We start from the raw sequence: 115,343 nt of genomic DNA on the forward strand, positions 1-115,343 counted from the left end.
CTGATTGAGCGTAACGCTGCCATTGGCGTCGACGCTGACCGTGAATACCAGCTGGTCGCTCGTGACCGTGCGGCCTTCGATCACCGTGCCGTTGAGTGACAGGACCACCGCATGGCCCGTGGCCGTGTCCGTCAGCCCGGTGGCGCCAACCCCTATGCCCAGCGCATAGGTCAGCGTGCCGGCCCCATCAGCGCCAAACGCCGAGTTGAAGTTGGCCGCAAAGCTCTGGGTTGCGTCGCTTAACAGGTCCGATTCGTCCACCGTCAGCGTGGGTTCCGTGCCGGTGGTATTGATGCTTGGCCCATCGTCCTTGAACACCAGGTTCTGTCCGATGTTAAGGGTCGCCTGGGCACTGTCGCCGTCCCCATCGGTCTTGGTCGCTGTCAGCTTCACCAAGTCATCCGAGGTTAGAGTCGTCGAGTCATCGTGATCGCCTGTGTTGGTATGCACCACTGCCCGAATCTGGTTGAGCGTAACGCTGCCATTGGCGGCCACACTGACCGTGAACACCAGATCGTCGCTCGTTTCCGTGCGGCCTTCGACCACCGCGCCGTTGAGCGACAGGATTACCGCCTGGCCCGTGGCCGTGTCCGTCAGCCCGGAGGCACCGGCCACCATGCTCAGCGCATAGGTCAGTGTGCCCGCCCCATCAGCGCCAAACGCCGAGATGAAGTTGGCCGCAAAGCTCTGAGTAGCGTCGGTTGTCAGTGTCGTCTCGTCTACCGTCAGCGTGGGTTCCGTGCCGGTGGTGCTGATGCTCGGTCCGTCGTCGTCGAAAATCATTTTGGAGCCGATTTCGACGGTCTGGATAGAGGCCTGGAGCAGCCTGAAGCCACCGATGTCAAAATCGGCGTGGTTGTTGCCCTTGGCGTCGACCGCCGCGCCGTTCTCGATGAGCACGCGGTTGTGATCCGCCGTTGTGGTGTATTCAATCTCGTAGCCAGCCTTGACGCCGCTGATGGTCACAACCCCACCGGCAAAGCTGAAGACAATGCCCAGGGTATTCGACGGTGCGGTGGAGTCCGCGACGACCCCGGTACTAATGTTGGTGACGCGAACGCTGGTGATTGAAATCGACGTATCATCCGCATATCCGTCGATGAAATCCTCTTTAGATTCAACCTCGGTGCTGAAGGCGCTGACTCTTACGACAGCACTCTTGCCGCTCTGCAACTGTACGACGTCGAAACTCGCCGATTTCGCATTGAAGACGTCGGTGAAGTCGACGTTGGCTTCAAGATCTGCTTCGTTCTGATCGAGGAAGGGAACAGTCACATTTTGCCTGGCTCCCGTGACGAACGAGAAGCGGATGCCCTCTTGCTCCACAATCATCTGATTGTTGGTGCCGAAGGTGGTCGGGCCACCCGCCTGGCTGGTATTGATCGTGTCGCCAGTGGTTATATTGACTCCGGTTGACTGGTTTGCGGGGTTCTTGCCGGTGGCGATGATGGTGGGGTCCGTGATCCGCGTGACAGTGTCTACAATTTCAGTTTCCGGGTTCAGCTTCGTAAACATCAGGAAGAGGTTCTGACCGGAGGGTGCATTGAGCAGACTGAACGCCAGGTCCTGGCTGGCACCGATGAAAACCTTATCCATCAAATTGACCGAGTCATCAGGGTTCGCCGTGCCTGGATGCTGAATCGGTTGGTACTCCACGATCCAGATCTTGCCGCCAGAGACCGGTGTTCCGGTTTCTTCTATGTAAGCTGCGAACACAATCGCGCCGTTCGGCCCACCGGCTCGGCCCAGAACGATGTTGTCATCTGAATCCGTATAGAGAAGGATGCTGGTGCCATCGAGGGTAAACAGTCCACTGTCATCGCCATCGAGCGCAGCGCCAGCGCTGTCAACGAAGCTGACATCGGTAATGCTGCCTCCGGGCGCAGAGGTGATGGTGAATGCCGTGCTGCCCGTATTGCCCACTTCCCCGTTGTAACCACTCAGGGCCACACCCGTTGCGGTACCGGCCCCAAGAGTGCCCAGTCGCGTGGAAAACGCCCCCGGCAAGGCCAATGACGTGTCGTTGTCGTCCGCGTCTCCCCCAGGGGCTGGAGTGGCCGTGGCGTTCTGCAACCCGGCCGTTTCGTCCAGCGTAACGTCCTCGCCGGTCAGCTCGACGCCAAAAGCACTGTCCGTAAAGGACGCTGTGGCCACCGCATCGTCAGCCGTGCCGGACGCACCATCGGCACCTGCCGAGGTCGCGCTGAGCAGAAACGTCGCGCCGGCCGAGTCGTCGGGGTTCACGTACCACGAGGTGGTAACGCTGCCATTGACTTGGCCATCGAGATCGCCGGCACCGCCATCGGTCACGGACCAGGGCTCGTGCCCATCGCCGGTGTTGGTATCGAGCACATCGTCGGGCGTGCCCCACACGCTATCCGCGCCAGCACCGACGGCGTGGTCCACTTCGAACGTTACGGTGCTGCCGGGGGCGAGCCCGCCGGCCGTGATAGTGGCAGTGCTGCCCGGTGCGTAGTCTTGCTGGTCGGTGGTGACGGTCAGGTCATTCGTTGGCGATGAGGTTTTCTTGCGCATAGTCATGACTTTCTCCTGAGCAGGTCAAGTCATCGAGACCGACCGTAGACCTTTGTCTGTTCTATAGGCCACAACTATGAACAAGCTCCAAAGTTTGCACATCGTCTGAAACTCCCAGACGGGCTAGGAGTTTCAGACTACTGGAGAGCGGGAGACGGGAGCCTGCTGCGGTGTTCAGCGCCAGGGTGGCGGGCACCGCAGCCTTCGGCCGAAGGCGCGTTGAACAGCCACTCAATATTTTTTTCGCTCGGCGCGAATGGCCGTAATTTCGGCTATACCTTGATACTGAACAGCCCGCATTTGGCGTTCAGGTACGCTTCGCTACCCGCAAATGCAGGCGCAACCGACGAAGTTTTGATTGATCCTTGAATCAAAGGAAAAAGGCCAATCGGCAGCAGTATTGACTGAATGAGGGACTATGAACGACGACGATATTTTGAGTGGCGCTGAACACGAGGCGATCAACGCTGCCAACCTCCATGAGGCAGAAAAAAGACCTCAAAAGGTGCTGATCGTTGATGACGACCGCGCTTTGCGTGAGATGATTGCCGGGAATCTCCAACTTAAAGGCATCCAGAGCCTTTTAGCAGCAAGCGCTGACGACGCCATGAAGTTACTGGTCGCTGACGATGCAATCGAGTTGATCATTACAGACTTGCGGATGTCACCGACCGATGGTCTGGATTTTATTCGCAAGATCCGAAAGTCCGTGTGGGCCGATCTTCCTGTCCTGGTCATTTCCGGCGATGCAAAAGTCAGAGACGCCATTGCCGCAATGCATCTGGGCATTGTTGATTTCCTGCTCAAGCCGATAGAGCCCGACCAGCTCCTCCCATTGGTTTACCGGGAGCTCGGCATCAAAACCTAGACTTACCGGGAAACCGGCACCGAAAACCAACACTGCGCGTGGCCAGTCACTCGGATGAGTGACGTCTGCGCGTTACCTTCTGCTGCATAAAATGAACATGTCATTGCCATCATCGAACAAGTAACGCATCCCGGACAACGACCGCACCCAGTAACTCAGGCTGCTGTCCGGGCGGAAAATAAACATGCTCAGCGTGCCGGTCAGTTCAGGAAGACTTTTATCTGTTTCACCCTTGGCGCCCCGCATTACATTGACCTGCAGGCGTTGCTTCTGCTGATTGACTTCAAAGGCACTGTTGCGGTGGATCGTGCCGATTTCATCCCCGGTTTCGGCATCGATCAATTGAGCAATCATGCGCATATGGCTGAGCCCCTCGAGGCTCAAATCCAGTCGAAAACGCGTCATCAACCAGGCCGAATGCATGCCGGAAGACACTTCATGCGCGCTCTCCCCCGTGCACCAAAGGTCCAGGCGTTCGTCGCGCTCTGTCATCAGCCGGCCCAGCGCCACACTCAACAGCCCCAGAACGCCGAAAGCCAGGCACCATGCAGCATTTTCCGCGCGTCTAGTCATGTTGTTGAACGCCTATGCAGCGGCTGACGGTGCTCTCCAGTTCGCCATCACAGAGAATCTGATCCGCACCTCGACGCGACGGTAACAGGTAGAGATGGATGTTTTGCGCCGAGAGTTCCAGCAGCCCTGCCAGTTTTCGACTGTGCCCGACCATTCGTTGCAGATGGGGCGCCGTCAGCGTTTGAGCGTCTTGAGCGGAACGATGCACGTGCACGTCCTCCACAGTCACGGGCGCGGTGAATTCGGGCGGTGGCGCATCATCGGGCAGTCCCCATCCCTGGGTGCCCAGCAGGAATGCCAACGCGCCCCACACGGGTAAAGCCAGCCATAGGCCCCAACGCCGTTGCGATGGCACTGGACACGCAGACGCCGCCGCGTGTGTCGGTGCCATCGGCGCACGCACACCCTCCTCCACTCGATCGACCGGGTTCGACAGCGGCGCGTCATCAATGGACGCCGCGTTTTCAGCTGCATCTGCACCTGAGGCTGGCAGGGCCAACCACTCCTCGACACGCACACCATCCGAGAGCTTGTAACCGATGCGGGGTAAGGTCTGAATGAAGTCCCGATCAGGTTGCAGTTTCTCCAACGCCAACCGTAACTGTCGGACCACCTGGGCCAGGCTGTTATCGGTCACTTCCAATCCGTATTGACCCCATGCCCCGGACATCAGGTCGCGTTTTCGCACCACGGAGCCATCGGACCTGAGCAGCATCGCCAGGCATCGGCTGGCGATTGCACCCACCCGCAAGGGCTCTTCACCGGTGGTATCCAGCCGAAACAAGAGGAAGTTGTCTTCGTCGAACACCAGTTGTTTATCAATCAGCAGGCCCATAGCGGCATTTCCATAAATGCAGACTCGAATTCAGACGCTATAAGAACAAAGGCCATTTAGTCGCACTGTTTACAGCTGTTAAAGCTTGAATGTGCGCACCAGATTGGTGAATGACACCGCCAAACGAGAGAGCTCCTGACTCGACGCGTTAGTCTGATTAGCACCGGCAGCGGTTTGTGTAGACAGGTCACGGATGTTTACAAGGTTGCGATCGACCTCGCGCGCCACATAGGCCTGCTCTTCCGATGCGGTGGCTATCATCGTGTTGCGATCGTTGATCTGCGCAATGTTTTGAGCAACACGCTCAAGCGCCTGCCCCGTGGCATCTGCCAGCAATTGAGCATTGCTGGCCAAGGCGCTGCTTTTGCCCATTGCGTGTACCGCATCATCCGCCCGGTTCTGCACCAGCGATATCATCGCCTCAATTTCAGCCGTGGACCCTTGAGTGCGCGCCGCCAGCGCTCTGACTTCGTCGGCAACCACGGCAAATCCACGACCTTGCTCGCCAGCGCGTGCGGCTTCAATGGCGGCATTGAGTGCAAGCAAGTTGGTCTGCTCTGCAATGCTGCGAATAACACTGAGCAACTTGGCAATGTCGCGGACACTGCCAGCGAGTTCTTCAACCATGGTGGTAGAGCCGCTGATTTCGGAACCGACGGTGTTAATCGCGTCCACGGCCTCACGCGCCTGATCTCGACCATTTGCGGCTTCTTCGCTGGTGAGTTTGGACGCCTCAGAAGTCGAGACCGCGTTGCGTGCGACTTCCTCTGAAGCTGCGCTCATTTCAGTGACGGCGGTTGCAGCCAGTTGAATTTCGTCGCTCTGGCGTATCAGCCCGCGCCCGCTTTCTTCCGTCACCGCATTAAGCTCTTCCGCTGCGCAACTCAGTTGGTCCGCAGCACTCGATATTTGCTGGATCGTGTTTTTGAGGTTGTTCTGCATGTCGCTTAACGCCGACAACAGTTGGCCCGTTTCATCGCGTCGAGTGCATGAAATGGCTTGAGTGAGGTCGCCCGCTGCGACGCGCTGAGCACTTGCCAGTGCAATGGCAAGGGGGCCACTGATTGCTCGACTGATGAACAGCCCTAAACCGAAGGCTGCGATGAAAGCCAGCGCAATACCCACGTACAAATTGAACTTCGCCGTACGGTCGCGCTGGGCCGCATCGACAGCGCCTTCCCCTATCTGGCGATTGTTGGATGCAATCATGATGTTTAGCTCATCGACCACCGAACGGTAAGCTTGCTGTAAATCGGTGGCAATTAACTCTCGCGCAGCAGGCAAATCACCTTCCGCAACCATTCCAACAGCACGCTCAACAAGTGCCTGATACACAGGCCAGTCCTTTTCCATTTTGTCACCGGCGGCGCGTTCGTCGTCTGCCAGCGGCGTTGCCCGATACACAGCGAAGGCCGTTTCACTAAGGGCACGGTGTCTTTTCATATTAGACAGAATGACGTCTTTCTCTGATTGCGGTGCATTCGCTGCAGCCGCCGACAACAGGCGATAAAGGTCACGATTTTGATCGACGGTCCCTGACTTGGCTTCTGCTGTTTTAGCCACAGAGATCAGGTTATTCGTGAACACCAGTTGCAGGCTCGACGACAGCGAACCGACACCTTGGCTCCCCAACAGTCCTACGACCAGCGTAATACCTGCGCAGAGCGCAAAGGCCAAAAAAAGCTTGAACGATATCTTGGCGTCGTAGAACCATTTCATACAGAAAAACCTACCGTCGTGTGGGGGTGCATCTCTGGGTTGAACGTCGAATTCAGGCGTGCTCAGGTCCATTCAGGAACCTGAAGGTCTCGCTGACAAGAAAGGTATTCGTGGGGGGGCGCTATCCGGCCATTGTCAGTGGCTCAGCGGGCTCGCTATCGGAAAAGCGCTGGGCAATTTGATCGAACTCCTCCTCCAGGGCCCTGAAGGCCAGCACCACATCCGGATCGAAATGCCGGCCGGCACCGTCATAAATGATGGTTGCCGCCGTCTGATGGCTCATCTGCGACTTGTATACGCGCCGGCTGATGACCGCATCGTAGACATCCGCCACGGCCATCAGTCGGGCGCTCACCGGAATGGCATCACCGGCCAGCCCGTTCGGATAACCGCTGCCGTCCCATTTTTCGTGATGACACAGGGCAATTTCCTTGGCGATGCTCAGGAAGGGAACGGGCTGCCCCAACAGCTCCTCCGCATGGACCAGTGCCTGATAACCCAACTGGGCATGGGTCTTCATGATCTCGAACTCGGCGGGCTCGAAACGGCCAGGCTTGAGCAGGATATGATCCGCGATCCCGACCTTTCCGATGTCGTGCAGCGGCGCTGACTTAAACATCAGTTCAATGCTTTCATCATCCAGAAACGCGCTGAATCGTGGGTGATGACGCAGTGCCTCGGCCAACGCGCGCACATAATGCTGCGTGCGTCGCAGATGGTTGCCTGTCTCGTTATCGCGCGTCTCGGCCAGTGACGCGAGGGCCATGATGGTCACGTCGTGGGTGGCTTGCAGCTCACGGGTCCGCGCCAGTACTTCCTGATCGAGAAAGTTGTTTTGCACCCGCAGCAGATCTGCCGCCAATTTCAGACGCATCTGTGTCTGCACCCGCGCCAGCAATATGGGCGGATTGACCGGCTTGCTCAGGTAATCGCTAGCGCCCAGTTCGAGCCCCAGGCATTGATCTTCATCTTCGTTTCTGGCACTCAGAAACAGAACCGGGACATCCATGGTTTTCGGATTGCTTTTGAGACGACGACAGACCTCATAACCATCCATGCCAGGCATCTGCACATCAAGCAAGATCAGGTCGGGTAGGACTCGGTCGACAATCTGTAGCGCCTGCTCGCCGCTGACAGCAACCCGCAATTGATACTGCTCACGGAGCAGTTCATTGATCAACTGCAGGTTGGCCGGCATGTCGTCAACCACCAGCACGATGGGTTTACGGGGAAATTGGTTCAACAAGACATCCTCGCAACGGGCACACACCAATGCGTCGTTAAATCTGCCGGGGCAGACGCAACTGGCCTGAAGGCACAATGGGGCAAGAATCGTCCGTTATCTTTGCCAGGTTTTTTTTTGCAGTAACGCATGCCCTGCGCAACTCTGCTCTGAATTGGTCTGAGCGCATTCTGTTCAACGCTGAAAAACGCTGAAAACTTTTGAGCAGAGTCCTGATGCTGGCAAACACCGCGCATAACCCACCTGCTATTCGCTCATCGCCGCTGTTGCATAGGCTTGTAGCGCCTCGTTCAGATGGCACTGTGCTTGCTCGAAACTGAAACGCTTTATCGCCTCCTCAAGTGGCGCAAAGCCATTTGCAAACGCGCCCCGCAACAACACGGAATGTCGGGAGAAGTAATGGACAGCGTCCCCATCGGACTCACCCAGCAGCGCATCGAGCGTGCGACACACTTCGTTCAACCGGGGCAAGTCAACCTGCATTGACGGTGATTCGACCTTTGCCGGCAATTGCTCGCGCAGTTGTCCCAAGAGCGACGTCAACGGTTGGCTCAACCTCTCCAGGCATACTTGCAACATCTCAGCCGGCTGCCTGATGCGCAGCGCTTGCTCCAATGCATGCGCTGCTTGCGCCACGGTGTCGGCGCCGATGGTTGCGGATACACCTTTGCAGCTATGTGCCAACAGCTCCGCTCTTTCCAGATCGCCCGTCGCCAGCGTCACGTTCAACTGTTCCAGCAGAAGGCTCTGGTCGGCCAGGTAGTTGCGCAATAAATCCAGATACAAAGGGTGATTGCCCAACACCCGCCGCATTCCCGCTTCCGTATCCACGCCGTCGAGACTGAACTTGGCATTGGTAACGTGTGCAGTCGGGGTTGGCTTACGTGTATGAGCGCCACCGAGGCTGATCGGCGCATCACTCAGCCAGCGTCGCAACATCGCGTAAAGCGCGTGCGGCTCGAAAGGCTTGCTGACAAAGTCGTTCATACCGGCGGCCAGACACGCGTCATGGTCACTACGCCGGGCATTGGCCGTTATCGCAATGACCGGCAACGCGCTCAATCCGGGCCGCTGGCGCAATTGGCGGGTGGCGGCCAGGCCATCGAGCACCGGCATCTGCATGTCCATGAACACCAGGTCATATTCTTCTGCCGCCAGCCGCTCTAACGCTTTGCGACCATCGAACGCAATATCGACACTGCAGCCCACTGCCCGCAGCAACTCGGCGGCAACCTGCTGGTTCAGCTCGTTGTCTTCCACCAGCAAGATACGAGTGCCGTCGGCCACCTTCCAATCACTGCGGTGCGGTGTGTGGGACAGGTTGTCGATGACGTCGTCCTGGGCCAATTGCAAACGGACCTCAAACCAGAATGTACTGCCCGAGCCCAGTTCACTTTGAACACCCACCTGCCCGCCCATCAGCTCGGCCAGTTGTTTGGCAATCGCCAGCCCCAGACCCGTTCCGCCAAAGCGCCTGGTGATCGAGGCATCTGCCTGTTGAAAGGACTGGAACAGGACTTCCAGTTGCTCGGCGGATAAGCCGATGCCAGTGTCCGTCACGCTGAAGTACAACAGCACATCATCCTGGCTGGCCTGACGCAGGTTGACCTCTATGCGGATCTGCCCCCGTTCAGTGAACTTCACCGCGTTGCTGAGGAAGTTCAGCAGCACCTGACGCAGCCGCAGCGGATCGCCACACAAGCACTCGGGGACGTCCGCACCGGTATTGAGATGCAAATCCAGGCGTTTATCGGCAATACGGGGACGAACCTGGTCAACCACTTCTTCCAGCAACTCAGTCAGACTGAAGTTACAGACATCCAGCTGAAGCTTGCCTGCCTCAATCTTGGAAAAGTCCAGGACATCGTCAAGAACGCCCAGCAAGTGTCGGCTGGAACTCTGTACCTTGCTCAGATAATCGCGTTGGCGCTCGTTCAGCTCCGTGCGCAAGGTCAGATGCGTCATGCCGATGATGGCGTTCATCGGCGTGCGGATCTCGTGGCTCATGTTGGCCAGAAACTCGGACTTGATTCGTGCACTTTCCTCGGCAAGTTGCTGCGCTTGCTGCATTTCGGCGGCTGCGGCCTGGTGGGCGGAAATGTCTTCGACGATCCAGATCGAACCACGGGACAGGTCACCGGGCGCGATGGCACGTGCGCTCAGGCTCGCCCAAAAGCTGGTGGAGTCCTTGCGGCACAGTTGCAGATGCTGATGATAAATTTCGCCGCTGTTGAGGGTCGCCCGAACCTGTGCTTCCAATGCAACCTTCGTCTCTGCCCACACGACCTGATCCAGCCAACTCACCGGGGAACATTGCAATTGCTCGCCCGGCGTAAAGCCGAAGAGTTCGTCCAGACGCAAATTGGCCTGCACAATCACGCCACCCTGCACCAGTGCGATACCACAAGGCGCCGCCGTGACGATCGCTTGTTGTTGCTCGTGCGCTTCACGCAGACGGCGCTCGTCCGCGTTGCGCTGGGTGAGATCGCGAATCGCAATACACAGGCTTTCCCTGTAGCCCTGCCGTGCTGGCAGCAAGCATAGACGTAGCTCGACAGGGAACTCACTGCCATCCGAGCGACGGCCAATCACTTCAACCGGATCGAGCACCTTTTCTCTTCGTAGCTGCTCAACCATCGATGCGACAAGTTCACGTTGACTCTCCGGGAGCAGGACTTGGCAGGTCTGGCCGAGCAGGCCGCCAGGTGCATAACCAAACGTCGCTTCACTTTGCTGATTCGCCAGAATCACGCCATTTTCGTCAAACACGAGCAGCGCTTTAGGGGCGAATTCCACGATGCCGCGATACCAGCTCTCGGTGGCTTCCAGCGAATCCTGTCGCTGTTGCAGGATCAGCGCCTGATCTTCCAGTTGCCCAGCCTGCCGCCGGGCCTGTTGTAACAGCTGTTGGTTGTGGAGTCGTTGTTGCACAAGGTGCAGCAACGTGCCAAGTCGCGCCGGCAGACTGTCGAGCAGCCTGAATTGGGCGGGATCCGGACGCTGAGTAAAATCCAGTTCAAGGCTGGCCAGCTGCTGCCCCTCTTGCAGCAGTGGCAAGCTGAAGTGCACTTCACCCCTGCGCTGCATGGCGGGCACCGCATCAAACGACAAGACCGCATGACAGTTCAAACAATCCTGCAACCGCTGTTGCAGCGTTGCCGCAAAGGCCTGCGGGGTCGCGCACATTTGTAATACTTGGACCAGTTCACCAAGGCGTTTCTTCACCCAGTGTTGCCGGCGCATCTCTTCATTGACGTCAACATAGGCATCGAACGCTTCATTCAGTGCCACGACCTCGGCAAGGCCGGTGCGCTGCTCCGGTTCACCAACGGCCTCCCCGGCTTGCAGCCGGCGTATGCGCTCGGAAAGCCCCATCAGCGGGACCACCAGCTGGCGTCGCAGAATGATCAGAAATGCCAACAGGGCGGCACCCAATGTAATCAACTGCATCAATACATTGATTCGGCTGGCCAGTTCGGCCTTCTTCCGGGCAACCTTGAAGTCGTTATTGAAGCGTTCGCTTGTTTCCGTGATCAGCTGATTCAGCGCATCCGCGAAACCCCACTCGGAGTTAATGTAAGAGGTACCGGAAAGCAGTGACGGCCCCCCACGATGGAAACTTTCCCGCATGGCCAGACGCTCCATATCCGTCTGTTTTACATCCATGACTTCGACCGCTTTGAGCAATTGCTCTTCTGTATCGCTCAGTCCCATCGCACGGAAATCCTGTGCAACTTCTTTAAACTTCCGGCCTTGTTGCCATTTTTGGTTGTATCGGGTGAGAAACAACTCGTCGCCTGTAGTGACATACAGACGAGCCAACTGGGTCAGTTCACGGTTGAGGGTGCCTATCTGGGCAATGGCGGTAATGCTTTGGTGACGTCGATCAGTGGCTTGCGCTGCCTGCTTCCCGAAGTACTCATCCACTGCCAGGGTCATCAGGCAGGCAGCTAATGCCAGCCCAAATCCTATAGAGATGAGTTTGCTCAGACGTTCCAGGCTCACGAAATTCTCCTGCCGACATTGCCCCGACCCACGTCGAAAGCTCATCGAGCAGTAAACAGCGACCTCTTGGGCTGCGCTGTGAAATCCGCTGATCCATTATTTGGTTTGATGAAATAACGTTGAAAAACTGTGAATCGGGCGAAAAACGCCCGTGCCAGCGCTTCAAATGCGTACCCCCACGTCCCTGTGGGTGTTCGAGGGGATGGGTTATTACCGATTGAAGCGTTCAGCCAGGCTGTGCAAATACTCCGCCATACGTTCCAGTTCCTGACTGATTTCAACGCCTTGCTTGGCCTGCCCGGCGCTGTGATCGCACAACTGGGCAATACGCGTGATCTGTTGATTGATGTCTTCAGCCACCTGGCTTTGCTCTTCCGATGCCGACGCCATCTGGTGACTCATTTCCGTGATTCGGCTGACAGCCCCACTGATGCCGACAAGGGCGGACTGCACCGCCTCGACACTCTGCATGCTGTCACGGGAAATCTGTTCACCTCTGCTCGCGGTCACTACCGCCCGATCAGAACCGGTTTGCAGGGAAGCGATGATTCCATGGATCTGCTCGGTCGAGGTCCGGGTACGTTGCGCCAAAGTGCGCACTTCGTCGGCGACAACCGCAAAACCCCGGCCATGCTCGCCTGCCCGAGCCGCTTCAATGGCCGCGTTCAGCGCCAATAGATTGGTTTGGTCGGCGATCGACGAAATCACATCCAGCACACTGCCTATTGACTGGGTCTCGCTCGCCAGCGCATTGACCGCCTGGCCAATTTCGCTCACAGCTTCACTCATGTTCATCATGGCTCGCAGACTTTGCTGCGCCACATCACCGCCCTGCCGTGCCAATTGGTCCGCCTCGGACGCCGCATTCGCGGTGTTCTGCACGTTTTGCGTGACTTCCTGAATCGTCGCCGCCATCTGGGAAATGGCAGCAGCAGACTGATCGGTTTCATTGCGCAGACGATCCAGAGACTTCGCCTGCGAACCGGAAAGTTCAGAGGCCAGCCCTGCCTCGGCCTTTACACTCACCCCTGTATCGACCAGTCGGGTCAGCGCCGTTTGCAGACGTGCTTCTTCACTGAGCATGGCCAGATCCAGCTGCCCTTGAACGCCGGGGTTGTCACTGTAAGTGAGGGCTACCAGTTGACTGGTAAAGGCTTTCGGATGTTCAGCCAGGGTGCGCTCGATGGTTCTGCGCTGACGGCGCTCGACCACGTACCAGGCAGCCATCAGACTCCCCGTCATCAGCGCCAGCGCCTGAGGTTGTGCAAGCCAGAGAACACCCGGTAATGAAACTATACCGGCCAGGAAAAATGGCCAGCCGCGTTGAACCGGACGGCAAATGCGTGCACTTAATGCGACGGGGCTTTTTCCGGCACGCAGTCGAGCGTAGAGCGCGGTTGCACGTTGGATCTGGGCACTGGTCGGCAGTGAACGCACCGACTCATAACCACTGATTCGACCATTTTCATAGATGGCGGTGACATAGGCGTTGACCCAGTAGAAATCACCATTCTTCGAACGGTTCTTGACGATCCCCATCCAGGGTTTGCCTTGCCTGATGGTTTCCCACATGTGACCGAACACTGAAGGCGGCATATCTGGATGACGCACCAGGTTATGCGTCTGTCCGATAATTTCTTCGGATTCGAAACCGCTGATTGCAATAAATGCATCATTGCAATAGGTGATTCGACTATCCAAATCCGTGGTAGAGATTAACTTTTGCTCAGCTGAAAAAACTCTTTCGCAATCAGTGACAGGTAAATTAACGCGCATAAGGCATCTCTGGCAGGTCCATGTTTGGATGAGGCCATCCCTGTGAATAATAGTGCGCAGCCCACTTTAAATTTAAACGGCTCGAAGTGTGCGAGTGCACCTCAAGTACCGGTTCGATATTTTCTGCTTCTGCGCAACGGTCACGAACGGATGGTTTTTTTGCAATTAGTACATGCCATCCAAAGAAACGCTCTGAAATGAGCAGTGGCCTGCCCGCCAGCGGTTGAAAAACGCTGAAAAACGCTGAAAAGTCATGAGGCTCACCCGTTTGCGCCCGTATCCATTGCGCCTTCCTGATAAGAAGCCAGAAGCTGCAGACCTTATTCAGGACCAGACGCCAGGCAGAAAAAAGCCCAGCGCGGGGGCTGGGCCTGGATGATCGGAGCCAACATTGTGCTTGACGGCCGGGATCAACGGCCACCCATGCGACGCCTCACCGGCTCCTTACATCTCAACCTGCGTGCCCAGCTCTATCACCCGATTCAACGGCAACTTGAAGTACTTCAGGTTGCTGTTGGCGTTCTTGAGCAAAAAGGCGAACAGGCTTTCTCGCCACCGGGCCATGCCGATGCGCTTGGTCGGGATCACTGTTTCGCGGCTCAGGAAATAGGTGGTGCGCATCGGACTGAAATCCAGTTCAGCCAAATGACAGTGACTCAACGCCAACGGGACATCAGGCTCCTCGATAAAGCCAAAGTGCAAGTTCACCCGGAAAAATCCTTCGCCGTACGCTTCAACCTCGAACCGTCGATCAGTACTCACACGAGGGCTGTCTTCAGACACGACGGTGAGTAGCACCACTTGCTCATGCAAGACCTGGTTGTGCAGCAGGTTATGCAACAGGGCATGCGGAACGGCGTCGGCCCTCGCCGTCAGAAAGACCGCCGTACCTTGTACGCGATGAGGCGGCTGCGCCCGGATGCTGCTGATGAACAACGGTAGCGGTAATGCGGTTTCGTCCAATCGCTCAACAATGATCTTGCGACCCCGCTTCCAGGTGGTCATCAAAATGAACAAAGCAATGCCGGCAATCACCGGGAATGCACCACCCTGAAAAATCTTTGGTGCATTGGCCGCGAAGTACAGGCTGTCCACCAGCAGAAAACCGAGCAAAATCGGGATGGCCAGCCAGCGCGGAGTTTTCCAGAGCAGCAGGACGACCGCCGAAGACAGGATCGTGGTGATCAACATCGTGCCCGTCACCGCAACCCCATAAGCCGCGGCCAATGCACTGGACGACTCGAAACCCAGTACCAGCAACACAACACCGACCATCAGCGCCCAGTTAACGGTACCGATGTAAATCTGTCCCTGCTCCTGACTGGAGGTGTGCTGGATAAACATGCGAGGGACATACCCCAGCTGGATAGCCTGGCTAGTCAGGGAGAAAGCACCGGAGATTACCGCTTGAGACGCGATGACCGTCGCCAGTGTGGAGAGCGCGACCATCGGCAGCAGCGCCCAGCCCGGCGCGAGCAAATAAAATGGATTGCGCACCGCCTCAGGGTTTTCCAGGATCAAGGCACCCTGGCCGAAATAATTGAGTACCAATCCTGGCAACACCAAGATGAACCACGCCCGGGCAATGGGCTTGCGACCAAAGTGCCCCATATCGGCATACAGTGCTTCAGCACCGGTCAGCGCGAGTACCACGGCCCCCAGGATGGCCACGCCGATTCCCGGATGTGCGATAAAAAAATACGCGCCCCAGTAAGGGTTCAGCGCTTGCAGCACTTCCGGTCGCTGGACAATCCCATAGACACCCAGCGCACCCAACACGACAAACCACAGCACCATCACCGGGCCGAACAGGATGCCGATGCGGGCCGTGCCGTGTTTCTGTATCAGGAACAGCGCCACCAGCACGATCACGGATAAAGGCACCACCCAGTGTTCGATTCCGTCAAACGCCAGCTGCAGCCCTTCAACCGCGGAGAGCACCGAAATAGCCGGGGTGATCATGCTGTCGCCGTAAAAAAGTGCCGCACCGAAGAGGCCAAGCAGAACGAGTATTTTACTCATGCGCGGATAAGGGGCGGCCGCGCGGCGGGCCAACGCGGTCAACGCCATGATGCCGCCTTCGCCCTGGTTGTTGGCACGCAGGATGAACAGCACGTACTTGATCGAGACGACCCAAATCAGTGACCAGAAAATCAACGACAGAATACCCAGCACGCCGTCGTGGTTGGCCTGAACGCCGTAATGCCCGGAAAACACTTCTTTGAGCGTGTAGAGGGGGCTGGTGCCGATGTCCCCGTAAACCACGCCGACCGCCGCGACGAGCAAGCCCAGTCCCGAGGTTTTGGATGGCAGGTTTTCATGTGCGCCGATTGCTGTCTGGCTCAAGGTTCGCGTCTCTCGAATGGCGGGCAGGACGTACATGCCGTCGTTGGGCACAACGACTTGCCTGGGCCACTGGGCCACGAGGCGCATGGACGGTCTAGAAAACGCGGCCAGTATCTTTGAGGGCGAAAACAGCAGTCGTAAAGAAAGCGTAAAAAATCGACGAGACGAAGACTGTCCCTTCGAATCAGCGGATCGGTGCTTGAGCTAGATGGATCCGCTTTCCGGGGAGATGACTGTGTCGGGAGTGGCCTCAGCAGCCAGCTTCAAGCGGTCAGCCTTGCTGATGTATTTAGACTTGTTGACCGGTGCCAGTTTGGCACTCGCCTTTTTGGCGTGCGCCTGTAACAACTGTTTTATTTTTTTACGACGGTTCATATTTTTTGCTCGGTTTGTCAGTGTTCGAATGATATCAGCTTAAAACTTCGGGCCTGTGCCCCCTACCCCGACACGCGGCCAAAAACACGCCGGTGGTGAAGTTTAATCGTGTTTGAGGGTTTTTGATTCGGATTATCCCGCCACTGCGGGCAGCATCCGCCCCCGCATCAAAATCTGTATGAAAACTTCCACCACTGAGAACAGAACCAATGAGCATGTCGAATAGATGGATTGTGGGTATTGCTGCGAGCTGCGTATTTCAGGTCGGCTGTGTCTCGCAGGTCGCGCAGCCGGAGCAATACTCGGGCTTCCTGCCTAATTATCAGGGGCTGGAAGAGCAGACCACGTCGAGTGAACAGAAGGTCATGCGCTGGGTAGCGCCAGGGTTTGATCCGAAAGCCTACTCCACAGTCGTGTTCAAGCAAGTAGAGCTGTACCCATCGCCGAAACCGACCCAGCGCGTCAACCTGCAGACCCTGGAAGACGTTCAGGCCATGGCCAGCGACAGCATCCGAAATGCGTTCGCCCCCTCTTACACCGTCGTATCGGACACACAGCAAGTGCCGGCCGATTCGCGGACCCTGATCTTGCAAGCAGCGATCACCCACGTCAGCGCCAACAACGAAGGCATGCATTGGTATGAGGTTGTGCCGATCGCTGCCATTGTCGCGACGACACAAGCGGTCACCGGCCACCGTGATCAGACAGCCGAGATGTTTATCGAAGCCGACTTGATCGACGCAAAAACCGGTATGCCGGTTGCCAAGATGGTGCGCAAGGTATTCGGCGAGACCCTGGAAAACGAAAGCCAGCCAGTTGTCGCCAATGACTTCAAAGTTGCACTCAAAGGCATGACCAGCGACATGCAGGCTCTGCTTAACAAGCAGTAACAACCCCGCGATACCCCATTGCAAACGCTCAATTGCCTGCCATCCATGACCTTGGGTTGCACTGCGCATTTGACGGGCATGGGGTTTCAGTCGCCAGTCTCCCTAAGCAAACCGTTAGACGGCTTAACGATGTTTAACGAGAGTCCGACTTGATGAAAAAATTAACGTTTACCCTATCGACCTTGGTATTGCTCGCCAGCTCCAGTGCGTTGGCGGTGACGGTGGTGCCACTAAAAGGCCAAACCTCCCAGACCATCCAGCAAGACACCGGCGCTTGCCAATCACAAGCCAATGCTCAATTCCCCATAGAAACCACGGTGCCATCCGGTGGCCGGGTAAAAGGCGCCACCACCGCTGCGGTCGCCGGAGCTGCTGCGGCGGAGGTCCGGGGTCAGCAACATGACAATGTCTACGACCAGATTGACGACGACATTCAGCAAGACTATCGCCAGAACAATGCGCGCAGCGCTGCGGCGGCAGGTGTTGTGGTCGGGGGATCGAGGCAACGCCAGGAACGCCGACAAAACGCTGGCACCACCGAACAAAACATCACCGCCAACAACTCCGTGTACACCAGTTGCCTGCAACAGCATGGCTACAACGTCTTGCCTTGATCCCGGGGTGGAGACGGACTCTTCGTTGCGATTGGCCATAAACAAGGCATAAAAAAACCCCACGTCCACCATGGAAGGACGTGGGGCAAAGGATTTGAAACGAGAGATGAGGATTGCTTATGCCACGACAGCGTCCACAATCCCCGACATCCATTTAAAACTGCATTGATCCGGACGCAAAGTTAATACGGATCAATAATGATTAGTACCGGCCAGGCGCACCGACTATTGATTGCTAATGAACATTGCAATCACTGTTCAGCATTAAATTGACGATTGAATACCCCTGCGCAAATACGAATCAGTTGAGCAAAGACGCCCGCCTGACTTGAGATTGCTGCCCCGCCCAAACCCCGCCTCGCACTTTTCGGATAGCGCAAATTACTCACAGCCAGCATCATTATTGGCTTCGATTGAAACCCGTGGATTTGCTCTTGCTTGATTCCAGTGAAATTTTTGATGGGCTATTTCAGCCTTGTATCGTGACGCTCTGCGCACCGGCTGCGCTTGCACGTGGATAGCTGTTCCTCTCTCCACAAGAGCGGATTGCGTCAAATCCAGCCTATCAAAACCATCTGTATACTCAGCCAGAACCAACTGAACGGAGGACTCCCATGCGTTACGCCTTCAAGTTGAAAAATGGTGCCAAGGCCCTTTTCGACCCGGACACCGCCCTGCTTTCCATCACCACTCCCCATGGAGATGTTCAAAACTCCACGTTGGGTAGAGCTGAGTCGCGTCTGCTGGACCTGCTGTTGATGGAACCTGGTCAGACCAAAAACCGTGAAGAGATCATCGACTACACCTGGAATGATCGCGTTGTCGCCTCTGGCAGTCTCAATCAGGCTGTTTTCTCCCTTAGAAATATTTTGAACGATAATCGGGATCACGAAATCCTGATGACGGTTCCTCGAAGAGGCTATTGCTTCAACCGTCAGTACGTCATCGAAGATCAAACAGATTTACCGGCGCCAATAGAAGTGGTCGGGCAACCTGATGCACCCGTCATTGAAGAGCCTGCACCCGCTGAAACTGTTGTACCGCTGATACCGCCAGAGAAAACCACAACATCCGGTTTTATCAACAAAGCCCAATCAATCGGTTATGTCCTGACGTTGGGGGTATGCGCCTTCGCGGGCTTCCACTCTGGCTTCGACACACCGAAGATAGAAATTTCCAGCATTGAACAGAACAACTTAGTCATCCATGCCGTCGGGCACAGCGTCGCCGAAGCTGAATCACTGAGGGATGATTCGGCGAAACAGGTTCAACAGGTTTCGCCAAACCTGAAAGGCCAGGTATGGCTGAATCGCTATAAATCTACCTATTCTGTTTCGTGCGTTCGCCCAGACATGAGCACAGCGAACTTACAACTCAATAGCGACCAAAAAGACCTTGCCTTGATGATTCGCCAATGTTTGGAAGCAACAATATGAAGCCAACGATACCTTCCTGGACTCACTGGATAGTTCTTGGGCTCATCAACGCTGCCTGTATTTTTTCCCTGTTCTATTCGCCCTCTTACTACATGGAAAATACCAGCTATCAAACCATTACCCGGCAATGGCTCGAAGATACCAATCAGCTCAACACTGAAGAGTATCTGACCATCGGACACGGCCGACTGACCCAAACCACTCTGGAAAGCCTGAACGGAAAAATTCGCAACGCTACTATTTCAGCGGATGTTGTTCGCGAAAGTAACCATCACGTTCAAATAAAGATCAGCAGCGTCAAGCTGAGTCAGGACAACGAATTGTTCGCCATTGAGAAGACACCCGACCTCTTCTTCAGGCGCCAATACGTACTCCAGGAAGGCGCCGTTCTTAACTACGAATTGATCCCTACCGCCAACAAAAGCGCCGTTTGTTTTTACGTGCATGAGTTGGGTCGGTTGCGCTGCATGAATCACTAAGCGTTTGCTGGCAAAAGGACCTGCCAGGCCTTGCCGTCCCTGTGCATTCAAGAAAAAAATAAGAATTATTAACTTGAATCGGACATTCCCCGCATCTAAAGTCCCTCCTTTTTTCTGGAGCCGTATGCGCTGTCACTCAGCGCGCACCACGGCTCCATGCTCCTGCAATCAATCTGAATGACACCCGGCAGTGCTGTCGGCAACCTCGAAAATATGAGTTTTTGATTTTAATAAGCAAGATGGCAGCGAGAGTATCCACTGACCAGGCCGTGGCAATGATGCGGCTGACATTATGCTTTTTCAGAAAATTCATTAACAAGGAAGCACGTCAATGCTGATGAAAAACCTCGCCACCGCATCGTTTGGTGTAATGCTTTCTCTGAAGGCCATGGCCACTGACAAAGAACTTTACAACGCCGACATGACACGCATTGAAAGCAACAAAAATTCGCTGAGCGAAGAACAGGCCGATTACAAGATTTGTTCAGACTACCGTGTGGACGAGTATTTTGCCTTTGACGCATCGGCCATTGGCTCGGCCAGTCAACAGACGGCTATCTTTGGTTCGAACATTGCACCGGAAAAACTACAAAGCCTGTTGGATTTACCTTTGAACGATACGTATGTTTTTTCAGCCGCGTTAGCACTTGCGCCGGATTCAGTGAAGTCGATGTCTGAAACACTCACAACCTCATCGATCTGACCGCCAGGACCGAGGCCAAGTCAGGTGCCTCTACTTAGAACTATCCATTTAGCTGAAGAGCGTTCATTCCATGTGCCGCACAATCCCTGATGAAGTCTTTCATGTAACGTCTACGCCGACGGACACTCCCCATCGCACGATTGGGCGGTGGGAAATGAGCCTTACCCCGTCAGAGTATGAAGCCAGCATTCGACAACATAAGGTCATTGATGGTCCCCGACTTCAATGCAGTCGACTGGAATTCGATTCTGCGGTCACTCTGGTCAGCTCGGTACCTCATGGTTTTGTCAGCGTAGCCATTTCTCAATCTTCCGTGGGTCGCCCCACTGTCAATGATCACAAGTTGCGACCTAACGAAATCATCGTGTTGTACAGCGGCGAGCCCGTGCATTACGTTTGCGAGCCCAACGAAACACTTTTCACACTGACCACGACAATGGAACATTATGTCCAGTGCCTTGAAGGTCACTCGACCATCGACGTGCTTGCCGGTCGAAACGAGCATCGCTTTCAGGTTGCAAACTTCAAATTGATGCAATCGGCCATTGAGGCCATCAATGCTCACTTTATCGATGCCAATAACACCCCTTTACAACAGCGCAGCGGTTCAGAGATCTCAGCCATTGAAGATGCGTTGCTGACGTCCCTGCTAACAGCATTGAGACCGGCCGGTCGTTCCGCGCTTCGTACTCCGACACGCAGAAAAGTCGCGATCGAAGCCATCGAGTACATTCATCAGAATTCAAAAAAGGCGCTTTGCATGAAAGCGCTGGTCAGACAGCTTGAAACCACCACGCGCACCTTGCATCACGGCTTTGTCGAAACGTTCGGGATTTCACCGATCGCTTACGTGCGAAACCTGAGACTCGCCAATGTTCGCCGGGATTTGATCTGCAACACATGGCCAACCGTTACCGAAACGGCGATGTATTGGAATTTTCACCATCTCAGCCGATTCTCCAAGGCGTATCAGGATGCTTATGGGGAGATCCCCTCAGAAACGGCCCGACGTAATGCCGCCAGGCTGTCAACGTCCAACCGCTGAGCAAACAAAGGGGCGAGTGAACGCTATTCCGAGTCTAAAAATAACAATCAATAATTTTCATCCGCCAACCTGAATTGCCAGCATTGCTTATTTCTAATTCAAGGAGATAGGCATGCGATATCGGCTCAACTCACTTCCGCTCAAACAGAAAGTCATCTTCTGCCTCGCCGCCTATTTGTGTGGTGTCGCGTTAGCCTGGTTAATCGACGGCTTCTAACGCGCACCCTCACTTCGGGCCAGATCTCTTTTTGGAGTTTTCATGATCGCCGCGTATAAAGCCTTGCTAAAAAGACACTCGTTAGCTTTATGCGCAACCGCTGCCGTGGGTACGGCCGCATGGTTTTTTGCCGGGGGGCTTGCAGAGAACCTGATAGAAAAGCGCTTGAAAAACATCCATGAAGATTTCAGTTCCGCTCAAGTCGAACCCAACAGCCAGATCAGTAAAGCGTTGGAAGCCCTCAGCGGCATTGATCGTTCCAGCCAGGATTGCTCCAGCGAGCAGTATTCCCAAATAGCGAATTCGGTAAAAAACTTTCGTTTCATTTATCAGGCGGCGGTCCAGCTCGATAACGGCAAGATCTGCTCTTCCTACGGCCAGGAGATCGCTTCGGTAGCCGTGGGACACGAAAAGAATCGGCGCCCCGTCAACGGGCGAGTCTATGAAATGAGTTCCGCCCCGCAAGCCTCCGCGGATACGGACTTCATCATCATTTCGCAGCAATCAGCTTACGTGTGGGTCAACAAGGAAATACTCCTGGATAACCTGAACATCCCGCAGGATGTGCAACTGGAGCTCCAAGGCCCAGACGGCGTGTGGCCCATGACCTCAACGAGCCGCCCCAACCTGAACATGCAACAACCCTTGCCCCTTGAAGAGCTCGTCACCACGGCAGACTACGTCTATGTCGCTTTTCCGGGCAGTCACAACGCACTGATCTCGGTCATTTCACTGCCGGTGAGTGATCTCACAGGTCTCAAGTGGAAGCTATTCATTGCCCTGGCTTTCATGGCGGCAGCCCTGCTGTACATCACCTGGCGAATCCAGCGGTATTGCACCTCGACCGTCGTTCAACTGCGCAAGGCCATCAGGGCGAACAAGCTGGATGTTCATTACCAGCCCATCGTCAATTTGAGGACGGGCAATCTGGTCGGTGCCGAATCGCTTTCTCGCTGGAACACCAACGGCGTCGCCATTGCGGCAGACGTGTTCATCGAGGCGGCAGAGCGTTCCGAGTTGATCTGCGAGCTGACGCGCTCGGTCATACGCCAGGTCGCCGAGGACTACAGCACCTATCTTTGGGCGTGCAAGGATTTCTACATCACCATCAATCTTTCCGCCCAAGACATTCTCGACCCAACCTTTCCGGAGTTCGTGGCCAGCATCATGGCGACGTACAACATGCCGGCGTCCATCATCGTTTTTGAAGTCACCGAAAGAGCGTTGCTGGACCAGAAAACCGCAGCGGTCCAATTGCACAAACTTCGAGCGTACGGGCACCTTATTGCGCTCGATGACTTCGGTACCGGCTACTCCAGTCTCTCGCTCATTGAATCCGTCCCCGTCGACATCCTGAAAATCGATCGCTCATTCATCGAGCACGACAAGATCGCGGCCCCGGATGCCCTGTGGCGCCATATTGCCAATATTGCCAGGGCGCTGAAGCTCAAGGTCGTCGCCGAAGGCGTAGAGACTCAACTTCAACTCCCGCACCTGGCGTCAGAAGGTGTGGTGTTGGCCCAAGGCTGGCTGTTTTCCAAGGCGCTCCCTGCCCAGGCATTGGCCAGACGCTATTTTCAATGCCCGATGATCCTCAATCCTCACGCGGATTGAGGCGGCTCAAAAATACCAATCAATGACTTCTATCAGGCGTTGTGTTCGCTCAAATTCCCGGCAAACACCTCACAATCGACAACCTGTAGAAGGACTACACCTCCCATGCTATTTCGAAACCTCGGCTTCGCTACCCTGCTTTCGTTGCTGTCTTTTCAGGCACTCGCTGACGATAAAGGTTTGTATCTTGGCGCCGGTGTCACCAGCATTGAAACCGACAAATCCCATTTGAGCGATGAAGACAACAGCTACAAGGTGTTTGCAGGTTATCGTTTGAACGGCTACCTGGCCTTCGAAGGTGCCTACGTTGATCTGGGCCAGTTCGAGGACAAGGACCTCGATTTCGACGGTAAATCTGTACAGGCCGCCGCCCACCTCGGCTTTCCGCTGGGTGATCGTGTGCGACTGTTCGGTATCGTTGGCGCCCATGCCTGGGACGCCGATGGCAATGCCTCCGATGATGACACTGGCGTTGACCTGACCTACGGTGCCGGCGTTGAGTTTGATGTGTTTCGCAACATCGGTATTCGCGCTGAATACGAAGTGCTGGAAGTCGGCGACATCGACCTGAACCAGACAACTGCTTCGGCCTACGTGTTGTTCTGATGTTTGTTTGAGCAGAGCGGCCCTGAGGGTCGCTCTGCTCAAATCACGCTCAAACCTGCTTCAACGCCCCTTCGAACGCTGGTGTCAGCCCTGACAACTCCAGCTTGCGCACAAAATCCCCCAGACGCTGTTGCTTGTAGGCGTCCACGTCCATGTCACGGTAGTCGTAGAATCCCTGTCCATCGCGCAAGCCATTGCGGCCGTTTTGCATATTGTCGGCGATGACCTGCGGCGATTCGAAACGTGGTGACAGCGCACCACTGAGGTAGCGCGAGGCGTAGTACAAAATGTCGCCGCCGCCCCAGTCGATAAACTCCAGCAGCCCCAGCACCGAGAAACGCAGCCCGAAGCCGACACGCACCGCGGTGTCGATGTCTTCTGCGCTGGCCACACCCTCCTCCACCATCCGTGCAGCCTCGTTCATCACCAGCGCCTGAATGCGCGGCACGATGTAACCAGCCACTGGATTGCACACCACCGCCACCTTGCCGATTCGCTTGAGTAATTGCAGCAGTCGCTCGACCACGTGCGGGCAGGTCGCGTCGCTGCGGCTGACTTCCACCAGCGGCATCAGGTACGCGGGGTTGAGCCAGTGCGCATTCACAAAGCGCTGCGGTTCACTGACCATTTCGCTCAGTTCGGTAACGAGAAACGTCGACGTGGTCGAGGCGATGATGGTCGACGCCGGAACATGCTCGCTGACCCAGGCGAAGGTCTCCTGCTTGACCCCGATGATTTCCGGCACTGCTTCGAACACCAGGTCGCACTGAGGCAGTGTCGCCGCGGCCTGGGATTTTGATTGCACCGTCAGCCGGGCTAGCGCGATGTCCGCCTGATCCCCCTCGAGCACACCCAGGCGTACCAGCATCTGCAGTTCGCTGCGGATGTTGTTCCGCACGCGCTCGAAGTAGCCGCGCCGCTCATCCTCGGCGCGATCCTTGATGTCGATCAGATTGACCGGCAGACCGGCATGGATGAACGCCAACGCGATACCCTCGCCCATCCGGCCAGCACCGACCACGCTGACATGCGGCAGCACGGCGTTCATCAGTTGTAGCCCTTGGTCAGCAACTCGGTCATCTGTGCCCGGCTCAGCGTCGCAAGTCCGAGGTTTTCCAGGGTGCGGCCTTCGGCATAGAGATCACGACAGGCGACGACCGAGGCGATGCTCAACAAGCCCTGCGCAACCGGCGTCGGTACACCGGCCCAACGACCGACGGACACCAGGAAGGACAACCCCAGGCGGGTGTCTTCAAGCATGTAGCGATGCTTCTGCAGGTCGATGTCTTCGCGCCAGTCGCCACTGTCGGTCAACTTGCCGTGAGCGCCGCGACCGTACATCCACTCGTCGCCTTCGGTGGTGTTGTAGTGGTCGGCCAGCGGAAAGTGTGGCGCGCCGTAGGTCAGTGATTCACGCACGGCCATGCGCTCGGCATCCAGCTGATTGGTCACGCGGCGGATCGACGGCTGGGTGCCCTCGTTGTGAATGTCCCAGGCCTCGAAATGCTCGAGGGGACCGGCGTTCATCATGATCAGCGGCGGGTGAATGATGGGACCTGCGTTCATCAGCGCACCGCTCAGGGCATCTTCGATTGGCTCAACGCTCGGGTAGGCTTCACGCAGCACCGCGAAAGCATGCTCGGACAGGTTGCTCGGGAATACGCCGGTCGGCAGGCGAGTGGCGTAACCGCTGATCACCAGATCGCTGGCACCGTGCTTGCGCACCAGGTACGGCAGCGTACCGGTCTCGGCAAAGGCCACCTTACTGTGGTTGCCCGCATCGACCATGGCCTTGGCGAACACGTAGCTGCCGAAAGTGCCTGGCGGCAGGAACACCACCTGACCGTCGTGCAGGTGCGGCGCGACGTGTTTGGCCAGGTCCTCATGGGAAGTCGACGGCAACGGGATGATCACCAGTTGCGCATCCGCCAGGGCTTCGGCCAGGTCGTCGGTGAACGACAGTTTGTCGCCGGGCTGGCCGACGGACAATTTGCGAGTGCCCTTGTAGTCCTTGATGGTCAGGCTGCCGATGGCCAGCAGCGCCTTGAGCGCGGCGGAGTCTCGACGCCACAGGCGGGTCTGGTGTCCCTTTTCAGCCATTTCGACAGCAGCGGCGTAACAGCCGTGACCACCACCCAGCACGGTAATATTCATGCAGATACTCCTTTTTGTTAGAGACTCGATCCTATCGAGCCGCACCGTCGTGCACTTATCCGATTGCGCAGCCGAATGACGGATTGCGCAGAAGTCTCAATGCTTCTGCCGACGCAGGGTGTCCGACGGCAGGCAACCATAGCGTTGCCGATACGCGCTGGAAAAATGCCCGAAGCTGTTGATGCCGTGACGCAACAGGATATCGGTGACGGTTTCGCCGGCCCTGCCCTGCTTGAGCGATTCGTGGATCACCGCCAGCCGACGGTCGCGGATGTACTCGACCGGTGCCTGCTGAAGGAATTGGTTGAAACCGTTCTGCAAGGTGCGAACCGAGACGCCGCACAATTCACTCAAGGTCGCCAGGCTGATCGGTTCGTCGAGGTGTTCCTCGATGTAGTCGCGGGCCTTTTTGACGTGGTGCGGCAGCGGCGCACGCGAATCGATCAACAGATCCGCCGAATAGTTGTGCGGCAACTGAGTGAGCAGCAACTGCATCAGGTATTCGGACAGGCCGCTGGCCAGACGCGAACCGTCGACGCCGCTGCCGTAGAGCCGGCAGATGTAGTCGAGGGTGTGATAGAGGCTGACGACGCCGGCGCCGAGATGGTCGACGCTGATATCAAAGATCACCGACTGCCGCAGGCTGCGACCGAGCAGGCGTTGCAGTTGTGTCTCCAGGGCATCCCGGTCGACGCGCAGGATCAGGTTGCGGCACTCGCCATCGGTGACGATGCGGCTTTGCGCAAACGGCGAGGAAACGCTCAGGTAGCCCGACTGCATCGCTGCGCTGCGCCGCCCGTGGGCCACCTCGCAATGCCCCTGCAAGGTGATGCGAAACAGGTACTGATCGGCGATGTCGCCGATGGTGATTTCCACCGGCGCGCCATAGCGCAAGTCGAGCAACGCCGAATCACCGAAAAATACGCCGTTGAGTTGCGTGTACATGGGCTCGTCCCGCAGCACGTTGAAACTGTGCGGGCACAGGTATTGGCTGACCTTGTCCTTGATCTCGCGGTAATCGGCCGAGCTGAGCAGGCTGTGCCGTTCCAACAGGTGTACGTCATTCAACATCAAGGATTCTCCTGATCTGGAGCGTGTCGGCCCCGCTCCCTTTCACAGGAGCGAGGCCGAGGTACCGATCATGGACTATGACCAATCAAGCCCCGGTCGGATACTCCCGGGCATAACTTTCGCGGAAACGACCGCAACCACGCCACAGCAGCAGAGCAGTCAATGCCGATGCACCGGCGATCACCAGCGACATCGACGAGCCGACTGCCGCGGGCGATCCGAAGTAACGGTCGGTCAACAGCGCCACCAGCGTGGTCCCCAGCCCCAAGCCCAGCAGGTTACTGATCAGCAGGAACATGGCGGAAACCTGCGCACGCACCTGGTTCGGCGCGAGGATCTGCATCGCCGCCGTGGACGCCGGCATCGGGAACGAAGCGAAGAACATCGCCGGCACCAACAGCGTCACCGACAACCACAGTTGATCGACTTGGGGGAACAATACAGCCGGCACCACCATGCCGAGGGCACCGATCACGCCGGTACGCATGGCTGCGTCCTGGTGGCCTTTCTTGGCCAGATAATCGGTGAGCCATCCACCGAACAGCACACCGGTGGTGTTGGCCAGCAACAGCACGGTGCCGAGCATGTACCCCGCTTCCATCGGCGACAGGCCGAACTTGCGGATATACAGCGCCGGGCTCCAGCTCATCATGCAGAACAGGACCATGGCGTAGAACGAAAAGCCCAGGTAATGGCAGGTGAAGGTGGCACGGTGGCGACCGAGAAAACGGAAACCATCGCTCAGCGCGACCTTCTTCGCCCGACCCTGCGCATCAACCTGCAGACCCTTGCGCGCCGGATCACGCACGGTGAGCCAGATCAACAGGCCGACCAAAATACCGGGCAGGCCGACAATGAAGAATGCCAGTTGCCAGGCCTTCATCGCACCGAGGAAGGCGACCTCGATGGTGCTCATGTCCTTGAGCATCGAGATCACATAGCCACCGACCAGGAACGCCAGACCACCGCCGACGAATGAACCGATCGAGTAAATGCCTACGGCGCGACCGAGTTTCTCCTTGGGGAACATGTCGCTGAACATCGAGTAGGCCGAAGGCGACAGAGCCGCTTCACCAACGCCGACGCCAATGCGGGCGAGGAACATGTGCAGGAAGTTCTTGCTCAGACCGCAGGCGGCTGTCGCCAGGCTCCAGAACACCACGCCGGCGGCGATGATCTTCGGCCGGGAGAAGCGGTCGGCCAGATAGGCGATGGGCATGCCCATGACGGCGTAGAACAGCGAAAAGGCCAGCCCATGCAGCAAGCTGAACTGGGTGTCGCTGATCTGCAGGTCGGCTTTGATCGGTTCGATCATCAGCGCCAGGATCTGCCGATCCACAAATGAAAAGATGTACGCGATCATGCACAGGCCGACCACGTACCATTCATAAATGTAGGTTTTCTTCTTCTGCAGGACCGCGCTATCGACCTGAATATTCATCAGTATTTGCTCCTTTTGGAATCCGCTCATGCGCGTAGCGCGCCGGGTGACGGTGCACGGGACACCGACTGGGAAGTTGCACGGCAGATGTAAAGGACGATGGGTTCGAACATGATCAGGCCTCTTATTGTTATGGAGTAAATCCCCGGACGGACCGGGCTTACCAGAACTTCCAGGTGTAGGTCGTGGCGACACGGAATTCGTTGTAGTCGTAGCCGTACTTCTGTTTCACGTCGATGTTGCGCAGATCCAGCCCAAGGCCTTGCAGCGCACCGCTCTGCACCACGTAGCTGAGCCCCAGGAAACGTTCGCTTTCCTCGTTGTCGCTGAGGTTGCCGCCACGGTCCCAGTTGGTGCCCTTGATGTAGCGGGTGTAGAACTTCAGCCCCGGCATGCCCATCCCGGCAAAGTCATAGCTGTAGCGCGCGCCCCAGGACTTTTCTTCCGGGCGGACAAAGCCCAGGGATGACCAGTGCACCAGGTAAGGTTGCGGGATATAGCCGTTCATGGTCGGGAACACGCTGTCACCGAGCATGCGCTGGTAACTGAGGCCAAACATGTGGGCGCTTTTGAGCAAGGTGAACAAGGCACCGTAGGAACGGTTGTCGATCTCACCGTTTAAAGCGTCGCCATCTTCATTGTTATTGAAGTAGCGCAAGTCGGTTTTCAGTTTGTAGCCATTGCCCAAGTCAGCCATGTGCATCAGGCCGAAATAGTGCTGCTGATAAATATCGTGCAGCACGCCATAAAAGTAACTGGCTTGCAGGTTTTTGGAGATATCGTAAGTGGCACCGCCAAAGTCCAGGCCATCGCTGTCGCGATCATCGGTGGAACCAAACTTGTAGAACTTCTCGTGATTGGAAGATTCGCGGGTCACGGCAGACCAGAAACGGCCGCCGGTCATCGTCAACCCATCGACTTCCTTGGACTCAACCACGGCCCCTTGATAGATGGTGTCCAACTGCCGACTGGGGTCATCGGACGCCACCGGCAATTGTGGGCGAAGGTCGCCGACCTTCAGCTCGGTCTTGCTGTAGCGCGTCTTGAAGGTAGCGCCGGCCCGGCTGTATTCATCGGCTGCTTGCTGGTCGTGGACGCTGTACGGCAGCGAACCGTCGTTGCCCGACGAATCCAGGCGCACGGCGGACTGCGCATCCACATCGAGGCCGAAGGCCAGGGCCGTGTCGGTGTAACCGGAAGTGAACTGCGCATCAAAACCCTGAGACCAACTATGCACTTCAGGCACCGGCGCATTGTTATTGGTGTAGTTGCGATGCAAATAGAAGTTACGCGTATCCACTTTGAAGTGGCTGTCATCAATAACATCGGCATGCGCCGCCAAGGGAGAACAGATAACCCCCAACATGCTGGCGATACCGAGCCCACGGCAAGATTGCTTTACCTGATACATCTAACATCTCCACATCTGTATGTGCTTGGGCACTGTTTTTATAGGAGCAGAATTAAACTGATGACAAAACACGCCTGCAGCCGAACATCGAGTCCTCTTCTACCGAAAGGCGGATGACATGAGGGATATAAAAAGCGATGTTTTCGAACATGGTCAGGCCTATTGTTGTTATTGGGGTAAACGCTTGGCGGGCTCATTGGAACAGTCCGCTACGGCGACACGCCTCTTGTCTACCCAAGGTAAGTCAGAAGACGTCGCGCCGGTATCAAGATGAACAGCATCCGTTGGGGGGAAATCTCCCATCCTGCTAAAGGTTTCCCGTACAAAGGGCGTTGGCTAACCTGAATTGCATAAGCCTTGCTGGAGCAAGGTCTTGTTATTGGATGGACCCTAAGCTAGCGATTGCAAGGCCCGACAACCTCCCCGATTGCGCAGGCGACTCTCCAATTGCGCAACCTGATGCAGGCAGTCCACAGAAAAAACCACATGAATACAGACACCGGTTAGTGCATCTGCATGGTTGGAATGGGTGTATTTGAACCTTGTTTTTTACCGGCGCGTTTATATGAAAAACAGCCCAATAAATAGTCGGATTTTTTTTGCAGTAACAACGCACCCTTACTTACAAGTACAGGAGCGCTGCCATGAGTCACATCGACCTCTACCCTATCGAATACAAACTTCATGACCAGCCCAGAACATTCGTCATCCGGGCCGGTTGCGATGCCGGGATAGCGCCGATCCCCAAGCCCGGGCGTCCGCCATTGAAAATCTACTCCAGGCCTCTGGCGCAGAGATACGGCGTCACGGATGTCCGGTGGCGTGAGGCGGCCACATTGAATTGGGCAGATAACTCGCAATGACGATCGCTGGCACCTACGCTTCCACCCGGTTGCGCCCTCCTTCCTTGGCGCGATAGAGACACTCATCGGCCCGCTTCAGCAGGCTTTCCGGCGTCACGGCCTCGTCGCCCCGGCAAGCGACGCCGATGGAGATGGTCAACCGTCCAACGCCCGGGATCTCGGTGTCAGCGACATGTTCGCGAATCCGCTCCCCGATGGCCCTGGCGGTTTCCAGCGGGGTATCGGGCAGGACCAGGGTAAATTCCTCTCCCCCGGCGCGGCAGACCACATCCGCCGTGCGGGAGTTGTGCTTGAGGATGTCGGCGACCGTCTTCAGCGCAACGTCACCCGCGTCATGCCCGAAGGTGTCATTGACCCGTTTGAAGTGATCGATGTCCAGCGCCAGCACCGAGTAGCGCTGTCCGGTCTTCGTCAGCAGATCGAGCACGCTGGCCATGACACGACGATTGGCCAGGCCCGTCAGCGGATCGCTTTGCGCTTCGTGGCTGAGTTGGCCGAACTTCTGCTGAAGCAATTGCACGCCCGTCAGCATCGCCTGGCGAATGGCCGAGGCGTCGCGGTACCAGGCATTGATGCGTTGCAGTTCCCCGGCGGTTTCTGCGGCGGCCAGTTGATTGGCGGCGGCGGACAGCTGGCGCAAAGGCCGGGCAATCAGCGTCGTGCCGAGCAGAATCAGGCCCACGCCGACAATGCCGGCAGGCACCATCCCCAGGATCATGTTGCGCATGAGGGGGTCCAGGGGGGCGAGGCTACGTTCCGTGGGTTGCTGCACCACGACCGCCCAATTTGCATCCGCCACCGGCGCAAAACCGGACAGCATCGGTATGCCTTGATAGTTCGGGGCGGCCATGGTCCCCACTTCACCGCGCAAGGCGGCGTCCACCGTCGGGCTCGAGCCCAGGACTTCGCCGATTCTTTTCTGGTCAGGGTGATACAGCAGCCGCCGATTACCGTCCGCCACAAAGGCAAAGGTCCCCCCGTGATGAAAATGTCTGCTGATGACCGTGTGAAACACGCTTTGCTTGAGCAGGTAGACGGAGCCACCCACCACGCCAAGGAACTCCCCGGACCGGTTGAGTACCGGTTGCGAAATGAACACCACCAGATTCCCGGCCAGGGATACGTAAGCCGTGCTGACCACCGGACGGCGCTCCTTGAGTGCCTGGACGATACCTTCCGAAGACACCGTACTCCCGGTGATTTGCAACGTATCCGGATACGCCTGAAGCACCTTGCCGGCGGCATCCACAATGGCGATGGAATTGAAGTCAGTGTCCTGCGCCTGCAAGCGAAGCGCCTCCTCGTGCAGCTTCGAAGGATCGTGCCAGTGCTCGGCGAGCGTTTTGGCGCTGTAGTTCAAGCGGCTGTGCGCCTCCCCGAGGAACTCACCGATACTGGAGGCCACTTTCGCTGCGTAGGCCCCGTTGGCCTCCAGCGTCGAATTGATCAAGGCCTGGCGCTGCACCCGATACGCGACAAAGAGGCTGTTACACAGCGTCGCCAGTACCGACAGCAGAACGAATAACAGGATCAGCCCGCGCAGGTCGACGGGAAAGGGTTTACGCAACTTCATTCCGCCACCCTGCACCAAGGAAATGTGATCAAGACAAACACCGATATTTGCAAAGTTTCGGTCCTGAAAGTGTATGCGGAGGGAAACATCGAGGCGCCCTGTGACGCAGGTTGCAGGATAGGCAGAGACTGTCCTGTTGTCACATCACGCGTTTGAAACACATCGAGTAACAAACGCCGCCCTCTCGCCAGGGAAAATTAAGTTTCGGCTAAGGTTGGATCATTACTCTGCGGCTTTTCAGATAGCCGAGCATCTCGAAGATGGGCACCGTCGACACTCTTTCCAAGCCAACTTTCAGTATCGTCCTGGTCAACTATAAAACCCTTGATCTGACCCGGATCTGCCTCGACCTGCTGCATGCCCATGCCCGAAAACACAACATCCCGGTCTGGGTCGTCGATAACGACTCCGCAGACGACAGCGTCGCCTACCTGCGCTCACTGAACTGGATCAAGCTGATCGAACGCCAGTCACCTGGCAAAGAGCCGGGCCACATTGCCCATGGCAAGGCACTGGACATGGCGTTGGTAAACGTTGATACCGACTATGTGTTCCTGATGCACACCGACACATTCGTCTTCGATGCCGACGTGTTTGCAATGATGATGGACCATTGCAACAAGAACCCCAACGTTGCCGCGGTCGGTTGCACGGAGCAACTCGATCGGGGTCTGCCACGGACCGTGTGGCGCTTCACTTCGCGTTTTGTGAAGCATCACGCAAGACGCCTGAAGCAATCCCTGGGCCTGCGCTCAAGAGCGCCAAAACCCTACCGGGAAACCTACCTGAAGAGCTTTTGCACCTTGTGGAATTGCCGGCTCATGAAGCAACGAGGTTTGCATTTCCAGATCGACGATCGTGTGCCGGGTTATGAACTGCAGGATCGAGTGATCGGGCTTGGCCATGAGGTCGTGTTTCTTTCGCCCGGAAAAATATTCAAGTACCTGGACCACGTTCAGGCCGGCACTGTCGCGGCGGCGGGCGGATATGCCCAGGACCATCGACGAAGCAAAATGTATCAGGACATTCTCAAGCGCTTCCGTGCCGCCAACACCTCGATGTCCTGAGCAAACCTGCACAGCAATAAGCCCACTGACCGTTGCCGGTTCAGTGGGCTTTTTCACGTCAGGCCAGCGTTCACTGACTCAGGATGAACGTCGCCAGACTTTTCAGGTCGTCCGGGCTCAGTTGCGCGAAAGGCGGCATGGGCACATCTCCCCATTTGCCGCTGCCGCCGTGCTGGATGCTGGACATTACCCGGTCCAGCGCCTGCGGGTCTTTGGCATATTTCGCCGCCACGTCGTGATAGGCCGGGCCGACCACCTTGTGATCGATGGCATGGCAGGACAGGCAAGCGTTGTTCTGGAGCAAGGTCTTGGTGTCGACTTTTGCCACCGCCAGCGTCGCGGGTTGGGCCGCCGGGGGATTCGAGGCAGCCTGGACATCGGCATCGCTCGCCTTGGCACTGCCGTAGGTCACCGCCAGGTAGGCACCGATCACACTCACGTCCTGATCGCTGATCGGCGCGCCGTACACGTGCTGCATCTTGCCCGCTTCAGCGGTCCACTGCGCCAGGCTCAGGCCGGGCGGCTGGAAGTTGATGTAATCCGCCGAGTGGCAGACGGAACACTTCTGCTGCGCCAATGCGTAGCCAGGCAGGGGGCTGGGCTTGAACACTGCCGTTTCGGGCGGCAGCGTGATGGACAGCGGCGCGGCGCTAGCCAGGGTCGCCAGACAAAACGGAGCCGCGCACAGCAAGGTGGTGATGAATTTCATGGGTTTCATGCGGCTCTCCTCAGGCGACGGTCACGTGGCTGGTTTCCACGACGTGGCGACGGTAACCGCTAGGGTTCCAGTCAGCTTTCATCGGTTGGGTTTCGCCCGCACTGTTGCTTGCGCGCACCATCAACTGCGTCGCGCCCTTGCTGGTGAAGGTGATCGGCAGTGTCCACTCACGGAAGGAGAAACGCCCCAGATCCTCGCCCAGTCTGGCTTCGCTCCAGGTTTTCCCGCCGTCGATCGAGACCTCGACCTTGTTGACCCCCACGCCACCGTCGAACGCAATGCCCTTGAGCACCACGCTTTTCTTCAGCGGCAATACATCGCCGTGTTTAACGCTGGTGATGAAACTGCGTATCGCCAACTTGGCAATCGGCAGGGTTTTCGCCGCCGTGGTGCCGGGGGCAATGCAGAAACAATCGTTATCCGGAAGGCGGTAACCCTTGGCCATGAAGAAACCGTCGAAAGTGTGGTCGACGACTTCGATTTCACTCAGGTGTTTGATCCAGTACGTGCCGAAATAGCCAGGCACCACCAGGCGGATCGGGTAACCGTTGAGGAATGGCAGGTCGGTGCCGTTCATTGACCAGGCGATCATCGGCTCGCCGTCCATGGCATGGCCGATGTCCAGCGCCTTGATGAACTCCGGCGTGCTCGCCAGCACCGGTTTATCCAACCCACGGAAGGTCACTTGCGCGGCCTCGGCTTTGACCCCGGCCTTTTCCAGTACGGCCTTGAGCGGGACCCCCACCCAGCGCGCATTCCCCATGGAACCATTGCCCAACTGAGCGCCGAACACCCGTGGCATCGAGAAGCCACGGCTGTTACCCGAACATTGATTGACGGCGACCACTTCCACCGGTTCGGCAATCGCCTTGAGCTCGGCGAGGGACAACGACAGCGGCGTCTCGACCGTGCCCTTGACCGTCAAACGGTAAGTGTCCGGATCGATGCTGGTCGGGAAATTGGCCAGGTGATAACGCACGAAAAACGCGTCATTGGGGGTGATTGGCCCTTCGTTGAAGACCGGGAACGGCGTCTCCAGGTGCGGCGGACGGGTCGTCACCAGGGTCAACGGGCGCTTTTGCGGGTATTGCACCAACGGTCGTGGGCCCGCCGCAAAGGTCACTTCATCGGCAGACGCGCTGGCCACTGCGCTTTCATCGGCTGCCTTGGCAAGACTCGCCAAGGGCGAAGCCGCCAACGCCAGGGCAACACCATCACGTAGCACCCGCCGACGGCTCGGCTGGCTGTTGTCTATAAATCTGAACTTCATTCTGCGCTCTCTATGATTGTTCTATTGAGATGCAACTGACGGTTCCCCACCTGCACGCAAGGCTCGCTCCTACACAATGGTGCCCGCCCGGCGGAGGGGTATCAGGCTTACGGTTCGACGCCGGAAAACAAGTCAGTATCGCCACGCGCAAACTGTCCGCTTTTCATTGAGCGTCAGTGACTTGGCATTTGATGACAGGGAATGCCTGTCCAGGGTGGATGCCCATTCCATCGCCCACAAAAAAACCCACTGACCGTTACCGGTTCAGTGGGTTCTTTTTGACCGGGCTTCTAGTTACAGAGCCATATCATTCGCGGCGTTGGCTTTCGGCGCTTTTGGCGCTTTTGGCGCTTTAGCATCAAGATCGACAGTCACCGGGGTCGCCGCCGGAGCCATCATCGCCGGAGGCGTCGTCAGTTCCAGCACCTTGGCGGTGTAGGCCCATTCCTGCGCAACCTTTTCCGGGCTGGCGTTCAGCTGGGTGCCGTAGCTCGGCACGATCTGGTGCAGTTTTGCCTGCCACTCAGGGCTCGCGACCTTGTCTTTGAAGACTTTCTGCAGCACGGTCAGCATGATCGGTGCGGCAGTCGAAGCGCCCGGGGAGGCGCCCAGCAGGCCGGCGATGCTGCCGTCTTGCGCAGCGACGATCTCGGTGCCCAGTTTCAGCACGCCACCGGCGGCTTCATCACGCTTGATGATCTGCACGCGCTGGCCCGCTTGCCACAGGCGCCAGTCTTCAGCCTTGGCATTCGGGAAGTATTCTTTCAGGGCGTTGAGGCGGTCTTCATCCGACAGCATCAGCTGGCCTGCCAGGTACTCCACCAGCGGGTATTCCTTGATGCCGACCTTGGTCATTGGCCACACGTTGTGTGTGGTCGTGGTGGTCAGCAGGTCCAGGTACGAACCTTCTTTCAGGAACTTGGTGCTGAAGGTCGCGAATGGGCCAAACAGGATCACGCGCTTGCCGTCCAGCACGCGGGTGTCCAGGTGCGGAACCGACATCGGTGGTGCGCCAACAGAAGCTTTGCCGTAGGCCTTGGCCAGGTGTTGCTCGGCGATGGTCGGGTTTTCGGTCACAAGGAACGAGCCGCCAACCGGGAAGCCTGCATATTCCTTGGCTTCAGGAATGCCGGACTTCTGCAGCAGGTGCAAGGCACCGCCGCCGGCGCCGATGAACACGAACTTGGCGTCGGTTTCGGTTTTGCTGCCGTCTTTGAGGTTTTTGTACCTGACGCGCCAGCTGCCGTCTTCGTTCCGGGTGATGTCCTGCACTTCGCTGGACAGCTTCAAGTCGAATTTCGGTGTGGTTTGCAGGTGTGCAACGAACTGGCGGGTGATTTCGCCGAAGTTCACGTCAGTACCCAGCGGGCTCCAGGTGGCCGCGATTTTCTGGTTCGGGTCACGCCCTTCCATCATCAGCGGTACCCATTGCTTGATCACAGCCGGGTCTTCGGAGTACTGCATGCCGGCGAACAGCGGGCTCGCTTGCAGCGCGTCGTAGCGCTTTTTCAGGAACTTGATGTTGTCATCGCCCCACACGAAGCTCATGTGCGGTGTCGAGTTGATGAACGAACGCGGGTTCTTCAGCACGCCTTGCTGAACCTGCCAGGCCCAGAACTGACGGGAGATCTGGAACGCTTCGTTGATTTCAACGGCCTTCGGGATCGAGACCTTGCCGTTTTCATCTTCCGGCGTGTAGTTCAGCTCAGCCAGCGCGGAGTGACCGGTACCGGCGTTGTTCCAGCCGTTGGAGCTTTCCTGAGCGACGCCGTCAAGGCGCTCGATCATTTCCATCGACGTACCGGGTTCCAGCTCATTGAGCCACACACCCAGGGTCGCACTCATGATGCCGCCGCCAATCAGCAGCACGTCGACTTTCTTGGCCTCTTGCGCGTGCGCGCAAGCCACCCCCAGCGACAACGCCAGCCCCAGCAGGGTTGTGTTTACTTTCTTAAACATCTGTAGCACCTATGATAAAACGCCATCCGCCCTTCCATCCTCGCGCACGCAGACCCATGTTTCACGGCAGATCATGGGTTAGGCACAGCGGGATTACAGGGTGGGCACACAAGGCCGACGAACCGCATCGACCCCAATTTATATGTCCCTTCTGAACTGACTTTTTATCTTTATTGGCTTCAGCTGCTTGAGCGACAGTGATTCCGTCGGCACGCCTCAAGGACATGCAAACTGAATAGGTCAAACCAAGTTGGCGCGAAGAATATCACGTCAGGGCTTACCCGCGCGTCTGTTCCCGACTTGTAGGAGCCGGCTTGCCGGCGATGGCGGTCTTGGGCCTTGCATCGATCGTTCGGGCGCCATCGCTGGCAAGCCAGCTCCTATGGGTGAACGCCTGCGGGTAGCCGCGTAGGGGCGACTATACTCATCGGGTTTCCCTGGTGAAGCTTTGAGGAGTTGTCATGAGCGACAAAGACGATCTGCGCAAGTATTCCTCCCAGGTCATCGACGGCATCGAAGCCGCCCCCGCACGCGCCATGCTCCGCGCCGTGGGCTTCACCGATGAAGACTTCAAGAAGCCGCAGATCGGCATTGCCTCGACCTGGGCGATGGTCACGCCCTGCAACATGCACATCGACAAACTGGCGATCGAGGCGGAAAAAGGCGCGAACGCGGCGGGTGCAAAAGGGGTGATTTTCAACACCATCACCATTTCCGACGGTATCGCCAACGGCACCGAAGGCATGAAGTATTCGCTGGTGTCCCGCGAGGTGATTGCCGACTCCATCGAAGTGGTGGTCGGCTGCGAAGGCTTCGATGGGCTGGTCACCGTCGGCGGTTGCGACAAGAACATGCCGGGCTGCCTGATCGGCATGGCGCGGCTGAACCGTCCTTCGATCTTTGTGTACGGTGGCACCATTCGACCGGGTGCCGGCCACACCGACATCATTTCCGTGTTCGAAGCCGTGGGCCAACATGCGCGTGGCGACATCAGCGAAATCCAGGTCAAGCAGATCGAGGAAGTGGCGATCCCCGGCCCCGGTTCCTGCGGCGGCATGTACACCGCCAACACCATGGCGTCGGCCATCGAGGCGCTGGGCATGAGCCTGCCCGGCTCCAGTTCCCAGGACGCCATCGGCGGCGACAAGGCTTCGGACAGTTTTCGCGCCGGCCAACAGGTCATGGAACTGCTCAAGCTGGACCTCAAGCCACGCGACATCATGACCCGCAAAGCCTTCGAGAATGCCATCCGCGTGGTCATCGCCCTCGCCGGCTCGACCAACGCCGTGCTGCACCTGTTGGCCATGGCCAATGCGGTGGACGTCGAGTTGACGCTGGATGATTTCGTCGAGTTGGGCAAGGTTTCCCCGGTGGTCGCCGACCTGCGCCCCAGCGGGAAATACATGATGAGCGAACTGGTCGCCATCGGCGGCATTCAACCGTTGATGAAGCGCATGCTGGCCGCCGGGATGTTGCATGGCGATGTGTTGACCGTCACCGGCAAGACCCTCGCGCAAAACCTGGAAAACGTGGCCGACTACCCCGAAGGCCAGGACGTGATCCTGCCCTTCGACCGGCCGATCAAAAAGGATTCGCACCTGGTGGTGCTGCACGGCAACCTCTCGCCCACCGGCGCCGTGGCCAAGATCACCGGCAAGGAAGGCCTGCGCTTCGAAGGCACGGCTCGGGTGTACCACGGTGAAGAAGGCGCGCTGGCGGGCATTCTCAACGGTGAAGTGCAGCCCGGCGAAGTCATCGTGATTCGCTACGAAGGGCCCAAGGGCGGGCCCGGCATGCGCGAGATGCTGTCGCCGACCTCGGCGGTCATGGGCAAGGGCTTGGGCAAGGAAGTGGCGTTGATTACCGACGGGCGCTTTTCCGGCGGTTCACACGGGTTTGTGGTCGGGCACATCACCCCGGAGGCCTTTGAGGGCGGGCCGATTGCGCTGGTGGAGAATGGCGACAGGATCACCATCGATGCCGAAACCCGGCAGATCACGGTCGATGTGTCCGACGCTGAACTGGCCGAGCGCAAATCGCGCTGGGTTCGGCCGGAGTCGAAGTACAAACGCGGGGTGTTGGCCAAGTATGCGAAGACTGTTTCCAGTGCTTCAGAGGGGGCGGTGACGGACAAGTATCTTTAGGGGCTTGATCCAGCGTTGCTTGAGCTATTGCCATCGCGAGAGCAATCAGCGTTGCCAGTTGGCTTTTTTCCTTCACTCCATGCTAGGTTGTACGATGACTGACGAATTTGCACTCAGTCATTGCTAACCCCCTACAAAAACAAGGAAACGAAGATGAAAAAAACAACACTGCTGATCGGTTTTCTGTGCCTGTTCAGTGGCTACGTCGCCGCCTCCACACCGGCCGCAGACCAGGACGTGGCACAAGCGGTCGACCATCTGACCCAGGCCATGCTGCACAAGGACATTGCCGAACTGAACGCCCTGACCGCGCAAAACCTGACTTATGGGCACTCCAGCGGCAAGGTCCAGGACAAGAAGGCATTCATCGCCGACATCGAATCCGGCAAAAGCGCCTTCAAGACGCTGGAGATGCAGAACCAGACCATCACGCTCTCGGGTGACGTCGCGCTGGTTCGCCACCACTTCTCCGCACAAGCCATCAAAGGCACCGACGTGGTACCGACCGAAATCGAAAACTTCCAGATCTGGCAGAAGCAGGACGGCAAATGGCTGTTGGTGGGACGTCAGGCGTTCAAGTTCTGATGCCTGAGTAGATTCACCCCTGCCTAAAAGGCGACGCCAACCTGTGGCGAGGGGGTGGCGATGACCGACATGACCCTGGCCGGCGAATCGATGACCCTGTGGTGATGATGGCATTCGACCGCATGCCCCTGTAGGAGCAAGCTTGCTCGCGATGGCGGTGTGTCATTCAGCGGATTTGCCGGCTGTTAGTCCATCGCGAGTAAACTCGCTCCTACAGGCATCTGCCGGTTCAATCATCCTCATGCAACTTGATTCCCCGCTTATGCAATACATAGGGCACCAGTAGCACCAGCAACGTCAGCCCCAGGAAAAACGCCGAGATCGGTTGCGTCAGGAATATCGTCCAGTCGCCCTCGCTGATCGACAACGCGTTACGCAGTTGCTTCTCGGCCATTGGCCCGAGCAGCATGCCGACGATCACTGGCGCAACCGGGAAGTCGAAACGGCGCATCAGCACCCCACCCCAGCCAATCCCCAGCATCAGCAACAAATCGAAGGAAGAGTGGCGCATGCCGTACACGCCGATGGTGGCGAATACCAGAATCCCGGCATTGAGGTACGGCCGGGGGATTTGCAGCAACTTGACCCACAGCCCCACCAACGGCAGGTTCAGCACCAGCAGGATGAGGTTGCCGATGTACAGCGAGGCCACCAGGGTCCAGACCAGATCGGCAGACGTTTCGAACAGCATCGGCCCCGGTTGCAGGTTGTAGTTCTGGAACGCCGCCAACAGGATCGCCGCCGTGGCAGACGTCGGAATGCCCAGGGTCAGCAACGGCACCAACGATCCCGTCGCGCTGGCGTTGTTCGCCGCTTCCGGGCCGGCGACGCCTTCGATGGCGCCCTCGCCTTTGTTGGCGGAAAACTCCTTGGGATACTTGCTGAGTTTGCGTTCGGTGGAGTACGACAGAAACGTCGGAATCTCCGCGCCACCGGCCGGAATCGAACCGAACGGAAAACCGATCAGCGTGCCCCGCAGCCATGCCGGCACCGAGCGTTTCCAGTCAGCGCGGGTCATCCATAACGAGGTCAGGCGGTGCCGGCCTTCATTTGACTCCGTCTGATAAAGCAGGTTGTACAACGCCTCGCCGACGGCAAACAAACCCACCGCCACCAGCACCACTTCGATGCCGTCGACCAGTTCGGGAACCCCGAGGGTGTAGCGGGCAATGCCCGAGGTCGAGTCCAACCCGATCAGGCCGATGGTCAGCCCGATACCCAGCGAGGCGAAGCCGCGCAGCATGGAGGCGCCGAGCACCGCCGACACGGTGGTGAACGACAACACCAGAATCGCGAAATACTCCGTCGGGCCAAAGTTCAGCGCCAACTTGGCCACGACCGGTGCGAACAGCGTCAGTAAAATCGTCGCGATGGTGCCGGCCACAAACGAGCCAATTGCAGCCGTGGCCAACGCGGGGCCGGCGCGCCCGTTGCGGGCCATCAGGTTGCCTTCCAGCGCCGTGACCATGGACGACGATTCGCCGGGCGTGTTGAGCAGAATCGAAGTAGTCGAGCCCCCGAACTGCGCGCCGTAATAGATACCGGCAAACATGATCAAGGCGCCGGTGGGGTCAACCTTGGCGGTGATCGGCAGCAACAACGCCACCGTCAGTGCCGGGCCGATACCGGGTAACACGCCAATGGCCGTGCCGAGCAGACAGCCGATGAAGCCCCACATCAGATTGATCGGCGTCAGCGCCGCCGAAAACCCCATCGCCAGGCTTGCAAGAATGTCCACGGTGTAAGCCTCCGTTCAGATCCAGGCGTTGATCAGCGGCGGCAGGGACACGCCGAGCCCGGCGTTGAACAGCCAGTAGATCGGCAGCGTCAAGGCGATGCCGATGGCCAGGTCCCGCAACGGGTGACGGCTGCCAAAACCCCGTGCTGCACAGACAAACAGCAACCCGGCGGACAATACGAAGCCGATGAAATTGATCAGCACTGCCACGCCGACAAGTCCCGCCGTCACCCAGGCGGCACCGGTTTTCCCGCCCGGTACCGTCGCGGTTTCGGTGTTGTCCAACTCGCGGAATCCACCGGTCACCGCCTGATAACCCAGCAACACGCCGACCCCGCCGAGAAAACCCGCCACCGCATAGGGATAGACGTAGGCCGGGAGGATGACGAAGCCCATTTCCGGCGGAAAGCGAAACGCGCCCACTGCGAGCACGATGCTGATGGCGATCAGGCCGATGCCGATCGCCAACTGTGCTGGTACGACGCTGCGCATTCCGGCCATTTCAAAGCAGCCCGACCTTGACCAGCATGGCGCGCAACCGCACGTGCTCTTCTTCGACGAACTTGCCGAAGTCATCACCGATCAGCACGCTCGGCGTCCACGCGTTGGTCTGGAGGTTGTCCTGCCAGACTTTGGCCTTGCTGGCCGCCACCACCGCATCGGTGACTTCTTTACGCTGCTCGGGCGTGAGACCCGCCGCACCGTAGACACCGCGCCAGTTGCCGATGATCACGTCGTAACCGCTTTCCTTGAGCGTCGGTGCATCAATCCCGGGCACCCGTTCCGGCGCGCCGATGGCCAGCACGCGGAATTGTCCGGCCTTGATGTATTGGCCCAACTCGGCATAGCCGCCAGTGATCACTTTGAGTTGGCCGCCCAACGCCTGGGCAACCACTTCACCGCCCCCGCCGAACGCCACGTAGTTGACCTTGTTGACCGGGACCTCCAGTTTGCCCGCCAGCTCGGCGATGCCGATGTGGTCAATCGAGCCCTTGGAGCCACCGCCCCAGGTAATGCTCGTCGGTTTTTCCTTGAAGGCCTTGATCAAGTCGTCGAGGGTCTTGAATTCCGATTCCTTGCGCACCGCGATCACGTTGTACTCGGTGAACAACCGGGCAATCGGCGTCACGTCCTTCAAGGTGATGGGCGGTTTGTTCTGTTCGATGCCCGCAACCATGATCGCGCCCACCACCAGCAGCGCATTCGGGTCGCCCTTGGTGCTGTTGGCAAACTGCGCCAGGCCCAATGTCCCGCCGGCGCCGCCCTTGTTTTCGAAGGTCACGGATTTCGCGACGTTGGCTTCAACCAACGCCTTGCCCAACACCCGGGCGGTCTGGTCATAACCGCCGCCGACCGAGCCCGGGGCCATGAACTTGACCGTATCGAGCGCCAGGGCTGGCGTGATGAGTACGGCAGTGGTGACGCCGACGGCCACTAACTGACTGAATCGACGAAATAAAACGGACATGGGTTGTTCTCCCGAATGAATTGTTTTTATAGGTGCCGTTTGTCCATCGAGCGCAAGCCTCTGCGGCGCTTTTGAACATGGGCCTGCGGACAAGCGTAGGTCATGGCGCCAGTGACTGCCTGCTCTGCCCAGCACGGGTCACAGCCGGATACATTCTTTTGAGACGAGTGCGCACAATGCTGACTGACCATCTTGCGCTTCATCGCTCGAAGCTCCTTCAGCCAAAAAAACCTCGACCGTGCGTGTCTTGACCTAACCTCATAGGTTTAGTGGCCCACACCCATCGAGCTAGCCTATGTGCAATGCGTTGAAATCGCTGATGTTCGTCGTGTTCGTGGTTTTCGGGCTGAGCAGCCCAATGCTGTTGGCGACGCCCCTGCTCGACGCACCTGCCGACCGTTTGACCCCGCCCTCCATCAGCCTTTCCGACAGCGAACTGCTGACACTGCAAAACCAGCTCGACAATCTCAAGCAGCAGGTTTCCAAGGCCGCCAACTACACCCAGCTTGAAGGCTCGCAAAATGTGGTGCAGGCGTTGATTCAGGAATTGGATCGCCTGACGACAGCGCTGCTGCCCGAACAGGCGCAACTGCAAGCCCAACTCAATGTGCTGGGTCCGGTGGCGACCGACGAAGGTGGGCTGGTGACATCCGCCATGGCGTCCCAAAGAGCGGCGCTGAGCGAACAAAAGAATAAGGTCGATGGTCAGCTCAAAACCCTGGCGGCGCTGAAACTAAGTGCCAGCGAACTCATCACCCAGATTGCCGGGTTCCGCCGCAGTCTGCTGGAAACTGAGGTGACCCAACAGACCAGCAGCATTCTGAGTCCACGGTTCTGGTCACCCTTGTTTGATCTGCCGCAGGACGACCGCCAGCGGTTCATCGCCCTCATCCAGCAACTCAAGACCACGCACGAGGCGGCCTGGCAACCCGGCCAGCGCTTGATCACGGCCGGCCTGCTCCTGCTGGCGCTGGTCATATGGACCGTGGGGCGCAGACTCGCCGATCGGGCGCTGACCTGGTTGTGCATTCATCGCATGCCGGAAGGCCGATTGCGCCGCAGCTCTCTGGCCCTGGCTTCCGTCATAGCTACCCTGTTGACCGCGGGGTTAGCCCTGGAACTGGTGCATTTTGCCGGCACCCGCCAGTTGCCTTTCACCCCGCTGATTGCCGATCTGGCCGAATACCTGGAAAAACTGGCCTATACCTGTGTGCTGATCACCGGTTTGAGCCGTGCCCTGCTGTCGACGCAACATCCCACTTGGCGCCTGCCCGCCATTGCCGATTCCGTGGCACTGGAGATCGAGCCCTACCCCCAAATACTGGCCGCCCTGTTGCTGGTGATGGTGACGCTGGTGCAGATGGGCAATGTCACCGGCATGAGTTCCGAGATCGTGCTGTTTGGCCGGGGCATCGTGGCATTGGTGGTAACACTGGTGATCGGTTCCCTGCTGCTGCACGTCAGCAAGATCCGCCGAACGCTCGCAGCGGCCGGTGAGGCGCCGGAAGCTTTCACGACGTTCGCCGGGCTGATTTACGCCTTTGCTGGCATTTCCGTGGTGGTTTCCCTGTTCGCCCTGTTGATTGGCTACGTGACAATGGCCAGGTTCATCACCTACGAATTGGTGTGGATCTACATCATTTCAGCCGGTTTCTACATGCTCACCCAGGTGTTCACGGACACCTGCGAATACGTTTTTTCCCCCAAACAGCCCACGGGCAAAGCCATCAAACAACTTCTGGGCATCGGCAATCCACGCCTGGAGCAAATCTGCACCGTGCTGTCCGGCGTCGGCCGCGCCGCGTTGATGCTGATTGCGATCATTGCGCTGTTTGTCGGCGGTGTCGGTACGACACTCAGCCAACTGGTGACCAACACTTTTTCCATCCTCGGCGGTGAAGGGCTGCGCAAGCTCAACATCGTCCCGGACAACCTGCTGCATGCCTTTCTCGCCCTGGTCATCGGCATCTACCTGATTCGCTCGTTACGCCGCTGGCTCGACAACGAGTTCCTGCCGAAAACCGAAATGGACCCCGGCATGTGCGCGTCACTGAGCACGCTGTTCGCCAACCTCGGCTATGCCTCCGTGGTGCTGCTGACGCTGTCGTCGCTGGGGATCAAGTGGACCAACCTGGCGTGGATCGTCAGTGCCTTGTCGGTGGGCATCGGCTTCGGCCTGCAAGAGATCGTCAAGAACTTCATCTCCGGCCTGATCCTGTTGACCGAGCGCCCGGTCAAAGTCGGCGACCTGATCAGCATCAGCGGCGTCGAGGGCGACATCCGCCGAATCAACGTACGCGCCACGGAAATCCAGCTCGCCGACCGCTCGATCGTGATCGTGCCCAACTCGCAGCTGATTTCGCAGAACTTGCGCAACGTCACGCTGGGCGGCAGCGCCCAAGGTGTGGCGACACTGGAATTGATGTTCCCGCTGGGCATCGACCCGGAGCAAGTGCGCAGCCTGCTGCTGGACACCTACACCGAACACGAATCCATCCTGGAAAAACCGGCGGCGTTCGTGCGCTTCAGCCAGCTCAAGCCTGAAGGCATCACGTTGACCATCACCGGTTACGTCGCCAGCCCGCGCATGGTCGGTGCGATCAAGAGCGAGCTGCTGTTTGAAATTCTCAAGCGGCTGGGCGCCGCCGGGATCGAACTGGCGAAACCGCCAGCGGCGTGACGCACATCCGGTAGGAGCTGCCGAAGGCTGCGATCTTTTGACCTTGATGTTAAAAGATCGCCGCCTCGTTGCACTCGACAGCGCCTACAGGTTTATCAATGGGCGATACACACCGACTTCAGCTCGGTGTAAGCCTCGATCACCGCACGACCGAACTCGCGGCCCATGCCCGATTGCTTGACGCCGCCGAATGGCATGGCCGGGTCGAGCAGTACGTGGGCGTTGACCCAGACCGTACCGGCTTCGATGCGCGGCACCAGGTTCATGGCTTTGCCCAGGTCGTTGGTCCACAGGCTGGCGGCCAGACCGTAGCGGTTATCGTTGGCCAGGGCGATGACGGCATCTTCGTCGTCGAAAGGCATCACGCCCAGCACCGGACCGAACACTTCTTCGCGGGCCACGGCCATGCTGTGGTCGATGTCGGCCAGAATGGTCGGCTGCACAAAGAAGCCATCGCCTTCCAGCAATTCGCCACCGGTGACCACGCGCGCACCTTCCTGGCGGGCCAGTTCGATGTGCTTGAGCACGCTTTGTTGTTGCTTGCGCGACACCAACGGGTTGATCGCGGCTTCGCAGTTCATGCCGTCGCCGATCGGCATCGACGAAACAGCCGCCGCCAAGGCTTCAACGAATTGGTCGTGGATCGAGCGGTGCACGTAGAAACGCGAGGCCGCCGCGCACACCTGGCCGTTGTTCAGCAGACCGCCAAGGATCGCGCCTTGGACGGCTTTTTCGATGTCGGCATCGGCGAGCACGATCATCGGGTTCTTGCCGCCCAGTTCCAGGGAGAAGCGCGTCATGTTCGCCATGCACGCCACGCCAACGCTTTTGCCCACGGCGGTGGAACCGGTGAACGACACTTTGCTCACCAGCGGGTGCGCAGTCAGCACACCACCGACCGAAGCACCGCCACCGGTGACGACGTTGAACACGCCTGTCGGAATGCCGGCTTCCAGGGCCAGTTCGGCCAGGCGCATCGCGGTCAGCGGGGTTTCCATTGCGGGTTTGATGATCACGGTGCAACCGGTGGCCAGTGCCGGCATCAGTTTCCAGGCCGCAATCAGCAACGGGAAGTTCCACGGCACAATGCCGACCACCACACCCACTGGCTCACGCTTGGTGAACGCGGTGAACTTGGCACCCGGTGGCAGCGGGATCGACACGTCGAAGGTCTGGCCTTCGATCTTGGTCGCCCAACCGGACATGTAGCGCATGAATTCCACGGTGGCGTTCAGGTCCAGCGCACGGGCCATGTTGATCGACTTGCCCTGGCTCAGGGTTTCCAGCTGGGCCAGTTCTTCGGCGTGCTCTTCGACCAGACGGGTGAAGTTCAGCAGGATGCGCTCACGATCTGCCGGACGCAGGCTCGACCACACACCGGATTTGAACGCCTTGTGCGACGACTGCACGGCACGCTCGACAATCTCCAGCGGTGCGTCGAGGGTTTCGCACAGGGTTTTCCCGGTGGCCGGGTTGACCACGGCGATACGGTCGCCTTCGGCAAGTACCCACTGCCCGTCGATGAAGCAGCCATGCTCGCGTTCGAGGAATGCAGCAACCTGCGGCAGAATTTCAACGTTGCTCATGAATCACCTTTCGTTCAAATGTAGGAGCCGGCTTGCCGGCGAAAGCGTCTTGACGGACGGTGCAAGCCAGCGCCTACAGGGGGTGGTTGGTTGTCAGTCGGTAATCCGGCTGATCAGTGTTGTTCTTTGAGGAAGCACACGACCGCCTGGCGATCGTCGGCGGACGCCAGGCCCATGTACGGCATGTAAGTGCCGGGCACGAAGGCCTGGGGTTGGGTGATCAGTTGCGCAATGTTCTCGGCCTGCCAGCTGACGTCTTTGTCACGCATGGCCTGTGAGTAGCTGAAACCCTCCAGCGAACCCGACTTGCGCCCGTAAACACCCGACAGGTTCGGCCCCATCATGCCCATCGTGCCCTTGGCCACCGCGTGGCAGACGCCGCATTCATTAGCGAACACTTCAGCGCCACGGCGCGTGTCCGGCACACACTCGGCAGCAACGACCGCTTGGGCCAGAGTGAAGGACAGCAAACCAACCAAAGACAAACGCAACGAGGTGAACATAGGAAACGACCTTGAAAATCCACGCACCCGCCAGCAGACGAGCGCCAACACTAAAAATGCCGAGGCAACGGTGCTTCGGCAGGTTGGTAAGGATTGTCGGTGGTCGACGCCACGCAGGTTTTGCCCTGCGTGCCAGTTGTGTTGGCGGTTGTGCCAGATTGCGGCCGCCCTGCCGGACGGTGACCTTTAATGGACCTAGCGCAAGGCAGCGGTTGTCCTCAGTATTTTAGTTCCAGAATGTCGTAGTCCGCTTCTGGCTTTAAGCCATGTTCTGACAACACCTCATCAAGTTCATCCACCGGCATATTTTTATAGCGATTCAACTTGGCCAGTGCTCTTAGCAATGGAGGCGACCGATTTATCGACCTGCCACCCTTAGAAGTTTCTGAACTACCAGAATCAAAATCAAGTATTTCGTAGCCAGGCATATTTAACATTAGGAAGTCCCTTTGCAGGGTCGGGTAGAGCATCCAGGCCGCCCCCTCCCCGATCTGCAATTTCGCTTTGCGCTTTTGAGAGTGCGGCTATGCACAGTAATGAGCCATGTTCAAGCTCATCGTCAAAACAAGGAACACTTCGAAAATATTCGCATTTCATTATTGAGTACTCGCCGATTAGAGGAAGCACCACTCGAATCAAGTGACACGCCTACATCTAATAACTTCAGAAGAAGTATGCAAGAGAATATTTTTTTGCGCGTAGGCACTTTCACTCAACAACAAAAGACACCTCCCACAAGATTTCAGGAAAGACATTTCGCCCAACAACACAAACTTAAAACAGCATCAGCGATGGTTTTTTTCAAGACATTGAAAACAGGTGTCAAAGTTGACTACCCACTGAAACACAGCGAACGATGCTGACCGTCATCCATCTGTAGGACGAAGCAGGAAACGTCCGATTTTTCAGAGAATTTATTTTTTGTGCTCTTTCATCTTTTTTTGCCATTGCTTTGAAAAAGCCTGACCGGATAAGTCAGCTCGCATACCGCTTGCGATACTCACCCGGCGAAACGCCAAACCGCGCCTTGAACGCCGTGGAGAAATAGCTCGAATCGTTGAAGCCCCACTCATAGCCCAGCGCACACAGCTTGCCCTCGCCCCGGGCATGGCGCAGTTGTTCGGCACAGAGGTCGAGACGGCGGTTTTTCACGTATTGCGCGACCACCAGGCCGTGTCGGGAAAACAGCCGATACAAACCGCGCACGGAGACGCCAACCTGCGTCGCCAGCCATTCCGGGCACAGTGCTTCGTCACCGATATGCTCATCAATAAAGCGTAACGCCTTGCGGAAGGTGCGTGCCTGGGGAGAATCGTCCACGTTGCTCGCGCCCATTGCCGGACGCAGCAGGCTGATCACGGCGTCCAGCGTCGCTTCGCTTTCGGCATGGCTAAGGCGCTGTTCCGTTGAGCTGAGGATCAGGCGCTTGGCGAGCCCGGCCATCGGGGCCGAGGCCGGTATGCGCTGCGCCGGTTTCACCGTGGTAAAGCGCAACTGCTGCTCCACCCGCTCGCGCGGCAGGATCAATGACAGTTGGCGGGCGTTGTTGCGGTAGACGAAGTTGCTCGGACGGGTCGAATCGATCAGTGTGATATCCCCCGGCATCAGAGTGATGCAACTGCCCTGCTGCTCCATGACCGCTTCGCCGGCAAGTTGGAACGCTGCGTAATAATGCGCGCCCTCGCCCTGATCGATCTCGTGCTGAGTGCGGAATAATTGAGCCTGGGACACGTCGACGAAACTCATCTTCAGTTCACCGCTGCGGTACTCATCGATCGAACCCGCGAACTGCGGGCCCAACAGATTGGCACTGAAACACCCGCAAACCTGGTTGACCTTGTCGAGCCACTGATCAAAGCGCTCGACCTGTTGTGCATTGCTCATCACAGCCTCATCCATCGCATTATTCGCTGCGAGGCGCCCTGCACGTTTCGTTCCCGCCCTGCTCCGCCCGCAAACTTCAAGGCCTCCAGACAAAAGCGTGCGCGATAACCGCGCAACGCCCCAAACGGCGCACCAAAACCTGACGACATGGCAACGCGCCATGCAATCTGGCATGCACAACCAACTAATTGGCAAACAGGGAAAAGGCCAAATAAAAGTCGCGCCGTAGTATCCGGACAGACCGCAAACCTGCGCTCAAGAACAAGAACGGATGCCACACCATGCTCAAGTCCCCCTTGCTTCGTCTCTCGACGCTCGCGCTGATGATCAGTGCCGGCAATGCCGGCGCGTATGAACTCTATGCCGATGACGACAGCCACCTGAACGCTACCCTCGAAGCCGTGTTCGGCATTTTCCACAGCCAGGAAAACTACGCCCTGTCCGGTCGCCTCAGCGAAGGTTCATCGTCGTGGCGCGAGGGCTACATCAAATACGGCTTGAGCTTCGATCAAGGCCTGGGCGGTGTGGGTACCGCGTACGGCGCGGCGAACATGCTCAGTTCCGGCACCTGGGGCGACGGCGATGCCGCCGGCTTCACCGATGGCTCGGAACGCACCACCAAGTTCGAAGACGCTTACCTCGGCTGGCGCTCGGCGGATCTGTTCGGCGCATTGGGCAGTGACGGCATCGATGTGTCCTTCGGCCGCCAGAACATTGTGGTCGGCGACGGCTTCCTGATCGATGGCGACGCACTGAACCTGGGTAACGGCCTGGCCGACGGCGAATTCAACCGTGGCGGCGCCTACTACCTGGCGGCGCGCAAGGCGTTCGACGAAACGGCTATGCTGCGTATCGGCGGCAAGGAAGGCTGGCGCAGTGACCTGATGTGGCTCAAGTCCAACAACCGTGGCCAGGCCATGACCGAAATGTACGTCGGCACCCTGGAGCACGTGGCCGAGGCCGGCACCGTTGGCCTGACCTACGTCGACACCACCGATGTCGATGAACAATACGCCTCGCCAATCCAGCTCGAACGCGACGGCATGAAGACCTACAGCCTGCGTGCGGCGGGCAACGCCGGGGTGAAGGACCTGTTCTTGTCTGGTGAATACGCCAAGCAGGACAAACCTCACACCGCCACCGAAGACGCCTGGTACCTGGAAGCGGGCTGGACCTTCTCCGACGCAGTCTGGACACCGAGCGCCAGCTACCGCTACAGCCGTTTCTCGGAAGGCTATGACACCTTGTTCTACGGTTTCAGCCGTGGCTACGGCACCTGGTTCCAGGGTGAAGTGGCGGGTAACTATGCCGGACCGTTCAACAGCAACTCGCGCATCCAGAACGTCACGTTGAAAGTCGCACCGCTGGAAAACCTGAGCGTTGGCGCGATGTACTTCAACTTCGACACCATCGACCGCAACCTCGGCAACACCGATGGCCACGAAGTCGACCTGTACGCCGAATGGCACGTCAACGACCACCTGACCGTGATGCCGCTGGTGGGTATCTACCAAGCGGACAAGAGCGCTGAAAACGGTGGGACCCAACTGGGTAACAACGACCAGAACGTCTACGCCCAGGTGGTGTTCGCTACCGGTTTCTAATCTCGGCCGTGGGCAGTGGCCACGCCATTGCCCACGTGGAAAAAGGTATTTCCATGCACAAAACCTTCCTGACGATCCAGAGCAAGATCGCCCTGCTCGCCGGACTCTGCCTGCTGTTGGTCGTGGGCTTGCTGATGGGGTTGTCGCTGTATCAAACCCACAAAAGCAGCCAGCAAGTGGCCGAGGCCAGCAGCGACATGCTCGCCAGCGCTGCCAAGGAACACATGCAGGCCCTCGGCACGGTCCAGGCCATGCAAGTGCAGCGCACCTTCATGCAGACCCACGAATACGGCCAGGGCTTATCGCGCTATTTGCTGTACCTGCGACAACTGCAACACCAGGGCAGTCTGACCCGTCAACAATTGCGCCAGGAGCTGAGCACCCAGCTTCATCAGGCACTCATCGACAAGCCCGACCTGCTCGGGCTTTATGTCATTTTCGAACCCGATGGACTGGACGGCGCCGACGCCGGTTTCGTCAATCAAGCCGCGTTGGGCAGCAACGAAACCGGTCGCTTCGCCCTGTATTGGGTGCAAAGCAAACCCGGCGAACTGCAAGCGGTCATCGGCGACGAAGGCCTGCTCGCCAACACCGAGCCGGGGCCGAGCGGCGCACCGTACAACGCCTTCTACACCTGCGCCCGCGACACCCGCCAGGCCTGTGTGCTGGAGCCGTATTTCGATGAAGCCTCGGGCAGCCGCAAACTGGTGACCAGCGTGGCGTTCCCGCTGCTGGAAAACGGCAACGTCATCGCCGTGGTCGGGCTCGACATCAACCTCGCCGCCCTGCAACAGAACAGCGAAGCCAGCGCCCGCGACCTGTTTGATGGCAACGGTCAGATCAGCATCGTCAGCCCGCACGGGGTGATTTCCGCCGATAGCCAGGACGTCGCTCGCCTCGGTCAGCCGATGGACAATGCCGAGGTCATGGACAGCCTGCGCCAAGGGCAGGCCAAGGTGTTTGTCGATGCGCAGCACATTAAAGTCCTCGAACCGCTGGCGCCGATTGCCGGGGCCGCACCGTGGGGCGTTTTGGTGGGTGTGCCGCAGAGTGTGTTGCTGGCACCGGTCACCACCTTGCAAAAAGAACTCGACGCCCAGGGCGTGCAAAGCACCGCGCTGGAACTGCTGCTCGGTGGTGGCTCGGCCCTGCTCGGTCTGCTGTTGATCTGGTACACGGCGCTGCGCATTACCCGGCCGCTGCAGATGCTGACCAAGGTCATGGAAGATATTTCCCTCGGCGAAGGCGATTTGACCCGGCGCCTGCAAGTGCAATCGCGGGATGAAATCGGTCAGCTGGCCACAGCCTTCAATCGCTTTGTCGAACGCATTCACCACTCGATGCGCGAAGTCGCTTCAGCGGCTGTAGGCGTCAATGAAGGCGCCCGCCGTGTGTTGGTGGCGTCGAACTCGTCGCTGAGCAATTTCGACGATCAATCCACCCGTACCCACAGCGTGGCTGCGGCCATCAACCAATTGGGCGCCGCCGCCCAGGAGATTGCCCATAACGCGTCCGATGCTTCGCAGCAGGCGTCGTCCGCACGGCAACAAGCCGAGGATGGTCGTCAGGTCGTGCAGCGCACGATTGAGGTAATGAGCGAGCTGTCGGGCAAGATCAGTGCGTCGTGCGCCAACATCGAAGTGCTCAACGACAAGACCGTGAACATCGGGCAGATCCTTGAGGTGATCAAGGGCATCTCGCAGCAGACCAATTTGCTGGCGCTCAATGCCGCGATTGAAGCGGCGCGAGCCGGTGAAGCGGGCCGTGGGTTTGCCGTGGTCGCAGACGAAGTGCGCAGCCTGGCCGGCCGCACCCAGACCTCGGCGCTGGAGATCCAGCAGATGATCGAGGAGCTGCAAGTGGGCGCACGGGATTCAGTCACCACCATGACCGAAAGCCAGCAGCACAGCGAAGAAAGCGTCACCATCGCCAACCTCGCCGGCACCCGCCTGGGCAGCGTGACCCAACGCATCGGCCAGATCGACAACGTCAACCAGTCTGTCGCGACGGCCACCGAGGAACAGACCGCGGTGGTCGAGGCGTTGAATATCGATATCACCCAGATCAACACCCTGAACCAGCAAGGGGTGGAGAACCTGCAAGCGACATTGCGTGCTTGTACCGAGCTGGAGCAACAGGCTGGACGGTTGAATCAGTTGGTGGGGAGTTTTCGGATCTGAGATTAGCGTTGCCTGACCCGACGCCATCGCCAGCAAGCCAGCTCCTACGAGGATCTGCAGTGCACACAAAATCCATGTACGCCAAAAATCCCTTGTAGGAGCTGGCTTGCCAGCGATAGCGGTGTGTCATCCAACACCTCGGGTAACTGACCCGACGCCTTCGCCAGCAAGCCGGCTCCTACGAGGATCTGCAGCGCACACAAAATCTATGTACGCCAAAAATCCCTTGTAGGAGCTGGCTTGCCGGCGATAGCAGTGCGTCATTCAACACCTCGGGCGACTGACCCGACGCCTTCGCCAGCAAGCCGGCTCCTACGAGGATCTGCAGTGCACACAAAATCCATGTACGCCAAAAATCCCTTGTAGGAGCTGGCTTGCCAGCGAAAGCGGTGTGTCATCCAACACCTCGGGTAACTGACCCGACGCCTTCGCCAGCAAGCCGGCTCCTACGAGGATCTGCAGTGCACACAAAATCCGTGTACGCCAAAAATCCCTTGTAGGAGCTGGCTTGCCAGCGAAAGCGGTGTGTCATCCAACACCTCGGGTAACTGACCCGACGCCAGCCAGCAAGCCGGCTCCTACGAGGATCTGCAGCGCACACAAAATCCATGTACGCCAAAAATCCCTTGTAGGAGCTGGCTTGCCAGCGAAAGCGGTGTGTCATCCAACACCTCGGGTAACTGACCCGACGCCTTCGCCAGCAAGCCGGCTCCTACGAGGATCTGCAGTGCACACAAAATCCGTGTACGCCAAAAATCCCTTGTAGGAGCTGGCTTGCCAGCGAAAGCGGTGTGTCATCCAACACCTCGGGTAACTGACCCGACGCCTTCGCCAGCAAGCCGGCTCCTACGAGGATATGCAGTGCACACAAAATCCATGTACGCCAAAAATCCCTTGTAGGAGCTGGCTTGCCAGCGATAGCAGTGCGTCATTCAACACCTCGGGCGACTGACCCGACGCCATCGCCAGCAAGCCGGCTCCTACGAGGATATGCAGTGCACACAAAATCCATGTACGCCAAAAATCCCTTGTAGGAGCTGGCTTGCCGGCGATAGCAGTGCGTCATTCAACACCTCGGGCGACTGACCCGACGCCATCGCCAGCAAGCCGGCTCCTACGAGGATCTGCAGTGCACACAAAATCCATGTACGCCAAAAATCCCTTGTAGGAGCTGGCTTGCCGGCGATAGCAGTGTGTCATTCAACACTTCGGGTGGCTGACCCGACGCATTCGCCAGCAAGCCGGCTCCTACGAGGATCTGCAGTGCACACAAAATCCGTGTACGTCACCTAAAATCTGGCACCCACAACCAACCACATGGCATGCGCGCAAACATGCCGCTGCGCACCTCGGGCGTAGTATCGAAGCCGACCTCAGGGCCTACCTGCTTCTGGGTTGCCTTGCCAGATAACGCTCAAACCCCTCCATTTCTCACTAAAACAATAAATCGACCTTCGGGTCGCGGGAGACTTCTGTGCTTAAGAAAAGTGCGCTGGGCTGGCCAAAGATCGCCGGCCTCGGAATTGCGTTGGTGGTGGCCGGGCAGTTTTCCGGTTGGAACTTCGGGCTGATGGCCGGTGGCTGGCTGAATATGCTGATCGCCACGCTGTTGATGGCCCTGCTCTGCGGCGGGCTGGCGTTGTGCGTGGCGGAACTGTCCACCGCACTGCCCAGCGCTGGCGGCGTCTTCGTCTATGCGCAAAGAGCCTTCGGGCCGTTCGTGGGTTATCTGGTCGGCGTGGCGTGCGCGCTGGCCCTGACCATCGGCACTGGCGCGGCGGCAACTTTCATCTGCGCCTACACCGAGTCGATTTTCGGCCTCGGCGGCTGGCCGGTGAAGATCGCCCTGTTCGCGGTGATCATCGGCATCCACATGCGCGGCGTCGGCGAGGCCATGGGCCTGACCTTTATTGCCGGCGTGATTGCGGTCGTTGCACTGCTCACGTTTGGCGTAGCCATGGCGCCCCATGTCGAATTGACCCATTTGCTGACATTGCCCGCCAACGTCGCCACACCGGTCAGCCTCGGCGGCATCTTCGCTTGTGTGCCGTTCGCCATCTGGCTGTTCATCACCGTCGAACAAACCGGTTCGGCAGCCGAGGAAGCACACAACCCCGGCCGCACCATGCCACGCGGCATTCTGGCGGCCATCGGCACGTTGCTGGTGACCGCACTGGTGGTACTGGTCTGCGCACCGGGCGCGGGGGGTGTTGAACTGGTCGGTTCAGCGGGTGATCCGCTGTACGCCGCGATGTCCAGCAACAGTGCCTTCGGTGAAGGTTCGTGGCTGGCCAAGGTGATTGGCTGCGGCGCGGTGTTCGGCCTGATCGCGACCTTCTTCTCGCTGGTCTACGCCGCTTCCCGCCAGCTGTTTGCCATGGCCCGCGATGGCTTGTTCCCGCAATGGCTGGGCAAGACTGGCAAGCGCGGCACGCCCTACCCGGCGCTGTTGCTGATCGGCGTGATCGGCCTGCCGCTGTCAGAAGTCGACCCGGCCACTGTGATGCTCGCAGTCGTGCTGCTGCTCAACGTTTGCTACCTGTTCATCTTCGGCGCGTACCTGCACATCAAACGCAACCAACCGGCGCTGCCACGGCCATTCACCCTGGTCGGCGGCAAACTGGTTGCCTGGCTAGGCCTGGCTTTGACGCTGGTGGTGATCGCCGCCTGCTTCCAGCTCGACATGCTGATGCTGATCGCCCTCGCGGTGACCTTCACCCTGTGCATCTTCAACTACCTGCTGCGCAACCGTCGCACCACCTCCATCGAGGTTCCAGACCATGCCTGAAGACACTCTCCTGCAACGCCGCCATCGCGTGCTCGGCAGCGCTTCGCCACTGTTCTACGATAAACCTCTGCACCTGGTGCGCGGCGAAGGCGTCTGGCTGTTCGACGTCGACGGCCGCCGCTACCTCGACGTCTACAACAACGTGCCCTGCGTCGGTCACTGCAACCCCCACGTGACCGAGGCCATGCACCGCCAGGCCACCACGTTGAACATCCACACTCGCTACCTGGATGAGCAAGTGGTGCGCTATGCCGAGCGCTTGACCGCGACGTTCGCAGCGCCGCTGGACACCGCGATGTTCACTTGCACCGGCAGCGAAGCCAACGAACTGGCGCTGCGCCTGGCGCGGTTCGCCAGTGGCGGCACCGGGATCATCGTCAGCGACTACAACTACCACGGCAACTCGGCGTCGCTGGCCGAAGTCACCACTGCCCTGCCCTCGCCGGAACCGTTTGCCGCCCATGCTCGCGCGGTGCCGATTCCATGCCTGTACCACGCACCGGCCGGCACCACGGAAGCGCAACTGGCCGAGGAATATGCCGCGAATATCGCGGCGGCCATTGCGTCGATGCAGGCCCAGGGCATTCGCCCCGCCGCGTTGCTGATCGACACCCTGTTCGCCAACGAAGGCCTGCCACGGGTACCGACCAGTTTCGTCAACAAAGCCGCGGCGTTGATCCGCGCCGCTGGTGGTTTGTTCATTGCCGACGAAGTGCAGTCCGGTTTCGGTCGTACCGGCGATCACCTGTGGGGCCACCAGGCCCATGGCGTGGTGCCGGACATCGTCACCCTCGGCAAACCGATGGGTAACGGTTATCCGCTGGCCGGGTTGATCACCCACAAGGCGCTGGTCGAGTCGTTCGGCCGCCATGCCATGTACTTCAACACCTTTGGCGGCTCGCCGGTCGCGGCAGCGGTCGGCATGGCCGTGCTGGATGTGATTGAACAGCAGCAGCTGCTGCAAAACGCGCAAAACGTCGGCGCTTATGTGCAACAACGCCTGCAAGTGCTGGCGGGCAAGCACTCGATCATCGGCGACGTGCGGGGCAAGGGCCTGTTCTTCGCCATGGAACTGGTACGCGACCACGCCAGCAAGGAGCCGGCCGGGCTGGAGGCGCGCAAAGTCGTCAACGACATGCGCGAAAACGGCGTGCTGATCAGCAAGATCGGCGCCGGCGACAACATTCTCAAGCTGCGTCCGCCGCTGGTGTTCAGCCGCGACAACGCCGACCTGTTCGTTGAAACGCTGGACAACGCGCTCAGCGCGATTTGAGGCCCTGCCATGACTGAGTTCAACACCCTGCCCCACGACCAACAAGTCGCCCGCCTGCACGACCTGGCACGCCATGCCTTGCTGCAATGGGAAGGCGATTTCGCTGACCTGGAGCTGGTGAAATTCCGCGAAAACGCGGTGTTCTCCGCCCGCCGCCACGACGGCCAGCGCGTGGCCCTGCGTATTCATCGAAACGGTTATCACTGCGAGGCTGCATTGCGTTCCGAGCTGCAATGGATGGAGGCGCTGGGCTCGGCCGGCATTACCGTGCCGCAGATCATCCGCGCGCAGAATCAACGCCACCTGATCGAAGTCACCCACCAGGCCATCGGCGAAGCGCGGCACATCGACATGCTCGCCTGGCTACCGGGCGCGACGGCCGGCACTTCCGAGGCCGGGGTGCAGGCCGGTACCGAAATCGATTTCCTGTTCAACGAGGCCGGGGCGATTGCTGCGCGCATTCACCTGCATTCGGCGCAGTGGCAGCAGCCGGACGATTTTGTCCGGCACGCCTGGGATGAAGAAGGCTTGATCGGCGCCACCCCATTCTGGGGACGGTTCTGGGAACTGGAACAGCTCAGTGACGAGCAACGCGACTTGCTGCAACAGGCCCGGCGCACGGCGCGCAAGGACTTGCGCCAATACGGTCGGCACCTGGGCAACTTCGGCATGATTCACGCCGACCTGGTGCCGGAAAACCTGCTGATCGAAGGTCCGCAACTGCGCCTGATCGACTTCGACGATGCCGGATTTGGCTGGCACATGTTCGAACTGGCCACGGCATTGTACTTCTGCCTGGATGATCCGCGTTTTGAGCAGATGAAGGCCGCGTTGCTGGACGGTTACCACGCGGTCAAGCCGCTGACCGAGGCCGATCGCAAGACCCTGGCACTGTTCCTGATGCTGCGCGGCACCACGTATCTGGGCTGGATTCACACCCGCCAGGGCACGCCGACAGCGATTGAATTGGCACCGATGCTGATTGAGCGCGCGTGCGTGCTGGCGCGGGAGTATTTACAGATTTGATGTACCGCCATCGCGAGCAGGCTCACTCCTGCAGAACACAGCCGCCCCCCCTGTAGGAGTGAGCCTGCTCGCGATGGGGCCATCAAACCCACCTTCGGTCCAGCTCAAGACGCCCCCACCGCCAGCGGCTTGTTCAACTCCCCGATCTTCTCCAGCCGCGCCCGAACGATGTTGCGGCTGATGTTCAGCAACCGCCCGGTCTGCAACTGGTTGCCATGGCAGAACCGGTAGGCGGCGCGAAAAATGGTCTCCTCGATGTGTTCGTAAAGGTCTGGAATGTTCTGTTCAAACAGCGCATTGAGTGCCGCTTCCAGATCCACTGGCCCGGCAATCGCAGGGCTTGTCTGTACTGATTGCTCCTGCTCATGACGGATGCCCGAAGAGCGCATGTCCACCAGGTGCAGATCAGCCGGCGCGACGCGTTGATTGCGGCACACGAGCAAGGCATGGTGAATGGAATTTTCCAGTTCACGGATGTTGCCCGGCCAGCTGTGTTCCAGCAGCTTGCGCTCCGCTTCTTCACTCAATGTGGCGCGGTTATAGCCCAGTCGCTGGCAATGCTCTTCAAGGAAAAACTCGGCCAGTGGCAGGATATCGCCCGGTCGCTCGCGCAAGGGTGGCAGGCGGATCGTGGCGACGTGCAGTCGGTAGAACAGGTCCTCGCGAAAATGCCCGGCAACCACCGCATCCGCCAGGTTCACGTTGGTCGCGGCCACCAGTCGAACGTTGATTGGAATCGGCGTGCGCGAACCCAGGCGCACGACTTCACGCTCCTGTAGAACGCGCAATAATTTCACCTGCATGTTCAGCGGTAGATCACCGATTTCATCGAGAAACAACGTGCCGCCATTGGCCGCTTCGAACCACCCGGCCTTGGTCGTGGTAGCGCCGGTAAACGCACCTTTTTCATGGCCGAACAGTTCGCTCTCCACCAGGGTTTCGGCGAAGGCGCCGCAGTTGACGGCAACGAAAGGCTCTCGTCCCCTGCGACTCAAATGGTGGATGTGCCGCGCGACCAACTCCTTGCCGGTGCCGGTCTCGCCGATGATCAGCGTATTGGCTTCACTCGGGGCCAGGCGCTCGATACGACTGAGCAGTTCCTGTGAGCGCGGGTCCTTGAACACCAGAACGGTGGCCCGCACCGACTTGGTCAATTCACGGGCATTTGGATGAGTGATCAGCGACATGGTGCATTCCTGGCAGTAAAAGCGCGTGCTTAATATTGCATGAAGATTGTTAGACTAAATAATTATTAATTATTCTTTATATATTCCATTGGGAAATATAAAGCAAAACTGCTAGTGCCTTGTTGCTGGAGCAGCAATTTGCCCCCATTGCCTTGCTTGCAGATCAACACCCTGCGCACGGCCCCGCCACCGGCCGGCGCGCCACACGCCCCGCCCTGCAAGGCCTGCAGCGGTTTTTTCGCGCAGTGGCATGCAATCTGCTCTCTCCCCTCCCAACACAACACATTCTTTGCAGGAGCTGGCTTGCCGGCGATAGCGCTCAGACCGGCAACACACGGCTCAACGGCCCCATCGCCGGCAAGCCGGCTCCTACAGGAGCGTGTTTAGGGGAACGCGGATGTGATGACTTTGGAAATCGAATCGGGGACATTTCAATGAAAAAATTCTGGCGCAACAGCCTGGTCGCCTTGACCGGGATTCTGCTCACGGCCACTGCACTTGCCGAACAGGCACCCGCCTCGGTAAAGATCGCCATCGTCGCGTACACCCAGGGGGGTAAACCGGTGTTCGGTGGTATCGCCGGGCGCGTAATCGAAGATGGCTGGCTTGAGCAGCAACTGAATCAGCGCGGGGTCAAACTTGACTGGATCGCCCTGCCCCACGCTGGCGCCGGCCCGCAGATCAACGAAGGCTTCAGCAACAACAGCATCGACTTCGCGGTGCGCGGCGACTTGCCTTCGGTCATTGCCGGTGCTGGTGGCGTGCCGGGCAAGCTGATCGTCCCGGGTGGCAGCGGCAACAATATCTACCTGGTAGTACCGGCAGGTTCCACCGCCAAGAGCATTGAGGACCTCAAAGGCAAGCGCCTGGCTCTGCATCGCGGGCGCCCTTGGGAGTTCGCCTTCAGCAACTTCCTCGCCAGCAAAGGCTTGAAGCTCGAAGATTTCAAAATCGCCAACCTCAACCCGCAAGTCGGCGCGGCCGCCGTGTCCGCGGGCAAGGTCGACGCTGCGGTGCTGCTCAGCGAGGCCTATGCGCTGGAAGATAAAGGCGTAGGCAAGATCATCTGGTCAACCAAACAAGGCGCAAACGACTGGCGCCTGATCTCCGACCTGTGGGGCACCGACCTCTTTGTCGCGCAGCATCCGGACATCACGCAGCTGCTGGCCACCGCCTGGGTCAAGGCCGCCTGGTGGATTTCCCAGGAGCAGAATCAGGACGCCTACTACCAACTCTCCTCCCGCGCCGGCACCGCCGAAAGCGTGCTGCGCCGCGATGACCAAAACGATCCCGTGGCCTGGAAAGAGCGCTGGGCACCGAAAAGCGACCTGCAACTCAAGGCGCACTACCAGGCACTGACCGAGTACGCGCTGGCCAATCACCTGATCCGCGACAACTACGACATCACCCCATCGTTGGCCACCGGCTTCACCCGCCAGGCGCTGATCGACCTGAAGCTCACCGACTACTGGCCGGCCCTGCGTGGCCAGGTCAGCAACAATCCATGAATAGGGAAATCCTGATGAAACTGCCACAAAAATTCGTCTTCGGTTTGAGTGTCCTGGCGCTGTCCATCACGGCCATGGCGGCCGGCACACACGCACCAAAACCCGATTCGCAACAAGGTGACGGCCGTGTCTCGGCGTTCTATACCTGGCAAGAAATCATCCCGGCTACGCCTGGCAAACTGCTGCGTAGCGAGCCGTTGGAAAAGACCCTTAGCCTGCCCAACGCCGCCAGTGCGCAACGAATTCTCTACACCTCCACCGACGGCATCGACAACAAGACCCCGATCGTGGTCTCCGGCACCTTGTTCCTGCCCAAGGGCAAGGCACCTGCCGGCGGTTGGCCGGTCGCCAGCTGGGGCCATGGCACGGTCGGCATTGCGGACGTTTGCGCGCCGTCGTGGCAGGGCCGCTCCTATCGTGACGTGCAGTACCTCAGCCGCTGGCTGGACGAAGGTTATGCCATTGTCGCCACCGATTATCAGGGCCTTGGCGTACCCGGTGGGCACCCGTTGCTGAACAATCGCATGGCGGCCTACGGCATTCTCGATGCGGCCAAAGCCGTGGTCGCCGGTGTTCCGGGGCTGGCCAACAAAGTGTTGATCGTCGGGCAGTCCCAAGGGGGCGCAGGCGCCTTCGCCTCCGCCGCCTACGCACCGACTTATGCGCCGGACCTCGGTGTCAAAGGCAGCATCGGCACCGGCGTGATCTACACCGTGGGTGCGAAAAACGTCGGTGAACAGGACGTCAACAAGGTCGACGCGTCCCTCGCCTACGGTTTCTACACCTTGCTGGCGGCGCAGCAGTACGACCCGAGCATCAACCCCAAGGATTTCTACACCGACAAGGCGCTGCCACTGTTCGAGCAAGCCCGCACCAGCTGCCTGGCGGCCCTGGTCAGCGATGTGGTCGGCGTCGGCCTGACACCGGCCAATGCCAAAAAAGACTACCAGGGCGACCAGCTCGCGGCGTGGCAGAAGCAAGTGTCCTACCCGACGCTGAAGTTGGCCCAGCCGATCTTCATCGGCACCGGCGCCGAAGACAAAACCCCGGCGGCCTCAACCCAGGTCGCGCTGATGCAGGACGCCTGCAAGACCGGCTCAGTGGTTGAGGGCCATCTCTACAAAGGGCTGGGTCATAGCGAAACGGTCAACGCCTCCCTCAAGGATTCGGTGCCGTTCGCCCACAAGGTCATCAACGGTCAGCCCATCACCCCCATCTGCAACCCCAGCGTGCAGTGAGACGGAGCCCTCGACATGAGCATTGAATTTTTCACTCGCCTGCCTCTGCATGGCGAAACCCAGTTCCTGCCCGGCGACCCGCGCAACCGTGGTGACTGGCATCGTGGCGGGCCGAGCACCGGCGCGGTCTCGGGCTTCAGCGTCGGCGATCACTTCACCTACATCGACTACCTCGGGCAAATCGCCAAGGCTGCGGAAATCAATGGCTTCGGCGGTGCCCTGATGGTCAATGCGCCCACCGGCGAAGAACCCTGGACCGTCTGCTCGCTGCTGGCCCGGGAAACCCGCACGCTGAAATTCGTCACCGCATTCCAGCCCTATCACTACACGCCGTGGGTGGCGGTGCAGCAGGCCGCGACCTATCAGCGCGCCACCGGCAACCGCCTGATCTGGAACATCATCAACGGCGGCTCGGATGCGATTCAGCGCCAGGTCGGTGACTTCAGCGATCACGATGAGCGTTATGAGCGGGCCATCGAGTTCATGGACGTGGTCAAGGGTTATTGGCACAACGAGAACTTCCACTACGAGGGCAAATTCTATAAAGCCGAAGGGGGTGGCTTGCGCGGGCCGCTGAAGAAGGCCGAGCTGCCACTGATCTGCACCGCGGGCTCATCGATCCCGGCTCGGGAGTTCGCGGCCAAACACGCCGACTTTTATCTGATGCGCGCCGAGCATCCGGATGAAATTGCCGCGTTGATTGCCGACATTCGTGAGCGTGCCCTGAAGTACGGGCGCACCGATATTCGCTTCGGCTTGTCGATCGATGTCATTACCCGGGAAACCGAGGAACTGGCTCGCACCGAAGCCAAGCGGTTCTTCGACGAAGGCATCGCCAGGGGCGCGGTCAAGGCAGTGGCAGCCCATGCCGGGCTGCGCACCGCACGCAAGCTCAGCTATGAAAACCAGTTCGCGCAAAAGACCGAAACCCAGGCCTTCGACGACTTCTTCATCCACCCCAACGTCTGGACCGGTTTTGGCTACATCGGCATCCCGCCGGGCTGTGCCCTGGTCGGCAGCTACGAGAATGTCGTGGCGCGGATCCGCGAGTACAACGCCATCGGCATCGATCTGTTCTTCCTGGCCGGCTACCCGCACCTGGAAGAAGCCTATCGCTTGGGTGAACACGTCCTGCCGCACTTTCGCAGCGACCGTGTAGAGCTCAGTCGCCCTGCCGAAGCGCCGCTGGAGTTGCGCTCCGCCAACGGTCCGACCGGAGCCTGATGCCATGAGCGACGATCACTCATTGTTCAGCCGCCGGGATTTTCTCGGCCACAGCGCGCTGCTTGGCGGTGGCTTGCTGCTCGGTGGCGGCCTACTCGCAGGCTGCGGTCCGAGCAGCGAAAAGCCAACCGCCAGCGCCACTGCCGACAATCAGCCGCGGTATGGCGGACGTCTGCGCCTGGGCATTCTCGACGGCAACCAGAGCGGCAACCTCGACGCGCACAAACCCATTGGCAGCGGTATCGTTCGTGGCTTTGCTCTCTACAGCAAGTTGTGGGAATGGGACGAGCAAATGCAACCGCGTCTGGCCCTGGCCGAATTCGCCGAGCCGAATGCCGATGCCAGCAGCTGGACATTGCGCCTGCGTCCGGACCTGGAATTTCACCATGGCAAAACCATCGACGCCGATGACCTGATGTTCTCCATTCGCCGCCTCACCGATCCACAACTGGCCTCGCCCTACGCCGCGCTGCTGCACTGGGTGGACCGCGACAACCTGGTCAAACTCGATTCGCGCACCGTGCGCCTGAACTTTCGTGAGGGCCGCAGCTACATGCCGCTGGCGGAAACCTGGGTCAACTTTGGCGGGATCGTGCCGGTGGACTATCACCCAGTGACCAACCCGGTGGGCGCAGGCCCGTACAAATTGAAAAGTTTCACCCCCGGCCAGCGTTCACTGTTCACGCGGTTCGAGAACTACTACAAGGACGGTAAACCTTACGCCGATGAGCTGGAAATCATCGACTTCAAGGACCAGGTTTCGCGCTTGGCGGCCCTGCGTTCCGGGCAGATCGACATGGCCAACGTAATGCCCACCGAACAGCTGGAAGTGCTGCAGCGCGACCCACGGTTGAAGGTGCTCAAATCAGTCACCGGTAACTGGTTGTCGTTCGACATGAATCTCGACAAACCGCCGTTTAACGATCCACGGGTACGGGAGGCATTTCGTCTGCTGGCCGACAGGGAGGAACTGGTGCGCCGGGCGCTAAACGGTCAGGGCCGAGTGGCCAACGACCTTTATGCGCCGAGCGATCCGACCTTCAACCGCACGCTTGGGCCGCGCCCTCACAACCCGCAACGTGCGGCGCAACTGCTCAAGGAAGCCGGGCATGAAAACCTTGAACTGGAACTGGTGACAACACCCGGTCCGGGGCTGACCTCAGCGTTGGTGCTGGCCGAACAGGCCAAGCGCATTGGTGTCACGCTCAAGGTCAAGCAGGTCGACCTGGCCACATACCAGGGACCGCTGCGCAACGACTGGACGCTGAGTACCGGCGGCAGCATCGGCGCGCCGTTTCTGGCCAGCGCGATTCACACCGACGCGCCGTTTGCCGTGTCGAACAAAACCCATTTCAACGATCCGCAGTTCAGCGAGCTGTTTCTGGCGGCCATGGCCCAACCCGACCTGGAGAAACGCAGGGCATTGGTCCACCAGGTGCAGCAGATCCAGTACGAACGCGGCGGCATGTTGATCTGGGGTTATGCCGACCTGCTCGACAGCGTGGCCAACCGCGTGGGCGGTGCGGCGGCAGAAGAGTCGCTATTCAGCACCTGGCGCTTTGAAAAGCTCTGGCTGAAAGACACGGCATAACCCACACGGGCGCTGACACCCCACGGTCGACCCTACACCACCGACCTGTAGGAGCCGGCTTGCCGGCGATGGCGTCATCACGGCCGCCATCGTCGGAACGCCGCCCGCAACAAGCCGGCTCCTACAGGTCGGTGGTGGCCGTTATGACGTTTGCGCCATTCAATGAATTTATCTATCGAGGCACATTTTCATGCCCTCTATCGGCTTCGTTCGTCCCGCTTCTGGCCATGCTCTGGCATTGGTCATCGTTTCTACCCTGTCGACCGCGACCTTCGCCGCCTACACTCAACTGCAAACCGTCACTGTTCAAGCCAGCGCCGCCGATTCCGACGATGACGCCCTGCCCACCCGGCCCGAGTCTTCGATCTACGGAGGCATCGAAACCAAAGTGCTCGATACTCCGCGCTCGATCACTCAGGTCAATGCCGAACAACTGGCCAACGACCCGATCCGCAGCGCCGACGACCTGGTCAAGTACGCGCCAGGCATCACCCGTGGCGGCGGCCAGAACGCCGGGATCGCACCGCAATTTCGCGCCCAGGGTTCTGAAGTTTTCCAGGACGGCCAGCGCGCTTACGGCGTGCGGCACCCGGCCAACTTCAACGCCTATGAAGGCGCCGACATCGTCGCCGGTCCGTCCTCGGTGACCTATGGCTCGGTGTCCGGTAGTGGTGGCTACGTCAATTACCTGAGCAAGAAACCGAATTTCAATGAGTTTAAAACCAGGCTCAGCGGTGATCTTGGCGCCTGGGTGCCGGACGGTGAATCCCGTGACTCCAGTAAATTCAGCGTCGATAACACCGGCCCACTCAGCGACAACCTGGCCTACCGGATCAGCATCACCAAGCAGCGCCAGGAGGATTTCTACGACAACGTCGACAACAACTTCGACGCGTTCTACGGCGCCCTCGCCTGGCGCAATGACAACGTGCGGGTCGACTGGAATGCCAGTTACGACGACTACTACGACTACAACATCGCCCACGGCTGGAACCGCGCCAACCAGGAACTGGTGGACAGCGGAAAATACTATGCAGGACGGGCCACACCGATCATCCAGAACGGCAACACTTTGTGGTCGCCGGTACTCGCCTCCGGGGCGGCTGATGCGCCGACCCTGGGCTGGGTCAAGCGCCAACGGAACGCTCAGGGCCAATACAGCGTGGTCGATGGAAGTTTCCAGTCCGCCTCTCCTAACACACAAACCAAGCCGGGCAGCCTGCGCGGCTGGGTTTATGACCCGTCGCTGGCCGGCAATGGCCTGACCTCCCTGTCCTCCCAAACCGGTCAGCGCGATGAGGATGAAAACACTTCGCGGCGCTTCACCACGCAACTGAGGGCAGAAGCCGATCTGACGCCGACCATCACCCTGGCCAACAACACGTTTTACCAGCGCTCGCGGGACATGACCGACGCCGTCGGCTCTTTCCAGGTGCAGTCCAAGGACAATATTTTCGATAACCGCTTTGAGTTTCGCTCACGCAACGAAACGCAGCTGGGCGGTCTGACCTTGCGTGATGACAGCAATACCGGGCTGATCTACCGTCGTGAGTTCAACCAGTCGATCGCCGCCAACAACAGTTTCGGCTCGACCATCAACGCCTATGACCTGACTCAGGACCCATCGGGCAAGAATCCGGGGGATCTGCTGGGGCTGACCGGTTCCAATCCGGCCGGTGGCAACGCTGCCTGGATCGGCCAGCCCGGTGTACCACAATTCTCCAACTACTATGGCTGGCTGAATCTGCCGGCAATGTACCCGGCCGGTCACGGGCTGTACGCCGAATCCGTCGCGCCTTACACCGCTGAAAGCACCTGGACCACGCAGACGTTGTTCACCCAGCACAACCTGAAATTGGGTGAGCGTGTCGGCCTGAACATCGGCGCCAGCCGCAGCTGGATCGACGCTGAAATCGAAAACCCTTTCGTACTCGCCGGCGGCAACCCGCGCAAGGACAGTGACAACTACCGACTGTTTGCCTTTCAGGTCAGTCCGTACGTAAAGCCCACCGAAAACAGCACGCTGTACTACACCTTTGATCGCTCGTTGGCGGTCAATACCGGGTTCTTCTCCAACGGCCTGGGCTGGGGCAGCGGCGCCGGAGCCAACCTGCTCAACCCGTTGGCGTTCGAAAGCCTCAGCGTGTTGCACGAAGTGGGATTGAAGGTCGAAGCCGTGCCCAACGAGCTGTTCATGACCCTCGCTGCGTTCAAGCAGGAGCGGGATCAGTCACCCGACAGCAACAACAACATTGCGCGACTGGTGATCAAGGGCGTGGAGTCGACCATTCGTTACCAACCTGACGACCACCTGCGCACGGCGTTGAACCTTTCGAAACTCACCGCCTACAACGAATTTGCTTCCCAGTCCGGTTTTGCCTCGGCGGGGTTCATTCCAGACAACGGCACAGTGTTCGGCGACAACAACAGCCTCAACCAGCGACCGTCCGGGCGCTTCGACGCGGTACAGATTCCTGAATACACCGCCAGTGGTTATGTCGACTATCGCTTCGAGTCAGGCTTTGGTGCCGAGCTGTCCGGCTGGTGGACCAGCAGCTGGTACCTGAACCTGAGCAAGACCGTGAAAATCCCCGACGAGTACAACCTCGATCTTGCGGTGTACTACCGCCAGCCGCAGTGGAGCACCACGTTGCGCGTACTCAACCTGACGGATGAATTGAACTTCGTCAGCGGTCTGGCCGGGTCCACCAATACCTTCCTGCAACCCATGCCTGGCCGCACTGTGCTGGCCCAGGTCGATTACCAATTCTAAGCCCGCGGCCATTCCGCTTGCCGCCATCAGGAGTGTTCCAATGTCCATTGAATTTGTAGGCATGATTTTCCCCCGCCAGTGGTCCGAGACCCGAGGTGTACGCAGCCCGGATTTCGATCTGGAGTTTATTCGCCACCATGCCCGAGCCCATGAGCATGCCGGCTTCGACCGGGTGCTGATTGCCAGCGGTCCGGGCAGCGCTGACAGTTTGCAGATCGCCGCGTACGCCGCCGCTCACACCGAGCGCCTGGGTTTCATGATCGCCCATCGTCCGGCTCTGTCCGCCCCAACCGTCGCCGCCAGAGCCTTTGCGACGCTCGATCACACCACCGGCGGTGGCCGGATTCGCCTGCACGCCATTACCGGCATCACGGCCGAGCCCCAGGAAGGCGACTTCCTGCTGGACAAGACCGAGCGCTACAAACGTACCGATGAGTACCTGGAAATCGTTCGACGCACCTGGACCGCCGAGGAGCCGTTCGACTTCGAGGGGCAGTATTTCAACATCAAGGGCGCGTTCTCACCGGTCAAGCCTTTGCAAAAGCCGCACATTCCGATTTCTTTTGGTGGCTCGTCGGACATCGCCTACCAGATCGCCGTCAAGCACGCGGACCTGTACGCATTGTGGGGTGAGCCGTTGAGTGGCGTTGCCGAGCAAATCGGCAAGCTGCGCGCCGCCGCCAGCGCAGCGGGCGTGGAGGCGCCGAAGGTCAGTTTGTCGGTGCGTTTGATCCTTGGTGCCACCGAGGAATTGGCGTGGCAGCGCGCCGAGCAGATTCTTCAACAGATCAAGGCCAACCCGCAATTTGCGGCCGGTAGCCCTTGGCAAAAACGCATCAAGGGCACTGGCTCCGAACGCCTTCTCGCCGCCGCAGCCCTGGGTGATCGCCATGACCGTGCGCTCTGGATGCCCACCGCCACCGCCGTCGGCGCCTACGGCGACACCACCGCCCTGGTCGGCACCCCGGAAACCGTGGCCCAGGCCTTGCTCGATTACGTCGACCTGGGTGTGACGACCTTCCTCAACCGTGGCTACGATCCGTTCTACGACACCGTTGATTACGGCCGCTGGATCATCCCGGCCGTACGCGAAGAAGCACGCCGCCGCCATACGCGCGTGGCATAACGACGCCATCGCCAGCAAGCCGGCTCCTACAGAACCGTGTTCACAACGATCCCTTGTAGGAGCTGGCTTGCCAGCGATGACGGCGGCACATCCACCATCGCATCGCCAGCAAGCCGGTGCCTACAGAACCGTGTTCACAAGATCCCTTGTAGGAGCTGGCTTGCCAGCGATGACGGCGGCACATTCTCCATCGCATCGCCAGCAAGCCGGCTCCTACAGAGTCGTGTTCACAACCATCCCTTGTAGGAGCTGGCTTGCCAGCGATGACGGCGGCACACCCACCATCGCAATCGCCAGCAAGCCGGCTCCTACAGGACCTTGTTCACAACCATCCCTTGTAGGAGCTGGCAAGCCGGCTCTTACAGCCATTTCGCGTCCCATAACGGGTAATCATGTACTCGCCTGACAAGGCCTGCTCGTATGGGGTTGGCAATGACGTAACGTGCCACCGCCAGCAAATCTTCTTCACGTCGAATTGCCCGGTCGTGAAAGCCTTTTTGCCATAGGCGGCCACTGCGTCCCAGGTGGGCATTGATGGCTCGTGCACTGCGAGATTTAGTAGCCAGCATCAACGCCGGCAGCGTGCTGTTCTTCAGTTCCACCAACCAATGGAAATGGTCGGGCATGACCACCTACGCCAGTGAGTCGGCCCATTCTTCTGCCTGGGTTTGGCGAAATTGATCCACCACCAGACGCCCCGTACGCCAATTGGCAAATACGGGATCACGGTGATAGGTGACGGCGGTGAGCAGGTAGATTTGCCCGGATTGGGAATAGCGCCCGGCGCGCAGGCGATTGGCGTGGGGAAGATCAGGCATTCCATTGCCCTCCTGTGTTTGAGACAAAAACAACAGGCTAGTAGGCAGGCGAAAGATCGTCTTCAAGCTCTGGTTCTGGATGTTTCTGGGCGGCTGCTATCGCCAGCAAGCCGGCTCCTACAAGGGTGTGTCGCATTATATTTCAGCATTGTAGGAGCCGGCTTGCTGGCGATTGGCGTCACCGCAATGTCGGCGAGTTTTCCAGCAATGTGCGCGTATAGGCCGCTTGCGGTTGGTCCAGTACCGCATCCACCCGCCCTTGCTCCACCACACGACCCAATTTCAACACCAACACCCGGTCGGCAATGGCGCGAACCACACCCAAGTCATGGGTGACGAACAGCAGCGTCAGTCCTTCTTCTTGCAGTTGCCGCAACAGCGCCAGGATCGACGCCTGCACCGAGACGTCCAATGCCGAGGTGATTTCATCGCAGATCAGTAGCCTTGGTTCGCAAATCAGCGCCCGGGCAATCGCCACGCGCTGGCGCTCGCCACCGGACAGGCTGTGGGGATACTGCGACGCCATCGATCCCGGCAGAGAAACCCGCTTGAGCACGGCATCCACGCGCACCCGGGCCGCGTCACCCTTGATGCCGAAAAAGTGCTCCAGCGGCGCACTCAGGGTCTGGAAAACCGTTTGACGAGGATTCAGCGCCCGATACGGATTCTGAAAGATGTACTGGATCTGATGACGCTGTCCGCCGTCACGCTTGCGCGCCGACAGGCTCAACGACTCGCCCGCATACCGCAACTCGCCCTCGGCGTTTTCGCCCAGCCCGGCAACGGCACGCGCCAGACTGGTCTTGCCCGAGCCGGACTCACCGACCAACGCCAGGCACTCACCCGCCGCCACGCGCAGAGAAACGTCAAACAACACCTGACGGTCGTAGGCCACGTTCAGGTCCTTGATTTCCAGCAGCGGCGTGCGCGCCTGTGCTTCGGCGACGGGCAACACCGGGCTTTGAGCAATCGGCGTCAAGGGCTGAAGATGCGGGGACAGGCAGGCCACCCGCTGCTGTGACGACAGGTCCTGCAATAGTGGCTCACCCGTCGAGCACCCGGCCAGGCGACGTGCGCACCTGGGTGCGAAGGCACAACCTGGCGGCCGTTGCCCCGGTGCCGGTGCATGCCCGGCAATCGCCAGCAATTCACGGCGCTGCGCCACATCCGGTATCGCCGCCAACAACCCTCGGGTATAGGGATGAGCCGGGCGGTTGAACAATGCTTCGCGGCTGGCGACTTCGACCAGACGCCCGGCGTACATCACCATCACCCGGTCTACCAGGTCCTTGATCACCGCCAGGTCGTGGGACACATACACCGCCGCGACGCCCAGGCTTTTGCACAACCGGCGCAACGTGGCCAGGATGTGCGCCTGGGTCGTGACATCCAGCGCGGTGGTGGGCTCATCGAGGACGATCAGCGCCGGGCGCAAGACGAACGCCAGCGCCAGCATCACCCGCTGCTGCTGGCCACCGGACAGTTGATGGGGAAAACGCTGCAAAAACTCTGCATCTTCCGGCAAACCCACATCGCGCAAGGTCTCGACGATGCGCTGCCGTTGCGCGGCGCGATCGAGGCCGGTCTGATGCGCCTCCAGCGTTTCACGCAGCAAGCTGCCAATGCGCAGCGCCGGATTGAGCGCGGTCGCCGGGTCCTGGGCGACATAGCCTATCAGGCTGCCCCGGGCCCGGCGCAAGGCTTCGCCCTGCAGTGTCAGTAACGATTGACCGGACACTTCGACCTGCCCACCGACAATCCGCGCGCCGCGCCGGGCATGCGCCAACAACGCGGTGGCGAGCGTGGTCTTGCCCGAACCGGATTCGCCGACCAATCCCAGAATTTCTCCGGCCTGCAGACTGAAGGTCACGCCCGACAACACATCGATCTGCCCCGCCAACTCGACGCGCAGTTCCCGAACTTGCAACACTTGCGAGCTCGCCACAGAGGGGCGCGCCTCAATCCCGGCAATGGCATTCATGGTTGTTTGTCTCCGATCCGAGAGGTGCTGCGGCCGATGCCTTCAGCCAGAATATTGGTGCCATAGGCGAAGATGCCGATCAGGATGGCCGGGGCCAATACCGCCCACGGCTGTACCAGCAACCCCGCCTGATTTTCATTGATCATCAGCCCCCAATCGGCGGTCGGCGGGGCCACGCCGTAACCGAGAAAACTCAGGCCCGAGAGCATGCCCACGCCCCAGGTCAGCATGTTGCCGAAGTGCACCAGCAGCGGTGTGAGGATATTGGGCAGGATCTCCTTGAACAGAATCCGTCGCCTTGAGTACCCCATCATCTGTGCCGCCTCGACGAACTCCTGCCCCGCCACTGCCACCGCGCTGCCACGGGCCAGGCGAATCACTCCCGGTGTGAACGCGATGGACACGGTCAGCACGATCAGCCAAGGCGCACGCCCCAGCATCGAGACGATCAACAGCACCAGAATCAGGTCGGGAAAAGCCAGCGACACGTCCGCCAACCAGGTGATCAATTGGTCCAGGCGCCGCCGGGAAAATCCCGCCAACAGGCCCAGCGTACTACCGGTCAATAGTGCGATCGAGGCCGCAGCCACCGACATCCACAGCACCGACAGGCCGCCACTGAGCAAGCGTGACAACACGTCATGCCCGAGGAAGTCATAGCCCAACCATGCCGCCTCCACAGGTGCGCCGTACACCGAGCCGACCATTTCTGTCGGGCTGTGTGGAGCTAAAAAAGGGCCAAACAACGCCAGCACCACCACCGACAGAGTGATCAGTGCGCCCTTGCGGGTTTGCGGTTCCGCCAGCCACAGTTGCCAGCGCAAACGTCGGGAGTCAGTCATGCATCACCTCTCAAGGCGCCTTGGATGGGGAGCGACGCCACCAGGGCTGGATGCCCCGACGACTGCGCCGGATCATGGTTACTCGGCGGGCGGTCCGCAGTTTCGGGGTCAACAACACCGTCAGCAGATCCGCGAACAGGTTGATCAGCACCACGCCCAGAGTGATCACCAGCACAATGGCCTGGACCATCGGCAAATCGCGCATCTGAATCGCCGAGTTCAACGAGGTGCCAATACCCGGATAGCTGAAAATCACCTCGGCCAGCAGCGCCCCGCCGATCAGCGTACGCAAGGTCAGGGCTACGCCCTGGATCGCCGGAATCAATGCATTGGGCAACGTGTGCCGCCAGACGATTCGCCACTCGGGAATCCCCCGTAATCTGGCAGCGACGACATAGTCGGACTCCAGCGCTTCAATCATCGAAGCCCGTACCATGCGCGTCAGGTACGGCAATGCCGACAGACTCAGGGCCAGCACCGGCAACACCAGAAACTGCAATTGACGCAGCAGGGACTTGTCCGGATCGAGAATCGACACCGCCGGCAGCACGTCCATGTGCGGCATAGAAAACAGCAACACCAGGCCGATGGCCAAGAGGAAACCCGGCGTGGCCTTGAGGAAAATCAACAGCGACAGGCTCCAGCGATCCAGGCGACTGTCACGCCGCAAGGCCAGTGACACGCCGAGCAGTAACGCCGCTGGCACCACAACGGCAATCACGCCAGCCAACAGCGCCAACGTGTAGCCGAAGCGGCCGAACAGGATGCTGCCGACCGGCGCATTGGAGTCGAGCGACACGCCCAACTCGCCGCTCAGTGCGTGGCCGAGCCAGCGCAGGTATTGCTCGAGAATCGGTCGATCCAGGCCCAACTGCCTTTGCAGCGTGAGGATGCTTTCCAGCGGTGCGTCCGGGCCCAGGATCACCCGCGCCGGGTCCGAGGGCAGTGCCTGCGTGGCAATGAACACCACCAGGCTGATGACCCATGCGGTCAGCAGGCCATAGCCCAATCGTCCGATGAACCAGGACAACCAGGCTGGCGTGCGCGGGGTTTTGCAGGATGGCTCAGGCATGGTTCACCCACATCTCATCGAAACGCCATGAAGCAAACGTCGTCTGTTCAGGCGCCAACCCTCCGACCCGAACAGAGGCAGCATCCAGCACGTCATTGAAGCCCCAGATCAGTAAGCCGCCGCGCTCGTGCTGAATGCTTTGAGCCTCATGCACCAGCAGCTTGCGCCGCTCCAGATCGGGCTGCGCCAGAGCCTGTTGGTACAGCGAAGTGAAGCGCTCATCGTGGAAATTGCTGCGGTTGTAAATAGCCTGCGGCGCGTCGTTATGCAGCGCCGACGCCAGGAAACCCCGAGCCGGCGTCGAGCCCGGTGATAACAACCAGTTTTCCCGTTGCGGACCATTGAACACAGAGCCATCGACCTGGGTGACCTTTATCTCGACCCCAGCCTTTTTTGCTTGCTGGGCGAACACCAACGCCGCATTGACGCCGGGCCCCGGCGTGGTGGTCAGCTCCACCCGCAGATCGTCTTGCCCAGCCTGGCGCAGCAGGGAACGCGCCTGTTCCAGGTCGTACGGTCGCTGGGCAATGCTGTGGTTGTAAGTCGGGTCGTGGGGGGAATACAGGTCATTGGCGATCCGCCCGAAACCATTGAGCCCACGGTCGACCAGTTCGCGACGGTCGGCCAGCAGCCGAAATGCCTGACGCACACGCTGATCCTGAAACGGCGCCTTGGCCAGATTCAGGTTGAAACCGGTAAACGATGTGCTAGGCGAGGCGTATAACTTGAGACGTGAATCGGCCTTGAGCAGCGCGCTGTGTTCGGCCTGCACGCCGCTGGCGACATCGATTTGTCCGGCTCGCAAGGCCGCGGCGCGGGACACCTGATCCTTGAACTCGATGATTTCCAGCTCATCGGCATAGGGTTGACCGGGTTTGTAGTAGTTTTCGAAACGCTGGTAGAGCGAGCGCTGACCCGGAATGAAACTCTTGAGCTTATAAGGCCCGGCCCCCACCGGATTGCTGATCGGGTCGTAATCGGTGGGGACGATGCCACCAAAACTGATCAAGGTTTCATCCAGCGGATAGAAGCTTTGGCCCTCCTTGAAGCGAATTTCAATGGTGCGCTCGTCCAGTTTGCGCAACGCATTGCGGTCGATCGCCCCCACCAGGCCAGCAAACGGCGACGCCAGTTTCGGGTCGGTCAGGCGCAGGATCGAGAACAGCATATCGTCGGCACCAATGCTCTTGCCGTGGTGAAATTCCAACCCTGGCTTGATGCGAATGGTCCAGGCGCTGGCATCTGCGTTGGGCTCGGCAAATTCGGCCAAGGCCAGACGCGTGCTGACATCGGTGTTCCATTCCCAGAACTTGCTGTACAACGCCCAGCCGCGAATGATCCCGCCGCCCACCGGTTTGTGCGCATCGAGGTTGCCGGATTGGTCGCCATCAATGATGCCCACCCGCAAGCGCCCGCCGCGCACCGGAGTGCTGGACAACGCTGCTGCGCCACTGACGGCCGCGCCACTGTCGCAACCGCTGAGCAGGCTGCTGCCGAGTATCAGGCCACCGCCGACCGCCAGGCCGTTACCGAGAAACCTGCGACGGGAAAATCCTTCTCTCATGACTGACTCCTCAGGCCTGCTCGACTACGTTGGCGCGTTGCAGAACCGGCGTCTCAGCCCGCAGGCGCGGCACCTCGAAACCGTGATCCAGGTCGAGCAACGGGAACAACAGATCGGCCACGCGGTGCGCCTCATCGATCAACGGGAAGCCTGAGAGAATGAACGCCGACGTGCCTTGCGCTTCGTATTCACGAATGCGCTCGGCGACCTGCTCGGCGCTGCCTACCAGATAAGTGCCAGCGGCCGGACCGAGGATGTTGAAGCCGAACAGGCTCGGGCCGAGCCAGACGTTGGGGTAGATCTCCAGGTCCCGTGCCTTAGGCAGGCGACCCGCACGAATGGCTTCGACGTTGCGCTGGATTTGCGGGTCGTCGCTGTGGAAGCTTTCCAGGGTTTGGCCGGGGGGCAGTTGCCGTTCGATGGCCGTGCGTGCAGTTTGCAGCGACGTACGCTGCAAGAGTTTTTCGGCATGAGCCCAGGCTTCCTCTTCGGTCTCACGGACGATGATTTGCAGGCGCGTGCCGAAGGTCAGCTCACGGCCGATCTTCGCCGCCTCCGCCGCCACTTTGCGAAACTTCTCGCCAAGCTTTGGTGGGGTGTTGGCGAAACTCAGGTAGACGTCGAGCAACTGCACCGAATGGGCAATGCCAGGGCCCGAGGTGCCAGCGCCCCACAAAGGAATGCCGGGTTTCTGTTTCGGCGGATGCCACCCGCCCAGGGGATGACTGGCAGCCGCCGGCGAGCGAGGGGCGAGTTTGACGTATTGACCGTCATAGCCTGAGGTGTCGCCGGCGTAGAAGTTTTGAAAGGCGCGCCAGTATTCGAGGCTGAAGTCATAGCGCTCATCGTGCGGGTAATGCACGCCGAGGGTAGCCAGGCCGGCGTCGTTGCCGTTGACGACGTTGAACAACAGACGGCCGTTGGAAAATTGATCGAACGTCAGCGCCCACTTGGCCAACACCGCTGGCGACAACTCGCCGGGGTGCTGCGCCACCAAAAAACGCAGGCGCTGGGTGGCATCGATCAACGCGGCAGAAACAGCCAGGCTTTCGTTGGGACTGGAGCCTAGCAGCGACCCGTAATACCCCAAGCGATCGCTGGCCACAGCCAGTTGCTTCAAATGTTCGAAATCGGTTTTCCAACGCCCTTCCGGTTCCCACGGATAAGGTCCGTCGGGGGTGGTGAGGTACCAGAGAATTTTTACAGCCATGGGCGTGTTCCTTGTTTATGTGTCGACCGTTCGGCCGCCATCGCCAGCAAGCCGGCTCCTACAGTTCAATCGCGTAAACCCGATGCATCGCTACAAACCCGATCCCTGCAGGAGCCGGCAAGCCAGCCCCCCACAGTTCAATCGCGTAAACCCGATGCATCGTACAAACCCAATCCTTGTAGGAGCCGGCTTGCTGGCGATGGGGCCATCCAATTCCGGGTTCAAGTGCGGCGGTCGATCGCTGGCACCAGGCCCAGTTCGGTAGCGTGTTCGTACAGGCCGCTCATTTTCCATTGCTGGGTCAGAACGCCCGGACCATAGGGACGGGAACCGCCCACGGCATCGGCGAGCAATTGCAGTTGCGCGCCCTCTTCCAGCAACAGGATGAATTCGGCGGTGGCGCGCAAGCCTTGCTTGCCCCACACGGTGGAGCCGCCGTTGGCTTCAAGAATCGCCAGGTTGAAGGGGTTCTCGGCAATCTTGTCGAGGATGAAATCGACTTCCGGCTGACGACGGTCGATGTACACCGGCAGCTCCCGGGCGAGCTGGTAACGCTGCACCGGCACGTAGTGAAATGGCAGGGTGCGATGGGTCTGCGCCCACGCGCCGAGGTACGGCGAATGCACATGGGACACCGTGGTGATGTCAGCATGCTGCTGGAACAGTTTGGTGTAGCGACCAAAACCGCCCTTGCCTTTGCCGTAGATCACCTTGCCTTCAAAATCGGTGACCGTCGCTTGCAGCGGTTTGCGGTAATTCCATGGACCGCCGTAGTTGACCGACACCAGCAGCTCCTGGCCCGGTACACGTTCGATGAAACCGACGGTGCCATTGGCAGTGATGGTGTTGGTTTCACGGAATACGGTGAAGGCTTCCTCAGCCTCGATCAGCACCTTGTCGATAAAGTTCTTCAGTTCTTCGCTGATCAATTGTTCGTTGATAAGTACGGTCATGGCAGATCTCCAGATTCAGGCGCGGCGCTTGGCCAACAGTTCATGGGCGGCTTGCAATGGACGCGGATCAACCCAGTCGGCGATGGAAAAATCGCGTTCCAGGAAGCCGTGCAGATAAAGAAAGTCTTTCTGGGTATCGAGAAACTCCAGTCGCTGCGAGGACAGATCCGGTGCCAGCGTGGTGTGGAAATCGCCACGATAGGCCTCGGCGACTCCGGCGCTGCCGGCGCGGGTTTCCTCCTCGAGAATCGCGTTCAGTGCCTCGCGGTTATTGGCAGCCCAGTCAGCGGCGTTGAGGGTTTGCGCGAGAAAACGCACCACCAGGTCGAAATGGTTGTCGAGCAGGCTTTGGTGGACGGTGATCGGGCGCGGCGTGCCGTTGTTGATGCGATAGCGCGGCTCGGCGATCAGATCCAGGTCGATACCCACCACCAGCCCGAGACGCCGCGCGGCGTCGGCGGCGGAAGCGCCTTTGACGTAGACCGCATCCACCTCACCGCGAACCAGGTAATCGAGGCCCGACCACAGACGCTGCAACCCTTCCTGCGGATTGGCCGCACGCTCCTGGTCCTGCAGGGCGACTTCCACCAGATCGACATCATCGAACCCCAGCCCGGCCAGGCTCAGCGCGCCTTTGTAGCCGTGCAGGCTCATGGCCCGAGCGATGCTCCCAGGACGGGTTTCACCCCAGGCGGGAAGCGCCAGTCGCTTGCCTTTGAGGTCCTGCGGACGGCGGATGCCGGAGTCCGGGCGAACCAGGATGGTTTGCCATTCTTCGATCCAGGTCAGGCCGATCAAGCGACTTGGCGCACCGGCCGCCCGTGCCGCCCGTGCCGCCAATGCCGGTACGTTTCCGCCTTCGCGAAACAACCCCGGCAGTTCGTGATCGTAGTGGTGATGACCCAGTTGACGGGCCTCCTGCAAGGTCGAAACCGGCAGGCCATCGGCGGCGAATTCGTCGCTGAGCCAACCGAGTTTGTAGGCGATTCCGGAGGCCGTCGGCACCGGGCAACGGGTGAACCAGATCTGGTCCAGATCGGTCTGGGTATCGGGTCGGGGTTGTTTGGCAGCAAGCGTCATGGGCAGCTCCATCGGGTTGGGCAAGTCAGTCGCGGTGACTGTTGCCAGAGCTATTGCAGTGCCCGTGCCAAAAGCTGAAACCCCCGTTTTAAAAGGCCTTCAGGCCTTCGCACGCCAATGCCGACCTCTCAATTGCTGGCCTGCCAGCAGCGTTGCGCAGCGACTGTTGCTTCTCGTGCAATCGGCGCAATCGCGCTGCTTCTCCAGCAGCACACGACACCCCTTCGCCACTCCTGCCCCTCCGCCTGGCTCGCTTTCAAGCCCTTGGCGCAGAACTTGCTCAAGCCCCTATCAACATCCGAAAAACCTGTAGGAGCTGGCTTGCCAGCGATTGGCCTTCGAACCTTGCGCCGCATTCAAGGACGCCATCGCCGGCAAGCCGGCTCCTACAAAGGGAATTTGAAAACACCGAAAAACCTGTAGGAGCTGGCTTGCCAGCGATTGGCCTTTGAACCTTGCGCCGTATGCAAGGACGCCATCGCCGGCAAGCCGGCTCCTACAAGGGGAATTTGAAACACCGCAAAACCTGTAGGAGCTGGCTTGCCAGCGATTGGCCTTCGGACCTTGCACCGTATGCAAGGACGCCATCGCCAGCAAGCCGGCTCCTACAAGGGGAATTTGAAAACACCGACAACCCTGTAGGAGCTGGCTTGCCAGCGATTGGCCTTCGAACCTTGCGCCGCACTCAAGGACGCCATCGCCAGCAAGCCGGCTCCTACAAGGGTTTCACATGGGCAGCAGATCAATTATCAGAGGTACACCAATGAGCAATGTTGAACATCATCCCGCCGGCCAACTGACCCAGGAACAGGCCCCTATTCGCCTGCTGCAAAGCGAGGCACAAGCCATCGCCGTGGCCAGAGAAATCGCCCTGGAGATTGCCGAAATCGCCGCCGATGCCAGTCAGAACGGCCAACTGCCCAAGCGTCAGGCACAACTGTTGTCCGAGAGCGGCCTGACCGCCATTGGCGTTCCCAAGATTTTTGGCGGACTCGGTGCTTCGGTGGAAACCATCGTCGAAACCGTGCGCCTCATTTCAGTCGCCGACGGCGGAGTCGGCCAGTTGCTGCAAATCCACAACGTCATGCTGCGGGGGATTTTCACCGGGTATTCCGATGAGATCCGCGACCGGCTGATCCGCGATGTATTGGCCGGCAAACGTTTTGGCAATGCCTTGGCCGAAGTGGGCGGAAAGAACAAGTTCGCGCTCAAGACCCGAGTCGAACGTCGTGCCGACGGCAAGCTGATCCTCAATGGGAGCAAGTTCTACTCCACCGGTTCCTATCTGGCCGAATGGATCTCCCTGACGGCCGCCAGCGACGATGGCGGTGCCGGAGTGCTGCTCAACCGCAATACTCCGGGCCTGACACTGGTTGATGACTGGGAAGCCTTCGGCCAGAAAAACTCGGTCAGCGGCACGGTGATCTTCGACAACATCGAACTTGACGAAGGCTTCGTCTCGCAGCGCAAGGGCCCGATGAAGCGCACCGGCCTGACCTTCCCACAGATTCTCCACGCCGCCATCGACACCGGCATTGCCGAGGGCGCGCTGTCGGCGGCGGTGGAATATCTCAATCACAACGCCCGCCCATGGGTGGAAAGCGGCGTCGATCAGGCCAATCAAGAACCGCACATCATCAAGCAGATCGGCGAGTACGCCGTGGCCTTGCGGGGCGCGCAATCCTTGCTCAGGGACGCGGCACGGGTGTTTGACCAGCACGAACTGGACCCGGACAACAAGGAATTGCAGGACGAACTGATTCTCTCGGTGGCCACTGCCCGCGCCCATTCTGATTCGGCCTCGCTGAAGATCTCCAGCGACATTTTCTCCCTGCTCGGCGCCAGCTCATCACTGACCAAATGGAACCTCGATCGCTTCTGGCGCAACGCCCGGGTCCACACCACCCACGACCCGATCCGCTGGCGCCTGCATCACGTCGGCAACTACTACCTCAATGGTGTCGATCCGGGCGAGTACACCGCAATCCTCAATGCCAAGGAAAAACAGGGCGCCACCAGCCCCGGGCGATGATTTGACCACACCATCGCCAGCAAGCCGGCGCCTACAAGGGAAATTTGAAAACACCGCAAAACCTGTAGGAGCTGGCTTGCCAGCGATGAGGCCTTCGAAGTTTGCGCCGCAATCAAAGACGCCATCGCCAGCAAGCCGGCTCCTACAGGTGCGTGCGGTGCGGCACTTATCACAGAGCAATTACATGATCGAAAAACACCCTCTATTGCGCAGCCTGGCGATTTACCGGGAGATGCCCTGGCGCTTCGCACTGGTAGCGGCGCTGTTCATTGCAGCGAACCTCGGATTGGTCTGGCAGCAATGGCTGATCGGGCACGCGGTGAACGATGTCAGCGCCGGTCGCGCGGTGATCCGGCATGCCGATGGCAGCCTGGATGCCAGCCTCGGCTGGTACTGGCTGTGGCTGATGCTCGCCGTGGCGCTCGGCCGTGGCGTTTTGCAATACGCCGCCAGCGTGTTGTCGCTGGTCCTCAGCCAGGAACTGCTGACGCGTCTGCGCGAACGCATCCTGCAACAGGTACAAACGCTGCACCTGGGTTATCACTGGCAACACGGTATGGGCGAGATGATTACGCGCACCACCCGCGATGCCGACAAGGTTCGCGATGCGCTCATCAGCTTCTGGCGGCAGGTCGTGGAAACGCCACTGGTGGTGCTGGCAGCTGTCGGCCTGCTGGGTTGGTACAACCCGCTACTGGGTCTGGTTCCGTTGCTGCTGACCGTGTTCGGCCTATGGATTTTCGTGCGCCAGACCGAACGACTGGTCAGTCTCGATCGAGCCGTTGGCGAAGCCTATGACCGGGTCAATCAAGACCTCAGCGAGGGCATCAGCGGCGTGCGCGTGATCAAGTCGTTTGGCCTGGAACACAGCCGCAGTCAGCGCTTCGCCGCACAAGTGGCGGTGTTCGCCGACCACGCCCGTCAAGCCCTTGCCTATTCCAGCTCGCGTATCCCCCTGCCCCAGGCAGTCGTTGCATTGGGCCACGTGTGGATTCTGATTTACGGCGCTCATCTGGTGGCAACCGGCCAACTAGGAATCGGTGAATTGGTCACCTCCCTGTTGATCGCCACCACCCTGGTGTTTCGCATCGAAGGTATCGGCCGCGTCATGCAGACATTCGCCGATGCCCGTTCCAGCGCCGAGCGCATCTGGCAACTGTTGGACGAGCCGGCCGCGATTCGAAGCGGTGACAACAGCCTGCCCGATTCGCCGCTGGGGTTGAAACTGGAGCACGTCAGCGTCAGCGCTCCGGGTGGTGGGCTTGAGATTCTGCGTCACTGCTCGCTGACGTTGCAGCCCGGAGAGATCGTCGCTCTGGTGGGTGCGACCGGCACCGGTAAAAGCCTTTTGGCCAGCCTGTTGCCGCGTTTGAGCGATATCAGTTCCGGTCGCTTACTGATCGGTTCGGACAGTGCGGGCTGGCAGGACATTCGTCAGTTGAACCTGGACGAATTGAGACGCCGGGTGCATGTGGTGCCGCAAGAAAGCTTTTTATTTTCCGACACGCTCGCGGCCAACCTGCGCCTGACAGCGCCACACGCCAGCGACCAACAGTTGCGTCACGGCTTGAGCCTGGCGGCTGCTGAAGACGTACTTGAACGTCTGCCCCAAGGTTTGGCCACGCCGCTCGGTGATCGTGGCGTGACGCTTTCTGGAGGTCAGCGCCAGCGCTTGAGCCTGGCCCGAGCGCTGCTCGGCGAGCCGGACATCCTGTGCCTGGATGATGCCACCAGTGCGCTGGATGCAATCAGCGAACGCCAGGTACTGAACAACATTCGCCAGCTGCGCCGTGATCAAGGACGGGCCACCACCTTGTTGGTGATCTCCAGCAAGCTCTCGACCATCCTCTTGGCGGACCGCGTGCTGATGCTCCAGGACGGCCGGATCGCCGCCAGCGGCACCCATGCTGAACTCTTGAAAACCCATCCGGATTACCGCGACCTGCTAGGGATCGATCATGGCTAACCCAATCGCCGGCAAAGCCTTGAGCGATATCGAAATTGAAGAAATGCTGGCCAAAAAAGCCCTCGACCGCAGCATGTTCAGTCGGCTGCTACCGCTGCTGAAACCGATTCGCCGACAGATTGTCGGCGTCATCGGCATCGAGCTGCTGCTGGTATTCACGGTGTTCCTGCGCCCCTGGTTTGTCCGTGAATTGCTCGACCGCGGGCTGATTCAACACAACGATCACTGGTTGCTCGATGAGCGACTCGTACTCTGGCTTGGCCTGGGATTGGCGGCCAGTTGGCTCGGGCGCTTTCTGCTCGCGGGGGTTTCGCAGTTCGTGGCCGGTAGTGCGGCGATCCGGGTTTTGAATGACCTGCGGGTTCGGGTGTTTGCGCATGTCCAGAGCCTGAGCGTCAGCTATTTCGACCGAACCAAGGCCGGACGGATCATTTCCCGTGTCGACCGGGATGTCGATGCCCTAGAACCGTTGCTGATCCAGGGACCACCCGAGTTGCTGGGCGCTTTGCTGCGTTGCGCACTGGCGTCAGTGATGCTGTGGCGAATCGATCCACGGTTCTTTCTGAGCCTCGCCGCCACGGTGCCTTTGCTGGTGCTGGCGACCTGGAGTTTCAAACGCATCTCCCAGCGCAACTGGGCCAAGGTCGCGGAGAACCGCAGCCGCTTCACCGCGCATCTGGTGGAGAGTGTGAGCGGAGCGCGCATGTTGCAGCAGTGTGCCCAGCAAGCCCCGAACCTGCGGCGCTATCGCGGTCTGCTGGATGACTTCAATCAGGCGCTGATCCGCGGCAGCCTGCGGTCCGGCTGGTTCGCACCCTTTACCGCCCTTCTCAGCTCAGCCGGCATGGCAGTACTGTTGCTGGTGGGCGCTTACGGTCTGGCGCAGGCGGATGTGACCGTGGGCCAGATCGCGGAGAGTCTGTTTTATGTCTTCCTGTTCCTCGGGCCATTGCAGGAGCTGTCGGACCTGTTCGAACGCTATGCCACGGGTTCGGCTTCGGCACAGCGAATCTTCCTGTTGCTCGACACGCGTGCGGAAATCAACGACAACGCTACACCGCAGCGCGTGGGCAAAGCTCGAGGTGAAGTGAGTTTTGAACGAGTGCGGTTCAGTTACGATGCCAGCAGTGCGTCGCCGGTGATCAACGATCTTGACCTGCACATTCCTGCCGGTGAGGTGCTGGCGATTGTCGGCCCCTCGGGTCATGGCAAGAGCACGCTGGTGCAGTTGCTCACGCGCTTCTATGAAGTGCAGTCGGGCGCGGTCAGGCTGGATGGCATTGATGTTCGCAACCTGACCCAACATGAACTGCGGCGTAACGTCGGCGTGGTCCTGCAAGACAATGTGTTGTTCAGCGGCAGCATCCTCGACAACCTGCGTCTGGCATCGCCCCATGCCGATGACGCGAGTCTGATTGCCGCAGCCCGGGAACTGGGCGCGGACGAAGTGCTGGAGCGTTTGCCACACCAATACCAGACCGAAGTCGGGCCACTGGGTGGGCACTTGAGTCATGGGCAACGGCAATTGGTCTGCCTGGTGCGCGCCTACCTTGCAGACCCGGCGGTGCTCGTTCTGGACGAAGCGACCTCTGCCGTCGACATCCATACCGAGCGTCGGATCCAGCGAGCGTTTCGCCGACTCTGCGAAGGTCGCACCGCCATCATCATCGCCCATCGCCTGGCCACCATCCGCGATGCCGACCGGATCGCGGTGATTCGTCAGGGCCGCCTGGTTGAACAAGGTCCTCACAGCCAATTGATCGATCAGGGCGGTGCTTATGCGGCGCTGTACCAGACGTACCTTCGCAGTGCCGAAGCCGGTTCGTCCATTGATGAGATCGTCGCCACAGCGTCAGCGTGATTAAGGTCGCCATCGCCAGCAAGCCGGCTCCTACAAAATCGGGTTCACAGCGCGGACTTGTAGGAGCTGGCTTGCCGGCGATGGCGCCCTCAAGATCACACAAAATCCAGCGGCCTCATCGCCAGCAAGCCGGCTCCTACGGGATCGGGTTCACAACGCGGACTTGTAGGAGCTGGCTTGCCAGCGATAGCGCCCTCAAGATCGCATGAATTCCAGCGGCCTCATCGCCAGCAAGCCGGCGCTTACAGATGCACGGGCGATAAACATTGCTTGTTGCACCCTGAACACCCATTGCTGACGGGATGCTGCTACAGCAGCACCGTCGCCTGCCTTCCCTCCCAGATGCCCCGCAAAACGTCCGGCCCTGCTGGCCAGAACCCCGCTTTTCGACCATGGCATGTCCGTTGCAATCACCCCCACAAGACGTCCTCGCACCTGCGCGAGGCAACGGGTAATTGAATCAGGAGCATCCCATGAGCACTGAATTTTTCTGGCGCCTGCCGCTGGGCACCGATGGTCCGCAACTGACCACCGACAAACACAACCGCGGCAACCCGCACTATCGCCCCGGCAACATCGCACCCGGGCGCCTGCCAAACGGTGAACCGGATGACTTCACCTACATCGATTACATCGCCCAAGTCGCCAAGGCCGCCGAACTGGCCGGTTTCGAAGGCGCCTTGTTGCCTACCGGCCCCGAGCCATGGATCGCCGCAGCCGCCCTCGCCCGGGAAACCCGACGCATCAAATTCCTGATCGCGTTCCAGGCCACCTGGACCTTGCCGGCCTATGCCGCGCAACAAGCGGCTATCTTGCAGAACCTCAGTCGCGGTCGCCTGGAGTGGAACATCATCACCGGTGGCAACCCCGCCAGTCAGCGGGCCAATGGCGATTTCCTCGAGCATGACCTGCGCTACAAACGTACCGGCGAATTCCTCGACATCATCCAGGGGCTTTGGCAGAACGAGCGTTTCTCCTACGACGGCGATATCTATCAGCTGGAGAACGGCGCCCTGCCCCACGGTCTGCAAAATGAGCGCAAACCCGGGGTGTATTTTTCCGGTTTCTCCGACGCAGCCCTCGACGTGGCCGCCAAACATGCCGACGTCTACCTGAACTGGGCCGAGCCCATCGACAAGCTCAAGCCGCACATCGAACGCGTGCGTGAACTGGCAGATAAACAGGGTCGCAGCGTGCGCTTCGGCCTGCGGGTAGACCTGTTCGCCCGGGAAACCGAAGAGTTGGCGTGGAAAGATTTGCGTCGCCAGTTCGACAGGCTCGAAGGCAAGAGCAGCGCGGTGGCCAAGGGTTTCACCAGTGGATCCGATTCGGTCGGTGGCGCACGCCAGACCGCCTACCACCAGAACATCGACCGCTTCGACGACCTGATCATCGGCCCGAACCTGTGGGCCGGATTCGCCAAGGCCAAACCGGGTCCGACCGTGGGTCTGGTGGGCAGCCACGAGAACATCGCCGAACGCCTGGTGGAATACCGCGACGCCGGTTTCTCGACCTTTATCCTCGCCGGCAACCCCCACCTGGAAGAAGCCCTGCGTATCGGCCAGGAAGTCCTGCCGCTGGTGCACCAACGCCCTGCCGTGCAACCGACCAGCCAATTGAAAGCCAGCGCCTGAGCGCTGCGGGAGAAACACTGATGACTCAACCCCTCGACACGCTGTGGTACACCCGTTGCCCGGTCCCTACCGGGCTGGGCATTGCCGTGCAAAAAGGCTGGCTGCAAGACACCGTCGGCGCGCTGGGCACGCAAGTCCAGTCACTGCGCGAATCCAGCGACCAGGCCGTGCGTGAGTCGCATTTCGACCATACCCTGCGCAACTCGGTACGCCACGGTGGCAACATCCCGGCAATCTGGGCCCGTGCCCAAGGCCGTGAGACGCGGGTCATCGGCCTGTCGTGGGCCGACGAAGTGCAATTGATCCTGACCCGCCCCGACAGCGGCATCAACACCGTCAAGGACCTCAAGGGACGCCGTTTCGGCTTGCCTGACTGGGCCGGCGCGCAGATCGACTTCACCCGTGCCCAGGCCCTGCGCGGCCTGGAAAACGCCCTGAAACTCGAAGGCCTGCAGGTCGGCGATGTGCAACTGGTGAATTTCCAGTACGCCGGCACCTTCAGCGACCCGCAGGTGAGCACCGTCAACGGCACGCCGGTCAGCACCCAACGTGTCGAAGGTCGCAACCTTGAGTTGGTCGGCTTGTTGCGAGGTGAAGTCGACGCGATCTTCCTCAAGGGCGCCAGCGCCGCCCGGCACGCCCATGAATTCGGCCTGCACACGGTCATCGACACCGGCTCGCACCCCGAACCACTGATCCGTAGCAACAACGGCACCCCGCGCACCCTGGCGGTGGACCTGAACCTGCTGGACCAGCATTTCGATGTCGCCACCGGGATTCTCGATTCCGTGCGGCGCGCCGAACACTGGGCCCACAAAAATCCGCAGGACACCCGCCGCTACCTCGCCCACGAAACCAACAGCAGTGAGTATTGGGTCAGCGCCGCGTATGGCGACGACGCTCACCTGCGCCTGCGCACTGAACTGGATGAACAGGCGATCGACGCCTTGCAGGACTTCACCCACTTCCTGCATCGCTGGCGCTTCATCCCGAAAAGCTTCGACGTGCGCGACTGGATCGATCGTCGACCGCTGGATGCGTTGCTGCAAACACCCACCGCACTGGCCGGATAACCCGCCAGGTTTCATGGATTCGAACTGAAGGCCTTTATGAGCAAGCCACTCGATACGCTTTGGTACACCCATAGCCCTGTTCCCACGGGGCTTGGCATCGCCGTGCAGTCCGGTCGACTGGCGGAAGCCTTTCTGCCGTTCGGCACCAACATCCAATCCCTGCGCGAGTCCAGCGAGCGGGAAGTTCGCGAAGCCCATTACGACCATCACCTGAAAAACTCGGTGCGTCATGGCGGCAATATCCCGGCCATCTGGGCCTATGCCAGCGGCGTACAAACCCGGGTACTGGGGCTGTCCTGGAGTGACGAGGTGCAGTTGATCCTGACCACCGAGGAAAGCGGAATCAAGAGCATTCGCGACCTGAAAAACCGTCGTTTCGGCCTGCCGAAATGGGCCAACGTGCAGATTGACTTCACCCGTGCCCAAGCCCTGCGCGGCCTGGAAAACGCCCTTAAGCTCGAAGGCCTGACAGTGGCCGACGTCGAACTGGTGGACTACCCCTATGGCGGGACCTACAGCGACGATCAGAAGCAGCATGTCTATGGTTCGGAAGTCAGCCTGGAAGTCACCCGCGTCAGCAAGCGCAACAATGAGCTGATCGGTTTGCTGCGCGGTGACATCGACGCGATTTTTCTCAAGGGCGCGCATGCGGTGCACCTGGCCCATGAGTTCGGCTTGCAGGTGGTGGTCGATACCGGCTCCCATCCGGACCCGCTGATTCGCTCGAACAACGGCACGCCCCGAACCCTGACCGTGGACACCCATTTGCTGCACGAGCATTTCGACGCCAGCGTGAAAATCGTCGATACCGTGCTGCGCACCGAGCAATGGGCCTGGGCCAATCCGGATGAAACCCGACGCTTCCTGGCCCGTGAACTGAACACCAGTGAGTATTGGGTAGCCGCCGCATACGGTGAAGACGCCCATCGGCGCTTGCGCACCACGCTGGATTCGCGCTCCATCGAAGCGTTGCAGGATTTCACCGATTTCCTGCATCGCTGGGATTTCATCCCGCGACGATTCGATGTGCGCGACTGGATCGATTTCAGCGTGCTGGAAAATGTCATTGGCTCCACTTCCCGCCTGGCGGTTTGAGTGCCTCATCGCCTGTAATACCGCCATCGCCGGCAAGCCGGCTCCTACATGGTTTGCGCACGACCGGTAGGAGCCGGCTTGCTGGCGATGGCGTCCCCACGGCCAATGAATTGCTGGCCAGGCAACACTCTTTCCCGCGACGCCTGCTGCTCCAGCAACACCCACCAAACAACTTTCTGCTGAATACCTGACAGGCTCTTGAACTCGCCCGCTGCCTAACTAAAAAAACGCTGGAAAATCTCCACAAACACAACTTTCAATAACAACATAACCCTTTAAATACAGTCACTTAACAAAATAAAATCACTCGTAAAACCTCTTGGCACGATCTCTGCTCTACCCCTACTAGCGAAACTTTATTGGGGGAAATATAAATGCATAAACTAAATCCGATCACCAAAAGTATCTGGCTTGCATTGCTGCTCGCCGGGGGCGTCAGCGAGGGGTTGCTGGCGGCAGAATCCACTGAAGTGGACAGCCAGAAAACCGCAACCGAGCCTTCGCTCAAGACCGTGACCGTCACCGCCCAACACAAGGAAGAAACCCTGCAGGAAGTGCCGGTGGCCGTCTCCGCGGTACAAGGCACCAGCCTGGTGGCCGACGGCGTGCGCAACATGGGCGACATCACCACTTTCGTGCCCAACGCCTCGGCGAAAAACCCGGACGGCGATGGCCGGCCACGTTGGTACATCCGTGGTCTCGGCACCGGGGATACCGGCGCTGCAACGGTTTTCCCCGTGGGGATCTACGCCGATGACGTCTATCTGAACGCGCCCATTGCCGGCGGTGGGCCGCTGTTCGACCTGGAACGCATCGAAATCCTGCGAGGTCCGCAAGGCACGCTGTACGGCAAGAACACCACGGCCGGTGCGGTGAATGTCATCTCCAAAAAACCGACCTTCGACACGGACGGTTTCGGCACGATTGGATTTGGCACCAAGAACGAACGCATCGTCAGCGGCGCTCTGGGGGGAGCGCTGGTGGATGAGAAACTCGCGGCGCGGGTCTCGTTGTATTCCGAAGAGCGTGACGGCTTCCAGGAGAACCTGGTGGACGACAACACTTACGGCGACGTCAACAAGAAAGCCGTGCGCCTGCAGTTTCTGGCGCAGATAAATGATGATCTTGAGGCGCTGCTGAAGATCCACAGTCGCGAGTACAAAGGTGATGGCAGCAACGGCTCGCTAACCTTGGGCCGTTACTACAATGTGGGCTACGAAAGACCTAGCGGGCGCGATATCGCCATCAACGTGAATGAAGATTCCAAACTCAATCACGACGGCACTTCGCTGACCCTGAACTGGCAATTGGGCGATTACACCCTGACCTCGATCAGTGCCTATGACTACATTCGCGGGCAGTCCACCAGCGACGCCGACTACACACCTTATGAGGTCAACGGCGCGGCGAGTGCCGATAACAAATACGCGCAGTATTCCCAGGAACTGCGCCTGGCCTCGTCGCAGCAGGAAACCCTGCGCTGGTTGCTGGGTGCGCACTACTTCCACGAAGACCTCGACAGCTCCGCACAGCGCATTATCACACCCGGCCCGACGCCTAACGGCACCGGTTCGAATCAGACGCGCGGCGCCACTGCCTTTCGTGACTTGAGCTACGACCACACCACAGACAGTTATGCGTTGTTCGGCAACTTGACCTACGACTTCACCGATAACTTCTCCGTGACCGGCGGCCTGCGCTGGACCCAGGAAAAGAAAGACATCGATCTTGACCTGACCCAACTGACCCGCATCACTGCCAACGGCCCATTGGTGCCGCTGCCCGGTGTCGGTACCAACGGCAATCGTCAGGAGGACAAGACCTGGGAAGCCTGGACCTATGACCTGACGCCGGAATACCGGATCAACGACAACGTGCGGGTGTTCTTCCGGTATGCCCATGGCTTCCGTTCCGGTGGCTTCAATACCGGGCTGTCGACCAGCCTCGCGCAGTTGACCACGGTCGATCCGGAACAGCTCGATGCCTATGAGCTGGGCCTGAAATCCGAATGGTTCGATCATCGCCTGACGGCCAACGCCAACATCTTCTACTACGACTATTCGGACATCCAGGTGAACCTGTTGACGGTCAATAACGGGGTGCTGACCACCGCGTTGACCAACGGCGCCAAGGGCACGGTCAAGGGCGCAGAGCTTGAGCTCGAGGCGCAACCGACGGAATACCTGCACTTGCGTGCGGCGGTGTCCTTCCTCGACACCGAGTACACCGACTTCAAGAACACCAACCCCAACACAGGTGCAGTCACCGGCGACTACAGCGGCAACAGCTTCGTGCGCTCGCCGCGTAACGTGGTGGCGCTGGGTGGCGACTACACCTTCCCGCTGGAGATCGGTGGCAAGCTGGTGGCCGGCGGCGACGTGAGTTTCCGCGACAAGGAATACTTCCTCGCCGATCGCCAAAGCAGCGTCGACAAGACCCTGACTCAACCGCATTACACCCTGGCCAACACCCGCCTGACCTGGTTCAGCCCGGATGAGAAGCTCAGCGTCACCGGTTTCGTCAACAACGTCACCGACCGTCGCTATCAGGTCCATGGCCGTCCAAACGGCACCGTTGGTCAATACGTCATCACCTACGGCGACCCACGCACCGTTGGCCTGAGCGTGACCAGCCGCTTCTGATCCCTGTAGGAGCCGGCTTGCCAGCGATGAAGCCCCCAGCCTTGCATCGCCATGGAGGCCGCCATCGCCAGCAAGCCGGCTCCTACAGAAAACATGTCGATTTCCGGGCCGCCGGTATCCACGCAAAACCCATCGATTTCCGGGCCGCCGGTATCCATTCAAACAATCGATTTCCGGTCCTCCGGAACCACACAAAACCCTGTAGGAGCCGGCTTGCCGGCGATGAGGCCCACAGACCTTGCATCGCTCTGACGGCCGCCATCGCTGGCAAGCCAGCGCCTACAAGGGGTCTTCATACGTCTGGAAGGAATTTACCCATGTTCCATCACACCCCGCTGGCCGGCGCTATCGCGCTGGTCGTTGGCAGCTTTGCCATACCCGTCGTTGCTGCCGAAACCCAACCCGCCGCAAGCAGCGAACACCTGGACACCGTGGTCGTACTCGGCACGCGGCGCAGTGATGTCACCGCTCTGGAAAGCGCCGCACCGATTGATGTGCTCACCAGCAAACAACTTGAAGAAACCGGTGCCAGTGACCTGTCCGGCGCCCTCACCGCCCTGTCGCCTTCGTTCACCTACCCGCAATCGCCGCAAGGTGCATTTGCCGGCTCCATCGCCCAAGGCGCATCGCTGCGCGGCCTGGCTTCCGACCAGGTGTTGGTGCTGGTCAACGGCAAGCGCCGTCATACCAGCGCCAACGTCACTCGCCAAAGCCTGGTGAATGGGCGTGGTGCGGCTGCCGTCGATTTGAGCCTGATCCCCCTGAGTTCAATCCAGCGCGTGGAGATCCTGCGTGACGGCGCGGCGGCCCAGTACGGCTCCGACGCCATCGCCGGGGTGATCAACATCGTGCTCAAGGAGAAAGACGACGGCGGCAACCTCGGCTATCGCTTCGGCGGCTACGACAAGGGCGATGGCATCCAGCGCAAACTCAGTGGCTGGAAAGGCCTGGCCCTGCCCAACGACGGCTTCCTGACCCTGAGTTTCGACGCTGGCAGCCAGGACCCGGCCAGCGACACCAACCCGGACAACCGGATCTTTTATCCCGGTTCCACCAGCATCAACACACCCCGCGAGCAGAACAACCGCTACCGCACCTGGCGCTGGGGCTCGGGCAATGTGTCGGACCAATACAACTTCGCCGCCAACAGTGAAGTCGGCATTGGCGACGGCCTGACCGCCTACGGGTTCGCCACCTACTCGCATAAAAACACCGATGCCGAAGGCTTCTTCGACCCGCCCACGACGCTGCGCAACAACTACGGCAGCACCGCGTTGCAGCGCTACCCGGACGGCCGCCTGCCGGTCACCCGCTACTCGCTCGAAGACTATGCGTTGACCGGTGGCGTACGCTACGAAACCGAACAACTGGGCAAGTTCGACTTCGCCATCAACCATGGCGACAACACCCTGGATTCCACCGACCGCAACGCCATCAACCCCAGCTGGGGCGTCACCAGCCCGGAGAAAATCTACACCGGTGAACGTGAGGCCGATCAGACCAACGTGACCCTGGACTGGGTGCGGGACTTCCCCACCGACCTGTTGTTCAAACCCCTGACCCTCTCCGCCGGCCTGGCCTGGCGCGAGGAGAACTACGAGCTCAGCGCGGGCGAAGCCGCAGGTTGGCAGAACGGGCCGCTGTTCAACACCGTCGACCCGATCACCCGTCGCCGCATTCCGGGTTACTACTCGGGCATTACCCAGGTCGACGCCGCGTCACTGGACCGCAATGTACTGGGCGCCTACGTCGATATCGAAGGTCAGGTCACCGAGAAATTCCAGGCCGGCGTCGCGGTGCGTACCGAGCACTACTCGGACTTCGGCGACACCACCAACGGCAAACTGTCGCTGCGATATGACTTCACCCCGCAGATTGCCGCCAGGGCCACTGCCAGCACCGGCTATCGCGCGCCGTCACTGGTGCAGAGCGGCTTGTCCTCGTTCAGCGTGCAGGTGGTCGAGCAACCGCCCGGCAGTGGCAATTACGTCGAGGTGCAGCAACGCACGCTGCGCGCCGACAGCCCGGAAGCCGCGATGTTGGGCGGTACCTCGCTGAAGCCGGAAGAGTCCACCAGCTACTCGCTGGGCCTGGTCTGGCGCCCGCTGGCCAACGCGTCGGTGACGCTGGATGCCTACCGTATCGATATCGACAACCGCATCACCCTGTCCGACCAGTTGCCCGCATCGGTGGTCTCGCCGATTTTCGCCGGCACGCCTTACTCGAACATTCAGAGTGCCGCGTTCTACACCAACGTCGCCGACACCCGCACCGATGGTGTCGAACTGGCCGGCAACTATCAGCTGGACTTGCAGCAATTCGGACGCCTGAACCTCAACGCCGGCGTGAGCCAGAACAACACCAAAATCACCGCACTGCGTGATGTCGGCAACATCAAGGGCTCGCAGATTGTCGGGCGCACTACCCAGGGCCTGATCGAAGACGGCACACCAGACTCCAAATTGATCCTCAGTGCCAACTGGCTGTATGAGGGTTGGGGCATAACCGTGGCTCAGCGCCGGTATGGCGAATGGAAAAGCCTCAACGCCACCAATCCGAACCTGGACCAGACCTATAGCCCGCAATGGGTAACCGACCTGGACCTGTCCTACACCTTCAACAAAAACCTGAAGGTTTCGCTGGGCGCGATCAACCTGTTCGACACCCACCCGGACAAGGCTGACGGTACGCAGTTGTACGGCGTACCGAAGTACTCGATCACCAGCCCTGAGGGTGCCCAGGGCGCGTTCTACTACACCAGCGTCAGTTACGACTTCTGACGAAACTGCTGGCGAGGTGTTGCTGGGGCAGCAACGACTGCTGATGAAGCACCATTGCCATTGTAGGAGCCGGCTTGCTGGCGATGGCGGACCGCACGATTGGTGGTGTTTGCACCGCAGCTATCGCCAGCAAGCCGGCTCCTACAGGGGGTGTTATCGCCAGCAAGCCGGTTCCGGGAGGGGGGGGGTGCATGATTCGTCGCGACTGGCACAGCTCTTGCGATACCCCTTCGGTACTTCGCCGAAATAAGACCTGCCATGCGTACCCAACGTCTGTTGTCCTCACTGACCTGGCTCATCTCCCCTGCTGCCCTGCTGTTGCTGTGGGCAGTGGTGGCCGAGGCCGGAATTTTCCCGCGCAACCTGCTGGTCCCTCCTGCACAGGTATGGCAAACCTTCGAAGACCTGTCGGCCAGCGGTGAGTTGCTCGAACACCTGCTCAACAGCCTGTCGCGCCTTGGACTGGGATTCGCTATCGGCTCGTTGTCAGGCCTGGCTTTCGGGGTGCTGATGGCCCTCTCGAAAAACGTCGAGAACTACTGCTCGCCGTTGTTCCATACCCTGCGCCAGATTCCCAGCATCGCCTTGATCCCAATGTTCGTGCTGCTGTTCGGTATCGATGAAACCTTCAAGATCATCATCGTTGCCAAAACCGCCTTCTTCCCGGTGGCACTAGCTGCCAGCGAAGGCGTCAAAGCCATTCCGCGCAGCTACTTCGAGGTGGCTGACGTGTATCGACTGCGCTGGCCGACGTTCGTCCGCGAGATTGCCTTGCCTGCCGCCGCACCACCGATCATCACCGGATTCCGTATCAGCCTCACCCGTGCCTGGGTGGTGTTGGTGGCCACCGAGTTGCTCGCCGCCGACAGTGGCCTGGGGCAGATGATTGAAATGAGCCGGCAAATGCTACGCATCGATGTGGTGATGGTCGGTGTGGTCGTTACGGGTGTGATCGGCTTCGTACTCGACTTCAGTTTTCGTCAACTCGAACAGCGGATGTTCCGCTGGCAGACTCGCTAGGAGCCGCTGATGTCTCGACTACTTGCCAATTCCCGCGGCTTGCTGCTGCCCCTGTTGTTGATCGGCGCCTGGGAGTATCTGTCACGCCAGGGCGCCGCCGGGGCTTACGCCTTTGTCCCGTTGTCAGCCATTGGCTCGGCCTTGATCGAACTGCTGGCCAATGGCGAGTTGTTGGTCAATCTGTTGGCCAGCCTGGCTCGCACCAGCACCGGTCTGGCCCTGGGCATCTTCTTCGGCGTGTTGCTGGGGGTGCTGATGGCGCTGTCAGCAGTGGCCAATCGGTTGATCGGGCCATTGTTCCATTCAATCCGCCAGGTGCCGATGCTCGGCTGGATTCCGCTGATCGCCATGTGGTTCGGCAACGGCGAGTTCTCCAAGGTGTTGATCGTCAGTCTTGCCGCGTTCTACCCCATGGTCCTCAACACCTATCAGGGCTTCAGCCATGTCGAGGTGCGATACCGCGAAGTCGGTCAGGTGCTGGTGCTGACCCGCTGGCAGCGCTTGCGTCATGTGCTGTTGCCCGCAGCGCTGCCAAGCATTGCCACCGGTGTACTGCAAGCCCTTGCGTTTGCCTGGGTCACCGCCGTGGGCAGCGAATTGTTCCTGTCCTCCGGCGCTGGCCTGGGCAACCTGATGATGAACGCAGAAGCCGGTTCACGCATGGAAGTCATTGTCCTCAGCGTGTTGTGCATCGGGCTGTGCGGTTACCTGATGACCCTGCTATTCACCCTCCTGAGCCGCCAATTGCTGCGCTGGCGCAACATTCGTTGAAAGGCCACTCCATGAACGCTATTGCCCAACATGCCCCGCTACACAGCTCTTCCTTGCAGTCCGGTGCGCTGCAGATCCGCGGCCTGAGCAAGGCTTACCGGATCGAAGGCAAGCCTCTGCCGGTGCTTGAAAACATCAACCTCGACGTGCGTCCCGGCGAGTTCGTCAGCATCGTCGGCGCCAGCGGTTGCGGCAAATCCACCCTGCTGCGTCTGATCGTCGGGCTGGAAGCCGACTATGCAGGCGACATGCTGCTCGACGGCAAACGGGTCGTGGCCACCAGCCTGGAGCGTGGCATCGTGTTTCAGGATCACCGCTTGTTTCCGTGGATGACCCTGAGCCAGAACATCGCCCTGGCGTTGAAAAACCATCCGCTGTCGCCTGCGGAAAAAAACCGGCTGGTGGCGGAACACATTGCGCTGGTGAATCTGGAAGGCTTTGAAAACGCCTACCCGCACCAGCTCTCCGGCGGCATGGCGCAACGCGCAGCCATTGCCCGCGCGTTGATCAACAAACCGAAAGTATTGCTGCTCGACGAACCGCTCGGCGCGCTCGATGCGTTGACCCGGATACGCCTGCAACACGAGTTGCAACGCATCTGGGTGCAGCAACGCTGCACCGTGATCATGGTCACCCACGACATCGAAGAAGCGCTGTACCTGGGTGACCGGGTGATCGTCATGGACGCCCACCCGGGACGGATCAAGCACGAAATCAGGGTTGACCTGCCCCATCCGCGGGATCGCGCTTCAACTGTGCTGCAAGGCTACAAGGAACAACTGCTGGAAGAACTGGTGGGGCATTAAGCACCGGACCGGTCCGTTGCAGCATGGAAAATACTGAAGATGCACAGGAGTAAACACATGGGCAATGTCCAAAGCCCCGCCAGTCTGCCGCAGGTATTCCAGGGTCCGGCCCTGGGTGAACTGCTGAACCTTGGCCGGGTATTTCGCGAGCCCCTGGCACTGTCACGCCTGCAACGCGCCCCGAAACGCGTGTTGCGTCGTCGGGAAGCGGTCCTGTTGGGGGCGCTGGCGCTGGTGCTGCATGGCGCGGTGATTGTCTGGGTCAACCAGGCGCCGCCGCTGGTCCTGCCGGTGGTGCCACCGGAAATACCGCCGATGACCATTGAATTTTCGCAACCGGCACCGCCCGTGGTGCAACCGCCCCCCCCCCAGCCGGCACCGCAACCGGTGGTCGAGCCGCCACCGCCGGTGGAAGATGAACTGGCCGTCAAACCGCCACCGCCCAAGCCGATCCCCAAGCCCAAGCCGGTGGTCAAACCCGCGCCCAAGCCGGTTGCCAAACCCGTCACGCCGCAGCCTCCCGCGCCTGTTGCACCACCACCGGTGGCCGCAGCGCCCGCACCCGCGGCGCCGCGTGCACCACAGCCCGTCACCCCGGCGTCGGCCAACGCCGGTTACCTGCACAACCCGGCACCGGAATATCCATCGCAGGCAATGCGTCGCGGTTGGGAAGGCACGGTGGTGTTGCGTGTGCATGTGTTGGCCAGCGGCAAGCCCGGTGAAATCCAGCTGCAGAAAAGCAGTGGCCGCGACTCGCTCGACACCGCCGCACTGGCCGCCGTGAAGCGCTGGAGTTTTGTGCCGGCCAAACAAGGCGACGTCGCCCAGGACGGTTGGGTCAGCGTGCCCATCGACTTCAAGATCAAGTAGCCCAGGCAGCCGCGGGCCACCCCACAAAAGGAGCACCGCCACTCAAGCAACCGATATCAGAGAACACCGACCATGAACCTGCTCAGCTCGCCTTTTGAATCTATCGAACACGCCGTGATCTGGCTGTTGATCCTCTTCTCCATCGCCACTTGGGGCCTTGCGTTGCTCAAAGGGCTGCAGTTTGTGCGCCTGAAGGCCCAGGATCGAAAATTCCACAAGCAATTCTGGGCGGCATCAAGCCTCGAGTCGGCAGCCGAGTACGCCAACAACCTGCCCGGCGCCGCGGCCCGCGTGGCCTTGGCCGGCTACAACGCCATCCAGTTCAGCGACGGCCCAGGCGCCGATCTGAGCCAGTCGATCAATCATCAGGACCGCCTTGAGCGCGCCTTGCGCCAGCAGATCGTGCGCGAGCGGCGCTCACTGGAAACCGGGCTGGCCATTCTCGCCAGCATCGGCAGCACCTCGCCCTTTATCGGCCTGTTCGGCACCGTTTGGGGAATCATGTCGGCGTTGAAAGGCATCAGTGCCGCGGGCTCGGCCAGCCTCGAAACCGTGGCCGGCCCGATCGGCGCCGCGCTGGTCGCGACCGGCGTGGGGATCGCCGTCGCCGTACCGGCCGTGCTGGTCTACAACTACTTTTTGCGTCGCCTGAAGTTGGCGGCGGCGGACCTGGACGACTTCGCCCATGACTTCTATAGCCTGGCGCAGAAACACGCCTTTCGCGTGTTGCTAAGCCCTGTGGCGGGCAAGTCCGGTGCCAGCAATGCTGGTCAGAAAGTCAAGGAGGCATCCTGAGATGGCGTTTTCTACCCAGGACAATGACGAGGTGCTCAGCGAAATCAACGTCACGCCGCTGGTGGACGTGATGTTGGTGCTGTTGGTGGTGTTCATCGTCACCGCGCCACTGCTGACCAATGCGATACCGATCAACCTGCCGAAAACCGAGTCGGTGGCGCCGGTCGAGCAAAAGGACCCGTTGGTGGTGAGCATCGATGACAAAGGCAAGTTGTTCATCAACAAGGACGAAGTGCAGCCTGACCTGCTTGAGACCAGCCTCAAGGCCGCCAAGGCCAAAGACGCCGAGGTCCGCGTGCAGTTGCAGGCTGACAACGGGGTGAACTATGGCGAAGTCGCACGGGCGATGGCGTCCATCGAACGCGCGGGCATCACCAAGTTGTCGGTAATCACCGCAAAGTAACTGACCGCGGCCAAGGGCCTCATCGCCGGCAAGCCAGCTTCCACAGGATTCGGCGTGTACCCGTCCTCCGCCATCCACACATCCCTTGCAGGAGCCGGCTTGCCGGCGATGGCGGTTTCAAGCGCTGGAGGCTGCCGGGTTCAGCAATGTGCTCCGGCATGCTCAACGCGATGAAACAACCGGTTGAAATACACCAGGCTGTCACGCGGTTCGCGCACGCCCACTTTCGTCAATTCCACAAACATCACCGAATGCGAACCCACTTCCTTGCACTCGCTGATGCGCCCTTCGAGCTGCACCAGAGCATCACGCAGCACCGGCACATCGGCGGCGCCGTCGTCCCACAGGTCCCAGGCGAAGCGTTCGTCCATCGGCACTTTGGTCATGCCGGCGAAATGACGCGCCAGCTCTTCCTGCTCGCCACACAGCACGTTGATGCACAGGTGGCCGTTGGTGCGGAACACGTCGTGGGTGGCGCTGTTGCGGTTGACGCACACCAGCACGGTGGGCGGCGAGTCGGTCACCGAGCACACGGCGCTGGCGGTGATGCCGCAACGACCGCCAGGGCCGTTGGTGGTGATGATGTTCACCGCAGCAGGCAGCTGCGCCATGGCGTTGCGAAAGTCGATTTGCTGCTGGCTCAGGTCGGCCATGTCGATGCCCCTTCCTTCAGGAGGACCGCTGTCTTGCGGCCCGTAGGTGATGGAACAAGACTAAGGCTGCGGACGCGGCGCAACTATTCTGACGATCCCCATGGTGAGGTTGGGTTTCCGCTAGTCGACTAGGTGGTTTCTTTATCGCAAGGGCCGGCCACAGTGGGTATTCTGCAGACTGGCTACAGAAAGTTGAGCCAATGCGTGCCGCACGCTCGCGTGCGAAAACAATAATTAGAAAAACATACGTGGCAGCCCCGATGGAAACCCGTAAACCGATTGTTTATATCGTTGACGACGACAAAGACCTGCGCACTTCCCTGGCGTGGTTGCTGGAGTCTGTCAGTGTGCAGGCGCAATGCTTTGCCGGCGCCGAAGAGTTCCTCAGCCAATACGACCCCAAGCAGCCCGCCTGCCTGGTGCTCGACGTGCGCATGCCGGAAACCAGCGGCTTTCAGTTGCAGGAAATCCTCAACCAGCGCGGCAGCACCTTGCCGACCATTTTCGTGTCTGCCCATGGCGACATTCCGATGTCGGTCGCGGCGATGAAAAACGGCGCGCTGGATTTCGTCGAGAAGCCCTACAACCCGCAGCAGATGATCGACCGCATCCAGGCCGCGCTGAAGACCGCCGTGCACGCCCAGGCGGATCAGCAACAGCGTCAGAACCTGCAAGGCAAGCTGGCGCTATTGACCAGCCGTGAGCGTGAAGTGTTGATGCTGGTGATCGATGGCAAGGCGAGCAAGGTGATTGCCCGCGAGCTGAACATCAGCGTGAAGACCGTTGACGTGCACCGCACCAAGATCAAGGAAAAGATGGGCGTGAGCAGCATCGCCATGCTGGTGCGCGAAGTGCTGCATTTGCCGGTGGATGAACCGGCGCGGCATTGAGGGATTTGTGGCGGCCGTGAGGCCGCCATCGCTAGCAAGCTAGCTCCTACAGTGGTTTTGTGTTCGCTAGAGGTCCCTGTAGGAGCTGCGGTGTCAGATCTGACTGTAGCGCTTGCGATAAGCGCCCGGAGACACGCCGAAGCGCGATTTGAAGGCCGATGAGAAGTAGCTCGAATCCGAAAACCCCCACGCATAACACAACGCCGAAAGCTTCTGCTCGACATCGGCGCGGCGCAGGTTTTCGGCGCAGAAATCCAGGCGGCGGTGCTTGATGTATTGCGCCACCACCAACCCGCGCTTGGAGAACATCCGGTACAGGCCGCGCACCGATATCCCCACTTCACGGGCGATCAGCTCAGGGCACAGTTCTTCGTCGCTCAGGTGCGCATCGATGAAGGCGATGATCTTGCGAAATTGCCGCTCATGGGCGTCGGCACCGCAGTCACGGGAGCTGATGCCCGGCAGCAACAGGCTGGCGAGCGCATCGAGTACCGCTTCGCTTTCCTGCATGTCCAGGCCTTCCTGCTGGCGGGTGTCCAGCACCAGCTTGTTGGCCATGGCCGCCAAGGGAGTATTGGCCGCGATGCGCGTGGCGCAATTGACCGCATTGAAATGCGACCCACGCTCGACCACCTGGCGCGGCAAAATCAATGACAGCTGCCGGCAATCGTCGTTGTAGATCATGTCGCTCGGGCGGCTGGCGTCGATCAGGGCGATGTCGCCGCAGCCCAGTTGCGTGCGGTTGTCGCCCTGCTCCAGGTGCGAGCTGCCGCGCAACTGGAACACCGCGTAATAGTGGCCGTCGCTGCTAGTGCTGACGTCCTTGCTGGTGCGATACAAATGCACGTGCGCCATGTCGACCACACTCAGGTTGATCGCACCGCTGCGAAACTCCGCCAGTTCGCCATAGAAATCAGTATCCAGCGCCCGGGCATCGAAACGCCCACAGGCCTGGTTCACCTGGCTCAACCAACTTTCGAACGCCTCGTTGCGCACCGTCGATGCTGTAATCATGTCCGCAAAGCCTCACGTTTTTGTTGTTATTTTTCGACCGCTTCATCGAGCGGTTCGTCAAAACGGTTATTTCTGTAGCCATCTCCTCCCTCGACGGCCGCCGGGCGCCCATTCAACAGGCTCCGGCCCAAGCTCTCCAGTGAACTTTCGGTTTAAAGGTCCAGTACCAGACGAGCGGAAAGCGCCCGTGATACACACGCGCAAATCTGCTTGTTGGAGGCCTTTTCCTTGTTCGACAAACAGTTGTCGCGGTGCTCCGGCAAGCCGTCCAGCACCTCGACGATGCAGGTACCGCAGATACCCTCGCGGCACTCGGTGTCGATGTCGCAACCATGGGCCTGCAACACGTCGACCAGGCTGGTGTTGGCCGGTACTTGCAGCACCACGCCGGAACTGGCCAGTTCGACTTCGAACGTGCCGGCCGGGGCGCTGTTGGCGGCCGGGTCTGCGGCGAAGTGTTCAAGGTGAATGGCATCATCCGAGCGACTGCGGGACGCCACTTCCACCACTTTGTTCATGAACGGTGCCGGGCCGCAGGTGTAGACGTGGGCCGCCGCATTGGCGCGGTTCAGACATTCGCTCAATGCGCCGTCCAGATCGGCAGGTTCCACGCCGTAGTGAAACTCTACGTTATCCGCGAAGTTCGTCGCCAACAGTTCGGTAAACGCCGCGTACTGCGCCGAGCGGGCGAAATAGTGCAGGCGATACGGCTGGCCGCTTTCCGCCAGTTTGTAGGCCATGCTCAGCAGCGGCGTGACACCGATACCGGCGGCGAACAGCACGTGCTCGCTGGCCGCTTCGTCGAGACGGAACAGGTTGCGCGGCGCCCCCATTTCCAGCTCCATGCCCTCTTGCACTTGCTCGTGCAAGGCCAGCGAGCCACCACGCGACTGCGCTTCTTTCTTCACCGCCACCAGATAGGCGCGGCGATCCTGTGGCGGGCTGCACAGCGAATACTGGCGGGTCACCCCGGTCGGCCCGGTCAGGTCGACGTGGGCACCCGGTTCATAGGTGTCGAGCGGCTGGCCGTCACTGCGCACGAGGCGAAAGGAACGGATATCCAGCGCTTCGTCGACGATCCTTTCGATTTTCACCTTCATCATGGCATCACCTGAATACAAATTTTTCGTTTAACACAGCCCCCTGTAGGAGCTGGCTTGCCAGCGATGGCGGTCTTGATTACTGCATCGCCAATCCGGGTGCCATCGCCAGCAAGCCGGCTCCTACAGAGGGCCCATCTGCCACAAATCTCACTCATCCCGGGCCCTTGTAGGAGCTGGCTTGCCGGCGATGGCGGTCTTGATTACTGCATCGCCAATCCGGGCGCCATCGCCGGCAAGCCGGCTCCTACAGAGGGCCCATCTGCCACAAATCTCACTCATCCCGGGCCCTTGTAGGAGCTGGCTTGCCAGCGATGGCGGTCTTGATTACTGCATCGCCAATCCGGGCGCCATCGCCGGCAAGCCGGCTCCTACAGAGGGCCCATCTGCCACAAATCTCACTCATCCCGGGCCCTTGTAGGAGCTGGCTTGCCGGCGATGGCGGTCTTGATTACTGCATCGCCAATCCGGGTCGCCAGCAAGCCGGCTCCTACAGAGGGCCCATCTGCCACAAATCTCACTCATCCCGGGCCCTTGTAGGAGCTGGCTTGCCGGCGATGGCGGTCTTGATTACTGCATCGCCAATCCGGGCGCCATCGCCGGCAAGCCGGCTCCTACAGAGGGCCCATCTGCCACAAATCTCACTCATCCCGGGCCCTTGTAGGAGCTGGCTTGCCGGCGATGGCGGTCTTGATTACTGCATCGCCAATCCGGGCGCCATCGCCGGCAAGCCGGCTCCTACAGGGTTATTTGTCCGGCCATGAAATCCATGGCCAGCGATTAGCGCATGAACAGGCCGCCGTTGACGTCCAGGCACGCGCCGCTTACGGAGTTCGCGTTGTCGGCGATCAGCAGCAATACGCTGTCGGCGATGAACGTCGGGTCGCCGAGGGTGCCGGACGGGATCATTTTCAGGATCTGCTCCAGGCGCTCCGGGGCCACACTTTCGCGCACTATCGGCAAATCCAGCGGACCTGGGGAGATGCTGTTGACCGTCACCCCTTGCGGTGTCAGCTCGCGGGCGAAGACCTTGGTCAGCGTCGCTACGCCACCCTTGGCTGCCGCGTAATGCGCGCCGGTGGCGGTGCCGCCGTTCTGCCCGGCCAGCGACGCGATGTTGACGATGCGACCGAAGCCACGCTCGGCAAAGTGCGCGCCGAACACCTGGCAGGCGACAAAAGTGCCGCGCAGGTTGATCGCCATCGACTCGTCGAACTCTTCCGGCGTGATGTCCATCAGCGCCGCGACTTTCGACACACCGGCGTTGTTCACCAGAATGTCGGTGCCGCCCCACTGCTCAGTGAGCAGGTCGCGAGCACGCTGGAAGTCGGCTTTGCTGCGCACATCCAGCTCGATGGCGACAGCGGTAGCGCCGCTGCCATCCAGTTCGGCGGCCAGTTGCTGCACGCCATCCAGGCGCACATCCGCCAGGCCGACGCGATAACCCGCTGCGTGCAGACGACGGGCGATGCACTCGCCCAGTCCGCGCGAGGCACCCGTTACAAGGGCTACTCGACTCATGATGTTGTCCTCACAAAAGAAATCCGAGCGCGCTCAGGCTGTCTGTGGAGTTGATCAGCCGCACCACTTTGCGCTCCAGGGTCGGCACGCCATCGGTGAAACGAATGCGGTGGTTCAGGTCGGCCACGAACGGCGTGTGCACGCCGCGCTTGTAGGCGTACAGCAACTGCGCCGAGTTGACTTCGACGATGTCGCCCGCCGCTTCCACCAGGCGGAAACGCGAGATGGTGCGAATGGTCTTCGCCGCGTCGACGGCCGACGGCGAGTAGCCGGCGGTCAGGCGTTCGATGCGCAGATCACGCATGCGCGCATCGTCGTAGGCGTAGTTCAGGGTCGCTTCGAAATCTTCGGTGTCCGGATCGATCGGCACGATGTACTTGCCGCTTTCGCTCCACAAGGTCGCCCATTCGGCGTAGTTCTTGTGGTCGAGCAGTTCGGCTTCGCGCCAGATGAATTCGATGGCCTGGGCCAACTGGCCGGAAAAACCGTTCAGGGTGTCGTGATTGCTCATTGGCTCATCATCCTTTTCCACATGTCGTAGGCACCGCGCATGCCGCCTTCGTCGGTGGCGTGGCTGACCTTGTCGCCGTTTTCAGCGGTGATTTCGCGGTTCAGGCCGCGGTTGACCAGGATTGGTGCGTTGACGCCGGCATACGAGCCGCGCTGTACGCGGTCCCAGGCTTCGGCATCGTCAGGGCTGCCGAAACCGAACGGGCCCTGGAAGTGTTCGTGGATACGCATGCGTTCGCGGTTGGCGATTTCCGGGCCGCCGTCCATGCCGAGCGCCACGTGACGGATCTCGGTTTCGGTGACCGACACCGGGCGCAGTACGCGGAAGAACGACATCGACATCGCCACGTTCGGGAACAGGTTCAGGTTGAAACCGGCGCCGTGCAGCGAGCGCACGATGCGACGGACCTGATCGGCCGGCAGGGTTTTCGACAGCTCTTCAGTGACGTGTGCGAAACGCTCCTGCAACTGTTCGGTGCCGTCGTCGTGATCGAGATCGACGTGCTCAGGCACCATGACCATTACGCTGTGGCCGTTGCCCAGGGAGTGGGTCACGGCTTGTTCGTCGGTCATGAACGAGAGCATTTCCGAGGTTTCTTCATCCACCGACGACATGAACGACTTGTGCACGATCGGGAAGTGGTAACCGTCGGTGGTGTTTTCCAACTGGATCTTCCAGTTGCCCTTGAAGCTGAACTTGTGTTCGCCCTGGGTCTTGATCGGGTAACCGGCGCCCTGTTTCATGAACAGGTCCATCCAGTGTTTCGCGCCGCCGAGGAAGTCTTCCAGCGGTTCGATCTCGTCGTTGTAGCTGGCGAAGACCATGCCGGCGTAGCTTTCGACGCGCAGGCTGGTCAGCGGCAACTCGGATTTCTCCAGGATGCCTTCGTAGCCATCCGGATACGGCAACGCACGCAGCTTGCCGTCCAGGCCATAGGACCAGCTGTGGTACGGGCAGGTGAAACCGGTGGCGTTGCCCTTGTGCTTCTCGCACACGGTGGCGCCACGGTGACGGCAACGGTTTTCCAGCACGTTGATGTTGTTCTTCTTGTCGCGCACGACGATCACCGGGCGACGGCCGATCATGGCGGTCTTGAAGTCGCCGCTGTTGCGCACTTCGCTTTCGTGGGCAACCCACACCCAGGTGCGGTAGAAAATCTTGTCCAGCTCGACTTCGAACAGCGCCGGGTCGTTGTACAGCGAGACGTCGACGCGGTCATGCTGGACCAGGTCTTCGGGGCTTTTCGACGATGCGATCAGCTGATATTCATGAGTGCTCATGCGGTTCTCCTCATGGCTTCTTTTTATGATTTGGTTTTAGCAGCCGGTCGTTGACCGGCCATGCTGAGTTGCAGCTGCGCACCGAAGGCGCAGACCAGTTCGTCCTGACCTTTACGGCCAACGATTTGCAGGCCGACGTTCAATCCGCCGCAATCGAGTTCCACCGGCACCGTCAGCGCCGGGTGGCCGCTGAGGTTGAAAGGCCGAACCAGCGGGGTCATACCGGCTACGGCTTTGCTGCCGGCGCGGGCTTCGCTGAGAGTCGGCGGCAGGGTTGGCATCGTCGGCAGCAGCAACACCGCAAAGTCTTCCAGCGCCGCATCCACTTGTTGGGTGAACGCTGTGCGCACGGCTTCGGCCTGGGCCAGTTCTTCGCGGGTGGTACGGCCAGCCGCCAGCAAACGTGTTTCCACATCAGCGCCGATCAAGCCTTTGCCGGTCAGGTGACCGAAGGCCGCCCAGTTTTCAAAATTGATCACGGTCAGGCCGGCGGCGAACGCTGCTTCGAATTCGCTCAGGTGCAGGTTGCCGCGACGCCATCCGGCGCGGTCGGCAGCGGCACCCAGGCAAGCTTGCAGGTGCGGGTCGCAGCCCACGTCCAGAAAGGCGACTTTGGCACCGGCACCCGGCAGGCCCTGCATTTCAAAGCCCGGGCAAATCACCTGCATCGCGGCAATCAGGTCGTCCATGGATCTGGCGAACGGACCGACGCAATCGAGGCTCGATTCCAATGGATGGGCACCGACACGGCTGACACGGCCATAAGTTGGCTTCAGCCCGGCAATCCCACAGCACGCCGCCGGCACCCGCACCGATCCACCGGTGTCGGTGCCGATGGCGATGTCTGCCAAGCCTGCCGCGACCGCCGCAGCCGAACCGCTGGACGAGCCGCCAGGCACGCGATCCGGCGCTTGCGGGTTGATCGGCGTACCGGTGAAGTCGTTGATGCCGGTGACGCCGAACGCCAGTTCATGCAGGTTGGTCTTGCCGACGATCTGCCAGCCAGCGTCGAGAATCGCATCAACCACTTCGGCGTTTTTCGTCGCGGCCGGTGAATCGGCAAACGCACGGCTGCCCGAACGGGTCGGATACCCGGCGATGTCGATGGAATCCTTGATCGCTACGCGTTTGCCGTTGCCACCGAGGAGGAATTCGCTGATGAACGTACTCATGCATTCAGCTCCGTGTTGAACAGCCGTTGCGTACGGAAATGCGCGATCAGCCAGACGCCGTCGACACAACGAAAATCGATGTTCAGGCGGGTGCCGAACAACTCGTTGCGTCCATCGGCGTAAGTGGAAACCTGCTGCATGATCCATTGCCCTTGCGCAGCCTTGCCGTCGACCACAATCGATTCGCTGGTGAGGTAATGCAGGTTCAGCTTGAAGTGGTCGGACGGCGGCAGGTAACCGCCGACAAACGCCGCCACTGCTTCACGTCCTTGATGCTGACCGAAGGTCTGTGCGGTCTGGCTGCCGAGGCCTTCCCAGATCGCATCTTCGGTGAACAACTGCGCCAACTGGCTTTGATGAATCGCCGCCCGCGGCACGTCGCACAGGTCCATGTAGCACGCCATCAAGCGGCGCACGGCACTCTCCCCTTCAAGCGTCGCCAGACGCTGCAGCAAGGCCTCGTTCATGGCTTACACCTTGGCCGCATCAGGAATGGTCAGCGGGCGACCGATGCGCGCTTCGATTTTGGCGTAGCGCCACAGGCTGTACTGGCCGACCGGCGTGGTGCGGAACAGGTTGCAGGCGTCGATCACCGACTGGTGGCAGTCGACGTCGGCCATGATGTACACGGTCCACGGCGAGGTGGTGGACGGGCCGACCATCAGACGGTCGTCATCCATCGCGCCGAGCACGTTAATGCCGGGCATGGCGCCGAGATCGCCCATCATCTGGCTGAAGCCTTTCCACACGCTCAGGCCTTCGCCGGTCGGCAGGTCGAAAAAATTCTGGGTAATGCCGATGCAGAAGACGACGCGCAACGGTTCCTGGGTAGCTTGGGACATACTGTTGATCCTTGAAAAAGTGAAAAATGAATAGGGTTCAGATGTAGCCCGGGAACGGCTGGACGCCGAGGAACACCGAGCCGGCGCCGTCGTACAGGCCTTCGCTGAGGAACGCGTGCTGGGTCACCACCATCGAGTCGCGCAGGTAGCGTTGCAGCGGATGGCGCAGGTAAATGGCGGTGGTGCCCGCCAGGCTGTAGGCGCTTTGCACGACTTCGGCACCGGCCTGGGACACGTGAATCGCAGACAGACGCAACAGGCTGGTCTGCTCTGGCGTGACCGGGTTGCCGGCGACGATCGAGTTCCACACCTGTTCGGTGGCGTTGTAGAAGAAACCGCGTGCGGCGCTGAGCTTGGCTTCAGCCTTGGCGATCTCGATGCGCACGTAGGCGCGGTCGGACAATTTCGGCGCGCCGGTAATGCCGCTGCCGCCCGCCATACGGCTGATTTCGTCGAGGGCCGCACGGGCCAGACCGAGGTTGACCACAGCCAGCACTTGCGCGGCGTAGGCAATCGACGGGTAGCGGAACAGCGGTTCGTCGATGGTCGAGGCACCGCCACGGATGAAGGTCCAGCGCTCGTCAACGTGTTGATCGGTCACGCGCAAGTCATGGCTGCCGGTGCCTTTGAGGCCGACCACTTCCCAGTTCTCGACGATGTCGACCTGCGCCGGACGAAACACTGCGGTGCGTGGCTTGCCGCCGGCAGCACCGATGCCAACGCCCAACAGGTCTGCGCCTTTGCAGCCGCTGGCGAATTTCCAGGTGCCGTTGACCTGATAACCGCCTTCTACGGCCTCGGCCGGTTGCAAGGGGAACAGGCCGCCAGCGAATACGAGATCAGGGCTTTCGGCGTAGAGCTCAGCCAGGGTTTCACGTGGCAAGGCGGCGAGGTAAACACCGGCGCTGCCGAAGCTGGCCACCCAGCCCGCCGAGCCGTCGGCTTCGGAGATGCGTTCGATCATTTCCAGGAACAGCGCCGGTGCCAGGGCGTCGCCGCCGAAGCATTTCGGCGTGGCGGCGCGATAGATGCCAACCTGTTTGAAACGCTCGATCATGTCCCGGGGTACGTGGGAACCTTCGTCGAATTCATTGCGACGCTGGCGAACTTCTTCCAGTACCTGCGCAAAGGCTTGGCTGTCGACGACATTCTCGTCAACGCCAATCAGTGCGTCTTGTTGCGCAACCGCTGAACGCAGCATGGGGCATTCTCCATTTTGATTATTGTTAGTGGGCTGAACCGGTATCTTCTGTAGGAGCGAGCTCGCTCGCGAAAAAGTCTGAACAACGCGGTCATTCAGACAGGACGCGTTTTCGTTGACGTCCATCGCGAGCAAGCTCGCTCCTACAGGTAGCCGTTTCGTAGCCTTTGCATTGCGGTCCAGTGTAAAAACCGAGTCCGGCCGCAACTATTGGTGCGTGCAGCCCCCCGGCTAAAGAAAACCCCTAGTTCGACGCCGGTTACCTCTGAGCGCATCCCCATGCGCGAGCGGGTATAAAAAGCCATACTTCTGACTTCACCGGTCGGACCCCTCTGCCGCCAAGGGCTGTGCGATGTATTTGCCAAAACCGAACGACTTTTATGCGCTGATCGAAGCCATGCCGCTGTGCATCATTCTTCACGATGCGCACACCAAGGAAATTCTCTGGGCCAACGCTGCCGCCCTGGCGGCGCTGGGCTTCACCCTGGAAGAACTGACGCCGCTCAAAGCCCCGGACATGACTCGCAACGCGCCCAAGTACCGCCGTTCAGTGGGTTTGCGCTGGCTGGAGGGCGCCGCGCGCACGGGCCAACGGGCCATCGAGTGGTGCTATCGGTCCAAGCAAGGCGTGGAGATTCTGTCCGAGGCGGTGGCGACGCTGGTGCACCTGGACGGTCGCGATGTACTGATGGTGCAGTTCCGCGACATTTCCAAGGAAGACAAGGTCAAGCGCGACCTCAAACGGTTCGAAAGCCGACTCACGGCCTTCATGCAAGACCTGGCCGAAGGCGTGGCCGTACTCGGGCCAGAGGGCGATATCCGTTTTATCAGCGACTCCGGCGCGCTCCTGCTCAACAGTGAAGTGCGTGAGTTGATGGGTAAAAACTTCCTGGCCTGGTGCGACGATGCTTCGCGCCGGCGCTTGCTGCAACAGCTTGCCAACGAGACACCGGAGCACGCGCCGTTCAGCGTCCACTATAAAGTGCAGCGACTTGACGGCCAGTGGCGCTGGCATCACGCAACGTGCCGCTACATCGAGATCGAAGACGATCTGGTCGGTCACCTGCTGTTGTTCCGCGATGTCACTGAACAGGTGCAGGCAGAAGAAGCACGGCGGGTCAGCGAGCAGAAGATCGAATATCTGGCGCGCTACAACGCCATGGGCGAAATGGCCGTGGCCATCGCCCATGAACTGAGTCAGCCGTTGGCGGCGACCCGTAACTTTATTGAAGGGGCCGTGATTCGCCTGAGCAAATCAGCCGATGCCGACCAAGGCGTGGCCTGGGGTTTGCAGAATGCGGTGCGGCAAATCGAGCACGCCTCTGTGATTATCAAGAGCGTGCGTGATTACGTGGTCAAGCTTGAGCAATCGGAGGAACTGGTCGACCTCAACGAGCTGCTGCGTGAAACCCGCTACTTCATCAGCCTGCGCGCCGATCCGAGCCTGGTGCGCGTGGAGATCGTGCCCTCGCCCGTGCCGCTGCGGGTGAGCTGCGAGAAGGTGCTGATCGGTCAGGTAATCCTTAATCTGGCCTTCAATGCCATCGAAGAAATGGCCGACCTGCCGACCGAGCGGCGCTTGTTGCGCATTCAGGCCAGTGCCGACAACGGCGTGGCGCTGGTGCGGATTGAAGACAGCGGCCGAGGCATTCAGGCCGCGGCGCAAGAGAAACTGTTCGACGGCTTCTTTTCGTCCAAGGTCAGCGGCAACGGGATCGGGCTGGCGCTGTGCAAGAACATCATCGGCCGCCACCGCGGTGATATCTGGGCGCAAAACCAGGAGCCGTGTGGCGCGGTGTTCAGCTTTTCCCTTCCCCTCGTCTGACACCCCCCTTTTTGACATACACATTCCCTGTGGCGAGGGAGCTTGCTCCCGCTGGGTCGCGAAGCGGCCCCTGAATTTCCCCAATCACACCTTGCTGGCAGGTTTTGCGGCTGCTGCGCAGCCGAGCGGGAGCAAGCTCCCTCGCCACAAATGCTCCTTTGCCCCCCGCCTTATCAGCTTGTGCAGCCACTTTCATGACACTGGCACAGACACACAAACACTTGGCAGGCAGCGCAATTCACCCGGTCGCCGCTCAAGGCAGAATCAAACGGTAAAAATCTGCCAAAGCATCCGCGATCCGCGTTACCAACAATTCAGGAAGTTCCCCTTATGCGAACAAACAGGATCTCCGTACAGTCAGCGCTAGGCCTGAGCCTGCTTGTACTCGGTTTGAACAGTGCCCGTGCGGATCTGCCCGCCGGTACGATTGGCCAGACCGTTCTGGCGTTCCCGCCCGAAGCTCACCGCGCATTCGTTGTCGACGTCGAGTTCGACAGCTTCGTGGCTGGCCGCGTGACCGTTGTCGATCCGGACCAGAAACGCATTCTCGGCATGGTGCCGACCGGTTTCGCCGCACCATCGGCCCTGAGCCATGACAAGAAAACCCTCTTCGCCGCCGATATCTGGTATTCGCGCGGTACTCGCGGTACTCGCACCGACGTGCTGACCGCCTGGGATACTTCGACCCTGTCGCCGGCCTGGGAAGTGCTGATCCCGAACAAGCGTGCCGAGTCGCTGACCCAACGTTACGCGCTGAAGACAAGCGGCGACGACAAGTTCGTCTACGTCTACAACTTCACCCCGTCGACGTCGGTAACCGTGGTCGACACCCAGGCCAAGGCCGTTACCACGGAAATCGCCATCCCCGGTTGCGTGCTCAACTACCCGATCGGCAACCGCCGCTTCGCCTCGCTGTGCGGCGATGGCAGCCTGCAGGTGGTGACCCTCAACGATCAGGGCCAGGAAACCGCGCGCAGCCGCACGCCGTTCTTTGATCCGAACGCCGAAAAACTGGTCGAGCGCGCCGTCAATGTCGGCGACACCTACTACTTCACCACCACGACCGGCACCGTGCGCCCGGTGGATTTCGCCGGTGATGCACCGAAAATCCTGCCGTCCTGGTCGCTGATCACTGACGAAGAAAAGAAAGCCGATTGGGCCCCGGGTGGCTGGCAGCTGATGGCCGTGTCGCCGAAGCTGAACCGCTTGTACGTGCTGATGCACGACGCCCACGAAGCCATGAAGTGGGAAGACCCGAGCCCGCTGATCTGGGCGTTTGATCTCAAGACTCACCAGAAAGTCGCGACCCTCGAAGCACCGGTTCCGGTGTGGAGCATGCAGGCAACTGGCGACGACAAACCGCTGTTGCTCGGTACCGACGTCGAAGGCGGCTTGCAGATCTTCGACCTGAAGACCAACAAGCTCACGGGCAGCATGCCGAAAGTCGCCAAAACCGCGACTCAGGTCATGAGCTACTAAGAGGTTCGGCCATGCACATAGATCCGATCTTCATCATTGCCAGCGCCGTCGCCATTGCGGTGTTGCTGGCCAGTGCCGCGACCCACAAGGTGCGCGCACCGGCCCGCTTCAGGAAGCAATTGGCGGACTACCAACTGTTGCCCGAAGTGCTGGTACGCCCGAGCGCGCGGTTGATTCCATGGATGGAACTGGCCATCGCGTTTGCCCTGCTGGTGCCGGTCAGTCGTGGCTACGCCGCAGTAAGCGCCGCCAGCCTGCTGGCGCTGTACGCCGCGGCCATCGGCATCAACCTGTGGCGCGGTCGCGCGGACATCGACTGCGGTTGCGCCGGGCCTGATCAGGCGCAACCACTGCGCCAGGTCCTGCTGCTGCGCAACAGTGCACTGGTAGCGCTGGCTCTGGTTGCCAGCCTGGCGCCGGTCGCCCGCGACCTCAACATATTCGATGGCTTCGTGACCCTGGCTGCGGCCGCGGTGGCACTGCTCATCTACGCCGCGGCCGATGGCCTGCTGGCGAACTCCCCTCTTCTGCTCAAATTGATTGGTAGGTAACTCAAATGGAAGGCTTGATAGTTTCCAACGTTCTGCTCTGGGTGCTGCTGGTGGCCGTGGCGTTTGTCGTCATGGGCCTGGTTCGTCAGATTGGCGTGCTCCACGGCCGCCTGGCCCCGGCCGGTGCGCTGATGGTCGACAAAGGTGTGGCCGTCAACGAAGCCGCGCCGCAAGTCACCGCTTCCGACCGTCATGGCCGCCCGGTGAACTTCGGCTATGCCGGTGAAAAATCGCAACTGCTGTTCTTCCTCTCGCCGACCTGCCCGATCTGCAAGTCGCTGCTGCCGGCAATCAAATCCATCGCCAAGGAACAGGCCGGTACGCTCGACGTGGTATTCGTCAGCGACGGCGACATGGATGCCCAGCAAGCGCTGATCCGCGAGCACAAACTCGAAGACGCCACCTACGTAGTCGGCCCGGAAGTGGGCATGACCTACCAGATCGGCAAGCTGCCGTACGCCGCGCTGATCGACAAGTCCGGCACCCTGCGCGCCAAAGGCCTGGTCAACTCTCGCGAGCACCTGGACAGCCTGTTCGAAGTCGAGCATTTGAAGCACGCCACGCTGCAGCAGTACCTCAATGCGCAACCGCACGCCCACGATCACGACCACGGCCATAGCCACTGATAAGGCAGGGAGACCTTTATGAAACTGCTGGATCTGTTGTTTGAGCGTTCGTCCCGCCGTGTCGCCGACACCACTTCGCGCCGCAAACTGCTGGCGCGCATGGGTTCGCTGATGGTCGCCGGTGCCGCCCTGCCCCTGCTGCTGCCGCTGGACCGCACCAGCAAAGCCCTTGCCGCAGAGCCGGCACAGGCGGGTGATCCGGGTGATCCGAACAGCTGCGACTACTGGCGCTACTGCTCCATCGACGGCTTTCTGTGCAGCTGCTGCGGCGGATCGGTGACGTCCTGCCCTCCGGGCACAGAAGCCTCGCAAGTGACCTGGATCGGCACCTGCCGCAACCCGGCCGACGGCAAGGACTACATCATTTCGTACAACGACTGCTGCGGTAAGCAAAGCTGCGCCCAGTGCGCCTGCACCCGTAACGACAGTGAAGAACCGGCCTATCGCCCGTTCAACAACAACGATGTGAACTGGTGCCTGGCCGCCAAATCGCACATCTATCACTGCACTGTTTCGGTCATCCGCGGCGTCGCCGTTTAAACGCGCACTTTCCGCCGGTTGCTCACGCAATCGGCGGTTTTTTTATCGGTCAATAACAGTCAACTGTGGCGAGGGAGCTTGCTCCCGCTGGAGTGCGCAGCGCTCCCAAAACTGCGCTTGCCTTAACTCTGGCAAATGGTTTTGGGGCTGCTTCGCAACCCAGCGGGAGCAAGCTCCCTCGCCACAGGGTGCAATTTCTTTCGAGCTGACTTTTTTCTTTATCGGCCACAACAACAAGAGAGGCCCTTCATGCGCACGTTGCTACTCCTCGGTCTCGTCTGCACGCTGACCGCCCCGCTCGCTTTCGCCCGTGCCATTCCCAACCCGGCGCAGGGCCATGCGCCGGGTAACGAAGAAGTCCAGAAGCCGATCGCCCAGGCCGGTTACAGCAATACCGTGAATTACCAGTTGCAATGCGCCGGTTGCCATCTGGACGATGGCAGCGGCTCTGCCGCCAACGACACGCCGCGGATGAAGGGCTTTGTCGGCAACTTCCTAAAAGTCCCCGGCGGCCGCGAATTCCTCGTGCGTGTTCCCGGCATGTCGCAATCGGCGCTGAACAACGCGCAACTTGCCGACCTGCTCAACTGGCTGATGCGCGAAGACGGCATGGCCGGCAGCAGCCGACCTGCGGACTACCAGCCTTACACCGCTGAAGAAGTCACGACATTGCGCGCCAAGACCATGCTCAACCTACCCGGAACCCGTGGCGATTTAATCAAAGCCATGCGTGCCCAGGGCATCGACATCAATGACGGTATGAATTACTGACCATCGCGAGCAAGCTCGCGCCCACAGGATCAGGGGCCTCAATCACGCAATCACTGTCGCATAGACCGATCGATCAACATTTCCCCCGGACAGAATCACCCCCACCTTTTTGCCCTGCATCGTTTCACGCTCCTGGATCAGCGCAGCCAAGGCCGCCGCGCCCGCCCCTTCGGCGAGGTTGTGGGTGTCGGTGTAATACACGCACATGGCCTCGGCGATCTGCGCGTCAGTGACCGAGACGATCCGCGCCGCGCCAGCGGCATAAACGGCAAACGCTTCGGGGATGGGTTTGCGCACGGCCAGACCGTCAGCAAAGGTATTGGCCGAAGCGGTTTCGCGGAGGCTACCCGCCTCGAACGATAGCTTTGCGGCCGCCGCCTCGCTGGACACCACACCCACCACCTTTGTGCTCAAGCCCAACGCGTCGCGGGCGGCGATCACGCCACAAATCCCCGAGCCACAGCCAATCGGCACGTAGACCGTGTCCAGGTCCGGCGCGGCCTTGAACAGCTCCAGCGCATAAGTCGCCACGCCTTTGACCAGTTCGGTGTGAAATGGCGGAACCAGGTAGAGGTCATGCACTTGCG

At 59.8% G+C, this 115,343-nt stretch carries 88 protein-coding genes and 5 pseudogenes (2 of these 93 running past the window's edge); 47 read left to right on the forward strand and 46 right to left on the reverse strand.

Features of this window, described 5'->3' with window-relative positions:
• Positions 1-2,541, reverse strand: partial view of a DUF5801 repeats-in-toxin domain-containing protein gene (locus tag CKW15_RS01020; RefSeq protein WP_095151316.1) — the 5' portion only. 1,971 nt of this gene lie to the left of the window's left edge; only the first 2,541 of its 4,512 coding nucleotides appear in the window; its start codon is at positions 2,539-2,541; its stop codon lies beyond the left edge, outside the window.
• 412 nt (positions 2,542-2,953) lie between these two features.
• On the opposite strand from CKW15_RS01020, the gene CKW15_RS01025 reads away from it, so the two are divergent.
• Complete coding sequence (locus CKW15_RS01025) at positions 2,954-3,403, forward strand: response regulator (protein WP_095151317.1); 450 nt, start codon at positions 2,954-2,956, stop codon at positions 3,401-3,403.
• A 72-nt stretch (positions 3,404-3,475) separates the two neighbouring features.
• Here the strand turns inward: CKW15_RS01025 and CKW15_RS01030 are convergent, their stop codons facing one another.
• The 9 genes and pseudogenes from CKW15_RS01030 to CKW15_RS01065 all read right to left on the reverse strand — a co-directional run bounded on the left by CKW15_RS01030 (position 3,476) and on the right by CKW15_RS01065 (position 16,275).
• Positions 3,476-3,919 carry a hypothetical protein gene (locus CKW15_RS01030; RefSeq protein WP_159953388.1) on the reverse strand — a complete coding sequence of 148 codons (444 nt, stop codon included), beginning with the start codon at positions 3,917-3,919 and terminating at the stop codon, positions 3,476-3,478.
• Between the two features lie 49 nt (positions 3,920-3,968).
• A complete protein-coding gene (locus CKW15_RS01035) occupies positions 3,969-4,811 on the reverse strand; it encodes a transcriptional regulator (protein WP_095151319.1) in 843 nt (280 codons plus the stop codon).
• A 78-nt stretch (positions 4,812-4,889) separates the two neighbouring features.
• A complete protein-coding gene (locus tag CKW15_RS01040; protein ID WP_095151320.1) occupies positions 4,890-6,530 on the reverse strand; it encodes a methyl-accepting chemotaxis protein in 1,641 nt (546 codons plus the stop codon).
• 121 nt (positions 6,531-6,651) lie between these two features.
• The gene (locus CKW15_RS01045) at positions 6,652-7,773 is read right to left on the reverse strand and encodes a two-component system response regulator (RefSeq protein WP_256583020.1); all 1,122 of its coding nucleotides are present in this window, start codon (positions 7,771-7,773) and stop codon (positions 6,652-6,654) included.
• 246 nt (positions 7,774-8,019) lie between these two features.
• On the reverse strand, positions 8,020-11,778 hold the full coding sequence (locus tag CKW15_RS01050; RefSeq protein ID WP_159953389.1) for an ATP-binding protein: 3,759 nt from the start codon (positions 11,776-11,778) through the stop codon (positions 8,020-8,022).
• 210 nt (positions 11,779-11,988) lie between these two features.
• Positions 11,989-12,972: pseudogene (locus tag CKW15_RS28975) on the reverse strand (methyl-accepting chemotaxis protein); the annotation flags it as partial.
• A 300-nt stretch (positions 12,973-13,272) separates the two neighbouring features.
• A pseudogene (locus CKW15_RS28980) lies at positions 13,273-13,554 on the reverse strand (PAS domain-containing protein); the annotation flags it as partial.
• Between the two features lie 444 nt (positions 13,555-13,998).
• A complete protein-coding gene (locus CKW15_RS01060) occupies positions 13,999-15,840 on the reverse strand; it encodes a potassium transporter Kup (protein WP_371856280.1) in 1,842 nt (613 codons plus the stop codon).
• Positions 15,841-16,104: 264 nt separating this feature from the next.
• On the reverse strand, positions 16,105-16,275 hold the full coding sequence (locus CKW15_RS01065; RefSeq protein ID WP_095151323.1) for a DUF2986 domain-containing protein: 171 nt from the start codon (positions 16,273-16,275) through the stop codon (positions 16,105-16,107).
• 209 nt (positions 16,276-16,484) lie between these two features.
• On the opposite strand from CKW15_RS01065, the gene CKW15_RS01070 reads away from it, so the two are divergent.
• The 8 genes from CKW15_RS01070 (at position 16,485) to CKW15_RS01105 (ending at position 23,879) form a co-directional block, all read left to right on the forward strand.
• On the forward strand, positions 16,485-17,165 hold the full coding sequence (locus CKW15_RS01070; protein ID WP_095057746.1) for a DUF3313 domain-containing protein: 681 nt from the start codon (positions 16,485-16,487) through the stop codon (positions 17,163-17,165).
• 152 nt (positions 17,166-17,317) lie between these two features.
• A complete protein-coding gene (locus CKW15_RS01075) occupies positions 17,318-17,779 on the forward strand; it encodes a hypothetical protein (RefSeq protein WP_095151324.1) in 462 nt (153 codons plus the stop codon).
• Between the two features lie 614 nt (positions 17,780-18,393).
• Positions 18,394-19,215: a winged helix-turn-helix domain-containing protein gene (locus CKW15_RS01080; protein WP_095057744.1), complete on the forward strand. Its 822-nt coding sequence runs from the start codon at positions 18,394-18,396 to the stop codon at positions 19,213-19,215.
• A complete protein-coding gene (locus CKW15_RS01085) occupies positions 19,212-19,694 on the forward strand; it encodes a hypothetical protein (protein WP_095057743.1) in 483 nt (160 codons plus the stop codon). Before CKW15_RS01080 ends, CKW15_RS01085 begins: the two co-directional genes overlap by 4 nt.
• 331 nt (positions 19,695-20,025) lie before the next feature.
• Complete coding sequence (locus CKW15_RS01090) at positions 20,026-20,397, forward strand: hypothetical protein (RefSeq protein WP_095057742.1); 372 nt, start codon at positions 20,026-20,028, stop codon at positions 20,395-20,397.
• A 154-nt stretch (positions 20,398-20,551) separates the two neighbouring features.
• Complete coding sequence (locus CKW15_RS01095; RefSeq protein WP_095057741.1) at positions 20,552-21,442, forward strand: helix-turn-helix domain-containing protein; 891 nt, start codon at positions 20,552-20,554, stop codon at positions 21,440-21,442.
• Between the two features lie 259 nt (positions 21,443-21,701).
• Positions 21,702-23,273 (forward strand): EAL domain-containing protein, encoded by a 1,572-nt coding sequence (locus CKW15_RS01100; protein ID WP_095151325.1) that lies wholly within the window; start codon positions 21,702-21,704, stop codon positions 23,271-23,273.
• A 105-nt stretch (positions 23,274-23,378) separates the two neighbouring features.
• Positions 23,379-23,879: an outer membrane beta-barrel protein gene (locus CKW15_RS01105; RefSeq protein ID WP_095057739.1), complete on the forward strand. Its 501-nt coding sequence runs from the start codon at positions 23,379-23,381 to the stop codon at positions 23,877-23,879.
• Positions 23,880-23,928: 49 nt separating this feature from the next.
• Here the strand turns inward: CKW15_RS01105 and CKW15_RS01110 are convergent, their stop codons facing one another.
• The 5 genes from CKW15_RS01110 to CKW15_RS01130 form a co-directional block, all read right to left on the reverse strand.
• On the reverse strand, positions 23,929-24,927 hold the full coding sequence (locus tag CKW15_RS01110) for a 3-hydroxybutyryl-CoA dehydrogenase (RefSeq protein ID WP_095151326.1): 999 nt from the start codon (positions 24,925-24,927) through the stop codon (positions 23,929-23,931).
• Positions 24,927-26,033 (reverse strand): NAD/NADP-dependent octopine/nopaline dehydrogenase family protein, encoded by a 1,107-nt coding sequence (locus CKW15_RS01115; protein WP_095151327.1) that lies wholly within the window; start codon positions 26,031-26,033, stop codon positions 24,927-24,929. The genes CKW15_RS01110 and CKW15_RS01115 overlap by 1 nt, the downstream gene beginning before the upstream one ends.
• A 96-nt stretch (positions 26,034-26,129) precedes the next feature.
• A complete protein-coding gene (locus tag CKW15_RS01120) occupies positions 26,130-27,104 on the reverse strand; it encodes an AraC family transcriptional regulator (RefSeq protein ID WP_095057736.1) in 975 nt (324 codons plus the stop codon).
• Between the two features lie 85 nt (positions 27,105-27,189).
• On the reverse strand, positions 27,190-28,545 hold the full coding sequence (locus CKW15_RS01125; RefSeq protein ID WP_095057735.1) for an MFS transporter: 1,356 nt from the start codon (positions 28,543-28,545) through the stop codon (positions 27,190-27,192).
• Positions 28,546-28,705: 160 nt separating this feature from the next.
• On the reverse strand, positions 28,706-29,956 hold the full coding sequence (locus tag CKW15_RS01130) for an OprD family outer membrane porin (RefSeq protein WP_095151328.1): 1,251 nt from the start codon (positions 29,954-29,956) through the stop codon (positions 28,706-28,708).
• A 644-nt stretch (positions 29,957-30,600) separates the two neighbouring features.
• Here CKW15_RS01130 and CKW15_RS28610 point away from each other — a divergent pair.
• Positions 30,601-30,819 (forward strand): DUF6555 family protein, encoded by a 219-nt coding sequence (locus CKW15_RS28610; RefSeq protein WP_095151329.1) that lies wholly within the window; start codon positions 30,601-30,603, stop codon positions 30,817-30,819.
• A gap of 13 nt (positions 30,820-30,832) precedes the next feature.
• Here CKW15_RS28610 and CKW15_RS01140 read toward each other — a convergent pair whose 3' ends face one another.
• Complete coding sequence (locus CKW15_RS01140; protein ID WP_095151330.1) at positions 30,833-32,392, reverse strand: sensor domain-containing diguanylate cyclase; 1,560 nt, start codon at positions 32,390-32,392, stop codon at positions 30,833-30,835.
• Positions 32,393-32,652: 260 nt separating this feature from the next.
• Here CKW15_RS01140 and CKW15_RS01145 point away from each other — a divergent pair, with 260 nt between their 5' ends.
• A complete protein-coding gene (locus tag CKW15_RS01145) occupies positions 32,653-33,459 on the forward strand; it encodes a glycosyltransferase family 2 protein (protein WP_095151331.1) in 807 nt (268 codons plus the stop codon).
• Between the two features lie 70 nt (positions 33,460-33,529).
• Here the strand turns inward: CKW15_RS01145 and CKW15_RS01150 are convergent, their stop codons facing one another.
• From CKW15_RS01150 to mqo, 3 genes are all read right to left on the reverse strand, one after another.
• Entirely contained in the window at positions 33,530-34,177 is a 648-nt protein-coding gene (locus CKW15_RS01150) for a c-type cytochrome (protein ID WP_095151332.1), read from the reverse strand.
• 10 nt (positions 34,178-34,187) lie between these two features.
• Positions 34,188-35,447: a molybdopterin-dependent oxidoreductase gene (locus tag CKW15_RS01155; RefSeq protein ID WP_095151333.1), complete on the reverse strand. Its 1,260-nt coding sequence runs from the start codon at positions 35,445-35,447 to the stop codon at positions 34,188-34,190.
• A gap of 294 nt (positions 35,448-35,741) precedes the next feature.
• Positions 35,742-37,406, reverse strand: coding sequence for a malate dehydrogenase (quinone) (gene mqo, locus CKW15_RS01160; protein WP_095151334.1), 1,665 nt, complete (start codon positions 37,404-37,406; stop codon positions 35,742-35,744).
• A gap of 461 nt (positions 37,407-37,867) precedes the next feature.
• Here mqo and ilvD point away from each other — a divergent pair, with 461 nt between their 5' ends.
• Together ilvD and CKW15_RS01170 are read left to right on the forward strand one after the other, a co-directional pair.
• Positions 37,868-39,550 (forward strand): dihydroxy-acid dehydratase, encoded by a 1,683-nt coding sequence (gene ilvD / locus CKW15_RS01165; protein ID WP_095151335.1) that lies wholly within the window; start codon positions 37,868-37,870, stop codon positions 39,548-39,550.
• Between the two features lie 153 nt (positions 39,551-39,703).
• On the forward strand, positions 39,704-40,135 hold the full coding sequence (locus CKW15_RS01170; protein WP_095057726.1) for a nuclear transport factor 2 family protein: 432 nt from the start codon (positions 39,704-39,706) through the stop codon (positions 40,133-40,135).
• Between the two features lie 229 nt (positions 40,136-40,364).
• Here CKW15_RS01170 and CKW15_RS01175 read toward each other — a convergent pair whose 3' ends face one another.
• Genes CKW15_RS01175 through CKW15_RS01185 form a run of 3 tightly spaced genes read right to left on the reverse strand, consistent with a single transcriptional unit; the run spans position 40,365 to position 43,341 of the window.
• Complete coding sequence (locus CKW15_RS01175) at positions 40,365-41,873, reverse strand: tripartite tricarboxylate transporter permease (RefSeq protein WP_095057725.1); 1,509 nt, start codon at positions 41,871-41,873, stop codon at positions 40,365-40,367.
• Between the two features lie 15 nt (positions 41,874-41,888).
• Positions 41,889-42,374 carry a tripartite tricarboxylate transporter TctB family protein gene (locus CKW15_RS01180; protein ID WP_095151336.1) on the reverse strand — a complete coding sequence of 162 codons (486 nt, stop codon included), beginning with the start codon at positions 42,372-42,374 and terminating at the stop codon, positions 41,889-41,891.
• Between the two features lies 1 nt (position 42,375).
• The gene (locus tag CKW15_RS01185) at positions 42,376-43,341 is read right to left on the reverse strand and encodes a tripartite tricarboxylate transporter substrate binding protein (RefSeq protein ID WP_095151337.1); all 966 of its coding nucleotides are present in this window, start codon (positions 43,339-43,341) and stop codon (positions 42,376-42,378) included.
• A gap of 295 nt (positions 43,342-43,636) precedes the next feature.
• Between CKW15_RS01185 and CKW15_RS01190 the strand changes: the two genes are divergently transcribed.
• Entirely contained in the window at positions 43,637-46,021 is a 2,385-nt protein-coding gene (locus tag CKW15_RS01190) for a DUF3772 domain-containing protein (protein WP_095151338.1), read from the forward strand.
• 95 nt (positions 46,022-46,116) lie between these two features.
• Here CKW15_RS01190 and CKW15_RS01195 read toward each other — a convergent pair whose 3' ends face one another.
• The 4 genes from CKW15_RS01195 to feaR (CKW15_RS01210) form a co-directional block, all read right to left on the reverse strand.
• A complete protein-coding gene (locus CKW15_RS01195) occupies positions 46,117-47,607 on the reverse strand; it encodes an aldehyde dehydrogenase family protein (RefSeq protein WP_095151339.1) in 1,491 nt (496 codons plus the stop codon).
• 113 nt (positions 47,608-47,720) lie between these two features.
• Positions 47,721-48,110: a cytochrome c family protein gene (locus tag CKW15_RS01200; RefSeq protein ID WP_095057720.1), complete on the reverse strand. Its 390-nt coding sequence runs from the start codon at positions 48,108-48,110 to the stop codon at positions 47,721-47,723.
• Between the two features lie 218 nt (positions 48,111-48,328).
• Positions 48,329-48,580: a hypothetical protein gene (locus CKW15_RS01205; RefSeq protein WP_095151464.1), complete on the reverse strand. Its 252-nt coding sequence runs from the start codon at positions 48,578-48,580 to the stop codon at positions 48,329-48,331.
• 505 nt (positions 48,581-49,085) lie between these two features.
• On the reverse strand, positions 49,086-49,994 hold the full coding sequence (gene feaR, locus CKW15_RS01210; protein WP_095151340.1) for a transcriptional regulator FeaR: 909 nt from the start codon (positions 49,992-49,994) through the stop codon (positions 49,086-49,088).
• A 281-nt stretch (positions 49,995-50,275) separates the two neighbouring features.
• Here feaR (CKW15_RS01210) and CKW15_RS01215 point away from each other — a divergent pair, with 281 nt between their 5' ends.
• The 6 genes and pseudogenes from CKW15_RS01215 to CKW15_RS01235 all read left to right on the forward strand — a co-directional run bounded on the left by CKW15_RS01215 (position 50,276) and on the right by CKW15_RS01235 (position 58,865).
• Positions 50,276-51,598, forward strand: coding sequence for a hypothetical protein (locus CKW15_RS01215; protein WP_095151341.1), 1,323 nt, complete (start codon positions 50,276-50,278; stop codon positions 51,596-51,598).
• Positions 51,599-51,870: 272 nt separating this feature from the next.
• Positions 51,871-52,920: pseudogene (locus tag CKW15_RS28985) on the forward strand (HAMP domain-containing protein); the annotation flags it as partial.
• Between the two features lie 261 nt (positions 52,921-53,181).
• A pseudogene (locus CKW15_RS28990) lies at positions 53,182-53,778 on the forward strand (methyl-accepting chemotaxis protein); the annotation flags it as partial.
• A gap of 1,474 nt (positions 53,779-55,252) precedes the next feature.
• On the forward strand, positions 55,253-56,566 hold the full coding sequence (locus CKW15_RS01225) for an amino acid permease (protein ID WP_095151342.1): 1,314 nt from the start codon (positions 55,253-55,255) through the stop codon (positions 56,564-56,566).
• Complete coding sequence (locus CKW15_RS01230) at positions 56,559-57,839, forward strand: aspartate aminotransferase family protein (protein ID WP_095151343.1); 1,281 nt, start codon at positions 56,559-56,561, stop codon at positions 57,837-57,839. Before CKW15_RS01225 ends, CKW15_RS01230 begins: the two co-directional genes overlap by 8 nt.
• A 9-nt stretch (positions 57,840-57,848) precedes the next feature.
• Entirely contained in the window at positions 57,849-58,865 is a 1,017-nt protein-coding gene (locus CKW15_RS01235) for a phosphotransferase enzyme family protein (RefSeq protein ID WP_095151344.1), read from the forward strand.
• Positions 58,866-58,969: 104 nt separating this feature from the next.
• Here CKW15_RS01235 and CKW15_RS01240 read toward each other — a convergent pair whose 3' ends face one another.
• Positions 58,970-60,052 carry a sigma-54-dependent Fis family transcriptional regulator gene (locus CKW15_RS01240; RefSeq protein ID WP_095057714.1) on the reverse strand — a complete coding sequence of 361 codons (1,083 nt, stop codon included), beginning with the start codon at positions 60,050-60,052 and terminating at the stop codon, positions 58,970-58,972.
• 434 nt (positions 60,053-60,486) lie between these two features.
• Here CKW15_RS01240 and CKW15_RS01245 point away from each other — a divergent pair, with 434 nt between their 5' ends.
• The 6 genes from CKW15_RS01245 to CKW15_RS01270 all read left to right on the forward strand — a co-directional run bounded on the left by CKW15_RS01245 (position 60,487) and on the right by CKW15_RS01270 (position 69,512).
• Entirely contained in the window at positions 60,487-61,560 is a 1,074-nt protein-coding gene (locus CKW15_RS01245; protein ID WP_095151345.1) for an ABC transporter substrate-binding protein, read from the forward strand.
• Between the two features lie 14 nt (positions 61,561-61,574).
• On the forward strand, positions 61,575-62,798 hold the full coding sequence (locus tag CKW15_RS01250) for a lipase family protein (protein WP_095151346.1): 1,224 nt from the start codon (positions 61,575-61,577) through the stop codon (positions 62,796-62,798).
• Positions 62,799-62,813: 15 nt separating this feature from the next.
• Positions 62,814-64,022 carry an LLM class flavin-dependent oxidoreductase gene (locus CKW15_RS01255; RefSeq protein WP_095151347.1) on the forward strand — a complete coding sequence of 403 codons (1,209 nt, stop codon included), beginning with the start codon at positions 62,814-62,816 and terminating at the stop codon, positions 64,020-64,022.
• A gap of 4 nt (positions 64,023-64,026) precedes the next feature.
• Positions 64,027-65,613 (forward strand): ABC transporter substrate-binding protein, encoded by a 1,587-nt coding sequence (locus CKW15_RS01260; RefSeq protein ID WP_095151348.1) that lies wholly within the window; start codon positions 64,027-64,029, stop codon positions 65,611-65,613.
• A gap of 190 nt (positions 65,614-65,803) precedes the next feature.
• Complete coding sequence (locus CKW15_RS01265; RefSeq protein WP_095151349.1) at positions 65,804-68,386, forward strand: TonB-dependent receptor plug domain-containing protein; 2,583 nt, start codon at positions 65,804-65,806, stop codon at positions 68,384-68,386.
• Positions 68,387-68,426: 40 nt separating this feature from the next.
• On the forward strand, positions 68,427-69,512 hold the full coding sequence (locus CKW15_RS01270; protein WP_095151350.1) for an LLM class flavin-dependent oxidoreductase: 1,086 nt from the start codon (positions 68,427-68,429) through the stop codon (positions 69,510-69,512).
• Between the two features lie 359 nt (positions 69,513-69,871).
• On the opposite strand, the pseudogene CKW15_RS01275 reads toward CKW15_RS01270, so the two are convergent.
• The 8 genes and pseudogenes from CKW15_RS01275 to CKW15_RS01310 form a co-directional block, all read right to left on the reverse strand.
• Positions 69,872-70,330: pseudogene (locus CKW15_RS01275) on the reverse strand (transposase).
• Positions 70,331-70,508: 178 nt separating this feature from the next.
• Complete coding sequence (locus tag CKW15_RS01280) at positions 70,509-72,311, reverse strand: ABC transporter ATP-binding protein (RefSeq protein WP_095151351.1); 1,803 nt, start codon at positions 72,309-72,311, stop codon at positions 70,509-70,511.
• Positions 72,308-73,153, reverse strand: a complete 846-nt coding sequence (locus CKW15_RS01285) for an ABC transporter permease (RefSeq protein ID WP_095151352.1) — start codon at positions 73,151-73,153, stop codon at positions 72,308-72,310. The genes CKW15_RS01280 and CKW15_RS01285 overlap by 4 nt, the downstream gene beginning before the upstream one ends.
• Positions 73,154-73,163: 10 nt before the next feature.
• The gene (locus CKW15_RS01290) at positions 73,164-74,225 is read right to left on the reverse strand and encodes an ABC transporter permease (RefSeq protein ID WP_095151353.1); all 1,062 of its coding nucleotides are present in this window, start codon (positions 74,223-74,225) and stop codon (positions 73,164-73,166) included.
• Entirely contained in the window at positions 74,218-75,789 is a 1,572-nt protein-coding gene (locus tag CKW15_RS01295) for an ABC transporter substrate-binding protein (RefSeq protein ID WP_095151354.1), read from the reverse strand. The genes CKW15_RS01290 and CKW15_RS01295 overlap by 8 nt, the downstream gene beginning before the upstream one ends.
• Positions 75,790-75,799: 10 nt before the next feature.
• Complete coding sequence (locus CKW15_RS01300) at positions 75,800-76,999, reverse strand: LLM class flavin-dependent oxidoreductase (protein ID WP_095151355.1); 1,200 nt, start codon at positions 76,997-76,999, stop codon at positions 75,800-75,802.
• 221 nt (positions 77,000-77,220) lie between these two features.
• Entirely contained in the window at positions 77,221-77,952 is a 732-nt protein-coding gene (locus CKW15_RS01305) for a class II aldolase/adducin family protein (RefSeq protein WP_095057700.1), read from the reverse strand.
• A gap of 15 nt (positions 77,953-77,967) precedes the next feature.
• Positions 77,968-79,032, reverse strand: a complete 1,065-nt coding sequence (locus CKW15_RS01310) for an ABC transporter substrate-binding protein (protein ID WP_095151356.1) — start codon at positions 79,030-79,032, stop codon at positions 77,968-77,970.
• 763 nt (positions 79,033-79,795) lie between these two features.
• On the opposite strand from CKW15_RS01310, the gene CKW15_RS01315 reads away from it, so the two are divergent.
• The 14 genes from CKW15_RS01315 (at position 79,796) to CKW15_RS01380 (ending at position 98,780) form a co-directional block, all read left to right on the forward strand.
• Positions 79,796-81,064 carry an acyl-CoA dehydrogenase family protein gene (locus tag CKW15_RS01315; protein ID WP_095151357.1) on the forward strand — a complete coding sequence of 423 codons (1,269 nt, stop codon included), beginning with the start codon at positions 79,796-79,798 and terminating at the stop codon, positions 81,062-81,064.
• Positions 81,065-81,248: 184 nt separating this feature from the next.
• Entirely contained in the window at positions 81,249-83,030 is a 1,782-nt protein-coding gene (locus tag CKW15_RS01320; protein ID WP_095151358.1) for an ABC transporter ATP-binding protein, read from the forward strand.
• The gene (locus tag CKW15_RS01325; RefSeq protein ID WP_095151359.1) at positions 83,023-84,891 is read left to right on the forward strand and encodes an ABC transporter ATP-binding protein; all 1,869 of its coding nucleotides are present in this window, start codon (positions 83,023-83,025) and stop codon (positions 84,889-84,891) included. The genes CKW15_RS01320 and CKW15_RS01325 overlap by 8 nt, the downstream gene beginning before the upstream one ends.
• A 473-nt stretch (positions 84,892-85,364) precedes the next feature.
• Positions 85,365-86,525, forward strand: coding sequence for an LLM class flavin-dependent oxidoreductase (locus CKW15_RS01330; protein WP_095151360.1), 1,161 nt, complete (start codon positions 85,365-85,367; stop codon positions 86,523-86,525).
• Positions 86,526-86,545: 20 nt separating this feature from the next.
• On the forward strand, positions 86,546-87,598 hold the full coding sequence (locus CKW15_RS01335) for an ABC transporter substrate-binding protein (RefSeq protein WP_095151361.1): 1,053 nt from the start codon (positions 86,546-86,548) through the stop codon (positions 87,596-87,598).
• A 36-nt stretch (positions 87,599-87,634) separates the two neighbouring features.
• Positions 87,635-88,693: an ABC transporter substrate-binding protein gene (locus CKW15_RS01340; RefSeq protein ID WP_095057693.1), complete on the forward strand. Its 1,059-nt coding sequence runs from the start codon at positions 87,635-87,637 to the stop codon at positions 88,691-88,693.
• 374 nt (positions 88,694-89,067) lie between these two features.
• The gene (locus tag CKW15_RS01345) at positions 89,068-91,335 is read left to right on the forward strand and encodes a TonB-dependent receptor (protein WP_095151362.1); all 2,268 of its coding nucleotides are present in this window, start codon (positions 89,068-89,070) and stop codon (positions 91,333-91,335) included.
• Between the two features lie 317 nt (positions 91,336-91,652).
• The gene (locus CKW15_RS01350) at positions 91,653-94,115 is read left to right on the forward strand and encodes a TonB-dependent siderophore receptor (RefSeq protein ID WP_095151363.1); all 2,463 of its coding nucleotides are present in this window, start codon (positions 91,653-91,655) and stop codon (positions 94,113-94,115) included.
• Positions 94,116-94,373: 258 nt separating this feature from the next.
• A complete protein-coding gene (locus tag CKW15_RS01355) occupies positions 94,374-95,135 on the forward strand; it encodes an ABC transporter permease (protein ID WP_095151364.1) in 762 nt (253 codons plus the stop codon).
• A 9-nt stretch (positions 95,136-95,144) separates the two neighbouring features.
• Positions 95,145-95,906, forward strand: coding sequence for an ABC transporter permease (locus CKW15_RS01360; protein ID WP_095151365.1), 762 nt, complete (start codon positions 95,145-95,147; stop codon positions 95,904-95,906).
• An 11-nt stretch (positions 95,907-95,917) separates the two neighbouring features.
• Positions 95,918-96,712, forward strand: a complete 795-nt coding sequence (locus tag CKW15_RS01365; RefSeq protein ID WP_095151366.1) for an ABC transporter ATP-binding protein — start codon at positions 95,918-95,920, stop codon at positions 96,710-96,712.
• Between the two features lie 57 nt (positions 96,713-96,769).
• Positions 96,770-97,582 (forward strand): energy transducer TonB, encoded by an 813-nt coding sequence (locus CKW15_RS01370; protein ID WP_095151367.1) that lies wholly within the window; start codon positions 96,770-96,772, stop codon positions 97,580-97,582.
• Between the two features lie 72 nt (positions 97,583-97,654).
• Positions 97,655-98,377: a MotA/TolQ/ExbB proton channel family protein gene (locus CKW15_RS01375; RefSeq protein ID WP_095151368.1), complete on the forward strand. Its 723-nt coding sequence runs from the start codon at positions 97,655-97,657 to the stop codon at positions 98,375-98,377.
• 1 nt (position 98,378) lies between these two features.
• A complete protein-coding gene (locus tag CKW15_RS01380; protein ID WP_095057685.1) occupies positions 98,379-98,780 on the forward strand; it encodes a biopolymer transporter ExbD in 402 nt (133 codons plus the stop codon).
• Positions 98,781-98,920: 140 nt separating this feature from the next.
• On the opposite strand, the gene hpaC is transcribed toward CKW15_RS01380, so the two are convergent.
• Entirely contained in the window at positions 98,921-99,433 is a 513-nt protein-coding gene (gene hpaC / locus CKW15_RS01385; RefSeq protein ID WP_095057684.1) for a 4-hydroxyphenylacetate 3-monooxygenase, reductase component, read from the reverse strand.
• Positions 99,434-99,693: 260 nt separating this feature from the next.
• Between hpaC and CKW15_RS01390 the strand changes: the two genes are divergently transcribed.
• A complete protein-coding gene (locus CKW15_RS01390) occupies positions 99,694-100,323 on the forward strand; it encodes a response regulator transcription factor (protein WP_095151369.1) in 630 nt (209 codons plus the stop codon).
• 93 nt (positions 100,324-100,416) lie between these two features.
• Here the strand turns inward: CKW15_RS01390 and feaR (CKW15_RS01395) are convergent, their stop codons facing one another.
• From feaR (CKW15_RS01395) to CKW15_RS01435, 9 genes are all read right to left on the reverse strand, one after another.
• A complete protein-coding gene (gene feaR, locus CKW15_RS01395) occupies positions 100,417-101,337 on the reverse strand; it encodes a transcriptional regulator FeaR (RefSeq protein WP_095056729.1) in 921 nt (306 codons plus the stop codon).
• A 152-nt stretch (positions 101,338-101,489) separates the two neighbouring features.
• A complete protein-coding gene (locus CKW15_RS01400; RefSeq protein ID WP_095151370.1) occupies positions 101,490-102,440 on the reverse strand; it encodes a PDR/VanB family oxidoreductase in 951 nt (316 codons plus the stop codon).
• Between the two features lie 777 nt (positions 102,441-103,217).
• Positions 103,218-103,958: an SDR family NAD(P)-dependent oxidoreductase gene (locus tag CKW15_RS01405; RefSeq protein ID WP_095151371.1), complete on the reverse strand. Its 741-nt coding sequence runs from the start codon at positions 103,956-103,958 to the stop codon at positions 103,218-103,220.
• Between the two features lie 10 nt (positions 103,959-103,968).
• Complete coding sequence (locus CKW15_RS01410; RefSeq protein ID WP_095151372.1) at positions 103,969-104,469, reverse strand: aromatic-ring-hydroxylating dioxygenase subunit beta; 501 nt, start codon at positions 104,467-104,469, stop codon at positions 103,969-103,971.
• Positions 104,466-105,749, reverse strand: a complete 1,284-nt coding sequence (locus CKW15_RS01415) for a Rieske 2Fe-2S domain-containing protein (RefSeq protein WP_095151373.1) — start codon at positions 105,747-105,749, stop codon at positions 104,466-104,468. The genes CKW15_RS01410 and CKW15_RS01415 overlap by 4 nt, the downstream gene beginning before the upstream one ends.
• Before the next feature lie 23 nt (positions 105,750-105,772).
• Positions 105,773-106,921 (reverse strand): amidase, encoded by a 1,149-nt coding sequence (locus CKW15_RS01420; protein ID WP_095151374.1) that lies wholly within the window; start codon positions 106,919-106,921, stop codon positions 105,773-105,775.
• Positions 106,918-107,388: a nuclear transport factor 2 family protein gene (locus tag CKW15_RS01425; protein ID WP_095151375.1), complete on the reverse strand. Its 471-nt coding sequence runs from the start codon at positions 107,386-107,388 to the stop codon at positions 106,918-106,920. Before CKW15_RS01425 ends, CKW15_RS01420 begins: the two co-directional genes overlap by 4 nt.
• Before the next feature lie 3 nt (positions 107,389-107,391).
• Positions 107,392-107,763, reverse strand: coding sequence for a hypothetical protein (locus CKW15_RS01430; RefSeq protein WP_053161170.1), 372 nt, complete (start codon positions 107,761-107,763; stop codon positions 107,392-107,394).
• A gap of 37 nt (positions 107,764-107,800) precedes the next feature.
• A complete protein-coding gene (locus CKW15_RS01435; RefSeq protein ID WP_095056736.1) occupies positions 107,801-108,964 on the reverse strand; it encodes an acyl-CoA dehydrogenase family protein in 1,164 nt (387 codons plus the stop codon).
• Between the two features lie 352 nt (positions 108,965-109,316).
• On the opposite strand from CKW15_RS01435, the gene CKW15_RS01440 reads away from it, so the two are divergent.
• The 6 genes from CKW15_RS01440 (at position 109,317) to CKW15_RS01465 (ending at position 114,756) form a co-directional block, all read left to right on the forward strand.
• On the forward strand, positions 109,317-110,789 hold the full coding sequence (locus CKW15_RS01440) for a sensor histidine kinase (RefSeq protein WP_095151376.1): 1,473 nt from the start codon (positions 109,317-109,319) through the stop codon (positions 110,787-110,789).
• A 330-nt stretch (positions 110,790-111,119) separates the two neighbouring features.
• Positions 111,120-112,268 carry an amine dehydrogenase large subunit gene (locus CKW15_RS01445; protein ID WP_095151377.1) on the forward strand — a complete coding sequence of 383 codons (1,149 nt, stop codon included), beginning with the start codon at positions 111,120-111,122 and terminating at the stop codon, positions 112,266-112,268.
• An 11-nt stretch (positions 112,269-112,279) separates the two neighbouring features.
• Positions 112,280-112,819 carry a MauE/DoxX family redox-associated membrane protein gene (locus CKW15_RS01450; protein ID WP_095151378.1) on the forward strand — a complete coding sequence of 180 codons (540 nt, stop codon included), beginning with the start codon at positions 112,280-112,282 and terminating at the stop codon, positions 112,817-112,819.
• Positions 112,820-112,824: 5 nt separating this feature from the next.
• A complete protein-coding gene (mauD, locus tag CKW15_RS01455; RefSeq protein ID WP_095151379.1) occupies positions 112,825-113,445 on the forward strand; it encodes a methylamine dehydrogenase accessory protein MauD in 621 nt (206 codons plus the stop codon).
• An 18-nt stretch (positions 113,446-113,463) separates the two neighbouring features.
• Positions 113,464-113,985, forward strand: a complete 522-nt coding sequence (locus CKW15_RS01460) for a methylamine dehydrogenase light chain (protein WP_008050506.1) — start codon at positions 113,464-113,466, stop codon at positions 113,983-113,985.
• A 249-nt stretch (positions 113,986-114,234) separates the two neighbouring features.
• A complete protein-coding gene (locus CKW15_RS01465) occupies positions 114,235-114,756 on the forward strand; it encodes a cytochrome C (protein WP_095151380.1) in 522 nt (173 codons plus the stop codon).
• A gap of 42 nt (positions 114,757-114,798) precedes the next feature.
• Here the strand turns inward: CKW15_RS01465 and CKW15_RS01470 are convergent, their stop codons facing one another.
• Positions 114,799-115,343, reverse strand: partial view of a threonine dehydratase gene (locus CKW15_RS01470; RefSeq protein ID WP_095151381.1) — the 3' portion only. Its footprint extends 412 nt past the window's final position; the window shows 545 of its 957 coding nt (coding positions 413-957); its start codon lies off the right edge, out of view; its stop codon occupies positions 114,799-114,801.

This window comes from Pseudomonas sp. Irchel s3b5, from assembly GCF_900187435.1.
Taxonomy (GTDB): domain Bacteria; phylum Pseudomonadota; class Gammaproteobacteria; order Pseudomonadales; family Pseudomonadaceae; genus Aquipseudomonas.

Bases quoted from the DNA above. Each gene is read 5' to 3' on its own strand.
- CKW15_RS01025 (WP_095151317.1), top strand. From the start codon at position 2,954: ATGAACGACGACGATATTTTGAGTGGCGCTGAACACGAGGCGATCAAC.
- CKW15_RS01035 (WP_095151319.1), bottom strand. From the start codon at position 4,811: ATGGGCCTGCTGATTGATAAACAACTGGTGTTCGACGAAGACAACTTC.
- CKW15_RS01040 (WP_095151320.1), bottom strand. From the start codon at position 6,530: ATGAAATGGTTCTACGACGCCAAGATATCGTTCAAGCTTTTTTTGGCC.
- CKW15_RS01065 (WP_095151323.1), bottom strand. From the start codon at position 16,275: ATGAACCGTCGTAAAAAAATAAAACAGTTGTTACAGGCGCACGCCAAA.
- CKW15_RS01070 (WP_095057746.1), top strand. From the start codon at position 16,485: ATGAGCATGTCGAATAGATGGATTGTGGGTATTGCTGCGAGCTGCGTA.
- CKW15_RS01075 (WP_095151324.1), top strand. From the start codon at position 17,318: ATGAAAAAATTAACGTTTACCCTATCGACCTTGGTATTGCTCGCCAGC.
- CKW15_RS01080 (WP_095057744.1), top strand. From the start codon at position 18,394: ATGCGTTACGCCTTCAAGTTGAAAAATGGTGCCAAGGCCCTTTTCGAC.
- CKW15_RS01085 (WP_095057743.1), top strand. From the start codon at position 19,212: ATGAAGCCAACGATACCTTCCTGGACTCACTGGATAGTTCTTGGGCTC.
- CKW15_RS01090 (WP_095057742.1), top strand. From the start codon at position 20,026: ATGCTGATGAAAAACCTCGCCACCGCATCGTTTGGTGTAATGCTTTCT.
- CKW15_RS01095 (WP_095057741.1), top strand. From the start codon at position 20,552: ATGAGCCTTACCCCGTCAGAGTATGAAGCCAGCATTCGACAACATAAG.
- CKW15_RS01100 (WP_095151325.1), top strand. From the start codon at position 21,702: ATGATCGCCGCGTATAAAGCCTTGCTAAAAAGACACTCGTTAGCTTTA.
- CKW15_RS01105 (WP_095057739.1), top strand. From the start codon at position 23,379: ATGCTATTTCGAAACCTCGGCTTCGCTACCCTGCTTTCGTTGCTGTCT.
- CKW15_RS01110 (WP_095151326.1), bottom strand. From the start codon at position 24,927: ATGAACGCCGTGCTGCCGCATGTCAGCGTGGTCGGTGCTGGCCGGATG.
- CKW15_RS01115 (WP_095151327.1), bottom strand. From the start codon at position 26,033: ATGAATATTACCGTGCTGGGTGGTGGTCACGGCTGTTACGCCGCTGCT.
- CKW15_RS01120 (WP_095057736.1), bottom strand. From the start codon at position 27,104: ATGTTGAATGACGTACACCTGTTGGAACGGCACAGCCTGCTCAGCTCG.
- CKW15_RS01125 (WP_095057735.1), bottom strand. From the start codon at position 28,545: ATGAATATTCAGGTCGATAGCGCGGTCCTGCAGAAGAAGAAAACCTAC.
- CKW15_RS01130 (WP_095151328.1), bottom strand. From the start codon at position 29,956: ATGTATCAGGTAAAGCAATCTTGCCGTGGGCTCGGTATCGCCAGCATG.
- CKW15_RS28610 (WP_095151329.1), top strand. From the start codon at position 30,601: ATGAGTCACATCGACCTCTACCCTATCGAATACAAACTTCATGACCAG.
- CKW15_RS01140 (WP_095151330.1), bottom strand. From the start codon at position 32,392: ATGAAGTTGCGTAAACCCTTTCCCGTCGACCTGCGCGGGCTGATCCTG.
- CKW15_RS01145 (WP_095151331.1), top strand. From the start codon at position 32,653: ATGGGCACCGTCGACACTCTTTCCAAGCCAACTTTCAGTATCGTCCTG.
- CKW15_RS01150 (WP_095151332.1), bottom strand. From the start codon at position 34,177: ATGAAACCCATGAAATTCATCACCACCTTGCTGTGCGCGGCTCCGTTT.
- CKW15_RS01155 (WP_095151333.1), bottom strand. From the start codon at position 35,447: ATGAAGTTCAGATTTATAGACAACAGCCAGCCGAGCCGTCGGCGGGTG.
- mqo (WP_095151334.1), bottom strand. From the start codon at position 37,406: ATGTTTAAGAAAGTAAACACAACCCTGCTGGGGCTGGCGTTGTCGCTG.
- ilvD (WP_095151335.1), top strand. From the start codon at position 37,868: ATGAGCGACAAAGACGATCTGCGCAAGTATTCCTCCCAGGTCATCGAC.
- CKW15_RS01170 (WP_095057726.1), top strand. From the start codon at position 39,704: ATGAAAAAAACAACACTGCTGATCGGTTTTCTGTGCCTGTTCAGTGGC.
- CKW15_RS01180 (WP_095151336.1), bottom strand. From the start codon at position 42,374: ATGGCCGGAATGCGCAGCGTCGTACCAGCACAGTTGGCGATCGGCATC.
- CKW15_RS01185 (WP_095151337.1), bottom strand. From the start codon at position 43,341: ATGTCCGTTTTATTTCGTCGATTCAGTCAGTTAGTGGCCGTCGGCGTC.
- CKW15_RS01190 (WP_095151338.1), top strand. From the start codon at position 43,637: ATGTGCAATGCGTTGAAATCGCTGATGTTCGTCGTGTTCGTGGTTTTC.
- CKW15_RS01195 (WP_095151339.1), bottom strand. From the start codon at position 47,607: ATGAGCAACGTTGAAATTCTGCCGCAGGTTGCTGCATTCCTCGAACGC.
- CKW15_RS01200 (WP_095057720.1), bottom strand. From the start codon at position 48,110: ATGTTCACCTCGTTGCGTTTGTCTTTGGTTGGTTTGCTGTCCTTCACT.
- CKW15_RS01205 (WP_095151464.1), bottom strand. From the start codon at position 48,580: ATGCTCTACCCGACCCTGCAAAGGGACTTCCTAATGTTAAATATGCCT.
- feaR (WP_095151340.1), bottom strand. From the start codon at position 49,994: ATGAGCAATGCACAACAGGTCGAGCGCTTTGATCAGTGGCTCGACAAG.
- CKW15_RS01215 (WP_095151341.1), top strand. From the start codon at position 50,276: ATGCTCAAGTCCCCCTTGCTTCGTCTCTCGACGCTCGCGCTGATGATC.
- CKW15_RS01230 (WP_095151343.1), top strand. From the start codon at position 56,559: ATGCCTGAAGACACTCTCCTGCAACGCCGCCATCGCGTGCTCGGCAGC.
- CKW15_RS01235 (WP_095151344.1), top strand. From the start codon at position 57,849: ATGACTGAGTTCAACACCCTGCCCCACGACCAACAAGTCGCCCGCCTG.
- CKW15_RS01240 (WP_095057714.1), bottom strand. From the start codon at position 60,052: ATGTCGCTGATCACTCATCCAAATGCCCGTGAATTGACCAAGTCGGTG.
- CKW15_RS01245 (WP_095151345.1), top strand. From the start codon at position 60,487: ATGAAAAAATTCTGGCGCAACAGCCTGGTCGCCTTGACCGGGATTCTG.
- CKW15_RS01250 (WP_095151346.1), top strand. From the start codon at position 61,575: ATGAAACTGCCACAAAAATTCGTCTTCGGTTTGAGTGTCCTGGCGCTG.
- CKW15_RS01255 (WP_095151347.1), top strand. From the start codon at position 62,814: ATGAGCATTGAATTTTTCACTCGCCTGCCTCTGCATGGCGAAACCCAG.
- CKW15_RS01260 (WP_095151348.1), top strand. From the start codon at position 64,027: ATGAGCGACGATCACTCATTGTTCAGCCGCCGGGATTTTCTCGGCCAC.
- CKW15_RS01265 (WP_095151349.1), top strand. From the start codon at position 65,804: ATGCCCTCTATCGGCTTCGTTCGTCCCGCTTCTGGCCATGCTCTGGCA.
- CKW15_RS01270 (WP_095151350.1), top strand. From the start codon at position 68,427: ATGTCCATTGAATTTGTAGGCATGATTTTCCCCCGCCAGTGGTCCGAG.
- CKW15_RS01280 (WP_095151351.1), bottom strand. From the start codon at position 72,311: ATGAATGCCATTGCCGGGATTGAGGCGCGCCCCTCTGTGGCGAGCTCG.
- CKW15_RS01285 (WP_095151352.1), bottom strand. From the start codon at position 73,153: ATGACTGACTCCCGACGTTTGCGCTGGCAACTGTGGCTGGCGGAACCG.
- CKW15_RS01290 (WP_095151353.1), bottom strand. From the start codon at position 74,225: ATGCCTGAGCCATCCTGCAAAACCCCGCGCACGCCAGCCTGGTTGTCC.
- CKW15_RS01295 (WP_095151354.1), bottom strand. From the start codon at position 75,789: ATGAGAGAAGGATTTTCCCGTCGCAGGTTTCTCGGTAACGGCCTGGCG.
- CKW15_RS01300 (WP_095151355.1), bottom strand. From the start codon at position 76,999: ATGGCTGTAAAAATTCTCTGGTACCTCACCACCCCCGACGGACCTTAT.
- CKW15_RS01305 (WP_095057700.1), bottom strand. From the start codon at position 77,952: ATGACCGTACTTATCAACGAACAATTGATCAGCGAAGAACTGAAGAAC.
- CKW15_RS01310 (WP_095151356.1), bottom strand. From the start codon at position 79,032: ATGACGCTTGCTGCCAAACAACCCCGACCCGATACCCAGACCGATCTG.
- CKW15_RS01315 (WP_095151357.1), top strand. From the start codon at position 79,796: ATGAGCAATGTTGAACATCATCCCGCCGGCCAACTGACCCAGGAACAG.
- CKW15_RS01320 (WP_095151358.1), top strand. From the start codon at position 81,249: ATGATCGAAAAACACCCTCTATTGCGCAGCCTGGCGATTTACCGGGAG.
- CKW15_RS01325 (WP_095151359.1), top strand. From the start codon at position 83,023: ATGGCTAACCCAATCGCCGGCAAAGCCTTGAGCGATATCGAAATTGAA.
- CKW15_RS01330 (WP_095151360.1), top strand. From the start codon at position 85,365: ATGAGCACTGAATTTTTCTGGCGCCTGCCGCTGGGCACCGATGGTCCG.
- CKW15_RS01335 (WP_095151361.1), top strand. From the start codon at position 86,546: ATGACTCAACCCCTCGACACGCTGTGGTACACCCGTTGCCCGGTCCCT.
- CKW15_RS01340 (WP_095057693.1), top strand. From the start codon at position 87,635: ATGAGCAAGCCACTCGATACGCTTTGGTACACCCATAGCCCTGTTCCC.
- CKW15_RS01345 (WP_095151362.1), top strand. From the start codon at position 89,068: ATGCATAAACTAAATCCGATCACCAAAAGTATCTGGCTTGCATTGCTG.
- CKW15_RS01350 (WP_095151363.1), top strand. From the start codon at position 91,653: ATGTTCCATCACACCCCGCTGGCCGGCGCTATCGCGCTGGTCGTTGGC.
- CKW15_RS01355 (WP_095151364.1), top strand. From the start codon at position 94,374: ATGCGTACCCAACGTCTGTTGTCCTCACTGACCTGGCTCATCTCCCCT.
- CKW15_RS01360 (WP_095151365.1), top strand. From the start codon at position 95,145: ATGTCTCGACTACTTGCCAATTCCCGCGGCTTGCTGCTGCCCCTGTTG.
- CKW15_RS01365 (WP_095151366.1), top strand. From the start codon at position 95,918: ATGAACGCTATTGCCCAACATGCCCCGCTACACAGCTCTTCCTTGCAG.
- CKW15_RS01370 (WP_095151367.1), top strand. From the start codon at position 96,770: ATGGGCAATGTCCAAAGCCCCGCCAGTCTGCCGCAGGTATTCCAGGGT.
- CKW15_RS01375 (WP_095151368.1), top strand. From the start codon at position 97,655: ATGAACCTGCTCAGCTCGCCTTTTGAATCTATCGAACACGCCGTGATC.
- CKW15_RS01380 (WP_095057685.1), top strand. From the start codon at position 98,379: ATGGCGTTTTCTACCCAGGACAATGACGAGGTGCTCAGCGAAATCAAC.
- hpaC (WP_095057684.1), bottom strand. From the start codon at position 99,433: ATGGCCGACCTGAGCCAGCAGCAAATCGACTTTCGCAACGCCATGGCG.
- CKW15_RS01390 (WP_095151369.1), top strand. From the start codon at position 99,694: ATGGAAACCCGTAAACCGATTGTTTATATCGTTGACGACGACAAAGAC.
- feaR (WP_095056729.1), bottom strand. From the start codon at position 101,337: ATGATTACAGCATCGACGGTGCGCAACGAGGCGTTCGAAAGTTGGTTG.
- CKW15_RS01400 (WP_095151370.1), bottom strand. From the start codon at position 102,440: ATGATGAAGGTGAAAATCGAAAGGATCGTCGACGAAGCGCTGGATATC.
- CKW15_RS01405 (WP_095151371.1), bottom strand. From the start codon at position 103,958: ATGAGTCGAGTAGCCCTTGTAACGGGTGCCTCGCGCGGACTGGGCGAG.
- CKW15_RS01410 (WP_095151372.1), bottom strand. From the start codon at position 104,469: ATGAGCAATCACGACACCCTGAACGGTTTTTCCGGCCAGTTGGCCCAG.
- CKW15_RS01415 (WP_095151373.1), bottom strand. From the start codon at position 105,749: ATGAGCACTCATGAATATCAGCTGATCGCATCGTCGAAAAGCCCCGAA.
- CKW15_RS01420 (WP_095151374.1), bottom strand. From the start codon at position 106,921: ATGAGTACGTTCATCAGCGAATTCCTCCTCGGTGGCAACGGCAAACGC.
- CKW15_RS01425 (WP_095151375.1), bottom strand. From the start codon at position 107,388: ATGAACGAGGCCTTGCTGCAGCGTCTGGCGACGCTTGAAGGGGAGAGT.
- CKW15_RS01430 (WP_053161170.1), bottom strand. From the start codon at position 107,763: ATGTCCCAAGCTACCCAGGAACCGTTGCGCGTCGTCTTCTGCATCGGC.
- CKW15_RS01435 (WP_095056736.1), bottom strand. From the start codon at position 108,964: ATGCTGCGTTCAGCGGTTGCGCAACAAGACGCACTGATTGGCGTTGAC.
- CKW15_RS01440 (WP_095151376.1), top strand. From the start codon at position 109,317: ATGTATTTGCCAAAACCGAACGACTTTTATGCGCTGATCGAAGCCATG.
- CKW15_RS01445 (WP_095151377.1), top strand. From the start codon at position 111,120: ATGCGAACAAACAGGATCTCCGTACAGTCAGCGCTAGGCCTGAGCCTG.
- CKW15_RS01450 (WP_095151378.1), top strand. From the start codon at position 112,280: ATGCACATAGATCCGATCTTCATCATTGCCAGCGCCGTCGCCATTGCG.
- mauD (WP_095151379.1), top strand. From the start codon at position 112,825: ATGGAAGGCTTGATAGTTTCCAACGTTCTGCTCTGGGTGCTGCTGGTG.
- CKW15_RS01460 (WP_008050506.1), top strand. From the start codon at position 113,464: ATGAAACTGCTGGATCTGTTGTTTGAGCGTTCGTCCCGCCGTGTCGCC.
- CKW15_RS01465 (WP_095151380.1), top strand. From the start codon at position 114,235: ATGCGCACGTTGCTACTCCTCGGTCTCGTCTGCACGCTGACCGCCCCG.